This is a genomic window from Variovorax sp. IB41 (genome assembly GCF_016405905.1).
Lineage (GTDB): Bacteria > Pseudomonadota > Gammaproteobacteria > Burkholderiales > Burkholderiaceae_C > Variovorax.
On sequence record NZ_JAEFCB010000001.1, the window covers coordinates 1 to 112338 of the forward strand.

The 112338-nt window shown below is 67.9% G+C and carries 102 protein-coding genes and 4 pseudogenes (1 of these 106 only partly in view); 74 read left to right on the forward strand and 32 right to left on the reverse strand.

The features are described 5' to 3' along the window. From JC881_RS00005 to JC881_RS00085, 17 genes are all read left to right on the forward strand, one after another. A partial coding sequence (locus tag JC881_RS00005) for an ABC transporter substrate-binding protein (protein WP_198783674.1) occupies positions 1-302 on the forward strand: 302 nt, incomplete at its 5' end. Positions 303-378: 76 nt separating this feature from the next. Then, positions 379-1332, forward strand: coding sequence for a branched-chain amino acid ABC transporter permease (locus JC881_RS00010; RefSeq protein WP_198783675.1), 954 nt, complete (start codon positions 379-381; stop codon positions 1330-1332). A 4-nt stretch (positions 1333-1336) separates the two neighbouring features. Continuing rightward, complete coding sequence (locus tag JC881_RS00015) at positions 1337-2641, forward strand: branched-chain amino acid ABC transporter permease (protein ID WP_198783676.1); 1305 nt, start codon at positions 1337-1339, stop codon at positions 2639-2641. Then, positions 2642-3427: an ABC transporter ATP-binding protein gene (locus JC881_RS00020; protein WP_198783677.1), complete on the forward strand. Its 786-nt coding sequence runs from the start codon at positions 2642-2644 to the stop codon at positions 3425-3427. A gap of 1 nt (position 3428) precedes the next feature. Then, the gene (locus JC881_RS00025; RefSeq protein WP_198783678.1) at positions 3429-4124 is read left to right on the forward strand and encodes an ABC transporter ATP-binding protein; all 696 of its coding nucleotides are present in this window, start codon (positions 3429-3431) and stop codon (positions 4122-4124) included. Between the two features lie 306 nt (positions 4125-4430). Then, positions 4431-6536, forward strand: coding sequence for a 3-hydroxyacyl-CoA dehydrogenase NAD-binding domain-containing protein (locus JC881_RS00030; protein ID WP_198783679.1), 2106 nt, complete (start codon positions 4431-4433; stop codon positions 6534-6536). 20 nt (positions 6537-6556) lie between these two features. Beyond that, positions 6557-8032: a M20 family peptidase gene (locus tag JC881_RS00035; protein ID WP_198783680.1), complete on the forward strand. Its 1476-nt coding sequence runs from the start codon at positions 6557-6559 to the stop codon at positions 8030-8032. 43 nt (positions 8033-8075) lie between these two features. Continuing rightward, a complete protein-coding gene (locus tag JC881_RS00040) occupies positions 8076-9251 on the forward strand; it encodes an acetyl-CoA C-acyltransferase (protein ID WP_198783681.1) in 1176 nt (391 codons plus the stop codon). A gap of 169 nt (positions 9252-9420) precedes the next feature. Then, positions 9421-11277 carry an acyl-CoA dehydrogenase gene (locus tag JC881_RS00045; RefSeq protein WP_198783682.1) on the forward strand — a complete coding sequence of 619 codons (1857 nt, stop codon included), beginning with the start codon at positions 9421-9423 and terminating at the stop codon, positions 11275-11277. A gap of 2 nt (positions 11278-11279) precedes the next feature. Continuing rightward, on the forward strand, positions 11280-11516 hold the full coding sequence (locus JC881_RS00050) for a hypothetical protein (protein ID WP_198783683.1): 237 nt from the start codon (positions 11280-11282) through the stop codon (positions 11514-11516). A 25-nt stretch (positions 11517-11541) separates the two neighbouring features. After that, positions 11542-11844: a Dabb family protein gene (locus JC881_RS00055; protein WP_198783684.1), complete on the forward strand. Its 303-nt coding sequence runs from the start codon at positions 11542-11544 to the stop codon at positions 11842-11844. A gap of 40 nt (positions 11845-11884) precedes the next feature. Further along, positions 11885-12694, forward strand: coding sequence for an SDR family oxidoreductase (locus JC881_RS00060; protein WP_198783685.1), 810 nt, complete (start codon positions 11885-11887; stop codon positions 12692-12694). Between the two features lie 111 nt (positions 12695-12805). After that, positions 12806-13279: a PaaI family thioesterase gene (locus tag JC881_RS00065; RefSeq protein ID WP_198783686.1), complete on the forward strand. Its 474-nt coding sequence runs from the start codon at positions 12806-12808 to the stop codon at positions 13277-13279. Positions 13280-13301: 22 nt separating this feature from the next. Continuing rightward, a complete protein-coding gene (locus JC881_RS00070) occupies positions 13302-14318 on the forward strand; it encodes an NADP-dependent oxidoreductase (protein WP_198783687.1) in 1017 nt (338 codons plus the stop codon). Between the two features lie 40 nt (positions 14319-14358). After that, positions 14359-15999, forward strand: coding sequence for an isovaleryl-CoA dehydrogenase (locus JC881_RS00075; RefSeq protein WP_198783688.1), 1641 nt, complete (start codon positions 14359-14361; stop codon positions 15997-15999). Between the two features lie 125 nt (positions 16000-16124). Then, a complete protein-coding gene (locus JC881_RS00080) occupies positions 16125-17063 on the forward strand; it encodes a glutathione S-transferase family protein (protein ID WP_198783689.1) in 939 nt (312 codons plus the stop codon). A gap of 228 nt (positions 17064-17291) precedes the next feature. Next, on the forward strand, positions 17292-18197 hold the full coding sequence (locus JC881_RS00085) for an SDR family oxidoreductase (RefSeq protein ID WP_198783690.1): 906 nt from the start codon (positions 17292-17294) through the stop codon (positions 18195-18197). Positions 18198-18200: 3 nt separating this feature from the next. Here JC881_RS00085 and JC881_RS00090 read toward each other — a convergent pair whose 3' ends face one another. Then, positions 18201-18689, reverse strand: a complete 489-nt coding sequence (locus JC881_RS00090; protein ID WP_198783691.1) for an anthrone oxygenase family protein — start codon at positions 18687-18689, stop codon at positions 18201-18203. Further along, the gene (locus JC881_RS00095; RefSeq protein WP_198783692.1) at positions 18689-19540 is read right to left on the reverse strand and encodes an NAD(P)H-binding protein; all 852 of its coding nucleotides are present in this window, start codon (positions 19538-19540) and stop codon (positions 18689-18691) included. The genes JC881_RS00090 and JC881_RS00095 overlap by 1 nt, the downstream gene beginning before the upstream one ends. A gap of 87 nt (positions 19541-19627) precedes the next feature. Here JC881_RS00095 and JC881_RS00100 point away from each other — a divergent pair, with 87 nt between their 5' ends. Further along, the gene (locus JC881_RS00100) at positions 19628-20290 is read left to right on the forward strand and encodes a TetR/AcrR family transcriptional regulator (protein WP_198783693.1); all 663 of its coding nucleotides are present in this window, start codon (positions 19628-19630) and stop codon (positions 20288-20290) included. On the opposite strand, the gene JC881_RS00105 is transcribed toward JC881_RS00100, so the two are convergent. Continuing rightward, positions 20291-21217, reverse strand: a complete 927-nt coding sequence (locus JC881_RS00105; RefSeq protein WP_198783694.1) for a LysR substrate-binding domain-containing protein — start codon at positions 21215-21217, stop codon at positions 20291-20293. It lies immediately after the preceding gene. Positions 21218-21335: 118 nt separating this feature from the next. Between JC881_RS00105 and JC881_RS00110 the strand changes: the two genes are divergently transcribed. Beyond that, positions 21336-22070, forward strand: coding sequence for an FMN-dependent NADH-azoreductase (locus tag JC881_RS00110; protein ID WP_198783695.1), 735 nt, complete (start codon positions 21336-21338; stop codon positions 22068-22070). On the opposite strand, the gene sctR is transcribed toward JC881_RS00110, so the two are convergent. Continuing rightward, the gene (gene sctR / locus JC881_RS00115; RefSeq protein WP_198783696.1) at positions 21997-22656 is read right to left on the reverse strand and encodes a type III secretion system export apparatus subunit SctR; all 660 of its coding nucleotides are present in this window, start codon (positions 22654-22656) and stop codon (positions 21997-21999) included. The genes JC881_RS00110 and sctR overlap by 74 nt on opposite strands. Positions 22657-22658: 2 nt before the next feature. Then, positions 22659-23807, reverse strand: a complete 1149-nt coding sequence (gene sctQ / locus JC881_RS00120) for a type III secretion system cytoplasmic ring protein SctQ (protein ID WP_198783697.1) — start codon at positions 23805-23807, stop codon at positions 22659-22661. 312 nt (positions 23808-24119) lie between these two features. On the opposite strand from sctQ, the gene sctV reads away from it, so the two are divergent. The 14 genes from sctV (at position 24120) to JC881_RS00190 (ending at position 40050) form a co-directional block, all read left to right on the forward strand. Further along, positions 24120-26192 (forward strand): type III secretion system export apparatus subunit SctV, encoded by a 2073-nt coding sequence (sctV, locus tag JC881_RS00125; RefSeq protein ID WP_198783698.1) that lies wholly within the window; start codon positions 24120-24122, stop codon positions 26190-26192. A 42-nt stretch (positions 26193-26234) separates the two neighbouring features. Then, on the forward strand, positions 26235-26501 hold the full coding sequence (gene sctS / locus JC881_RS00130) for a type III secretion system export apparatus subunit SctS (RefSeq protein ID WP_198783699.1): 267 nt from the start codon (positions 26235-26237) through the stop codon (positions 26499-26501). Continuing rightward, positions 26498-28255: a type III secretion system outer membrane ring subunit SctC gene (sctC, locus tag JC881_RS00135; protein ID WP_332875161.1), complete on the forward strand. Its 1758-nt coding sequence runs from the start codon at positions 26498-26500 to the stop codon at positions 28253-28255. Before sctS ends, sctC begins: the two co-directional genes overlap by 4 nt. A gap of 2 nt (positions 28256-28257) precedes the next feature. Next, positions 28258-29454: an FHA domain-containing protein gene (locus JC881_RS00140; protein WP_332875162.1), complete on the forward strand. Its 1197-nt coding sequence runs from the start codon at positions 28258-28260 to the stop codon at positions 29452-29454. Positions 29455-29602: 148 nt separating this feature from the next. Further along, positions 29603-29809: a hypothetical protein gene (locus tag JC881_RS00145; protein ID WP_021004014.1), complete on the forward strand. Its 207-nt coding sequence runs from the start codon at positions 29603-29605 to the stop codon at positions 29807-29809. Positions 29810-29872: 63 nt separating this feature from the next. Further along, entirely contained in the window at positions 29873-30292 is a 420-nt protein-coding gene (locus JC881_RS00150) for a hypothetical protein (RefSeq protein WP_198783700.1), read from the forward strand. Between the two features lie 7 nt (positions 30293-30299). Further along, the gene (gene sctJ, locus JC881_RS00155) at positions 30300-31130 is read left to right on the forward strand and encodes a type III secretion system inner membrane ring lipoprotein SctJ (protein ID WP_332875163.1); all 831 of its coding nucleotides are present in this window, start codon (positions 30300-30302) and stop codon (positions 31128-31130) included. Positions 31131-31136: 6 nt separating this feature from the next. Next, the gene (locus tag JC881_RS00160; protein ID WP_198783701.1) at positions 31137-31835 is read left to right on the forward strand and encodes a type III secretion system protein; all 699 of its coding nucleotides are present in this window, start codon (positions 31137-31139) and stop codon (positions 31833-31835) included. Beyond that, positions 31817-32455, forward strand: coding sequence for a type III secretion system stator protein SctL (gene sctL, locus JC881_RS00165; protein WP_198783702.1), 639 nt, complete (start codon positions 31817-31819; stop codon positions 32453-32455). Before JC881_RS00160 ends, sctL begins: the two co-directional genes overlap by 19 nt. 62 nt (positions 32456-32517) lie before the next feature. Next, positions 32518-33798 (forward strand): FliI/YscN family ATPase, encoded by a 1281-nt coding sequence (locus tag JC881_RS00170; protein ID WP_198784846.1) that lies wholly within the window; start codon positions 32518-32520, stop codon positions 33796-33798. Then, complete coding sequence (locus JC881_RS00175; protein WP_198783703.1) at positions 33795-34283, forward strand: serine kinase; 489 nt, start codon at positions 33795-33797, stop codon at positions 34281-34283. The genes JC881_RS00170 and JC881_RS00175 overlap by 4 nt, the downstream gene beginning before the upstream one ends. Positions 34284-34308: 25 nt before the next feature. Next, the gene (sctT, locus tag JC881_RS00180) at positions 34309-35091 is read left to right on the forward strand and encodes a type III secretion system export apparatus subunit SctT (RefSeq protein ID WP_198783704.1); all 783 of its coding nucleotides are present in this window, start codon (positions 34309-34311) and stop codon (positions 35089-35091) included. Between the two features lie 4 nt (positions 35092-35095). Next, positions 35096-36127 carry an EscU/YscU/HrcU family type III secretion system export apparatus switch protein gene (locus tag JC881_RS00185; RefSeq protein ID WP_198783705.1) on the forward strand — a complete coding sequence of 344 codons (1032 nt, stop codon included), beginning with the start codon at positions 35096-35098 and terminating at the stop codon, positions 36125-36127. Between the two features lie 110 nt (positions 36128-36237). Next, on the forward strand, positions 36238-40050 hold the full coding sequence (locus tag JC881_RS00190; protein ID WP_198783706.1) for a hypothetical protein: 3813 nt from the start codon (positions 36238-36240) through the stop codon (positions 40048-40050). 28 nt (positions 40051-40078) lie between these two features. Here the strand turns inward: JC881_RS00190 and JC881_RS00195 are convergent, their stop codons facing one another. Continuing rightward, entirely contained in the window at positions 40079-40879 is an 801-nt protein-coding gene (locus JC881_RS00195) for a helix-turn-helix domain-containing protein (RefSeq protein WP_233101464.1), read from the reverse strand. 382 nt (positions 40880-41261) lie between these two features. Between JC881_RS00195 and JC881_RS00200 the strand changes: the two genes are divergently transcribed. Further along, positions 41262-42206: a helix-turn-helix transcriptional regulator gene (locus tag JC881_RS00200; protein WP_198783708.1), complete on the forward strand. Its 945-nt coding sequence runs from the start codon at positions 41262-41264 to the stop codon at positions 42204-42206. A gap of 9 nt (positions 42207-42215) precedes the next feature. Here the strand turns inward: JC881_RS00200 and JC881_RS00205 are convergent, their stop codons facing one another. After that, the gene (locus JC881_RS00205; protein ID WP_198783709.1) at positions 42216-42740 is read right to left on the reverse strand and encodes a GNAT family N-acetyltransferase; all 525 of its coding nucleotides are present in this window, start codon (positions 42738-42740) and stop codon (positions 42216-42218) included. Between the two features lie 38 nt (positions 42741-42778). Beyond that, positions 42779-43759, reverse strand: a complete 981-nt coding sequence (locus JC881_RS00210; RefSeq protein WP_198783710.1) for a GlxA family transcriptional regulator — start codon at positions 43757-43759, stop codon at positions 42779-42781. A 102-nt stretch (positions 43760-43861) separates the two neighbouring features. Between JC881_RS00210 and JC881_RS00215 the strand changes: the two genes are divergently transcribed. Then, positions 43862-44689, forward strand: coding sequence for a dienelactone hydrolase family protein (locus tag JC881_RS00215; RefSeq protein WP_198783711.1), 828 nt, complete (start codon positions 43862-43864; stop codon positions 44687-44689). A gap of 9 nt (positions 44690-44698) precedes the next feature. On the opposite strand, the gene JC881_RS00220 is transcribed toward JC881_RS00215, so the two are convergent. Further along, positions 44699-45889, reverse strand: a complete 1191-nt coding sequence (locus JC881_RS00220; RefSeq protein WP_198783712.1) for an MFS transporter — start codon at positions 45887-45889, stop codon at positions 44699-44701. Between the two features lie 90 nt (positions 45890-45979). Here JC881_RS00220 and JC881_RS00225 point away from each other — a divergent pair, with 90 nt between their 5' ends. Continuing rightward, positions 45980-46942 carry a LysR substrate-binding domain-containing protein gene (locus tag JC881_RS00225; RefSeq protein WP_198783713.1) on the forward strand — a complete coding sequence of 321 codons (963 nt, stop codon included), beginning with the start codon at positions 45980-45982 and terminating at the stop codon, positions 46940-46942. Here JC881_RS00225 and JC881_RS00230 read toward each other — a convergent pair. The 3 genes from JC881_RS00230 to JC881_RS00240 form a co-directional block, all read right to left on the reverse strand. Then, positions 46891-47652 (reverse strand): 2-keto-4-pentenoate hydratase, encoded by a 762-nt coding sequence (locus JC881_RS00230; protein WP_198783714.1) that lies wholly within the window; start codon positions 47650-47652, stop codon positions 46891-46893. The genes JC881_RS00225 and JC881_RS00230 overlap by 52 nt on opposite strands. 301 nt (positions 47653-47953) lie before the next feature. Next, positions 47954-48931: a Bug family tripartite tricarboxylate transporter substrate binding protein gene (locus tag JC881_RS00235; RefSeq protein ID WP_198783715.1), complete on the reverse strand. Its 978-nt coding sequence runs from the start codon at positions 48929-48931 to the stop codon at positions 47954-47956. Positions 48932-49046: 115 nt separating this feature from the next. Next, positions 49047-50291 carry a pyridoxal-phosphate-dependent aminotransferase family protein gene (locus JC881_RS00240; protein ID WP_198783716.1) on the reverse strand — a complete coding sequence of 415 codons (1245 nt, stop codon included), beginning with the start codon at positions 50289-50291 and terminating at the stop codon, positions 49047-49049. Between the two features lie 121 nt (positions 50292-50412). Between JC881_RS00240 and JC881_RS00245 the strand changes: the two genes are divergently transcribed. From JC881_RS00245 to JC881_RS00260, 4 genes are all read left to right on the forward strand, one after another. Further along, positions 50413-51108, forward strand: a complete 696-nt coding sequence (locus tag JC881_RS00245) for a GntR family transcriptional regulator (RefSeq protein WP_198783717.1) — start codon at positions 50413-50415, stop codon at positions 51106-51108. A 7-nt stretch (positions 51109-51115) separates the two neighbouring features. Further along, positions 51116-54199: an FAD-binding and (Fe-S)-binding domain-containing protein gene (locus JC881_RS00250; protein ID WP_198783718.1), complete on the forward strand. Its 3084-nt coding sequence runs from the start codon at positions 51116-51118 to the stop codon at positions 54197-54199. A gap of 63 nt (positions 54200-54262) precedes the next feature. Continuing rightward, complete coding sequence (locus JC881_RS00255; RefSeq protein ID WP_198783719.1) at positions 54263-55507, forward strand: YbfB/YjiJ family MFS transporter; 1245 nt, start codon at positions 54263-54265, stop codon at positions 55505-55507. Further along, positions 55504-56058 (forward strand): methylated-DNA--[protein]-cysteine S-methyltransferase, encoded by a 555-nt coding sequence (locus JC881_RS00260; protein WP_198783720.1) that lies wholly within the window; start codon positions 55504-55506, stop codon positions 56056-56058. Before JC881_RS00255 ends, JC881_RS00260 begins: the two co-directional genes overlap by 4 nt. Before the next feature lie 6 nt (positions 56059-56064). Here the strand turns inward: JC881_RS00260 and JC881_RS00265 are convergent, their stop codons facing one another. Next, positions 56065-57285: an MFS transporter gene (locus JC881_RS00265; RefSeq protein ID WP_198783721.1), complete on the reverse strand. Its 1221-nt coding sequence runs from the start codon at positions 57283-57285 to the stop codon at positions 56065-56067. Between the two features lie 95 nt (positions 57286-57380). Next, a complete protein-coding gene (locus JC881_RS00270; protein WP_198783722.1) occupies positions 57381-58316 on the reverse strand; it encodes a LysR family transcriptional regulator in 936 nt (311 codons plus the stop codon). Positions 58317-58432: 116 nt separating this feature from the next. Between JC881_RS00270 and JC881_RS00275 the strand changes: the two genes are divergently transcribed. The 4 genes and pseudogenes from JC881_RS00275 to JC881_RS32770 form a co-directional block, all read left to right on the forward strand. After that, a complete protein-coding gene (locus tag JC881_RS00275) occupies positions 58433-59290 on the forward strand; it encodes an NmrA family NAD(P)-binding protein (protein WP_198783723.1) in 858 nt (285 codons plus the stop codon). 243 nt (positions 59291-59533) lie between these two features. Further along, positions 59534-60736: pseudogene (locus tag JC881_RS32760) on the forward strand (ESPR-type extended signal peptide-containing protein); the annotation flags it as partial. A gap of 324 nt (positions 60737-61060) precedes the next feature. Next, positions 61061-63535 (forward strand): annotated as a pseudogene (locus JC881_RS32765) (beta strand repeat-containing protein); the annotation flags it as partial. Positions 63536-63877: 342 nt separating this feature from the next. Further along, positions 63878-64363: pseudogene (locus tag JC881_RS32770) on the forward strand (YadA-like family protein); the annotation flags it as partial. Here the strand turns inward: JC881_RS32770 and JC881_RS00285 are convergent. Beyond that, positions 64351-65265 carry a LysR substrate-binding domain-containing protein gene (locus tag JC881_RS00285; RefSeq protein ID WP_198783725.1) on the reverse strand — a complete coding sequence of 305 codons (915 nt, stop codon included), beginning with the start codon at positions 65263-65265 and terminating at the stop codon, positions 64351-64353. The pseudogene JC881_RS32770 and the gene JC881_RS00285 sit on opposite strands and share 13 nt — an antisense overlap. Before the next feature lie 78 nt (positions 65266-65343). Here JC881_RS00285 and JC881_RS00290 point away from each other — a divergent pair, with 78 nt between their 5' ends. From JC881_RS00290 to JC881_RS00320, 7 genes and pseudogenes are all read left to right on the forward strand, one after another. Then, positions 65344-66525: an MFS transporter gene (locus tag JC881_RS00290; RefSeq protein WP_198783726.1), complete on the forward strand. Its 1182-nt coding sequence runs from the start codon at positions 65344-65346 to the stop codon at positions 66523-66525. Then, positions 66522-67142, forward strand: coding sequence for a pyridoxamine 5'-phosphate oxidase family protein (locus JC881_RS00295; protein ID WP_198783727.1), 621 nt, complete (start codon positions 66522-66524; stop codon positions 67140-67142). The genes JC881_RS00290 and JC881_RS00295 overlap by 4 nt, the downstream gene beginning before the upstream one ends. Before the next feature lie 4 nt (positions 67143-67146). Next, positions 67147-67591, forward strand: a pseudogene (locus JC881_RS00300) (GNAT family N-acetyltransferase). A gap of 149 nt (positions 67592-67740) precedes the next feature. Continuing rightward, positions 67741-68436 carry a DUF3348 domain-containing protein gene (locus JC881_RS00305; RefSeq protein WP_198783728.1) on the forward strand — a complete coding sequence of 232 codons (696 nt, stop codon included), beginning with the start codon at positions 67741-67743 and terminating at the stop codon, positions 68434-68436. A gap of 10 nt (positions 68437-68446) precedes the next feature. Continuing rightward, the gene (locus tag JC881_RS00310; RefSeq protein ID WP_198783729.1) at positions 68447-70564 is read left to right on the forward strand and encodes a DUF802 domain-containing protein; all 2118 of its coding nucleotides are present in this window, start codon (positions 68447-68449) and stop codon (positions 70562-70564) included. After that, positions 70564-71211 carry an OmpA family protein gene (locus JC881_RS00315; protein ID WP_198783730.1) on the forward strand — a complete coding sequence of 216 codons (648 nt, stop codon included), beginning with the start codon at positions 70564-70566 and terminating at the stop codon, positions 71209-71211. Before JC881_RS00310 ends, JC881_RS00315 begins: the two co-directional genes overlap by 1 nt. Then, complete coding sequence (locus JC881_RS00320; RefSeq protein ID WP_332875165.1) at positions 71204-71809, forward strand: DUF2894 domain-containing protein; 606 nt, start codon at positions 71204-71206, stop codon at positions 71807-71809. The genes JC881_RS00315 and JC881_RS00320 overlap by 8 nt, the downstream gene beginning before the upstream one ends. A gap of 15 nt (positions 71810-71824) precedes the next feature. Here JC881_RS00320 and JC881_RS00325 read toward each other — a convergent pair whose 3' ends face one another. The 4 genes from JC881_RS00325 to JC881_RS00340 form a co-directional block, all read right to left on the reverse strand. After that, on the reverse strand, positions 71825-72253 hold the full coding sequence (locus JC881_RS00325) for a hypothetical protein (RefSeq protein ID WP_233101465.1): 429 nt from the start codon (positions 72251-72253) through the stop codon (positions 71825-71827). A gap of 7 nt (positions 72254-72260) precedes the next feature. After that, on the reverse strand, positions 72261-72617 hold the full coding sequence (locus JC881_RS00330) for a hypothetical protein (protein ID WP_198783732.1): 357 nt from the start codon (positions 72615-72617) through the stop codon (positions 72261-72263). Between the two features lie 8 nt (positions 72618-72625). Continuing rightward, on the reverse strand, positions 72626-73921 hold the full coding sequence (locus JC881_RS00335) for an MFS transporter (RefSeq protein ID WP_198783733.1): 1296 nt from the start codon (positions 73919-73921) through the stop codon (positions 72626-72628). 70 nt (positions 73922-73991) lie between these two features. Beyond that, on the reverse strand, positions 73992-75857 hold the full coding sequence (locus JC881_RS00340; protein ID WP_198783734.1) for a M48 family metallopeptidase: 1866 nt from the start codon (positions 75855-75857) through the stop codon (positions 73992-73994). A 200-nt stretch (positions 75858-76057) separates the two neighbouring features. Here JC881_RS00340 and JC881_RS00345 point away from each other — a divergent pair, with 200 nt between their 5' ends. The 10 genes from JC881_RS00345 to JC881_RS00390 all read left to right on the forward strand — a co-directional run bounded on the left by JC881_RS00345 (position 76058) and on the right by JC881_RS00390 (position 87491). Beyond that, entirely contained in the window at positions 76058-76879 is an 822-nt protein-coding gene (locus tag JC881_RS00345) for an SDR family NAD(P)-dependent oxidoreductase (RefSeq protein WP_198783735.1), read from the forward strand. 13 nt (positions 76880-76892) lie between these two features. Next, entirely contained in the window at positions 76893-77750 is an 858-nt protein-coding gene (locus tag JC881_RS00350; RefSeq protein WP_198783736.1) for a CmcJ/NvfI family oxidoreductase, read from the forward strand. 133 nt (positions 77751-77883) lie between these two features. Further along, positions 77884-79098 carry a multidrug effflux MFS transporter gene (locus JC881_RS00355; protein ID WP_198783737.1) on the forward strand — a complete coding sequence of 405 codons (1215 nt, stop codon included), beginning with the start codon at positions 77884-77886 and terminating at the stop codon, positions 79096-79098. A 92-nt stretch (positions 79099-79190) separates the two neighbouring features. Further along, positions 79191-80546, forward strand: coding sequence for an MFS transporter (locus tag JC881_RS00360; protein ID WP_233101552.1), 1356 nt, complete (start codon positions 79191-79193; stop codon positions 80544-80546). Positions 80547-80566: 20 nt separating this feature from the next. Then, a complete protein-coding gene (locus JC881_RS00365; RefSeq protein WP_198783738.1) occupies positions 80567-81202 on the forward strand; it encodes a paraquat-inducible protein A in 636 nt (211 codons plus the stop codon). After that, complete coding sequence (locus JC881_RS00370) at positions 81199-81948, forward strand: paraquat-inducible protein A (RefSeq protein ID WP_233101466.1); 750 nt, start codon at positions 81199-81201, stop codon at positions 81946-81948. The genes JC881_RS00365 and JC881_RS00370 overlap by 4 nt, the downstream gene beginning before the upstream one ends. Next, complete coding sequence (locus tag JC881_RS00375) at positions 81945-83612, forward strand: PqiB family protein (protein WP_198783739.1); 1668 nt, start codon at positions 81945-81947, stop codon at positions 83610-83612. The genes JC881_RS00370 and JC881_RS00375 overlap by 4 nt, the downstream gene beginning before the upstream one ends. Then, positions 83609-84262 (forward strand): PqiC family protein, encoded by a 654-nt coding sequence (locus JC881_RS00380; RefSeq protein ID WP_198783740.1) that lies wholly within the window; start codon positions 83609-83611, stop codon positions 84260-84262. The genes JC881_RS00375 and JC881_RS00380 overlap by 4 nt, the downstream gene beginning before the upstream one ends. A 12-nt stretch (positions 84263-84274) precedes the next feature. Continuing rightward, positions 84275-85879: an MFS transporter gene (locus JC881_RS00385; protein WP_198783741.1), complete on the forward strand. Its 1605-nt coding sequence runs from the start codon at positions 84275-84277 to the stop codon at positions 85877-85879. A gap of 178 nt (positions 85880-86057) precedes the next feature. Then, complete coding sequence (locus JC881_RS00390; protein WP_198783742.1) at positions 86058-87491, forward strand: PAN domain-containing protein; 1434 nt, start codon at positions 86058-86060, stop codon at positions 87489-87491. A 156-nt stretch (positions 87492-87647) separates the two neighbouring features. On the opposite strand, the gene JC881_RS00395 is transcribed toward JC881_RS00390, so the two are convergent. Beyond that, positions 87648-88160, reverse strand: coding sequence for an HD domain-containing protein (locus tag JC881_RS00395; protein WP_198783743.1), 513 nt, complete (start codon positions 88158-88160; stop codon positions 87648-87650). A 184-nt stretch (positions 88161-88344) separates the two neighbouring features. On the opposite strand from JC881_RS00395, the gene JC881_RS00400 reads away from it, so the two are divergent. The 6 genes from JC881_RS00400 to JC881_RS00425 all read left to right on the forward strand — a co-directional run bounded on the left by JC881_RS00400 (position 88345) and on the right by JC881_RS00425 (position 94882). Then, positions 88345-89379, forward strand: a complete 1035-nt coding sequence (locus JC881_RS00400) for a TRAP transporter substrate-binding protein (RefSeq protein ID WP_198783744.1) — start codon at positions 88345-88347, stop codon at positions 89377-89379. Between the two features lie 6 nt (positions 89380-89385). Next, on the forward strand, positions 89386-91275 hold the full coding sequence (locus JC881_RS00405) for a TRAP transporter large permease (RefSeq protein WP_443083322.1): 1890 nt from the start codon (positions 89386-89388) through the stop codon (positions 91273-91275). A gap of 25 nt (positions 91276-91300) precedes the next feature. Then, positions 91301-92341 (forward strand): LacI family DNA-binding transcriptional regulator, encoded by a 1041-nt coding sequence (locus tag JC881_RS00410; protein WP_198783745.1) that lies wholly within the window; start codon positions 91301-91303, stop codon positions 92339-92341. A gap of 26 nt (positions 92342-92367) precedes the next feature. Continuing rightward, the gene (locus JC881_RS00415; protein ID WP_198783746.1) at positions 92368-93360 is read left to right on the forward strand and encodes an NAD(P)-dependent oxidoreductase; all 993 of its coding nucleotides are present in this window, start codon (positions 92368-92370) and stop codon (positions 93358-93360) included. 37 nt (positions 93361-93397) lie between these two features. Further along, positions 93398-94219: an amidohydrolase family protein gene (locus JC881_RS00420; RefSeq protein ID WP_198783747.1), complete on the forward strand. Its 822-nt coding sequence runs from the start codon at positions 93398-93400 to the stop codon at positions 94217-94219. Positions 94220-94402: 183 nt separating this feature from the next. Beyond that, positions 94403-94882: a VOC family protein gene (locus JC881_RS00425; protein ID WP_198783748.1), complete on the forward strand. Its 480-nt coding sequence runs from the start codon at positions 94403-94405 to the stop codon at positions 94880-94882. Positions 94883-94911: 29 nt separating this feature from the next. On the opposite strand, the gene JC881_RS00430 is transcribed toward JC881_RS00425, so the two are convergent. The 8 genes from JC881_RS00430 to JC881_RS00465 all read right to left on the reverse strand — a co-directional run bounded on the left by JC881_RS00430 (position 94912) and on the right by JC881_RS00465 (position 100542). After that, positions 94912-96372 (reverse strand): MATE family efflux transporter, encoded by a 1461-nt coding sequence (locus JC881_RS00430; protein ID WP_198783749.1) that lies wholly within the window; start codon positions 96370-96372, stop codon positions 94912-94914. Beyond that, positions 96369-96944: a DUF2239 family protein gene (locus tag JC881_RS00435; protein WP_198783750.1), complete on the reverse strand. Its 576-nt coding sequence runs from the start codon at positions 96942-96944 to the stop codon at positions 96369-96371. The genes JC881_RS00430 and JC881_RS00435 overlap by 4 nt, the downstream gene beginning before the upstream one ends. Positions 96945-97034: 90 nt before the next feature. After that, on the reverse strand, positions 97035-97484 hold the full coding sequence (locus tag JC881_RS00440) for an AsnC family transcriptional regulator (protein WP_198783751.1): 450 nt from the start codon (positions 97482-97484) through the stop codon (positions 97035-97037). Beyond that, on the reverse strand, positions 97481-97843 hold the full coding sequence (locus JC881_RS00445) for a GIY-YIG nuclease family protein (RefSeq protein WP_198783752.1): 363 nt from the start codon (positions 97841-97843) through the stop codon (positions 97481-97483). Before JC881_RS00445 ends, JC881_RS00440 begins: the two co-directional genes overlap by 4 nt. 60 nt (positions 97844-97903) lie before the next feature. Next, a complete protein-coding gene (locus JC881_RS00450) occupies positions 97904-98446 on the reverse strand; it encodes a hypothetical protein (protein WP_233101467.1) in 543 nt (180 codons plus the stop codon). 42 nt (positions 98447-98488) lie between these two features. After that, a complete protein-coding gene (locus tag JC881_RS00455) occupies positions 98489-98809 on the reverse strand; it encodes a hypothetical protein (RefSeq protein WP_198783754.1) in 321 nt (106 codons plus the stop codon). Positions 98810-98825: 16 nt separating this feature from the next. Beyond that, on the reverse strand, positions 98826-99776 hold the full coding sequence (locus JC881_RS00460; RefSeq protein ID WP_198783755.1) for a hypothetical protein: 951 nt from the start codon (positions 99774-99776) through the stop codon (positions 98826-98828). A gap of 76 nt (positions 99777-99852) precedes the next feature. Next, entirely contained in the window at positions 99853-100542 is a 690-nt protein-coding gene (locus tag JC881_RS00465; protein ID WP_198783756.1) for a hypothetical protein, read from the reverse strand. 384 nt (positions 100543-100926) lie between these two features. Here JC881_RS00465 and JC881_RS00470 point away from each other — a divergent pair, with 384 nt between their 5' ends. The 7 genes from JC881_RS00470 (at position 100927) to JC881_RS00500 (ending at position 109218) form a co-directional block, all read left to right on the forward strand. Next, positions 100927-101721: a response regulator transcription factor gene (locus JC881_RS00470; RefSeq protein WP_198783757.1), complete on the forward strand. Its 795-nt coding sequence runs from the start codon at positions 100927-100929 to the stop codon at positions 101719-101721. 36 nt (positions 101722-101757) lie between these two features. Beyond that, complete coding sequence (locus JC881_RS00475; RefSeq protein WP_198783758.1) at positions 101758-102654, forward strand: sensor histidine kinase; 897 nt, start codon at positions 101758-101760, stop codon at positions 102652-102654. A gap of 79 nt (positions 102655-102733) precedes the next feature. Continuing rightward, the gene (locus JC881_RS00480) at positions 102734-105109 is read left to right on the forward strand and encodes a Tex family protein (RefSeq protein ID WP_198783759.1); all 2376 of its coding nucleotides are present in this window, start codon (positions 102734-102736) and stop codon (positions 105107-105109) included. 15 nt (positions 105110-105124) lie between these two features. Continuing rightward, a complete protein-coding gene (locus JC881_RS00485) occupies positions 105125-105331 on the forward strand; it encodes a hypothetical protein (RefSeq protein WP_198783760.1) in 207 nt (68 codons plus the stop codon). 55 nt (positions 105332-105386) lie between these two features. Next, complete coding sequence (locus JC881_RS00490; protein WP_198783761.1) at positions 105387-106472, forward strand: phospholipase; 1086 nt, start codon at positions 105387-105389, stop codon at positions 106470-106472. Positions 106473-106576: 104 nt separating this feature from the next. Beyond that, on the forward strand, positions 106577-107578 hold the full coding sequence (locus tag JC881_RS00495) for a tripartite tricarboxylate transporter substrate binding protein (protein ID WP_198783762.1): 1002 nt from the start codon (positions 106577-106579) through the stop codon (positions 107576-107578). Between the two features lie 167 nt (positions 107579-107745). Next, complete coding sequence (locus tag JC881_RS00500) at positions 107746-109218, forward strand: tannase/feruloyl esterase family alpha/beta hydrolase (RefSeq protein WP_198783763.1); 1473 nt, start codon at positions 107746-107748, stop codon at positions 109216-109218. Positions 109219-109233: 15 nt separating this feature from the next. Here the strand turns inward: JC881_RS00500 and JC881_RS00505 are convergent, their stop codons facing one another. The 4 genes in view from JC881_RS00505 to JC881_RS00520 are tightly spaced (at most 37 nt apart) and all read right to left on the reverse strand, a layout consistent with a single transcriptional unit that may run on beyond the window. After that, positions 109234-109620, reverse strand: coding sequence for a DUF4150 domain-containing protein (locus JC881_RS00505; protein ID WP_198783764.1), 387 nt, complete (start codon positions 109618-109620; stop codon positions 109234-109236). Positions 109621-109657: 37 nt separating this feature from the next. After that, complete coding sequence (locus JC881_RS00510; RefSeq protein ID WP_198783765.1) at positions 109658-110374, reverse strand: DUF3540 domain-containing protein; 717 nt, start codon at positions 110372-110374, stop codon at positions 109658-109660. After that, positions 110371-111492 (reverse strand): pentapeptide repeat-containing protein, encoded by a 1122-nt coding sequence (locus tag JC881_RS00515; RefSeq protein ID WP_198783766.1) that lies wholly within the window; start codon positions 111490-111492, stop codon positions 110371-110373. Before JC881_RS00515 ends, JC881_RS00510 begins: the two co-directional genes overlap by 4 nt. Then, on the reverse strand, positions 111489-112338 hold the 3' portion of the coding sequence (locus JC881_RS00520) for a DUF2169 family type VI secretion system accessory protein (RefSeq protein WP_198783767.1). It continues 1808 nt past the right edge of the window; 850 of the gene's 2658 nt are visible here — the last part of the coding sequence; its start codon lies off the right edge, out of view — the gene reads right to left on this strand; the stop codon is at positions 111489-111491. Before JC881_RS00520 ends, JC881_RS00515 begins: the two co-directional genes overlap by 4 nt.

The window sequence follows — 112338 nt, forward strand, 5'->3', positions numbered from 1 at the left end:
ACACGGTGTACGCGATGCTGAGCGAAGCGTTCGTGCGCACCAAGTCGACCGAGCCGGTGAAGGTCGCGGCCGCGATGGAAGGCATGAAGTTCAAGAGCTTCAACGGCGACGTGGAAATGCGCAAGGCCGACCACCAGCTGCAGCAGGGCCTGTGGATCACGCGCTGGCAGAAGGCCGACGCCAAGAACCCGTACAGCCCCGAGAACACCGGCTACACGCTGGCCCCGGTGAAGTACTACGAGCCCTACGTCTCGAGCACCCCGACGACGTGCCAGATGAAGCGACCCGGCGCCGCTTCCTGATCGAAGCCGCCACCTGACCGGTCGAGGCCCGACTTCAACACTCGGGCCTCTTTCTTTTCACGCATCCGAAAGACCGATGAACGTCGAATTCTTCGTCATCTCGCTGCTCAACGGCGTGAGCTACGGCTTGCTGTTGTTCATGCTGAGCTCTGGCCTTACGCTGATCTTCAGCATGATGGGCGTGCTCAATTTCGCGCACGCGAGCTTCTACATGCTCGGCGCCTACATCGCCTACACGCTGTCGGGCATCGTGGGCTTCTGGCCGGCGCTGTTCCTTGCACCGCTGCTGGTGGGCATGCTGGGCGCGGGCTTCGAGCGCTACAGCCTGCGCCGGGTCCACAAGTTCGGCCACGTGCCCGAGCTGCTGGTGACCTTCGGTCTTTCCTACCTCATCCTGGAACTCGTGCAACTGGCCTGGGGCCGCTCGACCGTGCCCTACGGCCTGCCGACGCAGCTGCAGGGCCCGCTCTTCACGCTCTACGGCACGCAGTTCCCGAAGTCGCGCTCGTTCATCATGCTGGTGGCGGTGCTGATGCTGATCTCGGTGTGGCTGCTGCTCACGCGCACGCGCATCGGCCTGGTGATCCAGGCGGCATTGAAGCACCCCGACATGGTCGAGGCGCTGGGCCACAACGTGCCGCGCGTGTTCATGCTGGTGTTCGGCGGCGGCGCCGCGCTCGCGGGTCTCGCGGGCGTGATCGGCGGCAACACCTACGTCACCGAACCCGCGATGGCCGGCTCGGTCGGCACCATCATCTTCGTGGTGGTGGTGGTGGGCGGCATGGGCTCGCTGGCCGGGGCGTTTCTCGCGTCGCTGCTGATCGGCATCATCCAGACCTTCGCGGTGGCCATGGACCAGTCGCTGGCCACGGCGCTGCGCGCCATCGGCATGACCGTGACCGACCAGACCTTCGGCTACGAGCTGCTCAGGCTCACGATCTCGCAGGTCGCGCCGATCCTGCCGTACCTGTTCCTGGTGCTGATCCTCATCTTCCGGCCCAAGGGTCTTCTTGGAACCCGGGAGGACTGACCCCATGACCACTGCAACCACACAGTACTACCGCTTCAAGCCCTGGAACATCGGGCGCTACCTGATCTGGACGCTGTTCGCCATCGTGCTGATCGTCTCGCCGCTGCTGTTCAAGAGCAGCCTGGCGCTCACGATGCTCTCGCAGATGGGTTACCTCATCATCATCTGCCTGAGCTACAACATCCTGCTGGGGCAGGGCGGCATGCTGAGCTTCGGCCATGCGGTGTACGTGGGCCTGGGCTCATTCCTGGCGATCCATGCGATGAACATGGGCGCCAAGGGCGGCATGCAGATTCCGCTGGTGCTCATCCCCCTGGTGGGCGGCCTGGCGGGCATGTTCTTCGCGATCCTGCTGGGCTTCGTGACCACCAAGAAGTCGGGCACCACCTTCGCGATGATCACCATGGGCATCGGCGAACTGGTGGCCTCGATGGCGCTGATGTTCCCCAGCTTCTTCGGCGGCGAGGGCGGCATCACCACCGACCGCGTGTACGGCCCGACTTTCTTCGGCTTCAACTTCGGCTCGCAGATCCAGGTGTACTACCTGATCGCCGCGTACTGCTTCGTCTGCACGGCGCTCATGTATGCCTTCACCGGCACGCCGCTGGGCCGCATGCTGAACGCGGTGCGCGACAACCCGGAGCGCGTCGAATTCATCGGCTACAACACGCAGCGCGTGCGCTACTTCGCGTTCATCATCGCGGGCTTCTTCGCCGGCATCGGCGGCGGTCTCGCCTCGATCAACTTCGAGATCGTGAACGCGGCCGACAGCCTGAACGCCATCCGCTCGGGCGGCTACCTCCTGTTCACGTTCCTGGGCGGCGCGGTGTTCTTCTTCGGGCCGATCATCGGCGCGGTGCTGCTGGTGTTCGCATCGATCCTGCTGTCCGAGCTCTCCAAGGCCTGGCAGCTGTACTTCGGCCTCGTGTTCGTGTTCATGGTGATGTTCGCCCCCGGCGGCATCGCCAGCCTGATCATGATGAACCTGCGCGTGGCCAAGTTCGGCAAGTTCGATCGCTTCTGGTGGCTGTACCTCGCGCTCGCCGTGGCGCTGGTTCCGGTCGTGGTCGGCGCGGCTGCGCTCATCGAGATGATCTATCACATCCAGCTCAACGCGGCGATGGGCCCGACGCTGAACTTCTTCGGCGTGGCGCTCGACACGACCGGCCTGGGCAGCTGGCTCGGCGCGGCGGTGATCCTGGTCATCGGCCTCGGTGCGCTGGAGGTGGCGCGACGCCGCTTCGTGCGCGTCTGGGGCCATGCGCAAGAAGAAATAGAAGCAGAAATCAAACGTCGGGAGGCGGCGTAAATGAGCGCGGTACACGGACAACATGCACTGGAACTGAAGGCGCTGCGGAAGAACTTCGGCAAGACCGAAATCATCCGCGGCGTGGACCTGGCGGTGAACGCCGGCGAACGCGTGGCCATCATCGGCCCGAACGGAGCGGGCAAGTCGACGCTCTTCAACCTCATCAGCGGACGCCTCACGCCCACCAGCGGCGAGGTGCTGCTCAACGGCGAGCGCATCGACGGTAAGAAGCCCTACGAGATCAACCGGCTGGGGCTCTCGCGCAGCTTCCAGATCACCAACATCTTCCCGAAGCTGAGCGTGTTCGAGAACCTGCGCTGCGGTGTCCTCTGGAGCCTGGGCTACAAGTACACGTTCCTGCGCTTTCTCTCGAACCTGGACGATGCCAATGCGCGCACCGAGGAGCTCATCAAGCAGATCGGCCTGGAGCGCAAGCGCGACGTGCATGCGGTGAACCTCACCTATGCCGAGCAGCGCGCGCTGGAGATCGGCGTGACGATCGCGGGCGGCGCCGGCGTGATCCTGCTGGACGAGCCCACGGCCGGCATGAGCAAGACCGAGACCTCGCACTTCATCTCGCTCATCAAGCACGTGACGGTGGGCAAGACGCTGCTCACGGTGGAGCACGACATGGGCGTGGTCTTCGGCCTGGCCGACAAGATCGCGGTGGTGGTGTATGGCGAAGTGATCGCCTTCGACACGCCTGCTGCCGTTCGCGCGAACGCGCGGGTTCAAGAGGCGTATCTCGGGTCCTCGGTGGCCGACGCGCAAGGGGCGGGACACTGACATGCTGAAGCTTCACGACATCCACGCCTACTACGGCAAGAGCCATGTGCTGCATGGCGTTTCGTTCGACGTCGGCCCCGGCGAAATCGTCGCGCTGCTGGGCCGCAACGGCTCGGGCCGCTCGACCACCGCCAAGGCCATCATGGGCCTGGTGCATGCCGAGGGCACGCTGCGCTGGAAGGACCAGGACATCCTGCGCAGAAAGGCCTACGAGATCGCCCACCTGGGCATCGGCTACGTGCCCGAGAACCGCGACATCTTTCCCAAGCTCACGGTGCACCAGAACCTGCTGCTCGGGCAGAAGGGCACGGGCAAGGGCAGCCGCTGGCAGTTCGACGACATGTACAACATGTTCCCGCGCCTGAAGGAGCGCCAGCACACCGAAGCGGGCGTGCTCTCGGGCGGCGAGCAACAGATGCTCACGCTGTGCCGCACGCTCATGGGCGACCCCGACCTCATCATCATCGACGAGCCGACCGAAGGCCTTGCGCCCAAGATCGTCGAGCTGGTGGGGCAGTACCTGCGCACGCTCAAGGACAAGGGCATCTCGGTGCTCCTGATCGAGCAGAAGCTCACCATCGCGATGCAGATCTCGGACCGCGCGCTCGTGATGGGCCACGGCAGCATCGTGTTCGACGGCACGCCGGACAGCCTGCGCGCCGACGCCACCACCCGCAAGGAGTGGCTGGAGGTCTGAGCACATACGACAACCCGAACCCGTTCGCCCTGAGCTTGTCGAAGGGCCGCCAGGGCGCGCGCAGGCTTCGACAAGCTCAGCCCGAACGGTTTTGGGCGCTCAGCCCGAACGGTTTTGGGCGCTCTGTACAGGACGGTTTCGGCCGCTCTGTCGCGAATGGTTTCGAGCGCTCGTTTCAGAACCATCTGGGGTCTTGTCCCGACAGCGACTGCGTGCCATTGTTGAGCCACGTTAAACGCCTAGAATCCCTCGAAAAAGAACACTCGTGCTTTTTCTTCTTTTTCTTCACACACCAAGGAACGCAGCATGACGGCTGAATACAAAGTGCTCGGCGATGTCGCCGTGATCACACTGACCAACCCTCCGGTCAACGGTCTCGGTTTCTCGACCCGCATCGGCATCACCGATGGCCTGGCCAAGGCCAATGCCGACGACGCCGTCAAGGCCATCGTCATCACCGGCGCCGGCAAGGCGTTCTCCGGCGGTGCGGACATCAAGGAATTCGGCACGCCCAAGGCGCTGCAGGAGCCCAACCTGCTGAGCGTGATCCTCACGCTCGAAGCTTCCCCCAAGCCCATCGTCGCAGCCATCCACTCCGTGTGCATGGGCGGCGGCCTCGAGCTCGCGCTCGGCTGCCACTACCGCGTGGCTGCACCGGGCACCAGCATCGCGCTGCCCGAAGTCAAGCTGGGCCTCATTCCCGGCGCGGGCGGCACGCAGCGCCTGCCGCGCGTGATCGGCGTGGAAACCGCCCTCAACATGATCGTGAGCGGCGAGCCGGTGAAGAGCGAACTGCTCGCGAGCCTGCCGGGCCAGAAGCTGTTCGACAAGCTGGCCGCATCGGCCGAGTCGGTGTTCGACGAAGCCGTGGCCTTCGCCAAGAGCGTGGCCGGCAAGACCGGTGAAGCACTCCCGCTCGTGCGCAACCTGCCGTGCAAGCACCCGCAGGGCGATGCCTACTTCCAGTTCACCAAGAACATGGTGGGTGGCATGTCCAAGAACTACCCGGCGCCGCTCATGTGCATCGACGCCGTGCAGGCCGCCACGAAGATGAAGTTCGACCAGGGCATGGCCGAGGAGCGCCGCATCTTCACCGCACTGATGTTCACGCCCGAATCGCTGGCGCTGCGCCACCTCTTCATGGCCGAGCGCGCCGCGAGCAAGATTCCCGACGTGCCCGAAGACACGCCCAAGCGCGAGATCAAGTCGGTCGGCGTGATCGGCGCCGGCACCATGGGCGGCGGCATCTCGATGAATTTCCTGAACGCGGGCATCCCCGTCAAGATTCTCGAGATGAAGCAGGAGGCGCTCGATCGCGGCGTCGCCACCATCAAGAAGAACTACGAAGCCCAAGTCAAGAAGGGCAAGCTCAAAGAGGACAAGTACGCGCAACGCATGGCGCTCTTGAGCACCACGCTCAGCTACGACGACCTGAAGGACGCGGACCTCATCATCGAGGCGGTGTTCGAGGAAATCGGCGTCAAGGAAAAGGTCTTCAAGGAACTCGACCGCGTGGCCAAGAAGGGTGCCATCCTGGCCTCCAACACCTCGACGCTGGACGTCGACAAGATCGCCTCGTTCACCGAGCGTCCGCAGGACGTGGTCGGCATGCACTTCTTCAGCCCGGCCAACGTGATGAAGCTGCTCGAAGTGGTGCGCGGCAAGGCCACCGCCAAGGACGTGCTCGCCACGGTCATGGCCATCGGCAAGAAGATCAAGAAGACCTCGGTGGTCTCGGGCGTGTGCGACGGCTTCATCGGCAACCGCATGATCGAGCAGTACTCGCGCCAGGCCGGCTTCCTGCTGGACGAAGGCGCGCTGCCGCAGCAGGTGGACAAGGCCATCGAGAAGTTCGGCTTCGCCATGGGCCCGTTCCGCATGGGCGACCTGGCCGGCAACGACATCGGCTGGGCCATTCGCAAGCGCCGCGCCACCGAGCGCGCCGACATGAAGTACAGCCGCACGGCCGACAAGCTCTGCGAGCTGGGCCGCTTCGGCCAGAAGACCGGGGCAGGGTGGTACGACTACCAGGCCGGCAAGCGCGATGCGATTCCCTCGGAGCTGGTCAACAAGATGATCGAGGACCACCGCAAGGAACTGGGCATCACGCCGCGCAAGATCTCCGACGAAGAGATCGTGCAACGCCTGGTGTATGCGCTCGTGAACGAAGGCGCGCACATCCTGGAAGACGGCATCGCCTCGAAGTCCGGCGACATCGACATGGTGTACCTCACGGGCTACGGCTTCCCGATCTGGCGCGGCGGCCCGATGCACTACGCATCGCAGGTGGGCCTGTACAACGTGGCCGAATCGATGAAGCGCTTTGCCAAGAACCCGCGCGACGACGCCGAGTTCTGGCAGCCCGCGCCGCTGATCCAGAAGCTGGTGGCCGAAGGCAAGTCCTTCAGCTGACCCGGGAGCCCTGACCGCCCATGTTGAAACGCATCTTCCTCGGGCTGCTGCTGGTGCTCCTGGCACTGGTGGCCGCCGTGGCGGTCAAGACCTGGACCACGCCATCGCAGCAACTGGCGGTGGCGCCCGCACCCAAGCTGGACATCGACCTGCAGGCAGCCGCCAAGCGGCTCTCCACGGCGATCACGTTCCGCACGGTGTCGGGCCTGGACGATCCGGCCGCCAACGCGGCCGAGTTCGACAAGCTGCACGCGTACCTCGCGCAGCAATACCCGAAGGTCCACGCCACCCTCAAGAAGGAAGTGGTGGGCAACAAGGCGCTGCTCTACACATGGGCCGGCACCGACCCGTCGGCCAAGCCGGTCGCACTGATGGCGCACCAGGACATGGTGCCCATTGCCCCCGGCACCGAGAAGGCCTGGACGGTCGACCCCTTCGCGGGCGAGATCAAGGACGGCTTCGTCTGGGGCCGCGGCACGCTCGACAACAAGAGCAATCTTTTCGCGCAGATGGAAGCCATCGAGCTGCTCATCGGCGCCGGCTTCAAGCCCAGGCAGACCGTCTACCTCGTGATGGGCGACGACGAAGAGGTGAGCGGGCTGCGCGGCGCGCTGCCCATCGCCGAACTGCTCAAGTCGCGCAACGTGCGCCTGGATTGGGTGCTCGACGAAGGCCTGCTGGTTCTGGACGGCGTGCTGCCCGGGCTCTCGAAGCCCGCGGCGTTGATCGGCCTGGCCGAGAAGGGCTACGGCACCTTCTTCCTCTCGCTCGACACGGCCCCCGGCCATTCGTCGATGCCGCCGCAGCACAGCGCCATCGGCAGCATGAGCGCCGCGCTCGCCAGGCTCGAAGCCAACCCGATGCCCGGTGGCATCAAGGGCGTGGCCGGCCAGATGTTCGGCGCGCTCGCGCCCGAGATGAGCGGCGTCAACCGCGTGATGCTCTCCAACCTGTGGCTCACCGAGCCGCTGGTGCGCGGCCAGCTCGAGAAGAGCCCGAGCAGCAACGCCATGCTGCGCACGACGACGGCACTGACCATCGTGCGCGCCGGCAACAAGGACAACGTGCTGCCCGGCCGCGCCGAGGCCGCCGTGAACTTCCGCATCCTGCCGGGCGACACCATCGACAGCGTCGAGGCGCACCTGCGCAAGGCCTTGGCCAACGACGACATCAAGATCAAGCGCTACCCCGGCAACTCCGAGCCGTCGCCCGTGTCGCCGACCGACAGCACCGGCTACCGCGCGATCCAGCAGGCCGTGCGCCAGACCTTTCCCGATGCCGTCGTGGCCCCGGGCCTCATGACCGCGGCGACCGACTCGCGCCACTTCAGCCTCGTGAGCGACGCCGTCTTCCGCTTCTCGCCGTTTCGCGTGAAGGGCGAGGACCTCGCGCGCTTTCACGGCAACAACGAACGCCTGGCCATCTCCAACTACGGCGAGATGATCGGCTTCTATCACCAGCTCCTGGGCAACAGCAACGCTGCTCCGGCGCAATGACGACCACTCCTTCTTTTCCCTTCCATCTTCAAAGGACCTCACCATGACCAGCGCCGTCATTGTTTCCACCGCCCGCACGCCGCTCGCGAAGAGCTGGAAGGGTGCCTTCAACATGACGCACGGTGCCACGCTCGGCGGTCACGCGGTGCAGCACGCGATCTCGCGCGCCGGCATCGAAGCGGCCGAGGTCGATGACGTCATCATGGGTTGCGCCACGCCCGAAGGCGCCACCGGCTCGAACATCGCGCGCCAGATCGCGCTGCGCGCCGGCTGCCCGGTCACCACCTCGGGCATGACGATCAACCGCTTCTGCTCCTCGGGCCTGCAGACCATCGCCACCGCCGCGCAACGCATCATCGCGGGCGAAGGCGACGTGTACGTGGCCGGCGGCGTGGAGAGCATCTCGTGCGTGCAGAACGAAGCCAACAAGCACATGCTGGCCGACCCCTGGCTCGTGAAGCACAAGCCCGAGATCTACTGGAACATGCTGCAGACGGCCGAGCAGGTCGCCAAGCGCTACAACATCGGCCGCGACGCGATGGACGAATACGGCGCAGCCAGCCAGCAGAAGGCCACCGCCGCGCTGGAAGCCGGCCGCTTCAAGGACGAGATCGCCCCCATCACCGTGCTGGCCGGCGTGGCCGACCCGGTGCTGGGCCTGCGCACCAAGGAAGTCACCGTCGAGAACGACGAAGGCATTCGCCCCGGCACCACCAAGGAAGGCATCAGCGGCATCCGTTCGGCCATGCCCGGCGGCCTGATCTCGGCCGGCAATGCCAGCCAGTTCTCCGACGGCGGCGGCGCCTGCGTGGTGGTCGACGAGAAGTACGCACAGCAAAAGGGCCTGAAGCCCCTGGGCCGTTTCCTCGGTTTTGCCGTGGCCGGCTGCGAGCCCGACGAAATGGGCATCGGCCCGGTCTTCGCGATTCCGAAGGTGCTCAAGCGCCTGGGCCTCACGGTCAACGACATCGACCTGTGGGAGCTGAACGAAGCCTTCGCGGTGCAGGTGATCTACTGCCGCGACAAGCTGGGCATTCCGGGCGACCGCCTGAACGTGGACGGCGGCGCCATCGCCGTGGGCCACCCCTACGGCGTGAGCGGCCAGCGCCTGACCGGCCACGCGCTCATCGAAGGCAAGCGCCGCGGCGCCAAGAAGGTGCTGGTCACGATGTGCATCGGCGGCGGCATGGGTGCCGCGGGCGTGTTCGAGGTTCTCTGACTCTCCCCCAGTCTGCGGCGCACTGCGTGTCGCCTTCGCCAACCCCCTTCAGGGGGCGACACCAGCGGCCCGGCTGAGCCGGTTCCGCGGTGTTTCTCGAACGGGCCTGGCTTCGCCGGCCGATGAGCGCTGCCGGTGGAAGTCGGTGGCCTCCACATCAAGACCGATCATGAGCCTGCGTCCCACCCTCGATTTCCTGCTCTACGACTGGCTCGATGCCGAGTCGCTCAACAAGGCCGAGCGCTTCGCCGACCATTCGCGCGAGACCTTCGACGCGGTGCTCGACACCTGCGAGCGCATCGCGCGCGAGAAGTACGCGCCGTTCAACCGCACGGTCGACACGCAGGAGCCGCATTTCGATGGCGAGAAGGTCATCCTGCCCAAGGCCACGCACGATGCGCACAAGGCCTTCGTCGAATCGGGAATGATGAGCGCCGCGCAGGACTACGACATCGGCGGCATGCAGCTGCCCTACACGCTCTCGGCCGCGGCCAACAGCTTCTTCGCGATGGCCTCGGTGAGCATCGGCTCCAACATGCTCACCAGCGGCAACGCCAACCTGCTGATGGTGCACGGCACCGAGATGCAGAAAGAGGTGTTCGCCAAGAACGAGTTCGCGGGCCGCTGGGCGGGCACCATGTGCCTGTCGGAGCCGCAGGCCGGCTCGTCGCTGAGCGATGTCGCCACGCGCGCGGTGCCCGATGGCGCGGACTACCAAAACGATCCGCTGGGTCCGCGCTACCGGCTCACCGGCAACAAGATGTGGATCTCGTCCGGCGACCACGAGCTGACCGAGAACATCGTGCACATCGTGCTCGCCAAGATCCCCGACGAGAACGGCAAGCTGGTGCCGGGCACGCGCGGCATTTCGCTGTTCATCGTGGCCAAGCGCATGGTCGACACCAAGGGCGAGCTGACCGGCGAGCGCAACGACGTGGCGCTCGCGGGCCTGAACCACAAGTTGGGCTGGCGCGGCACGACCAACACGCTCCTGAACTTCGGCGAGGGCAAGTACCCGGTCGATGGCAAGGCGGGCGCGGTGGGCTACCTCGTCGGCGCGCCCGGCAAGGGCCTGCACTGCATGTTCCACATGATGAACGAGGCGCGCATCGGCGTCGGCACCGCCGCGACCATGCTCGGCATGGCGGGCTACTACGCCTCGCTGGAGTACGCGAAGGGCCGGCCGCAGGGCCGCCTCGTGAAGAAGCCCGAGGCGGGCGCAGGCGGCCAGGTCGCGAAGGACTCGGCCAGCCCGCAGGTGCGCATCATCGAACACGCCGACGTGCGCCGCATGCTGCTCGCGCAGAAGGCGTACTGCGAAGGCGCGCTGGCGCTGGAGTTGTATTGCGCCCGGCTGGTCGATACGCAGAAGACCGGCGACGCGCAAGCCGCCGACGATGCGCGCCTGCTGCTCGAAGTGCTCACGCCCATCGCCAAGAGCTGGCCGAGCGAGTGGTGCCTGGAAGCCAACTCGCTCGCGATCCAGGTGCACGGCGGCTACGGGTACACGCGCGACTTTCCGGTGGAGCAGTACTGGCGCGACAACCGCCTGAACATGATCCACGAGGGCACCCACGGCATCCAGGCGGCCGATCTTTTGGGCCGCAAGGTGCTGATGGAAAAGGGCCGCGGCCTGCAGCTCCTGGCCAGCCGCATCACCGAGACCATCGGGCGCACGGCCAAGGTGCCCGCGCTCGCGGCGCATGCCAAGGCGCTGGGCGCGGCGCTGCAGCGCATCGGCAGCGCCACCGAGGCCGCCTGGTCCACCGGCGACCCGGCCGATGCGCTCGCCAACGCCGTGCCGTACATGCAGGCCTTCGGCCACACGGTGCTGGCCTGGCTCTGGCTGGACGTGGCGCGGCGCGCGCTCGAAATCGACGCAGACAAGGCGAGGGCGGTAACAGCTGGCAAGATCGGCGCCGCGGACTACTTCTTCCACTACGAGCTGCCGAAAATCGGCGCCTGGCTCAATGTGGTCGAGAGCCGCGACCCGACCTGTACCGCTTTGCCCGAGGACGCTTTCTGACAATGGCCAACGCCACCCCCAACGAACCTACCCCCGTCAAACCACCGAAGCCGCACGCCCGGCTCGAGAAGTGGATCTGGATCCTGATCTACGGCGGCCTGTTCCTGGTGATCCTGGGGATCGCCACGGGCCGCACCGACGCGGCGCTCGGCTGGTCGATGGCCGCACCCGGCGGCGTGGTCGCGCTGGTGGGCGTCGTGCTCATCTACGTGCGATCGCGCCTGAACGACAAGAAATAAGCCGAGAGAAGAAGAAGGCAAGACCATGCTCAAGCACATCGTGATGTGGAAGTTCAAGGAACACGCCGAGGGCGCCGACAAGGCGACCAATCTGCTCAAGGCCAAGGCGCTGCTCGATGCCTGCGCGAAGCTCTCGCCCGGCACGCACCGCTTCGAGGTGGCCATCGCCCAGCCCGGGCTGGAGGCCACCTACGACCTGGTGCTGTATTCGGAATTCACCGATGCCGCCGCGCTCGCGGCCTATGTGGACCATCCGCAGCACGTGGCGCTCAAGCCCTTCATCGGCGCCGTGCGCGAAGCGCGCCAGTGCATGGACTACGAAATCTGACCGCCCCGACCGACCTTCCAGAGAACACCGGAGACAACCCATGACCGCCCGCACGACCGCCCGCACCACCCAGCAACTCTTCGACCTCACCGGCAAGACCGCCCTCATCACCGGCGGCTCGCGCGGCCTGGGCCTGCAGATGGCCCACGCGCTCGGCGAGGCCGGCGCGAAGATCATGCTGAGCTCGCGCAAGGCCGACGACCTGGAGCAGGCCGCGGCCGAGCTGCAGGCCGCCGGCATCGACGCGCGCTGGATCGCCGCCGATTGCTCGAAAGAGGAAGACACCCGCCGCCTGGCCGACGAGACGCTGCAGCGCATGGGCGCGGTCGACATCCTCATCAACAACGCGGGCGCCAGCTGGGGCGCGCCGGCCGAGAGCCACCCGGTCGAGGCGTGGGACAAGGTGATGAACCTCAACGTGCGGGGCTACTTCATCCTGTCGCAGCAGATCGCCAACGGCTACATGATCCCGAAGAAGACGGGGCGCATCATCAACATCGCCTCGGTCGCCGGCCTGAACGGCAACCCGCCCGAGATGCAGACGCTGGCCTACAACACCTCCAAGACGGCGGTGATCGGCTTCACGCGCACGCTCGCGGCCGAATGGGGCAAGTACGGCATCACGGTGAACGCGATCTGCCCCGGCTTCTTCATGACGAAGATGGCGGCGGGCCTGATCAACTCGCTGGGCGAAGAGAAGATGGCCGCCAAGGCGCCGCTCGGCCGCCTGGGCGACGACGAAGACCTGAAGGGCCTGACGCTGCTGTACGCGAGCGATGCCGGCAAGCACATCACCGGCCAGTGGCTGGCGGTGGACGGCGGCGTGAGCGTGGTCCTGGGCGCGGCGTAGAGTTCTCCCCCAGGCTTCGCGCACTTCGTGTCGCGCGCGCCTTCCCCCTCGCCGGGGGCGACACCGGCGGCCCGGCGAAACCGGTTCCGCGGTGTCTCACGAATGGATTCAATGACCACTGACGCTTCTTCTCCTTCTTCCGACATCAACATCCGCTCGTACACGAGCCAGATTCCATTCGCGCGCCACCTGGGCTTCGAGCTCACGAAGTTCGAGGGCGGTGAGTCCGAAATCCTCTACACGGCCAAGCCCGAGCACCTGAACACCTTCGACGTGACGCACGGCGGCGCCTGCATGACGCTGCTGGACATCACCATGGCGGCGGCCGCGCGCAGCGTGGCGCCCGAGACCGGTGTGGTCACCATCGAGATGAAGACCAGCTTCATGCAGCCCTCGGTCGGACCGCTGCACGCGCGCGGCACGCTCATTCACCGCACCGCGACGCTGGCCTTCACCGAAGCCAAGATCTACGACGAGCAGGAGCGCGTGTGCGCCCATGCGACCGGCACCTTCAAGTACGTGAAGCGGCGCCTGCCGACGGGCCCCGCGAGCGCGAACGAAATGCGGCCGCCTTCGACCGACTGACCAACCTTTTCCGGAGACCCACATGCCCACGAACAAGCAGATCCACCTGGACAACCGCCCCGAGGGCGAAGCCGTTGCGAGCAACTTCAAGCTGGTGACCGCCGAGACGCCCGCGCTCGCCGACAACCAGGTGCTGGTGCGCCATCACTACATGAGCCTCGATCCGTACATGCGCGGGCGCATGAACGACGCCAAGAGCTACGCGCAGGCGCAGCCCGTGGGCCAGGTGTTCCAGGGCGGCACGGTCGGCGAAGTGGTCGAGAGCAAGCACCCGAAATACGCGGTCGGCGACAAGGTCGTCGGCTTCGGCGGCTGGCAGGAATACAGCGTGGTCGACGGCTCGCAGCCCGGCGCGCTGAAGAAGGTGGACACCACGCACGTGCCGCTGTCGCATTACCTCGGCGCGGTCGGTATGCCGGGCGTCACGGCCTGGTACGGCCTCGTGAAGATCATTGCGCCCAAGGCCGGTGAAACGGTCGTGATCACGGCCGCCAGCGGCGCGGTCGGCAGCGCCTTCGGGGCGCTCGCCAAGGCGCGCGGCTGCCGCGTGGTGGGCATCGCGGGCGGTCCGGACAAGTGCAAGTACGTGACCGACGAACTGGGCTTCGACGCCTGCATCGACTACCGCCAGCACCCCGACGTGAAGACCATGAGCGCGGCGCTCAAGGAAGCCTGCCCGAAGGGCATCGACGGCTACTTCGAGAACGTCGGCGGCTACATCTTCGATGCGGTGCTGCTGCGCACCAACGCCTTCGCGCGCGTGGCGCTGTGCGGGATGATCGCGGGCTACGACGGCGCGCCGCTGCCGCTCGCGAACCCGGCGCTGATCCTCATCAACCGCCTGAAGATCGAGGGCTTCATCGTCAGCGAGCACATGGAGGTGTGGCCCGAAGCGCTCGCCGAGCTCGGCACGCTCGTGGGCACGGGCAAGCTCAAGCCGCGCGAATCGGTCGCGCAGGGCATCGAATCCGCCCCCGAAGCCTTCCTGGGTTTGCTCAAGGGCAAGAATTTCGGCAAGCAGTTGGTCAAACTCATCTGAACCACCCGGATGAGCTGAACGTACGGCAAGGAGGCCGGTCATGGAAACCACGCACGAGGTGTTCAACCAGCCCGCACCGCTGGCGGACTACAACCTGTTCGAAACCAACCGGCCGCTGCGCGATGCGTTGAAGTTCAATGCGCCGCAGCTGCAGGTGGCGCCGCTGCAGGAGCTGGGCGTGACCATCGGCTCGGCCGAGATGCAGACGCATGCGCGCCTGGCCAACGTCCACACGCCCGAGCTGCACACGCACGACCGCTTCGGGCGGCGCATCGACGAGGTGGAGTTCCATCCGAGCTACCACGTGCTGATGTCGGCTGCGGTGGGCGCGGGCCTGCACGGCACGCCGTGGGCGGCCACCTCGGCCTCGCCGCATGTGCTGCGCGCGGCCGGCTTCATGCTCTTCACCGAGCTGGAGCCCTCGATGCTGTGTCCGATCTCGATGACCTACGCCGTCACGCCCGCGCTGCGCAGCAACGCGGCCGTGTACGCCGACTGGGGCCCCAAGCTCACGAGCCTCTGGTACGACCCGGCACTCAAGTCCTTCAAGGACAAGCCCGGCGTGACCATGGGCATGGGCATGACCGAGAAGCAGGGCGGTTCCGACGTGCGCGCGAACACCACGAAGGCCGTGCGCGACGGCAGCGACGCCTGGGGCGAGCGCTATGCGATCACCGGTCACAAGTGGTTCTTCTCGGCGCCGATGTGCGATGCCTTCCTGGTGCTCGCGCAGGCCGAGGCCGGGCTCAGTTGCTTTTTCCTGCCGCGCGTGTTGCCCGACGGCACGCGCAACGCGATCCACATCCAGCGCCTGAAGGACAAGCTCGGCAACAAGGCCAATGCGAGTTCCGAGGTCGAGTTCCACGGCGCCAGCGCCTGGCTCGTGGGCGAGGAGGGGCGCGGCATTCCGCAGATCCTGGAGATGGGCACGATGACCCGGCTCGATTGCGCGCTGGGCACCAGCGGCCTCATGCGACAGGCGTTGAGCATCGCCATCAACCACGCATCGCAGCGCAACGCCTTCGGCAAGCCGCTGATCGCGCAGCCGCTCATGAAGAACGTGCTGGCCGACCTCGCGCTCGAGAGCGAGGCCTCCACGACCCTGGCCATTCGCCTGGCCCGCGCCTTCGATCATCCGGACGACGAACACGAGCGCCTCATGGCGCGCCTGCTCACGCCGGTCGCCAAGTTCTGGATCTGCAAGCGCGGCAGCCATTTCGCGCAGGAGGCGATGGAGTGCCTGGGCGGTAACGGCTACGTGGAAGAGGGCGGCGAGGGCATCATGGCGCGCGTCTACCGCGAGATGCCGCTCAACTCAATCTGGGAGGGCGCGGGCAACATCATGGCGCTCGACCTGCTGCGGGGCCTGCGCAAAGGCGATGCCGTGGCGGCGCTCGCGAAGGAATTGGCACCCGCACGCGGCCAGCATGCCGCGCTCGACCGCCTGGCCGACGCGCTGCCCGCGCGCATCGAGGCGATGGCCTCCGAGGTGGAGGCGCGTCGTCTGGCACAGGACGTGGCGCTCGCCGTGCAGGCTTCGCTGCTGGCGCAGACGGCGCCGCCCGCGGTGGTCGGCGCGTTCTGCGCATCGCGCCTGGGCGGCGACTGGGGCAATGCCTTCGGCACGCTGGGCGCGGGCACCGATTTCGATTCGATCATCCAGCGGGCAAGTCCGCTATAGATATTCACGCCACCCCGCGAACCCGTTCGCACTGAGCCTGTCGAAGTGCCGCGCGCGGCTTCGACAGGCTCAGCCCGAACGGTGGTGGTGGATTCAGCCTCACGACTACAAGGAAACCGAAACCCATGGCCGACCTGATCCTTCACCACTACACCACCTCGCCGTTCTCGGAAAAGGTGCGGCTGATCCTCGGCGCCAAGCAGCTGCCGTGGAAGTCGGTCTTCATCCCGCCGATCATGCCCAAGCCCGATGTGGAGTTGCTCACCGGCGGCTACCGCAAGACGCCGTTCCTGCAGATCGGCGCCGACATGTACTGCGACAGCGCGCTCATCGCCGACGTGCTGGAGCACCTGCAGCCCGAGCCCACGCTCTACCCGGAGCCCGAGAAGGGCCTGTCGCGCATCCTCGCGCAGTGGGCCGACACCACGCTCTTCTGGGCCGCGATGGCCTGGAACCTGCAGCCCAAGGGCGCGGCCGAGGTGTTCGCCAAGGCGCCGCCCGAAGCCGCCAAGGCCTTCGGCGAAGACCGCGGCAAGATGAGCGCCGGCAACATGACGCGCCTGCGCCCGGCCGATGCCACCAGCGCCTACAAGTCGTACCTTCGGCGCCTGTCGGACATGCTGGACGACCGCCATTACCTCCTGGGCGAAGTGCCCAGCATCAGCGACTTCGCGGCCTACCACCCGCTCTGGTACACGCGCCGCATCGAGTCGGTGCGCACCATCCTCGACCTGACGCCCGCGGTGGTCGACTGGATGGACCGCATGGCCGCCATCGGCCACGGTGCGCCCGAGAAGTACAGCGCCGACGAAGCCATCGCCGTGGCCAAGGCCGCGACGCCGCACACGCTGCTGACCGACAGCACCTTCCAGGACGACCACGGCATCGCGCTCGGCAGCGCCGTGACCATCCGGGCGGAGAGCTTCGGCCTGGAGGAAACGAACGGCACGCTGGTGGCCGCCACGCGCACGCACTACACGCTTGCGCGCAGCGAAGATCGCATCGGCACGGTGCACGTGCACTTTCCGCGCATCGGCTACGTGCTCAAAAAGGCGGAGGCCTGAAACGAGTTTGCGGTTGATCAACAAGAACCGTTCGGACTGAGCTTGTCGAAGTCTCGCGCGGCGCTTCGACAAGCTCAGCGTGAACGGATTGATATTTTTGAACGCGTTTCCCGTATGAGAGGCACGCGAGCGGGGCACCTTCGTGACTGCGCGCCGGCGCGTTCCGTATTTCAATAGCGCCTCCAACGTCGCAGACGTCGACATTCAACGCAAGAAGGACACCGGCAAATGATTCAGGACTTCAAGGGCAAGACCGCCGTTCTCACCGGCGCGGGCTCGGGCTTCGGCCTCGAATGCGCGCGCATCGGCGCTGCGCGCGGCATGAACCTCGTGCTGGTGGACGTGCAGCAGGACGCGCTGGACAAGGCCGCCGCCGAAATGCAGGCCGCCGGCGCGCAGGTGCTGGCCCGCAAGGTCGATGTGTCCGACGCCGCGCAGATGGAGGCCCTGGCCGCCGCCGTGAAGGAGCGCTTCGGCGCGCCGCACTTCGTGTTCAACAACGCCGGCGTGGGCGCGGGCGGGCTCGTGTGGGAGAACACCGTCTCCGACTGGGAGTGGGTGCTGGGCGTGGACCTCTGGGGCGTGATCCACGGCGTGCGCCTCTTCACGCCGATGATGCTCGAGGCGGCCGCGAAAGACCCCTCCTATCGCGGCCACATCACCAACACCGCGAGCATGGCGGGCCTGCTCACTCCCCCCAACATGGGCATCTACAACGCCGCCAAGGCCGCGGTCGTGAGCCTCACCGAGACGCTGTACCAGGACCTGACGCTGGTGACCGACCAGATCGGCGCGAGCCTCCTGTGCCCTTACTTCGTGCCGACCGGCATCACGAGCAGCGAGCGCAACCGCCCGAATGCGCCCAAGGACAGCGAGTTCACCAAGAGCCAGTTGATCGGCCAGGCCATGAGCAACAAGGCGGTGAGCAGCGGCAAGATCACCGCGGCCGAAGTCGCGGCGAAGGTGTTCGACGCCATCAGCGACAACCAGTTCTACGTGTTCAGCCACCCCAAGGCGCTGGGCAACGTGAAGAGCCGCATGGAGAACATCGTCTCGGTCACGAACCCCGCCGACCCGTTCCTGGAGCGTCCCGAGATCGGCCAGAAGCTGCGCGAACAGCTTCGCGCGGCCTGACGCCTACACCGCGGCCCGCCTCAGCGCGGCCGCGACGAAGACGACCGCCGCGAGCGCCGACGATGCCGTCCGCACGCTGTTCCACATCGTCCAGGTCTTGAGATAGGTCTGCCAGAACGCGCCGCCGTCGATGGGCGACGTGGCCGCGAGCTGGTTGTTCAGCGGCACGTTGAGCACCATCGTCACACCGAAACAGCCGACCACGTAGAGCAGGCTCGCAAGCAGCACCAATTGCGAGTCGAACTGCGAGATCGAGAACAGCGACCAGCCGCCGAGCACGATGCCCAGCACCGCGCTGCCCATGAAGACGAGCATGAAGCTGGGCGTGATCACCGTGACGTTGATCGCGTTCATCGCGTTGATGCCTTCGCTGTTCTGCACGCGCGCGAGTGCCGGCATCACGAACGAAGAGAACGCGTAGAAGATGCCGGCGACCATCGCCGTGGAAAAGGCGCTCGCCAGGATCAGCACCGTCGCCGTCTTGCCCATCATCACTTCGCTCCCCACACGCCGGTCGGGGCCGTGCGCGCCACGTAGTCGGCGAAGGTGCGGGGAGGGCGGCCCAGCGCCCGTTCCACGCCGTGGGCGATGGGCGTGTTGCGGCTGTCCAGCACGGTGCTGAAGAGATAGACGACCAGCCAGCAGAGGTCCTTCGGCAGCCCCGCTTCCGCCAATAGCTTGGCGTAGTCGTCCATCGGGATGATGTGGCAATCGATCCGGCGATTCGTCGCGCGCGCGATCTGCGCGATGGCCTCGGGAAAGGTGAAGGCCTGCGAGCCGGTCAGCTCGTAGAGCTTGCGGCTGTGGCGGCTGTCGACCAGCGCTTCGGCCGCGATGTCGGCGATGTCGTCGGCATCGATGAAGGGCTCCGCGGCGAGCCCTTCGGGCAGCGTGATCGCGCCCGCGACGATCTCGTCGAGAAAGTAGTTCTCGCTGAAGTTCTGGAAGAACCAACTCGCGCGCACGATGGTCCAGTCGAGCGCGGTGGCTTGCAGGGCGCGCTCGGCGTCCTGCGCTTCGGGCTCGCCGCGGCCCGACAGCAGCACGATCTTTTGAACGCCGGCTTTGGCGGCAGCGTCGTAGAAGGCGGTCACCGTGTCGACGGCGCCCGGCACGCACAGATCCGGCTGGTAGGCGACGTAGACGGCGCGAACGCCCTCGAGCGCGGCCGTCCAGGTGGCGCGGTCTTCCCAGTCGAAGGGCGGTTGTGCGGCGCGCGAGCCGACGCGCACGGCGTGCCCGGCGGCGCGCAGCCGTTCCAGAACGCGCCCGCCGGTCTTGCCGTTCGCGCCGAGTACCAAAATGGGATGCGCATCATCCCGGGTGCTGCTGCCGATTGCCATTTTCGAACTCCTTGAGATAATGTGAGTAATGCTCACGTAAAAAATGATAGTTACTCACATTTTGAATGTCAACCCCGGGATGAAGCCATGACACGCAGTGCACCTTTGCCATCGCAGGTGGCCGTCGCCGAGGCACCTTCGGCCAGGAAGAGCCCCATCCAGGAGCGCAGCAAGGCGCGCGTGGAGCGCATCCTCGAGGCGGCCGCCGAGCTGATCGTGCGCGGCGGCAGCGACCAGCTCAAGATGAGCGAGGTCGCCGCATCGGCCGGCATCTCGATCGGCTCGCTCTACCAGTACTTCCCCGAGAAGGCCGCGCTCATCCGCATGCTGGCCGAGCGCATCAATGCCGCGAGCCGCGAGTGCATCCGCGAGGGCCTGAAGGACGTGGTCGATCTCGCGAGCCTCCAGTCGTCCTTCACCGCGCTGGTGGACGTGTACTACACGATCGTCAACGAGCGCCCCGTCATGCGCGACATCTGGAGCGGCATGCAGGCCGACAAGCAGTTGCTGGCCCTGCAGATTGCGGAGAGCCGCGCGTGCGGGCAGATGCTGGCCGACGCGATGTTCAAGGTGCACAGGGTGCGCGGCCGCGCCGACACCAAGCGGGTGGAGCAGGCGGCCTTCCTGATCTGGGAGATGGGCGAGGCGACCATCCGCCTGGCGATCGCGGTCGAGCCGGCCGAGGGTGCGGCGCTGGTGGCGGCCTACAAGCGCATGGCGCTTCGCGAGATCACCGATCCACTCGCTTGATCAGCTGGCAGCGGCCTGCGATTCGATCCACTGCCACACCGCCCGGATCGAAGGCTCGTTCTCCCGCCCGTTCGCGGTCGCGAGAAAGTAGCTTCCCGTATCGAGCGCCGGCCCGAAGGGCTGCACCAGCGCGCCGCTGCGCAGCTCCTCGGCCGCGAGCGTGAGGCTCAAGAGCGCGACGCCATGGCCCGCCAGCGCGGCGAGCATCGCGTGCGTCTCGTCCGAGAACGAGAGGCCTGCAGCCTTCGCCGAACGTCCGCGCGGCTGCGCGATGCCGGCTTCGCGAAACCAGCGTGACCACAGCGCCGGCGCGAGCGCATTCGGCTGCCAGTCGCAATGGATCAGCTGGTGCCTGGGCAGGTCGCCCTTGCGGCGCAGGCCCAGCATCGGGCTGCACAGCGGCGCATAGCGCTCGGGCATCAGTTCGCTCGACACCAGCCCCGGCCAGTTGCCGCTGCCCGAGCGCACTGCGATGTCCGCATCGCCGCGCGAAAGATCGACCACCGTGTCGCCCGCGTGCAGCCGCAGCTCGATGCCGGGGCAGGCCTTGCGAAAGGCCGTCATGCGCGGCAGCACCCAGCGCGCCGCAAAGGCCGTGTTGGTGGTGAGCGTGACGGACTGCGAAGCCGCAGGCCGGCGCAGCCGCTCGACACCCGCTTCGAGCGCATCGAAGCCCATGCACAGATCGTCGAAGAGCCGCTGGCCCGCGGGCGTCAGCGCGAGCTGCCGCGTGAGCCGGCGAAACAGCGGCTGCCCCAGCGTGTCTTCGAGCGCCCGCACCTGGTGGCTGATCGCCGAGGGCGTGACCGAGAGTTCGGCCGCCGCGCGCTGGAAGCTCAGGTGTGCAGCCGCCGCCTCGAAGGCCCGCAGCGAGAGCAGGGGCGGCAGGCGGCGTGAGGGGCGGACAGATGAGCCAGTCTCTTGCATGACGGGAGAAATGATCGTTTGTGAATGGCCGAGCGTATCCCTAGATTCGAGGCCTGTGCAGTCATTCTGACGGCGCAACACAGCGTACATCAACTCATCCATCTACGGAGCGACCCCCATGACCCTCAACCTGCTTCACATCGACGCCAGCGCCCGCCCGGGCATCTCGGGCGCCGACCCGCACGGTTCGCACACGCGGCGCCTCTCGGCACGCTTCGTCGAACGCTGGCGCAAGATGCGGCCCGGCGACCGCATCGATCACCTCGACGTCGGCCAGCACCCGCCCGCCTTTGTCGACAGCCGCTGGATTCACGCCGCCTTCACCGCGCCGGCCGACCGCGAACCCTGGATGGCCGACGTGCTCGCCGAAAGCGACCGCCTCGTCGATCAGCTCCTGGCCGCCGACCTGATCGTGGTGGGCCTGCCGATGTACAACTTCAGCGTGCCCGCGCAGTTCAAGGCCTACATCGACAACATCGTGCGCGTGGGCCGCACCTTCGGCTTCGACCGTGCACGCGGCGCGGTGCCGTACTGGCCGATGCTCGCGGACGCCGGCAAGCGCATGGTGCTGCTCGGCGCGCGCGGCGACCATGGCTACGACAAGGGCGGGCGCATCGCGCACCTGAACCACGCCGAGGCCTCGGTGCGTTCGGTGTTCGGCTACATCGGCATCACCGATGTGCACGAGGCCGCGGTGGAGTGCGACGAATTCGGCGGCGAGCAGCTCGCGCAGTCGATGCAGAAGGCCGAGGCCGCAGTCGATCGCCTCGTGGACGAACTCAGCGGTACGACAGCACCAGCCCGTGCACCAGCCGCGTCCACCCATCCAGCATCACGAACAGCAACAGCTTGAACGGCAGCGAGATGGTGGTGGGCGAGATCATCGACATGCCCAGCGCGAGCAGCACGGTCGCCACGATCAGGTCCACCACCACGAACACCAGGTAGATGATGAAGCCGATCTGGAACGCGCGCGTGAGCTCGCTGAGCGTGAAGCTGGGCACCAGCACCATGAAGTCGTCGTCCTTCAGTTGCTCGGCGCGCGCCTTGGGCCAGATGTTGGAGGCCGACTTCAGAAAGAACTGGCGCTCCCGCTCGTGCGTGTGCTTTTGCAGGAACTCCTTGACCGGCGCCTTGGCCGCATCGATCACCGCCATGATGTCGCCCAGCCCTTCGCCCTTGGCGCCGAAGTTGCGGCCGCGCAAGGCATCGCCGATGTCCATGCCCACCGGCGCCATGATGTAGACCGACAGGATGATCGCGATGCCGTTGAGCACCATGTTGGGCGGCGTCTGCTGCAGGCCGAGCGCGGTGCGCAGCAGGCCGAACACGATCACCAGCTTGGTGTAGCTGGTCACCATCAGCGCCACGAAGGGCGCCACGCCGAAGGCGACGATCAGCGCGACGAGCGTGAGGGGTTCGGGAAGGCCGCCTTGCATGCTCAGACTTCGCCGGGCGCGAACTCCGACACGCGCACGCCCAGGCGATCGCCCACCGCGACGAGGTAGCCCTTGCCCAGCACGTTGCCGTGCGCCAGGATGCGCACCGGGCTGCGGTTGAGCGGCTGGCCCAGGTCGAACACATGGCCGGCGCGGATGCTCTTCAATTCGCCCAGCGACAGCGAGAGGTCGCCGACCTCGAAGCGCAGCGTCACCTCCAGCGCGTCGAGCCGGTCGATCGGCAGGTTGGCGTTGTCCGCGGTTCCCGTGGCTGGGACCGCCTGGGCAGGGGTGTCTGGCTTCATGGCACTGTCTCTCGATTGCTGAACGGTGATGTGCGAGCCCTCGGCGAAGGCCGAGAGATGCCGCCCGCCGGGGCCTCCCAGTTCGGCCGTGACCACGATCGCGGCGCCCGAAGAGCGCCACTGCTCGATGCCGACGATGTCGCCGGGGCGGATGCTGCCGATCTCGCGCAACTGGATCGGCGTGCTGCCGAGGCGAAAGTTCACGGGCAGGCGCAGCGTGTCGAAGGCATCGCCCGCATGCGCGTTGTGGTGCGACGCGCGGCTCGCGGGCACCAGCGCATCCAGCGTGGCGGCATCCTCGAACTGCACGAAGCCGCGCAGCATGGCGCTGCCGTCCGAGGGCGTGGCGGCGAAGAAGGCTGCGCGCTCGGGGTCGCAATGCAGGAGCGGTGCGTGTTCGCGGCGCTCGTGTTGCTCGTGCCGCTCGTGCTGCCCTTGTGTATGGCGCGCCTCGGCTTCAGAGGGCTGCCACTCGAAATGCAGGCGCAGCGTCTTCTCCAGCGCATCGACCACCGGATGCAGCGCGTCGGCCAGGAGGATGTAGCGCAGGTCGCGCGGCAGCAGGTCGATGCGGCGCTCGCCCAGGAGCGCCTGCAGGCTCGGCGCATCCATCGCGAGGTGGCCGACATGCGCGCCGAGCCTGAAGCGGTAGCTCTCGCGCGTCGTGTGGCCGAAGGCCGCGTCGTGATGCCAGTGAATGCGGTAGCGCACACCGCGCGCCGCCACATCGGGCGGCGGCGCGGCGCCGTACAGGCGATTGAGCGCGCGCACGTTCGCCGCGTCGGCGCGCGGCAATGCACGCGATTCGCCCAGCTCCGTCACCGCTTCAGCCCATGCGTTCGACATGCGTGCTTTCGTTCGATCCATCGATGCGGCGGGTGCTGCGTCGTATCACTTTCTTCATACCTTGAAGCGACGCGAGACAGCTCGCACCGGGACGGGCAGCTTAGCCAGACGCCCTGCGTGGAGGTAGTCCGCAAACACGTAGTGCCGCGCGCGCCACACACCGCCGTTGCCTACGGAAACTCGTTGTTGCCGTGAATGGATGGCGGCGCATAGAGTCCACCGCGACGCGACATCGATCACGTCCGACGACGGCGCAGGCCAGTGCAAGCGGCATCACTCACAACTCCAAGAACACCGTAAAGCAACAACGCGATGGCGAGTTCTCCGCGATCCCTTCCAACGTACCGTGGCGGCGTGCGCGACCTGCTGGGCAATGCGGGCCGCTACAACGACCTGCTGCTCGCGGGGCTGCTGGTGGTCATCGTCGCGCTGTTCGTGTTGCCGCTGCCCACGCCGCTGCTGGACCTGCTGATCGCAAGCAACCTGGCCATCAGCCTGGTGCTCTTGATCGTGGCGATGTACGTGCCGTCGGCGTTGTCGCTCTCGACGTTCCCCTCGCTGCTGCTGTTCACCACGCTGTTTCGCCTGGCGCTCAACATCGCCTCGACCAAGCTGATCCTGCTGCACGCCAACGCGGGCCACATCATCGACACCTTCGGCAAGCTGATCGTCGGCAACAACGTGGTGGTCGGCGGCGTGGTGTTCCTCATCATCGCGATCGTGCAGTTCATCGTCATCGCCAAGGGCTCCGAGCGCGTGGCCGAGGTGGCGGCGCGCTTCGCGCTCGATGCGATGCCGGGCAAGCAGATGAGCATCGACGCCGACGTGCGCGCCGGCGTGCTGTCCTCCGCGCAGGCGCAAAAGCGCCGCCAGGTGCTGGAGCAGGAGTGCCAGCTGCACGGCGCGATGGACGGCGCGATGAAGTTCGTCAAGGGCGATGCCATCGCCAGCATCGTGATCGCGCTGGTCAACATCCTCGCGGGCATCGCCATCGGCACGCTGATGCACGAGATGACGCTGGGCGGCGCGCTGCAGCGCTACGCCATCCTCACCGTGGGCGACGGCATGGTGTCGCAGATCCCGTCGCTGCTGGTGTCGATTGCAGCGGGCATCGTCATCACCCGCGTGAGCACCGGCGACCGCCGCGACACGCAACTGGCCAACCAGATCAGCCAGCAGCTCATGGCGCATCCGCGCGCGCTGATCATCGCGGGCCTGGCGGTCGCGAGTTTTCTCATCGTGCCGGGCTTTCCGAAGTGGGTGTTCAGCCTCATTGCGGCCGTGCTGCTGGGCCTGGGCTTCACGATGCGCATGCTGCGCCAGAAGAGCCAGACGCCGGGCTGGATCTCGCACCGCGAAGGCATCGCCTCGGAGGAGACCGACAGCGACCACGCGATTGCCGCGCCGCTGGCGGTGCGGCTGTCGAGCGGGCTGCGCGGCGGTGTCGATCGCCACGCGCTCGACCAGCACCTGGCCACGGTGAAGACCGCGGTCGAGTCCGACCTCGGCCCGGTGTTCCCGCGCCTGCAACTGGCCTATGCGGACGGCATGGCCGAGCACGGCTACCAGGTGCTGGTGCGCGACGTCGCCGTGTCCGAAGGCACGCTCAGGCCGGGCTGGCGGATGCTCGATCCGGCCGAGGCCGCCGCGCCGCCGGCAGGCGCCGAAGTGGCCGAGCCCTTCGGCCCGTTCCCGCGCGTGGTGTGGGTGCCGGGCGAAGAGGCCGGCTTCAGGACATGGAACAACGAGGAGGTGGTCGGCCTGCACCTGCAGGATGCCGTGCGCCGCAACGTGCGCGACCTCATCGGCCTGCAGGAAGTGCAGCGCCTCTTGCATTCGGTGCAGCGCGATGCGCCCGAGCTCGCGGCCGAGGTGTCGCGCGTGGCCTCGGGCCAGCGCATCGCCGAGGTGCTGCGCCGGCTGCTGCAGGAGGGCATTCCGATCCGCAACCTGCACGCCATCTTCGAGTGCCTGGCCATCTGGGCGCCCAAAGAGCAGGACGCGATCGCGCTGACCGAGCTGGTGCGCATCGACCTCGGGCGCTACATCACCAGCCGCTACGTGGGCCCGAACCGGCAGCTCGAAGCGATCCTGTTCGAGTCCAGCCTGCTGGAGCGCGTGCAGAACGCCATCGAGCGTTCGCCGCGCGGCAACCTGCTGCTGCTGAGCCCGGCCGTCACGCAGGACATCCGCGAGCAAGTGCGCCGCATTCTCGGCACGGCCGCCACGCGCGTGGTGGCCATCGCCTCCTCGGACGTGCGCCGCTACATCAAGACGCTGATCGAGCCGGTGGCGCCGCTGCTGCCCGTGTTGTCCTACCAGGAAGTCGACGAAGACGTGGCCCTGCAGCCGGTGGGCTGGGTCACCAATCCGCAAGCCCATTGATGAACATCTCCTTGTCCCCCGGGGCGCACCACACGAGAAGCCATGACACCGCAGAACATCCTGGACATCACCCGCGAAGGCCTGCTGCTGGTGCTGTGGATCTCGTTGCCCGTGGTGGTGGTGGCCACGCTCACCGCGCTCGTCGTGGCGGTGCTGCAGGCGGTGACGCAGGTGCAGGACCAGAGCATCGGCCAGTCGATCCGCCTCATCGCCGTGATGGTGGCGATCATCGCCACGGCGGGCTGGCTCGGGCGCGACGTGATGCGCTTTGCCGAGCGCGCGTTCCAGGCACTGAGTTCGCTGCCGTGATCGCCGCGCACCTGAACCTCTTTCGGCAACGGGTCTTCCTGCTGTTCGGCTTCGCCGCGCTGATGCTGCTGGCCGCGCACCAGCAAAGCCAGGCGGCCGAGCTGCGCTGGAACAGCCGGCCGTTCCAGATCGTCGCCAACGAGAAGCCCTTGCCCGACTTCCTGCGCGAGCTGGCCTCGTCGCAGAACGTCACGGCGGTGATCGACCCCAAGGTGGCCGGCGTCATCAGCGGCAAGTTCGCGGGGCCGGCGCTGGGCATTCTCAACAGCGTGTGCTCGGTCAACGGCCTCACCTGGTATTTCGATGGCGCCTTTCTCTTCGTCGACCTGGCCGCCGACGCGAAGAGCGAGGTGCTGCCCATCGCCGCGGAAAACGCGAGCCGCATCGCCGAGACGCTGGTGCGGCTGCACATCTCCGACGAGCGCTATCCGCTGAGCATCAGCGAGCGCGACGCCAGCGTCTACGTGACCGGGCCGCGCCGCTACGTGGAAATGGTGCGCCAGGCCGTCAAGCTGGCCGACCAGAAGACCGCCATGGCCGAGGGCGCGGAGATCCGGCTCTTCCCGCTCAAGTACGCCTGGGCCTCGGACTTCAAGATCAACCGCTCGGGCAAGGAGACCGTGATTCCCGGCGTGGCCAACGTGCTGCGCAGCCTCTACGGCCGCAGCAGCAATGCCTCCGGCGGCAGCGGCGGCCGCGCGCCGAGCGCGCCGTTCTCGGTCGGCGCCAACCGGCAGATCAAGCTGCGCAGCGGCGAGACCATCACCGCGCCCAAGATCGAGATGGCCGGCATGACGCCGAATGCGGAAACCGGCGGCGGCATCGCGGGCCCGTCCATCGGCAACGAGCTGCCGCAGTTCCAGGCCGACACCCGCATGAACGCGGTGCTGGTGCGCGACATGCCCGAGCGCATGGCGCAGTACACCCGCCTGATCGAGGCGATGGACGTGAAGCCGCGCCTGGTCGAGATCGAGGTCACGATCATGGACATCAGCTCCGACACGCTCAGCAGCCTGGGCATCGACTGGCGGCTGCACGGGCGGCACGGCGACTTCCAGACCGGCCGCGGCGACCGCGGGCCGCTCACCTGGGACGGCAGCAGCAGCGAGGCCGGGCAGATCGGCGGCCTCACCGCGGCGGGCCTTGCGACCACGCCGCTGGGCGCAATGTTCACCGCCGCCATCGGCAACAGCGCGCGCAACTACCTGCTGGCCCGCGTCACCGCGCTGGCCACCAGCGGCAACGCCAATTTCGTCGCGCGCCCGAAAGTCATGACGCTGGACAACACCGAGGCCGTTCTGGAGAACCTGAGCGAGTTCTACGTGCGCGTGGACGGCTTCCAGGATGCGGGCCTTTTCAGCGTGACCGCCGGCACCGCCGTGCGCGTGACGCCGCTGGTGATCGACGAGAAGGGCGTCCGCTCCGTGATGATGTCCATCGACATCGTCGATGGCGACCTGAGTGCCCAGTCGGTGGACAAGATACCGATCGTGCGGCGCCGCACCGTCAACACGCAGGCGCTGGTGGACGAGGGCGCGAGCCTCCTGATCGCCGGCTACTCCTCGGAGGAGCGGAGCGCCGCCACCACGGGCGTTCCGGTGCTCAAGGACCTTCCCGGCGTCGGCAATCTCTTCAAGTACAACGACAAGAAGCAGATCAACATGGAGCGCTTCTACCTGTTGACGCCGCGCCTCGTGCTGCCCGGCTCGACGGCGAACGTGCCGCAGCTGCCGTTGCCGGAAGTGGGAGGCTGAACGTGCAGGACCGCGACATCGCCTTCGACGACCACGGCGCCAGCGAGATCGACAGCGACGTGGAAGCGGGCGCGCCGCACACCGAGCCGGCCCTGGGCGCGGCCTGGTGCCTGCGCTTTCTCAGCGGCGCTGTGAAAGGCCGCACCATCGCGCTCAAGCCCGGCCTCAACGTGCTGGGTTCGGGTGGCGAATGCGAGGTGATGCTGCCCGGCGGGGATGTGTTGCCGCGCCACCTGGCGTTCACCGTCGGCGAGCTGGTGGTGTCGATGCAGCGCCTGGGCACGGCTTCGGCGCGGCTGAACGGCCAGGAGATGCAGCAGCCGCGAAAGAGCGTGGTGGCGGGCGACGTCGTGAGCCTGGGCCAGATCGACTTCCAGCTCGACCGCAGCTATCCAGTGCACGCGAGGGAGGACCGCATGTTCGCCCCGGCGCAAGGCATGCCGTCCGATGGCGGTGCGCAGGCGCGTGAGCCCGCCGGGTCGTCGCGGCGGCTGGGCTACTGGGTGGGCGGCGTGATCGCCTTGCTGGCCGTGGTCGGGCTGGCCGCCGTGTCGCTCGGCGACGCGGGCTCGGGCACGCGCGGCGGCGCCAGCGTGAACCTGGCCGAAGTGGAAAAGGCGCTCGTGCCTTTTCCCGAAGTGGAAGTGGTGGCCGCGCAGGGCGGGCTCTTCGGCGTGAAGGGGTATGTGGAATCGAAGCAGCGGCGCGAAACCCTGCAGCGGGCCATGGAGCCCTTTGGCGGCAAGGTCAGCGTCAATGTGCATTCGGCCGAAGACATGGTCGAGCAGGCGCGCCGCTACGTGGCCGACCCCGGCGTGGCCGTCACTTACACGGGGCAGGGCCGGCTGGTGCTCACGGGCACGGTCGAAGACGCGGCCGTGCGCCAGAAGATCCGCCGGCTGAGCGAAGACCTGCATCCCTCGGTGCTGGTCTCCGACAAGGTGCAGTACCGCGAGAAGCCGGTTGCCGACAACAAGGACGCCGACATGCGCGCGCAATGGGACGGCTGGCAGAGCCTGCTGCCCGCGCGCATGGTGAGCATCACCGAAGACGGCAACGGCCTGCGCCACATCCAGCTCGCGAACGGCAACCGCTACTACGAGGGCTCGGTGCTGCGCTCGGGCGCCGAACTCAAGCGCATCGATGCCGACGGGCTGGTCCTGAGCGGCGGCGTGCCCGACAACAAACGCGCGAGGTGACGGCATGGCACAGCACAGGCACCGTCGCCGCGCGCACCCCGGATTTCATGCGGCAACGCGTTCGCGCTGCTGCGTGGAATGGCTTCGTCCCGCCGGGACGGGGCGCTTTGAAACCTCGTGAATCTTTCAACTTGACCAGGAGATACCTATGGCAGGCGCAGTCGACAGCTCTATCCAGCAGATGAACCAGGCCGCGGCGGACAACGCCCGGCTGATGTCGGCCAGCATGGCCGCTTCCACCAGCATCCAGGGCGCGGCCTCCACCGCGCACACGGTCAACGGTGCAAGCGCCGCGGGCGGCGAGGTGGCCAAGTCCACCGGCAACGACATCCGCCAATCGGCCAAGTCCTCGTAAGCCAGGTCCGCGCGTTGCCATGCGGCGGCGCGCGGCCTTTTTTCCCCTGGAAGGAGGTGAACCATGACCGATCCCACCGCGCTGGCCGCAGCGGGCGCGCCGCCGGCCGAGGTGTCCGGGCCCGCCGCGCAGCAGCAGGCCACCACCACCACCGCCGCTCGCTTCGATCCGGGCGAGACCCGGATGTTCGCCAACATGATGCAGGGCGTGCAGGCGCCGCCTTCTTCGGTGGCCGCGCCCAGTGCGCTCGGCGATGCCGCCAAGGCGCTCGCGGCGCAGTTCTCGGGCAACGTGCGCTCCTACGAGGAAATGCGCCACAGCATGCTCGAGTCGATCGACATGTCCGACCCCATCAAGACCATGTTCGCGATGACCGACCACTCGATGGAAGCCCACATGATGTTCGCGAAGATGCACATCTCCACGGGCCTGGCGAGCGCCGCCACCAGCCTGTTCGGCACGCTGCTGAAAAACCAGCAATGAGGATGCCGTGAACCCTTTCTCGCGCTCCCTTTCCCTCATTCCGCGCCACAGCCACTGGCTCGCGGCGCTGGCCTTGCTGCTCGCGCTGGGCGGCTGCAAGGTCGGCCTCTATTCCAACCTCAACGAGCAGGAGGCCAACGAGATCGTCGCCGCGCTGTCCACCGAAGGCATCGACGCGGCCAAGAGCCGCGTGGAAGGCAACAACTGGCAGGTCGAGGTGGACGAGAGCCGCATGGGCGTGGCGCTGGACGTGCTGCGCGCCCAGGGCCTGCCCAACGAGCGCTTCGCCACCATGGGCGAGGTGTTCCAGAAGCAGGGCCTGGTGTCCACGCCCTCCGAGGAGCGCATGCGCTACATCTACGCCATCTCGCAGGAGCTGTCGCAGACGCTGCGGCATGTCGACGGCGTGGTGTCCGCGCGCGTGCACGTGGTGATTCCGGCCAACGACCCGTTGAGCGAGAAGATCCGGCCGTCGTCGGCGGCGGTGTTCATCAAGCACCGGCCCGACGTGGACATCCGTCTCCTGGCACCCGCCGTCAAGGACATGGTGGCGCACAGCATCGAGGGGCTCACGCACGACCAGGTGTCGCTGTCGCTGTTCGAGGCGCGCAGGCCGGCGGTTGCCGCGGCCGGTGTGCGCGGTGCAGGCGGTGCAGGTGGCGCGAGCGATGCACGCGGCCAGCCGATGGTGCTGGGCCTGTTCTCGGCCTCGACCGCGATGGTGCTGCTGGGCCTGCTCCTGCTGGCCGCCGTCTGCCTGATGGTGCTGCCTTCGCTGCTGCGGAAGGAAGGCCTTGACTGGCGCAGCTGGACGCGCCGCCAGGTGTTCAGGCGCTGACCCGCCATGCATCCACCGGCCATCGCCCCCGACATGCCGCAGGCCGCGCCCGGCCCGATGGACCTCGTGCGCCTGGTCATGCGCTTCAACCTGCACCCCGAGACCGACCTGCACCCCAGCTGGCTGCCCGCCAACTGGCCGGCCCGCCATCGCTCGCCCGCGCGGCTGGGGGAGGCCGGGCGGGCGGTGCTCGCCAACCAGCTGCGGCGCGGGCAGATGCCGGTGAGCGGCACCGGCGACTACAACTTCGACGCCCGCCTCAAGCGCGTGGCGCTGCTCGATGCCGCGGCGCTGCGCCGGCTCGCCGCCTACGTGGGCTTTTGCGTGCACCTGCCGCTCTTCAGGCTGCGCGGCGGTGCCGGCGTGCAGATCCGCCGGCAGGCGCGCCGCTTCGACGCCGACGCGGTCGACTTCGTGCTGGACCGCGTGCCGCAACTGACCGAGCTGCACATGGACAGCGCCGTGCTGCAGCAGCGGCCCATGGCCACCGGCCGCGTGGTGGTCGATCGCGGCCACCGCCTGCTGCTGGGGGCCGCCGCCGCCGAGGGCGACGCCGTGCTGCAGCGCCTTCGGCACAAGCTGCCGCGGCGCATCTCGAATCTCGGCGTGCCGCAACTGCAGCCGCGCCAGGCCCAGCAACTCAACGAGCTGATGCTCTCGTGCATCGTTCCCGAAAGACTGCCCCAATGGGATTGGCTTTTCTGATCACCACCGAGAACCTGCAGCTCCTGAGCGAGCGCAAGGTGCTCAAGGAAAACGAATACGCGGCGCTGCTCGATGCATCGGCCGTGGTCGAGACCGCGCGGCGCGAGGCGCGCCGCATCGTGCAGCAGTCCACGCAGGACGCCGAGGCCAGCCGCGCGCAGGGCTACGAAGAGGGCCTGCAGCGCGCCAAGGCCGAATACGCCACCCAGTTGGTGACCGACACCATGGCCGCCGAGCGGCAACTGCACGCCTTGCGCGCTTCCATGGCGCAGATCGTCGTCAAGGCCGTGGGCCAGTTCATCGCCGATGCGGACCCGGCCGCGCTCCTGGCGGCCGCGCTGCTGCGCGTGGACACGCTGATCCGCAACGAGCCCTTCATCACCGTGCGCGTGGCGCCGGCGCAGGAGGCCACCCTGCGCGAGGTGCTGGCGCGGCTGCGCGACGAAGCCAACTGGACCATGACCGTCGGCCTCGTGGCCGATGCGGCGCTGCCCGCCGGCGCCTGCGTGGTGCAGACGGCGTCCGGCGTGCTGGAGATCGGCGTCGATGCGCAGATGGAGGCCTTTCGCCGCGCGGTGGAGCGCAGCGGCATTGCCGACGCGCCGGGAGGCGGCCGGTGAACGCGGTGTCCGACGCGGCCCTCGGCATCGTCGCCGACCTGGAGCAAGCCTTCGGCCGCGTCATGCCGGTGGCGATGCGGGGGCGCGTGAGCAAGGCCGTCGGCATGCTGATCGACGCCACCGGCATCCAGGCGCACGTGGGCGAGCTGTGCGAACTGGTCACGCCGGGCGAGCCGCCTCTGCTGGCCGAGGTGGTGGGCTTTCGCGGCAACACGGCCATCCTCACGCCGCTCGGACCGATCACCGGCATCTCGGCGCTGACAGAGGTGGTGCCGACCGGGCGCGGCCATGTCTGCCCCGTCGGCGCTGGCCTGCTGGGCCGCGTGCTCGACGCGCTGGGCAATCCCATCGACGCGCTCGGCCCGCTCGCCGCACACACGCGTCTGGCCGTGCACCGCGAGCCGGTGAGCCCGCTCGCGCGCCGCATGATCGATGCGCCGATGACCACCGGCATCCGCGCGGTGGACACATTGCTCACCGTGGGCGAAGGCCAGCGCATCGGCGTGTTCGCGCCGCCCGGCGTGGGCAAGAGCACCTTGCTCGGCATGCTCGCGCGCGGCTCCACGGCCGAGGTGAACGTGATCGCGCTGATCGGCGAACGCGGGCGTGAGGTGAAGGAATTCATCGAGCACAACCTCGGCCCCGAAGGCCTGGCCAAGACGGTGATGGTGGTCTCCACCTCCGACCGGCCGCCGATGGAGCGCATCAAGTCGGCCTATGTGGCCACCACCATCGCAGAGCACTTTCGCGACCAGGGCAAGAAGGTGCTGCTGCTGGTCGATTCGCTCACGCGCTTTGCGCGCGCGCAGCGCGAGATCGGCCTCGCGAGCGGCGAGCCGCCCACGCGGCGGAGCTACCCGCCCTCGATCTTCTCGATGCTGCCGCAGTTGCTGGAGCGCGCGGGGCAGGGCAAGACCGGCTCGATCACCGCCGTGTACTCGGTGCTGACCGAAGGCGACGAAGAGAACGATCCGATCGCCGAGGAGGTGCGCTCCATCCTGGACGGCCACATCGTGCTGTCGCGCAAGATCGCGGCGGCCAACCGATACCCGGCCATCGATGTGCTCGCGAGCATCAGCCGCGTGATGCCGCTGGTGACCACGCGCGAGCACGGCGCGGCGGCTGCGCATTTCCGCAGCCTGCTGGCCAAGTACCAGGAGATGGAATTGCTGGTGCAGATCGGCGAGTACCGCCCCGGCAGCGATGCGCTGGCCGACGAGGCGATCCAGGCGCGGGCCGCGATGCTCGAATTCCTGTCGCAGCCCTCCGGCACCAGCCTGCTGTATGCGCAGTCGGTCGAGGCCCTTCGGTACTTCGGCGAGCGCACGGGGGCGGCACGATGAGCGGCATCGATTGGAAGCTGCTGGCCGGCGTGCGCGAGCGCCAGAAGACCGTCGCCATGGGCGTCGTCGCGCGCGACCGCTCGGCGGCCGAGCAGAGCCGGGCCGAGCTGCAGCAGGCCCAGGCATGGCAGCAGCAGCAGGTGCTGGACAAGGCGCGCCATTGGCAGGCGACCGCCGGTGCGCTGTCGGGCGGGCAGTGCAGCGTCGCGCAACTGCGGCATGCGGGCGCATGGAGCGGCGCGCTCGATGCGCGGATTGCACAGGCCGGCCACTTCGCGGCGCAGGCCGGGCAAGCTCATGCGCAGCGCGAGCAGACGCTCGATGCCAGCCGCCAGAAGCTGCGCGCCGCCAGCGGCGAGGTCGAGAAGGCGCAGCGGATGCAGCAGCGCGCGCGCGCCGAGGCGGTGCGCGTGCAGGAGCAGCGGCTCGACGAAGCGGCCGAGGAAACCGCGTCGCAGGCCTGGGCCGCGCGGCGTCCGGCCTAGGCACAGGAACAGGAAAAAGAGGGACATGGACTCTTCCATCGAACTGGCCAGCATCGAGCGCTTCTTCTCGTCGGTGGTGCTCACGCTGCCGCGGCTGTTCGCGATCTTCGCGGTGGTTCCCTTTCTCTCGGGCGGCATGATCACCGGCACCGTGCGCAACGGCCTCCTGCTGCTGCTGGCGCTCTTCATGTCGCCGGTGGCGGGCGACATGCCCATCGCCTCCATCGGCACCTGGGTGCTCATCGCCGGCAAGGAGGCCTTCATCGGCCTCATGCTGGGCCTGGGCTTCGGCATCTTCATCTGGGCGGTGCAGAGCGTGGGCGACCTGATCGACTTCCAGACGGGCTCGAGCAACGCGTCGTTCTTCGACCCCGTGGCGGGCCACGAGAACGGCCCCACGGGCGAATTCCTCGGCTGGATGGTGATCACGCTGTTCGTCTCGGCCGGCGGGCTGCTCGCGATGCTGGGCGTGATCGTCGACTCCTACCGGCTCTGGCCCGTGGCCTCGTTCTTTCCGAACCTGGGCCTGGTGATCGAGCAGTTCGCGATCCGCCAGGGCGACACGCTGTTCCTGTGGATCGTCAAGCTCGCCTCGCCGGTGGTGTTCGTGCTGCTGCTGGTCGAGCTGGGCATGGGCCTCATCAGCCGCGTGGCGCCGCAGCTGAACGTGTTCGTGTTCTCGCAGCCGCTCAAGAGCCTGCTGGCGCACCTGATGATGCTGTTGTTCGTCTTCTTCGTGTACGAGTCGCTGCAGGAGTTCTTGCGGCCCGAGAACGGCGTGCTCGACTTCCTGCGGGCCACGCTCTAGCGCCATGGCCGAGAAAAACCAGAAGCCCACGCCCAAGCGCCTGCGCGATGCGCGCAAGCGCGGCGAGGTGGTGTTCAGCAACGACGTGGCCTCGACCACCGTGTTCGCCGTGGTCGTGGTGTGCATGTGGCTGGGCGGCGGAACGCTCTACAGCCTGTTTCGCGAGCTGTGGCTGCATGCCACCAGCACCAGCCTGCTGAGCCGGCCCGACGACCGTTTCGGCGAGCTGCTGCTGCACACCGGCGAGACGCTGCTCTGGGGCACGCTGCCCATCATGGCCATCGCTGCGGTGGCCGGCATCGTCGGTTCGCTGGCCCAGGTGGGCGGCGTGGCCGCGTGGGAGCGCCTGAAGCCCGACGTGAGTCGCATGAACCCGGCCCAGGGGCTGCAGCGCATCTTCTCCACGCGCAATCTCATCAACCTGCTGAAGATGAGCGTGAAGACGGCGCTGCTCGCGGGCCTGATGTTCGTGGTGGTGCGCGGCTTCGTGGACACCTCGCTCAAGCTGGGCTACGCGAACCCGGCCGCCATCATGACCGCCTCGGCCCACATGGTGCTGGTGGCCTTCGGCTGGGCGGTGGTGATCTACGCGCTGATGGCGGCGGTGGACTATGCGCACGAGCACTTCGAGTTCATGAAGCAGCAGCGCATGTCCATCGACGACATCCGCCAGGAATACAAGGAAGTGGAGGGCGACCCGATCAACCAGTCGCGCCGCCGCTCCGCGCATTTCGAGGCGGTGTACGCGAGCCTGGGCGACTGCGTGCGCATGGCCTCGGCGGTGATCCATTCGGCGCGCACGGCCGTCGCCCTGCAGTACCTGGGCGAGACCGACCTGCCGCGCGTGATCGCGCGCGGCGAGGGCGAGGTCGCCGCGCAGATGCGGCGCTTTGCCGGCGAGGGCCTGGTGCCGATGGAGTTCGAGCCCTCGCTGGCCGAGCGCATCTATGCAGAGGTGCCGGTGGACCAGCCGATTCCGCGTTCGCTGTATGCGCCGGTGGCCCGGCTGCTTCGATGGGCGCAGGGCGATGCGTGAAGCCATGCGCGCCACACGCCGGCCGCTCAGCGCCGCCAACCGATTCGTGTGTCCCGGGAGCCAGTCCGCCGCGTGGGCGCGGGCTCTCCCCCTTCAAAGGAGTTCGAACCATGACAGCACCCGTTTCCGCAGGCCTTGCCACCCAGGGCCCCAATGACGCCGCCGCGCTGAGGGCGGCCGAAGACGCTGCGCGCCGCGCCGCCGAGGAAGCCCGGCGCCAGGCCGAAGAGGCGCGCCGCAAGGCGGAAGAAGCCCGCAAGGCCGCGGAGGCCGCCCGCAAGGCCGCCGAGGACGCGGCCGCCAAGGCCAAGGCCAGCAGCGAAAAGGCCGACCAGGACAATGCAAAGAAGCTGGAAGACACGGCCAAGACCAAGGAGCAGGAGGCGGCCAGGTTGCAGGCCAAGGCCGTGCTCAAGGAGAAGGAGCAGGCGCTCGCGGAGTCCAAGCTGGGGGACGCCAAGCAGGGCGCGACCGCGCCTTCGCAGACCACGCGCGATGCGCAGACGCAGGTCAAGCAGGCGCAGGCCTCCGTCGATTTCTACGACAAGCCGACCGAGCCGGTGATGACCCAGCCCATCGACGCCGGCGAGTTCGGGCAGGTGCGCCCCGGCGAGGGCCTGGAGCAGTTCGCGCGGCGCAGTGGCATGACGCGCGAGCAGATTCTTGCGCTCAACCCGCAGTTCGATCGCGCCACGGCCAACAGCAATCCCGGAACGCCGCCCGCCGCGGCCGGCAAGCGCGATCTCGATGGCCTGGAGGATAAGGAATGGTTGCGCGTGAAGCCCGACCTGCTGGAGGCGCCCGCCGTGCCCAAGCCGCCGGCACCGGCCCTGCCCACCGCCGCCGACGTGGGCACCACGCGCGTGGATGGCGTCACGTTGCACGAGGCCGCGATGGCCGGCCTGATGAAGCAGTACGCCGACGCGCCCGAAGGCTCCGACAAGCGCCGCTTCGCGATGCTCGTGCAGGCGCAGGGTGCGATCGACGGCGGCGTGAAGCTGAGTGACGAAAGCTACCGCAAGGACATGCCTTCCACGGTGGTCACCAACGGCCTGATCGACAAGGACAAGGTGGCCGCGGGCCTGAAGGAGCTGACCGAGAAGCCCGAGTTCACCAAGGAGTTCGCGGGCGACTACCAGAAGCAGTTCGACGCGCAGTTTCCCAAGTACTTTCCGAACGGCGCGGCGCCCGGCGCGAAGCGCGACGCGCTGTGGGCGGGGCTCACGCACGGCGAAGGCCATTCGTATCCGGCCTACGGCCAGGGCAACAGCACGCGCTCGCAGCCGCCGTACCTGGGCGGCTCCTTCTACACGCAGGGCAACGGCCTGCCGCTCACGAGCGCCGATCAGGTCCGGGGCAACACGCTGATCGCCAATGCGCAGATACCGGGCACATCTCCCCCGGTGCTGGTGCAGCCGCAGCCGCAGCCGCAGCCGCCGTTCATCCTGGACAAGGGCGGCCCCTGGCTGGCCAACGTGCAAAAGAGCGTGCCGGGCAGCCAGCCCGTGGTGGACCCGCTCACCAAGGACCTGAGCCTGGAGGTGCTCGCCCAGCTCAAGAAGGACGCCGGGCAGGGCGGCCAGATGCCCACGTTCGGCGGCCTGTACGCGTCGGGGCCGGACAACGTGTCGGTCAGCAAGCTGGATGCCCAGCTGGCGGCCAACCATCCGGATCTCACGCCGCAGCAGCGCGCCGACGTGATCGGGCAGGGCTACGAGCTGCTCGGCATTTCCGATCGCCAGGCCAAGCAGTACGCGGCCGCCGCTGCGCCCTACCTGGAAGTGCGCGACGTCAAGCTCGACCAGCGCGACCAGTACAACGCCACCTACACGCACAACCTGCCGCAGTACGTGGCGCTGCGCAAGGACGCGCCGCAGTCGGCAGTCGACGCGTGGAAGGCGCTGCAGAACACGACCGCGATGCGCGGCACGCTGGACACCAGCATCGGCTTTGCCTTGCCGCAGCAGGGCACGACCCCGGCCAAGCCCAATCCCGCGCTCGACATCCTGGGCAGCGACGACCTGAAGAAGGCGGTGGACGGCACGCTGGACGGCAAGTTCTCGCGCGAGTCGATCGCGCAGCAGTACGCCGGCTACATGGAATCGCCCGAGTACACGGCCTACCTGGATTCGCTCTCACCCGAGGCGCGCGACGCCGCCGTGCAGAAGGACCTGCTGAACATCCAGGCCTTCGATCCCGCGCTCGCGACCAAGGCCGCCGACAAGATCGGCAACCGCTTGTTCGAGCAGACCTATGGCGGCGTGCGGCCCAGCACCACCGACGACGACGCCGGCCAGGGCGCGACCTACGTGACCATCACGGCCATGCGCTGGTTCTTCCGCGGCACCGGGCAGGTGGTGGGCAACACCGCGGACAACTGGCGCGCGGCGGGCGAGCTTTTCAGGCTGATCAAGAAGGTCGATGCCCAGGGCGGGGACCCGGGCAACGTGCAGCAGGTCGAGAGCGAAATCAACCGGCAGCAGGGAGCGGGCGAGATCACCCCCGACGATGCGAAGTCGAAGCTGCAATTGCTGCGCACCATCAACGACAACGGCGGCTGGGCCAGCGCGGCCGGCATGATCAATCTCATCGTGGCGAACGACAAGCTGCACGATCCACAGTTCCTGCAGAAGCTCAAGAATGGCGACACGAACGCGTGGATGCAGACCCTCACCCACGTGGACATCGGCCTGTCCTACGGCGAGCACTACCTCAAGGTCGGCGCGGCGGCCGAGTCGAAGCTGTTCGGCACCTCGCACCTGTCCGATGCGGTGGGCCTGAAATACAAGGGCTCCTTCGGCCAGGTCATCAACCAGGCCAAGGCCTCGTTTCGCCCGACCATGGGCGAGATGAGCGATGCGCTCAAGGACGTGAACCTGGCCGACAAGGACGCGGTGCAGAAAGCCCTGACCGACAAGATGAACCCGCAGCGCACGCTGTTCAAGGGCATCGACTACGACAACGCGGGCATCGCCGAAAAGATCGCCGCCGGCGCGGCGGACCTGAAGCTGACCCCGGCGGAAATCGAGGCGCTGAAGGTCAACGGCGACGCGCGCCTGGGCTTTCTTTCCATGTCCACGGGCGAGCAGGCCAGCTCGCCGCTGGGCCAGTCGATCGCCAAGCAGTCGAGCGCGCTGGTCAATGTGGACATGTCGGATGCCAAGGCCGTGGCCAATGCGCTGCAGGGGGCCGGCTTCGGCGCGAAGGATGCCGACTTCATCGGCCAGCGCATCGCCGACACGCACACCTCCGGAACGGCCCGCGCGGGCACCCGCTTCGAGGCCTACGGCAAGCTGCTCAACGAAACCTACGTGCGTGCGCCCACCAGCTACCCGGCGGGCCTTGCGGCCGCGGGCAAGGCGACCGACGCCGCGGTGCTCGGCCGCTTCGCCGTCGCGCCCGATGCCGCCACCGCGGCCACCGATGGCGCACGCGCGCTGCGCTATGCGGCCTTGCCGCTCAAGGGCGCCATCGCGGCGCTGGACGTCGCGGCCGGCCCGCTGGCCGCGTACTTCGGCATCTCGCACATCAAGGAAGGCCTCGAGCAGGGCAACAACGGCTACGTGGCGGCCGGTTCGGTGGAGCTGCTGGGCGCGGCCTCGGTCACGCTGGGCGGCCTGGCCGAATTCGGGCTGCTGGGCAGCGCCGCGGCCGGACCGTTCTTCATCGTCGGGCTGGGCCTCACGATCACGGGCTTCGTGATCTACGAGATCGCGAAGCCCTCGGAGATCGAGACCAACACCAAGTCGCTGCAGGACTACTTCAGGAACATGGAAGACGCCGGTCCCGGCGTGCTGGGCGGCGACTGGGAGAAGCAGGTCAAGGAATGGTCCGATGCGAACCAGACGGGCAGCCCCGTCATCCTTGCGCCGGGGCCTTTCGACGGGCAGCGGCGCGAGCCGGCTTCATCGGGCGTGGCCTGACGGGCGTCGGCGCAGGGCCGTGGCAAGCCTAGCCGACGATGCCGTTCCTGGCCGAGGGCGGCTGCAGCGCATCGAGCGCGGCGAGCCTGCGGTAGTCGCCCGGCAGCACGGCATAGGTGCCGAGAAAGGTCTTGTGCAGGTGGCTCTGGTCGGCGAAGCCCGCCGCGTGCGCCGCGTAGGTCACGCGTGCGCCGCCGGCGATCAGATCGCGTGCGTACTCGATGCGATGGCCCACCAGCATCTCGTGCGGCGTGAAGCCCCATGCGGCCCGGAACCGCCGGTGCGCATGCACCGGATGCCAGCCGATCGCGTCGGCCAGGCTGTCCAGCGTCATGCGCTGGTGAAAGCCCGACGCGATGAGCTCGTAGAGCCGGTTCAGGCGCTCGTCGCCGACGTCGGGGGCGGCTGGCGCGGCTGGCGCCAGCGCCGGAATCCATTGCGCCAGGCGCCGGCGCAACAGCGCGCGGCCCGCGGCGATGTCCTCCTGGTTGCCGGTGCTCGTGGGTTCGTAGAGCAGCCGGTGGCACTCGAGAAACTCGAGCCCGGCGGCCGCGTCGAGGAACACCGCGACGCCCGTGTCCTCCTTGTCGTCCACGCGCGCGATCCGTGTGCCGTCGATCAGCGGGCTGATGCAGCGGGCCACGTCGAAGCTGCAGTACAGCGCGTCCTCGCGCCATGGCGCCGTGCGCGCCTGCACCGAATGCCAGACCTGCGGCGCGATGCGCAGCAGCGTGCCCGGCGGCACGACGGTGACGCGGCTGCCGGTCTGCACGCGCAGCTCGACATCGGACACCGAGAGCGTGAAGCCCACGTGCCGGTGAGGCCGCATCTCGCGGTGCAGGAGGCGGTTGGCAGTGAATTGAAGACCTGTGAGGTCAACGTCTCGCCAATAGCGGGAGGCAAGGAGGTCCATCGAAAGACGGGTTGAACAGACTTCGGGTGTAAGGGCCTTGTGGTGCAAGCAGCATGCCAGCGCCACCCGCCTGTGTGAAGGTTCGATCCTGCATGACCTGATGACCTGCGCGCATGGTTCAGGCGAAGGTATTCAATTGCCCTGAGAGGTGGGACCTATGGCTTCGCCGTGCCTGCGCACGGCGGGCCCGAATGCGCGCGAAGCTAAGAATCTACAAGGCGCCACGGTTGCGCTTTGGTAATTTGCCTGCAGGCCTGCAGCACCGACCGGCGCATGCGGCACACCTACCGGGCACTCCATGATTCTGTCCACCATGTTGCAACGCGTCGCGGCGGCTTCGCTGTCCAAGACCGACGATTCCGAACTCACCCCGTCGCCGTGCGCGGGCACCGAGCTACCGCCCGGTTGTCCGGCGCCGCAGTTCTATTCCGAGGAGCATCTCTATCTGCCGCCGGGCGTCGACCGCCATGCCGGCGGCGTGCCGAGCATCGTCGGCGACCTGCTGGAAGCACCCAGCACCGAAGCCCGCGCGGAGCTGGTGCGCGGCATGCTCCACACGCTGGACTTCGATTGGCTGGGCTACGGGGCGGTGGCATACATGCGCGGCCGCTGGTGGCCGCTGAGCTTCTTCACCGCCTACGCGAACCCCGAATGGACCCGGCGCTACTTCGCGCAAAACTACTGCGGCGTGGACCTGCGCCAGCAGGGCGTGCCCGCGTCGAGCCTTCCGCTGGCGTGGGACGTCGCGCAGCTCGAAGCCCTGGCGGCGCAAGCCCCCGAAGACCCGAGCGGCCTGCGGCGGCGTTTCCTCGCCGACCTGCATGCCAGCGACATCCGCAGCGGCCTCCTGTTCCGCCTGGCCTCGCCCACGCATGTGAACCAGCACACGGTGATCAGCCTGCTGTCGCGCAGGGCCGGAAGCCACTGGATCACCGACAGCGTGATCGGGCAGGCATTGATCCTGGGCCTGAGCGTGCACGAATACGTGTCGCGGCACACGCGCATCGTCGGCGCGGCAGGCACGGGGCGCATCGAGATATCGGCCACACAGCAAGACATCCTCCAGCACCTGCTGCAGGGCCGCAGCGACAAGGAGATTGCCAACCGGCTCGACCTGTCGGCGCACACGGTGGACTACCACATGCGCCAGCTGCGGCGCCGCTTCGCCGCGCGCAACCGGGTGCAGCTCGTGAATGCGGTGCAGCAGGGCGACAGCGACTTCGGCGTGCTGGGCGAGCTGTAGCAATCCCGCTCAGGCAGTGCCGGCGCGCGGCAGCGCCAGGACATGGTTCCTGTGCCTGCCTTCGCCGAGGACGAAATCGGTGCTGCCGCGAATCACGAAGCCGTGCTTTTCGTAGAAGCGGCAGGCGCGCAGGTTTTGCACGTTGACCAGCAGCCACAGCCCATCGTTGCCGGCGCGTGCCGCCTGCAGCAGCGCGGACCCCACGCCGCACCGCGTGAACGGCTCCTGCACGTACAGCGTGCAGAGTTCGGAATCGGCTTCAAGCACCAAGGGCTGCGGCGCGCCGGAGCGCACCAGTGCATAGCCGGCGAGGCGTTCGTCCACCTCGGCAACGTGCAGTGAAACACCGGGCGCATCCAGCAGCGCGAGGAATTTTTCGGGCGTGAACTCCGACAGCACATAGCGCGCGAACAGGTCGCTTACGCCTTCGGTATAGGTGGCGAGCCAGACCTGGATCGACAAGGCGGCGAGGGCGTGCGCGTCGGCCGCGCGCGCGGGCCGGATGGCGATGGGCATGTTGGTCATGTTGGTCATGGCGACCCGGATTCTTCCAGAACGAAGGCAACCCGAATCTAGGCCGCTTGCAGGTTCATGCGGAACTTGCTCGGCGTGGCACCCGCTGCCTTGCGCATGAGCCGCCTCAAGGCTGTCGCGTCTTCGTAGCCGACTTGCGCGGCCACCTGGTCGATCGTCATCCGGCTCGTCTCGATCAGCATCCGCGCCCGCGACAGCCGCACGCTCTGCACGAGCGCGAGCGGACCGAGGCCCGTCGCGGCGCGCACGTGGCGCGCCAGCGTGCGCTGCGACATCGCGAACTCGTCGGCCAGGGCTGCCACGCTCGGTGGACGAGGCAGCGACGCCTCGATACGCTGCGTGAGCCGCCGGATCAGCTCGCTGCCGTTGGCCATCATCGAGGGCACGACGAACGGCGCCTGCGCCTCGCGGCCGTCGATCAGCAGCACCTTGCCCACGGCATCGGCCAGCGGCGCGCCGAAGCGCGTGCGCAGCAGGTGGAGCATGAGGTCCGACTGGGCGAACGCAGCGCCGGCCGTGCTGACAGGGCCATCTGCGCAGACCATGCGGTGGGCATCGACGTTGCAGCGCGGCTCGATGCGCCGCAGCTCCGGCGCGAGCCACCAGGTGGTGGTGGCGCGCCGGTCTTGCAGCACGCCGGCGGCCTGCAACAGGAACACGGCGGAGCACGACGCGGCCACGGCGCCGCCGCGCGCGGCATGGCGCCGCACCGCGGCGATGGCGCGGGTGGCGCAGTCGTCGGCCAGGCGGACTGCGAGGTCCGCGGGGCGGTCCACGCCGAGGCCCGGGACGATCCATGTCGAGGCGTCGGCGCGCGAGCGGACGGGGATCGCTGCGGTCTCGATCTGCAGGCCGCTGCTGAGCGGCACGAAGCCGCCGTCGGGCGACACCACGCGCCATGTCGGCCGGGGCATCTTCAACGCAGGTGCCAGACCGGCCGCGGCCTCCAGCACGTCCAGGGTGATCGAGACGCTGGTGGCGAAGGCTTTGGGGAGCACGAGGACGGTGAAATCTCGCATGGCTGAAACCGCTTGATAAACGTCTAAATGGACACTGTCAGTCTAGCGCTTCGCCGCGTGTAATTGCCGCTCCGATCCACATGAAGCCCTGCAGGAGCCCCGATGCCGACGACACGCAACCTGAACGAAACCGACCCGCTCGACGACTTCGAGCGCCGCGAGATCACGCTGGACGACGCCACGAAGAAGGTCTACATCGCCGGCGCCGGGCCGGCGGTGATCGTCATGACCGAGATGCCGGGCATCAGCCCGCATGTCGCGCGCTTCGCCCGTTGGGTGCGCGATGCGGGGTTCACCGTGTACATGCCGTCGCTGTTCGGGCGCGACGGCGCGGTGGCGGATGCGGAGGAGGGCAAGGCCGTGTTCCAGCATGCGTGCGTGAGCGCCGAGTTCCGCGCGTTCGCGGGCAACAGGTCCAGCCCGGTGACGCAGTGGCTGCGCGCGCTCGCGCGGCTGGCGCACAAGGAGTGCGGCGGACCGGGCGTCGGCGCCATCGGCATGTGCTTCACCGGCAACTTCGCGCTCACGATGATGCTGGAGCCTTCGGTGCTCGCGCCGGTGCTGTCGCAGCCGGCATTGCCGCTGGACAACCCGGCCGGCATCGAGATCTCGCCGGAGGAAATCGCCGCGGTGAAGCAGCGCCTCGATCGCGAGGACCTGACCGTCATGGCCTACCGCTTCGAAGGCGACAAGTTCTGCACCGCGCAGCGCTTTGCCGCTTACGCCGAAGCGCTGGGCACCCGTTTCGTCGCGCGGGTGCTGCCCGACAGCGCGGCCAACCAGCAGTCGCTGCCTTCGTTCTTCGAGCAGGTGGTCGCGAGCCCGCACAGCGTGGTGACGGCCCACCTCATCGACGAGGCGGGCCAGCCGACGATCGCGGCGCGCGACGAGATCCTTTCGTTCTTCGCGCGCCGGTTGATCTCGAAATAGCTGAAGTGGTCAGGCCTGCGCCGAAGCGCAATCGGCCACGGGGCGGCCGGCTTCACGCCGGTCGAGCGAGCGGCTCCAGAGCGCGATCGCCAGGCCCACGAGCGTGAGCAGCGCGGCCACCCAGCCGAGGGCACGCAGGCCCGGGCCGTGGTCGATCACCACGCCGCCGACCCACGCGCCGAGCGCGTTGCCGAGGTTGAAGGCCGCGATGTTGAGGCTCGACGCGAGGTTCTGGCCGGCGCCCGAAGCCTTCTCCAGCACCCGCAACTGCATCGGCGCCACGGTGGCGAACGAGGCCACGCCCAGCAGCCCGACGAAGACCACCGCGGTGAACGGCGTGCCGATGGTGAACTGCATCGCGCCGAGCACTACCGCGAGCGCCACCAGCGTGCCGAGCACCGCAGCCATCGGCGCGCGATCAGCCAGCTTGCCGCCCAGGATGTTGCCGACCGCGAGGCCGCCGCCGAACACCAGCAGGATCGGCGATACCGCCGACTCCGAGAGCCCGGTGACCTGCGTGAGCAGCGGCTGGATGTAGGTGAACACCACGAACACGCCGGCAAAGCCCAGCACCGTCATCGCCAGGCCCAGCAGCACCTGCGGGCGGGCCAGCACGGCGAGTTCTTCGCGCAGCGGCGCGGGCTTGGCTTCGCCCTTCACGCGCGGCACGAACACGGCAAGCACCACGAGGGCCAGCACGCCGATCAGCGTCACGGCCCAGAAGGCCGAGCGCCAGCCGAACTGCAGGCCCAGCCACGCACCGGCCGGCACGCCGAGCAGCGTGGCGGCGGTGAGGCCCGTGAACATGATCGCGATGGCCGAGGCGCGGCGCTCGGGTGCGACGAGGCCGGTGGCCACGACCGAGCCGACGCCGAAGAAGGTGCCGTGCGCGAGCGAGGTGACCACCCGCGCGGCCATCAGCATCTCGTAGTTGGGCGCCAGCGCGCAGGCCAGGTTGCCGAGCGTGAAGATCGCCATCAGCGCGAGCAGCACCGTCTTGCGCGGCAGCTTGCGCGTGGCGATGGTGAGCACGGGCGCGCCGACCGCGACGCCGAGCGCGTAGCCCGAGATCAGGAGGCCGGCCATCGTGATGGAGACATGAAGGTCCGTCGACACCTGCATCAGCAGGCCCATGATGACGAACTCGGTGGTGCCGATCCCGAAGGCACCGGCGGTGAGGGCGAGTAGAGCGATTGGCATGATGACCTGTACTGTGAAGGCATTCCGGGTCTGTGACTAGAATGCCGCCGCTACACGCACTTGTGAACTGAAGTCACAGAAAAGGACCGCATGCCACGCCTCGACGTCAACCGCTCCGGTGAAATGGAAGCCTTCGTGCAGGTGGTCGAATCCGGCGGTTTCTCCGCGGCGGCGCGCCTTTTGGACATGACGCCCTCGGCCATCAGCAAGCTGGTGGCGCGGCTCGAACTGCGGCTGGGCATCCAGCTCGTGCACCGCTCCACCCGCAAGCTGCAGCTCACGCCCGAAGGGCTGCATTTCTACGAGCGCAGCACCCGCGTGCTGGCCGACATGGACGAGGCCGAGCGCTGCGCCGCCGCCGGCGCGGCGCCGCGCGGGCGGGTGAGCATCAACGCGAGCGTCTCGTTCGGGCATCACAAGCTGGTGCCATTGGTGCCGCGCCTCCTGGAGATGCATCCGGAGATCACGCTGGACATCGCGCTCACCGACCGCATCGTCGACCTGATGGACGAGCGCGCGGACATCGCGATCCGCTGGGGCCAGTTGCCGTCGTCCGACCTGGTGGCGCGGCGCCTGGGCGAAACGAGCCAGGCCATCGTGGCCTCGCCCGCCTACCTGAAGAAATACGGCACACCGCACACGCCGCAAGAGCTGGAGGCGCACAACCGGCTCGGCTGGAGCTACCGGCGCAACACGCCCGACTGGCCGCTGCGCGTCGATGGCCGGATGGTCGCGATCCCGGTGGCGGGCCCGGTGCGCGCGGGCGATGGCGAGACGCTGCGGCAACTGGCCATTGCGGGGGCGGGCGTGGCGCGGCTGTCGCTGTATCACATCCAGCACGACATTGACGCGGGGCGGCTGGTACCGCTGCTGGAGGAGTTCAACCCGGGCGAGGCCGAGCCGATCCACGCGGTCTACATCGGCAAGGCCGGCACGCTGCCCACGCGGGTGAGGGCTGTGCTCGACTTTCTGGTGGCCTGCTCGGGCGTGGGCGACGGGCGCTACACGCGCAAGCGGACCGCGCCGATGCCGGGGAATTCGGCCGTCACCTGATCGCCGCGGCGGCAGGGCAGCACGCCGACCCACGAGCCGGTGGTGACGACCGTGCCGGCGCGCGCGGTCTGGCCATGGCGCGTGATGTGGCGCAGCCAGATCGGCAGCAGCCACGCTGGATCGGCCAGCGGATGGGTGCCTTCGCGCACGACGACTTCGGCGCCGCCGATGCGGGTTTCGCAGCGCTGCGAGGCCCAATCGACAGCGGCATAGGGTTGCCATTCGCCGAGCACGAGTGCGCCATGAACTTGCGAATCGGCCAGGCGAAGCAAAGCGGGCGCGGAGGCGAGGTCTTGCCAGCGCGAATCGACGATCTCGATGGAGACGGCCATCGCGTCGATGAGCGAAGCCGCGTTGTCGTGGTCGAGTTTTGAGGCCTGTTCGGGTGTCACGTCCTGGCCGAGCCGCAGCGCGATTTCGGATTCGATGCCGGGCGTGTGGAACACGAGGTCATCGAAATTGGCCGGGCTCTGGCGCACGCCGGCCGGTGGCAGCGGCGCATGCGTGAGCGTCACGCTGCGCGAGCCACCGCCCGATTTCCAGTGGCTGGGCACCGCGCCGTCGTCGCCGAACCAGTCGAGCGCGGCGGCCACTGCGTCCTGCACTTCGTAGGCCTGGGCGGCGTCTTGCAGCGCATCGGTCCAGGGGGCGGCGTCGAGGGTGCGGTTGCTGCGGCGTGCGGCGATCAACGCGTCGGCGAGGGCGGTCATTTGTGGGTTCATCTTTGGATTTTGTCAGTTGCTCTGTTCAGGGCGGGTGCGAAGGCCACCGGGTACTCCCCTCCGCGAATGTCCCCCGGCTTCGCCTCCTCCTTGATTTCGCTGCGGGGAGCACCCGATGCCCTTCGCACGTGGACGCGCTGCTGGCATATCGCTGATCAACGACCGCTCTGGAAACGAGCGCGCCGATGGGGTGCCTTGCGCAGCGAAATCAAGGAGGAGGGCGAAGCCCGGGGGACATTCGCTTCGCCGTGTACCCCGTCGGCGTGATCGTCGCCCCGAAACAGAGACCTCAGGTCTCCACGTGCACGTTGCCGTCCTTGACGACCTTCGCCCACTTGGCGATTTCGGTGCTGATGAACTGCTTGAACTTGTCCTGCGACCCGCCGCCGTCTTCGGCGCCATAGGTGTCCATGCGCTCCTGCACATCGGGCATCGCGAGCACGGTGTTCACGTCGCGATTCACCTTCTGCGCGATCGCCGGCGGCAGCTTGCCCGGGCCGACAAGGCCGTACCAGGTGGTGGCCTCGAAGCCTGCGAAACCTTGCTCCTGCATCGTCGGCACGTTGGGGTGGCCCTTGGCGCGCTTGGTGCGCGTCTGGGCGACTGCGATCACGCGGCCGTTCTTCACGTGCGGCGTGGCAGCCGTCATCGTCTCGAAGCTGTACTGGATCTGCCCGCCCATCAGGTCCGCGAGCAGCGGGCCGCTGCCCTTGTACGGCACGTGCAGCGCATCGACGCCGCCCTGCAGCTTGAACATCTCCAGCGCCAGGTGCTGCGCGGAGCCCGCGCCGGCCGAGCCGAAGCTCACCGTGCCGGGCGCGGCCTTGCAGGCAGCGACGATGTCTTTCACGCTCAGCGCCTTCTGACCCGGGTTCGCGATCAGCAGGTTGGGCGTGACGCCCACGAGCACGATCGGCACGAAGTCGCGCTCCACGTTGTAGCGCAGCTTGGGCTGCAGGCTCGGCGCGAGCGCGTGGCTGTTGATGTGCGCCATCAGCAGCGTGCTGCCGTCGCTGGGCTGCTGGGCCACGTAGTCGGCCGCGAGCACGCCGGCGACGCCGCCCTTGTTCTCGACGATGACCTGCTGGCCCCACATGATCGTGAGCTTCTGCGCGACCACGCGCGCGAGCGCATCGGTGCCGCCGCCCGGTGGGAAACCCACCACGATGCGCACGGGCCCCGTGGGCCACTCCTGCGCGAAGAGCCGGGGCACGCCCAGCGTGGCGGCCGCGGCGCCGGCGGCTTGAATGAGGGAACGTCTTTGCATCATCTTTGTCTCCGTGGTGTTGGGGGTCCGATGCGTGCCGGCTTGGGAAGACCGGCAAGGTGAAAGGCCGCCGCGTCGTTCAAGCGACGCGTTGCGGCCGGTGTGTGCTGCAGGCCTACGCGGCTTTCTGCAAGCCCACGGGCGCTGCCGCGTGGTTGGCGAAATGGTCCATCGCCGCCTGCACGCCGCTGCCCGCGAGCTTGATGCCCGAGAGCTTCATGCCCATCTCGACGCCCGCGACCATCGCTACGAGGGTCAGGTCGTTGCTGTCGCCCAGATGGCCCATGCGGAACATGCGGCCCTTGAGCTTGCCCAGGCCCGTGCCGAGCGAGAGGTCGAAGCGCTGGTGGATCAGGCGGCGCAGCGCATCGGCATCGACGCCCTCGGGCGTGATCACGCCGGTGAGAACGGGCGAGTAGACGGCCGGGTCCGCGCACTGGATCGGCAGGCCCCAGGCGTTGACCGCGGCGCGCACGCCGGCGCCCCAGCGCTGGTGGCGCGCGAACACGTTGTCCAGGCCTTCGCCGAGGATCATGTCGAGCGATTCCGAGAGGCCATACAGCAGGTTGGTGTTGGGCGTGTAGGGCCAGTAGCCATCCTTGTTCATCTCGACGATCTCGTCCCAGGCCCAGAAGGCGCGCGGGAGCTTGGCGGTCTTCGAGACCTCGAGCGCGCGCGGAGAGAGCGCATTGAAGCTGATGCCCGGCGGCAGCATCAGGCCCTTCTGCGAGCCGCTGATGGTCACGTCCACGCCCCATTCGTCGTGCCGGAAATCGGCGCTCGCGAGGCCCGAGATGCTGTCCACCATCAGGAGGGCGGGGTGGCCGGCCGCGTCGATGGCCTTGCGCACCGCGGCGATGTCGGAGGTGACGCCGGTGGAGGTTTCGTTGTGCACGACGCACACGGCCTTGATCTTCTTCTCGGTGTCCTTGCGAAGGCGCGCCTCGATGAGCTCGGCCTGCACGCCGCGGCGCCAGCCCGGCGCATTCGGCAGGTGCTCGTCGGTGCCCGAGAGCGCGAGGAATTCGGTGGAGAGGCCCAGGCGCGTGGCCATCTTCTGCCAGAGCGAGGCGAAGTGGCCCGTCTCGTACATGAGCACGTGATCGCCCGGGCTCAGCGTGTTGGCGAGCGCGGCCTCCCAGGCGCCGGTGCCCGAGGCGGGATAGATGGCGACCGGGTGCTTCGTCTTGAAGATCTGCTGGATGCCGCCGAGCACCTTCAAACCGAGCGTGCCGAACTCGGGCCCGCGGTGGTCGATGGTGGGAAGGCTCATGGCCCGCAGGATGCGGTCGGGCACGGGGCTGGGCCCGGGAATCTGGAGGAAATGGCGGCCGGTGGGATGGATGTCGAGTTGCAGCATGGACTGTCCTTTCGCTTTCAGTTTTGCATTCAAAATGCTTTTTTGTTTGATGGTTTACCCTTAATCGATAGGGTTGTGGTGCCTATTTTTTGCATTCAAAATACATTCAAAGGGAAAACCCATGACCGCTGAAATCATCGAGATCTCCAGGCTCGCGCTGCATGACCAGGTGGCCGCGCGCCTTCGCACCATGCTGGTGGAAGGGCACATCGCACCGGGTGCGAAGCTCAACGAGCGGGAGCTCTGCCTGCAACTGCGCGTCTCGCGCACGCCGCTGCGCGAAGCCATCAAGTTGCTCGCGGCCGAAGGGCTGGTGGACCTGTTGCCCAACCGCGGCGCGGTCGCGGTGAAGCTCACCGAGGCCGACGTGCTCGACACCTTCGAGGTGCTCGCGATGCTCGAGGGCATGTCGGGCGAGCTCGCCGCCAAGCGCATCACCGACGAGGCGCTGGCCGAAGTGCGTGCGCTGCACTACGAGATGTTGGCCTGCTTTTCGCGGCGCGATCTCTCGGGCTACTACCGCCTGAACGCGCGCATCCACACAGCCATCAACGAGGCCGCGGGCAACCCGGTGCTCGCGGGCACCTACCGCTCGATCAACGCGCGCGTGCAGTCGCTGCGCTTTCGCACCAACCAGAACGAGGCCAAGTGGAAGCACGCGGTCGACGAGCACGAACAGATGATCCAGGCCTTGGCAGCGCGCGATGCAGCGGCGATGCGCAAGGTGCTCATCGCGCACGTGCTGCGCAAGCGCGACACCGTGCTGGAGCTCCTGCGCGCCGGCGAGATCTATCCCCAAGCCAATAAAGCGAGCTGACTCCACTATGCGCATCGATCCCGCCAGCCACATGCAGCCAGCCGGAACCGTTCTTCCGCCCAACGACACCTGCGAATTGCTCGCGCGCCGGCTGCGCGCCGAGACGCAAGGCGAGGTGCTGTTCGACGACGGCTCGCGCGGGCGCTACGCCACCGACGCGTCGATCTACCAGATCACGCCGGTCGGCGCGTTCGTGCCGACCAACGACAAGGACATCGCGACCGCCATCGACATCGCGCGCGACCTGAAGGTGCCGGTGCTCGCGCGCGGCGGCGGCACGAGCCAGTGCGGGCAGACCACGGGCGCCGCGCTGGTGATCGACAACAGCAAGCATTTCCGCCGCGTGCTCGAGGTGAATGCAGAGGAGGGCACGGCCACGGTCGAACCGGGCCTCGTGCTCGATCACCTGAACGCGAAGCTCAAGCCGCTCGGGCTCTGGTACCCGGTCGATGTCTCGACCAGCGCGCAGGCCACGCTGGGCGGCATGGCGGGCAACAACTCCTGCGGCTCGCGCTCCATCGCCTACGGCAACATGGTGCACAACGTGCTGGGCGCGAGCGCGTGGCTGTCGAACGGCGAGCTGGTGGAGTTCGGCCCGGTGGGCACGATGGGCGTGCGCGCGGCCGGCATCGCGCAGTTCGTGCGCGGCCTGGCGCGGCAGCATCGCGATGCGATGGCCGAACACTGGCCCAAGGTGATGCGCCGCGTGGCCGGCTACAACCTGGACATCTTCGACAACCAGAGCGAGAAGCCCTACACCGCCGACGGCAGCGTGAACCTCGCGCACCTGCTCATCGGCTCCGAAGGCACGCTCGCGTACACCAAGAGCCTGAAGCTCAAGCTCGCGCCGCTGCCGCGCGCGAAGGTGCTGGGCATCGTGAACTTCCCGACCTTCCATGCGGCCATGGATGCGGCGCAGCACATCGTGAAGCTCGGGCCGACGGCAGTGGAACTGGTCGATCGCACGATGATCGAGCTGAGCCTTGCGAACCCCGCCTTCAAGCCGACGGTGGAGACCGCGCTGATCGGCAAGCCCGCGGCGATCCTGCTGGTGGAGTTCTCCGGCGCCGACAAGGCCGCGCTGCTGCCGCAATTGAAGCAGCTCGTCGAACTGATGGGCGACCTGGGCCTGCCCGGCAGCGTGGTCGAGATGCCCGACGACGCACGCCAGAAGAACCTGTGGGAAGTGCGCAAGGCCGGCCTCAACATCATGATGAGCCTGAAGGGCGACGGCAAGCCGGTGAGCTTCATCGAGGACTGCGCGGTGCCGCTCGAACACCTGGCCGAATACACCGACGCGCTGACCGAAGTGTTCGCGAGACACGGCAGCCGCGGCACCTGGTACGCGCACGCGTCGGTCGGCACGCTGCACGTGCGGCCGATCCTCGATATGCGGGCCGACGGTGCCGCCAAGATGCGCGCCATCGCCGAGGAGGCCAGCGCGCTGGTGCGCAAGTACAAGGGCGCGTTCAGCGGCGAGCATGGCGATGGCCTCTGCCGCGGCGAGTGGATCGAATGGCAGTTCGGGCCGGCCATCAACGAGGCGTTCCGCGCGATCAAGCGCAAGCTCGATCCGATCGACCTGTTCAACCCCGGCAAGATCATCGATCCGCCGCGCATGGACGACGGCTCGCTGTTCCGCTTCGCACCGCCCACGGCGCCCAAGCCCTACCGCCGCATCGAACTCAAGCCGGTGCTCGACTGGTCGGCCTGGAACGTCAACGCCGACCCGGTGACCGAAGTGACCACCGCGCCCGGCACCGGCGGCGACAGCACCGGGGGCCTGGCCAAGGCCGTGGAGATGTGCAACAACAACGGCCACTGCAGGAAGTTCGACGCCGGCACCATGTGCCCGAGCTACCGCGTGACGCGCGACGAACAGCACTTGACGCGCGGCCGCGCCAACACGCTGCGCCTCGCGCTCTCAGGCCAGCTCGGCGCCGACGCTTTCACGAGCGAAGCCATGCACGAGACCATGGACCTGTGCGTCGGCTGCAAGGGCTGCAAGCGCGATTGCCCGACGGGCGTGGACATGGCGAAGATGAAGATCGAGTTTCTCGATCACTACAAGAAGCGCCATGGCCACACGCTGAAAGACAAGCTCGTGGCCTACATGCCCGACTACGCGCACCGCGCGAGCCGCATGCCGTGGCTCCTGAACCTGCGCAACAGCGTGCCCGGCGCGGCGTGGCTCGGCGAAAAGCTGCTGGGCTTTTCGGCGAAGCGTTCGCTGCCCGAATGGCGCAGCGACACCTTCTGGCGTGCGAAGGGCAACGAGCCGGGCCTCTTCGCGGACCAGGCCTCGGTGCTGTCGGTGGCGGCGCGCGGCGGCAAGGCGGCGGTGCTTTTCGTCGACACCTTCAACGGCACCTTCGAGAGCGAGAACGCATTCGCGGCCGCACGCGTGCTCGAAGCCGCGGGCTATGTGCTGCACACGGTCGAAAAAAGTGGTGGAAAGGGCGGCGGCCACCATTGCTGCGGCCGCACCTTCCTCGCAAGCGGCATGGTGGACGAGGCGAAGGTGCGCGCCGGCGCATTGATCGATGCACTGCTGCCGCTCGCGCAAGCCGGCATCCCCATCGTCGGCCTGGAGCCTTCGTGCCTGCTCACGTTGCGCGACGAAACGCTGGTGATGGGCTTCGGCGAGAAGGCGCAGACCGTGGCGAAGCAGGCGCTGCTGTTCGAGGAATTCATCGCGCGCGAAATCAAGGCGGGCCGCTTCGCGCTGGCGCTCAAGCCCTCCGCGGCGCCGATCCTCCTGCACGGCCATTGCCACCAGAAGGCCTTCGGCGCGGTGAGCCCGATCATGGAGGTGCTCAAGCTCATTCCCGGCGCGGAGCCCGAGCTGATCGAAAGCTCCTGCTGCGGCATGGCCGGCAGTTTCGGCTACGAGGCGAGCCACTTCGATGTCTCGATGCAGATGGCCGAGGCGAGCCTGCTGCCCGCCATCCGCGCCAAGCCCGATGCGGTGGTGGTGGCCGATGGCACCAGCTGCCGCCACCAGATCGGCGACGGGGCGCAGCGCGAGGCGGTGCACGTGGCGGTGCTGCTGGCGCGGCACCTGCTGAAGCCTGATCCCGTGACACGGTAAACCGGCCGGCCCGCGGGCAGGCTCGCGCGGGCTGCCGCAGAATGGGCGCGCCACCCCGATCCGATGACGACCACGTTCACTTCCTCCACCGTGCCCGCGCAGCCCACGCTGCGGCTTGCGTTCGCGCTGTCGATGGGCGCGGCCGTGTCGCTCGGCATCACGCGTTTCGCCTACGCCTTGCTGTTGCCGCCGATGCGCGCCGACCTCGGCTGGAGCTACGCGCTGGCCGGCGGCATGAACACCGCCAACGCAGTCGGCTACCTCGTCGGCGCGCTCGTCACGCCGGCGCTGATGCGACGCTTCGGCGTGATGCGTCTCCTCGTCGTCGGTGCCGTGCTGGCCAGCGTGTTCATGGCGGGCAGCGGCTTCGTGACCGACGCGCCGGCCTTGCTCCTGCAGCGCCTGCTGGCCGGCGTGGCCAGCGCCTGGGTGTTCGTGGCGGGCGGGTTGCTGGCCGCGCGGCTCGGTGAAGCGGATGCGCGAACGGGTGCAGCGCGCGGCGGGCTGCTTCTCGGCATCTATTACGGCGGCACGGGGTTCGGCATCCTGTTGTCGGCGCTGCTCGTGCCGCAGGTGCTGCGCTGGTCGTCGGACGTGCCGCACGGATGGACCTGGGCGTGGTGGGCATTGGCGCTCGCGAGCGGCGTTGCGACCTGCCTGCTGGGCTGGGCCGCGCGCGCGATGCCCGATCCGCCGGCCGCGGCAATGCCATCGGCCACCAGCGCGACGCAGTCCGCGGCAGAGCCAGGGGCCGTGCGCCAATTCGGCTGGGCGCTCGCGGGCTATGCGCTGTTCGGCATGGGATACATCGGCTACATGACCTTCGTGATCGCGCTGCTGCGGGAGCAGGGCGCCAGCGCCGGCTTCGTCACCTTGTTCTATGCCTTGCTGGGCATCGCCTGCGTGGCCTCGTCGCGCCTGTGGGCCGGGCTGCTCGACCGCTACCGCGGCGGCCAGCCGCAGGCGCTGCTCAATGGCCTGCTGGGCGTGGCCACGCTGCTGCCGGTGCTCAGCCCCTCGGCGCCGGTCGCGCTGGCCTCGGGCGTGCTCTTCGGCGGGGTGTTCCTGTCGGTGGTGGCCTCGACCACCGCGCTGGTGCGCCACAACCTGCCGCCGGCACGCTGGGCGCAGGGCATCAGCCTGTTCACCATCGTCTTCGCGCTCGGGCAGATCGTCGGGCCGACGGTGACGGGCTGGATCTCGGACGGCCCCGGCGGCCTCGCGCGCGGGCTGGTGGCCTCGGCGATCGCGCTGTGGCTCGCTGCGGTGCTGGCATCGCGCCAGCATGCGCTCAAGGAGATCGAATGACGGAGCAAGACGACACGACCGGCTTCGCGCTGTTCGACACCCCCATCGGCATGTGCGCGCTGGCGTGGGGGCCGCTTGGCCTCGTCGGTGTGCAACTGCCCGCCGACGAAGGCGAGCCGGCCACGCGGGCGCGCATGCGCCACCGCTTTCCGGACCTGCGCGAAGGCCCGCCGAACGACATGGCGCAGCACGCCATCGCCGCCATCCAGGGCCTGCTGCAGGGCGTGCACGACGACCTGAATCACATCGTGCTCGACATGCGCGGCGTGTCGGAGTTTCACCAGCGCATCTACGCCATCGCGCGAAGCATTCCGCCGGGGCAGACGCGCACCTACGGCGAGATCGCCGAAGAGCTCGGCGACAAGGGCCTGTCGCGCGCCGTCGGGCAGGCGATGGGCCACAACCCCTTCGCGCCCGTGGTGCCGTGCCATCGCGTGCTGGCCGCGGGCAACAAGCCGGGCGGCTTTTCGGCAGGCGGCGGCGCGCTGACCAAGCTGCGCATGCTCGGCATCGAGGACGCGCGGCCGAACGGGATGGCCTCGCTGTTCTGAGCCGGCTCAGGCAACGGCCGCCGGCAGCCGATGCAGCGTCGCGATGCGCGACGCGAAGATGATCACCGCCTGCAACGTGAACCCCGCGAGCGCGAGCAGCAGGCAGGCCGGCTCGCCCCATGCGGCGCCCACGAGGCCACCCAGCGCGGCGCCGATGGGCCGGGCGCCCGAGTTGATCGTGAGGAACACCGCCGACACGCGGCCCAGCATCGTCGAGGGCACGACGCTCTGCCGCAGCGTGGTGGACGTGATCACCCAGACCATCGGCCCCGCGCCGAAGAGAAAGAACGACAGCGCGGCCAGCGATGCCAAGGGAACGACGAGCGTCGCCGCCATCACGCCCGCCGCGATCACCGCCACGGCGGGGCCGACCTGGATGGCGCGGCCGAACGGCAGGCGCGACACGACGCGCGACGTGAGCAGCGCACCCACCACCATTCCCGCGCCGTACATCGCCAGCGTGAAGCCCACCGCCTGCGCACCGAGCCCGAGCACCCGCACCGCATAGGGCACATACCCGGCCTGCAGCACGAACCACGAGATGTTGAAGACCGCGCCGGTGATCGCCATCGGCCGCAGCAACTCGTGCTGCCAGACGAAGCGGGCGCCGTCCTTCACTTCGAGCAGCGGATGGCGCGGCGCGGCAGGCGAACGCGGCGCTTCGGTCAGCCGCAACAGCAGTGCGACGGCCGCGACAGACAGCACCGCCGCCAGCACGAAGGCCGCCGAAGCGCCGGCCCATGCGACCAATGCGCCCGCGAGCGCGGGGCCGGCGGTGAATGCCGCGCTGCGTGCGAGCTCGAGCCTTCCGTTGGCCAATGCCAGCGCCTCACGGGGCACGAGCGCGGGCACCAGGGCCGGCGCCGCGACGCTGAAACCCACGGTGCCCACGGCTCCCAGAAACCCGAGCACCGCGAGCCACGCGATGCTGAGCTTCGACGCGAACACCATGGCAAGGAGCATCAGCAGCGACACCGCGCGCAATCCCTCGGCCCACACCATCAACCGCTGGCGCGACATGCGATCGGCCAGCAGCCCGAGCGGCATCGAGACCAGCAGGAAGGGCAGCGTCTGCACTGCCGCGAGAAAACCGATCTCGCCGGGCCCGGCACCGAGCATGAGCACCGCGACCAGCGGCACGGCGGCAAGGCTCAACTGCTCGGCGGACTGCGCCGCGAGGTTGGACCACGCGAGATTCTGGAAGGAGCGGGGAAGGGCGTAAGACATGCGATGAAGCTCGAGTAGAAAAGCCGATCGTCCGGCGCCATCCCTTCTTGCGCTGGCCATTTGCGGACGTGAAAGCGGACCTGAAAGCGCCGCGGTCATCGCCGCGTTTTCGGCTTTGCGTCGGTACCTTTCGCGGTGATCGCCGCCATCACGAAGTCGATGAAGGCCCGCACCTTCGCGGCCGGCAGGTGGCGCGACGGGTACAGCGCGTAGAGCGGAAATCGCTCGTCGGGCCAGTCGGGAAACAGGTCCACGAACTCGCCGCTGTCGAGTTGCGCCTGAATGCCCACCGCCTTGATCTGCGCCACGCCGACGCCCGCGAGCGCGGTCGCGAGGATGGTGCCCGCATCGGTCAGCAGCAGGCGCCCGGTGGTGGGCACCTTGACGAGCTTGCGCCCGCGCTGGAACTCCCATGCATAGGGCTGGCCCGTGACCGGATTGCGCACCTGCAGGCACGCATGGTCGACGAGGTCCGCCGGCTTCGCGGGGCGGCCATGCCGTTTGAGATAACCCGGCGTGGCGACGGTGACGATGCGCGTGTCCATGAGCTTGCGCGCGACGAGCGAGGACGAAGGCGGTTCGCCGAAACGCACCGCGATGTCGAAGCCTTCGGCCACCAGGTCGCCGAGCTGATCGCGCGCGACGAGCTCGAGCGACAGCTCGGGGTACAGGTCGAGAAAGCGCGGGAGGTGCGGCGCGAGCAGAAGGCGCGAGGTGAAGGCATCGGTGTTCACGCGCAGGCGCCCGCGCACCGCGCCGGACGACCCCGCGGCGATCGTCACCGCATCTTCGATGCCGAGCACCAGCGGATTGACGTTGGCGTAGAGCAGCCGGCCTTCGTCCGTGAGGCTGAGCGAGCGCGTCGTGCGATCGAACAGGCGCACGCCGATGCGCGCCTCCAGCCGTGCGATGGCGCGGCTGACACCCGAAGGCGTGAGGCCCAGCGCGTTGGCCGCGCTCGCAAAGCTGCCGCCTTCGACGACGGCGGCCAGCACGCCCACGTTGGAGAGAAGTCGTCCGTCGAGTGCCATTTTTTCATTCGTGATCGGGTGTCATGAATGATATGCCACTGGGTCGCTTTACTCAAAGGCGCGCTGTTCCTACATTCGTTCCATTGCATTCATTCACTGGAACAAAGGAAATTCTCATGTACGCAATCACCGGTATCACGGGCAATGTCGGCGGCGCTGTCGCACGCACCTTGCTGGCACAAGGAAAGCCCGTTCGCGCGGTCGTTCGCGATGCGGCCAAAGGCAAGGCCTGGGCCGACCTCGGCTGCGAAGTCGCCGTCGCCGAGATGGAAGATGCAGGGGCGCTCGCGCGTGCCTTCGCCGGCGCCGAAGGCGTCTTCGTTTTGCCGCCGCCGAACTTCGACCCCACGCCCGGTTTTCCGGAGGCGAGGGTCGTCATCGATGCGGTGCGCCAAGCACTCGTCGCTGCGCAACCGGCGCGTGTGATCTGCCTCTCGACCGTCGGCGCGCAGGCCACGCAGTCGAACCTGCTGAGCCAGCGCACCTTGATGGAAGAAGCATTGGCAACGCTGCCGCTGCCCGTCACGTTCCTGCGGCCCGCATGGTTCCTCGACAACCTGGCCTGGGACATCGCGCCGGCGCGGGAGCAGGGCGTTCTCTCCAGTTTCCTGCAGCCGCTGGACAGGGCCGTGCCGATGGTGGCGGCGGCCGATGTCGGCCGGGTCGCGGCCGATTTGTTGGTGCAAGAGGGCGCCATCGAACGCATCGTCGAACTCGAAGGCCCCGAGCGCGTGAGCCCGAACGCGATCGCCGCGGCGCTTTCGCAGGCGCTCGGCCGGCCGGTGCATGCGCAAGCAGTGCCGCGCGAAACCTGGGGCGCGCTTTTTCGCGCGCAGGGAACGAAGGACCCGATGCCGCGCATCCAGATGCTCGACGGCTTCAACGAGGGATGGATCACGTTCGAGGGCGCCGATGCGGTCGTGCTGAAGGGCAAGGTCGGCATCGCTCAAGTCATCGACTCGCTTGCCGGTTGAGGCCCGGTTACAGCTATCCCCGGATAGATTTCCTATCTATATCTTTTAAGCCTGCATCGCGGGTACCCAATGCCCACAAAGAGGCCTAGAGTCCTCGCGTCCTAAGCTTCGGATGAGTTCTTCGTGCTCACCCGCGCCTTCGAGCCGGGTGGGCCCAGCCCCCCACCTCTACTCGCTTTTTAGGGAGTTCCCGGCACGCGTTGCACAGCGGCGCTGCACTCCTTTGAAAGCTGAGGTGGTGAGATGAACAAGTGTTTCCGGACGGTTTGGAATGAAGCGCTTCGCGCGTGGGTGGCGGTACCTGAACACGCTTCTACAGGAGGCGCGCGAGGAGCAGGCGGCGCTTCTTCAAGTCGCAGACACCCTCCCTCGGACGAGGCGGCCACGCCAAGCCGGGGGGACTTGACGCTGTTGCTCATGCGTATCGCGGTTGCATCGGCCGTTGTCGTCGCAATGCCTTCCGCGCTGGCCAGCACCGTGGGCATCGGCTCGGGCAGCGTGGCGGGCGGTTCTGCGTGCGGTGCCGATGGCGTCGGCCCCGACGGAGTCACCAAGTACACCTACAAGGCTGCCACCGACGGGAGTGGCGGCTTCGCATCGGTGATGGGCTGCGCGGCACAAGGCAACGGCATGTTCGGCGCCACCGTTCTTGGCGCGTTCTCCAATGCCTCCGGCGATGCCGCCACCGCTGTCGGACTGGGAGCGAATGCAGCCAGATTCGCGTTTGCCGGCGGATACCAGGCATTTGCAGGCAATGAGGCGGTCGCGCTCGGGTTCAACGCCGCGGGCACCCAACTTGGCGCGGTGGCCATCGGTCGCGCAGCCAGCGCTCGCGGCACGTTTGCCATTGCGATGGGTGCCGACAGCACGGCGCTCGGAACCTCGTCGATCGCATTGGGCTCGCAGGCCAATGCAGTCTTCGCCAACGACATTGCAGTCGGAACCGGTGCGTTCGCGAAGGGCAATACGGCTGGCGATGGGCCAGCCACGGCCTTCGGCCGGGGCGCGAGAGCCACCGCGGTCGGCTCGACGGCTTTCGGTGCGGCCGCGAACGCGGCGGGCACCATCTCCATCGCATTCGGCTACAACGCGGTGGCCGTGGGGCAATACAGCGCCGCATTGGGAACGTCGGCCATAGCCGGTGGTGAGCAGGGCGTCGCCATCGGCGCGTTTGCCAACGCCGCGGGCGGGTCGGCTGTGGCCATCGGCGAGTCGGCCACGGCGCAGGATGCTTCGGGCATTGCGATCGGGCGCCAGGCCAGTGCCGCCGGTGCGTTCGGCGTGGCCATGGGAGACGGCGCGCAGAGCGGCGACACCGGCGCAAACGTGGCGATCGGCGCGGGCGCCACGGCCAACAGCGCGACCGCCGATGGCGGCGCGGTCGCCATCGGCGCCGGGCAGCAGGCCACGGGCAACGGCGCCGTGGCCATCGGCGACCCCAACACGGCGACCGGCACCGGCGCCGTCGCGCTGGGCGCAGAGAACACCGCGGCCGGCAGCGCCGACGGCACCGTCGCGGCCAACGGACCGGTGGCCCTGGGCAATGCCAACAATGCGATCGGGCAGGGCGCGGTCGCGTTGGGCCATTCGAACAACGCGATCGGCCAGGCCGCGCTCGCGTTCGGCAGCGGCTCCAGCGCCACCGCGGCGGGCGCCGTGGCGCTGGGCCAGACCGCGACCGCGGGCGCGGATTCGGTGTCCATCGGGACCAACACGGTGTCGGGGGCGGGCGGGCCCTCGGTGGCCATCGGGTTGGCGGCCAATGCGAGCGGGGCGTTGGCCACCGCTGTCGGCCCTCAAGCCCAGGCGACCGCACCGAGTTCTGCCGCTTTCGGCCAAGGCGCCAATGCAACGGGATTTGGCGCGACGGCAGTGGGGGCTGGCGCCAAGGCATTGGTAGGAGGCGGCGCGACCGCGGTCGGCAACAACGCAGTGGCTTCGGCGGCGGACAGCGTTGCGCTCGGCAGTTCGGCCAACGCCATGGGCACTTTCGCGGTGGCGATCGGATCGCAAGCGCGAGCGCAGGGCCTGGGTGCCCTCGCGGTGGGCTTCACGGCCAACGCGGCGTATGACGCGAGCGTGGCGATCGGCAACGGCAGCGCGACATCGGCCACCCTGGCGGCACTGCAGGCCACAGCGGCCTACGTGCCTTTCGCGGGGGCCCCGATCGCCGGGGAAACGCCGGCGGGCGAGGTGGCCGTTGGATCGAGCTTTGCGCAGCGCCGGCTCACCAATGTGGCCGCGGGCGGTGCGCCGACGGATGCGGTCAACGTCAGCCAGCTTTCGACGACCGCCTCTTCGCTGTCCACGGGGTTGAGCACGGCAACAAGCGACATCTCCAGCCTGTCCACCGGCCTGAGCACGACCAACAGCAGCGTGGGCAGCCTGTCGACATCCACGTCATCGGGCCTGAGCACGGCCACGAGCAGCATCGAAAGTCTGTCGAGTTCCACTTCGACGGGCTTGAGCACCGCCGTCAGCGGGATCGGCAGTCTTTCCACGGGGCTCAGTACGGCCACGAGTGGCATATCGAGTTTGTCGACTGGGTTGAGTACGACCAACACCAGCGTCGACAGCCTCTCGACGTCGACCTCGACGGGCCTGAGCACTGCAACCAGCGGCATCGCCAGCTTGTCCAGCGGGTTCAGCACAGTCACCAGCGGCATTTCGAGTTTGTCGACTGGCTTGAGCACGACGAACAGCAGCGTCGATAGCCTGTCGACTTCGACGTCGACGGGATTGAGCACTGCGACGAGTGGCATCACAAGTTTGTCTACAGGCTTGAGCACGACCAACAGCAACGTTGACAGCCTCTCGACGTCCACCTCGACGGGCTTGAGCACCGCGACGAGCGGCATCACAAGTTTGTCGACTGGGCTGAGCACTACGAACAGCAGTGTCGACAGCCTCTCGACTTCGACATCGACAGGACTGAGCACCGCGACAAGTGGCATCTCAAGTTTGTCGACTGGGCTGAGCACGACCAACAGCAATGTCAACAGCCTTTCGACATCGACATCGACGGGATTGAGCACTGCGACGAGTGGCATCACAAGTTTGTCTACCGGCTTGAGCACGACCAACAGCAACGTCGACAGTCTCTCGACATCGACATCAACGGGACTGAGTACCGCGACGAGTGGCATCACAAGTCTGTCTACTGGCTTGAGTACGACCAACAGCAACGTCGACAGTCTCTCGACATCGACATCGACGGGCTTGAGCACCGCGACAAGCGGCATCTCAAGTCTCTCGACTGGATTGAGCACGACCAATAGCAACGTCGACAGCCTCTCGACATCGACGTCAACGGGGCTGAGTACGGCCACGAGTGGCATCTCAAGTTTGTCGACTGGGCTGAGCACGACCAACAGCAATGTCGATAGCCTCTCGACTTCGACATCGACAGGCCTGAGCACCGCCACAAGCGGAATCTCCAGCCTCTCGACGGGCCTGAGCACCGCAACCAGCGGGATCTCCAGCCTGTCCACCGGGCTGAGCACCGCGACGAGCGGCATTTCAAGCCTTTCGACGGGCCTGAGCACCGCCACAAGCGGAATCTCCAGCCTCTCGACGGGCTTGAGCACTGCAACCAGCGGGATCTCCAGTCTGTCCACCGGACTGAGCACGACCGCCAGCACCGTCGACAGCCTCTCGACCTCTACCTCCACAGGCCTGAGTACCGCGACAAGCAACATCTCCAGCCTGTCCACCGGCCTGAGCAGCACGACCAGCAACATCTCGAGTCTCTCGACCGGCTTGAGCACCACCGACAGCACCGTCAACAGCCTGTCGACCTCGACGTCCACAGGCTTGAGCACGGTCACGAGCAACATCGGCAGCCTCTCGACGGGCCTGAGCACGAACACCAGCGGCATCTCCAGCCTCTCCACGGGCCTGAGCACCACCAACAGCAACTTCGCGAGCCTGTCGACCAGCGTCATCGGCGCGACGAGCGGCTTCGGCAGCCTGTCGACCGGCCTCAGCACGGTCGAGAGCAACGTCAGCACGCTGAGCTCGACGGTCACCAGCATCTACAACGGCGGCACCAAGTACTTCCACGCCAACTCGACGGCCGGGGACGCGGATGCCAGCGGGCAGGAGGCGGTGGCGATCGGGCCGCAGTCGGTGGCGAGCGGGGCCAACTCGTTCGCCGCGGGCAACGGCGCGAAGGCGACCGAGGCGGGCGCGGTGGCGATCGGCTTCGGCGCGCAGGCGACCGGCGCCAACGCCATCGCGATCGGCACGGGCGCGCTGGCCACGGGGTCGCAGGCCATCGGCGTGGATTCGCGCGCGGGCGGTGGCGGCGTCGCGCTCGGCGACAAGGCCGATGCGGGCGGCACGCCGCTGAGCCAGGCGCAGAACATCGTGCAGGGCACGGCCGTCGGCTTCGGCGCGGTGGTGCAGCAATCGGGCGGCGTGGCGCTCGGCGCGGGCTCGGTGGCATCGACGGCCGCGGGCGTGGCCGGCTTCGTGCCGGCGAGCGCGACGGCGCAGCAGGCGCAGGCGATCAAGGCCACCACCGGCACACAAGCGGCGGTGTCGGTGGGCGACGCGGCCACGGGCCAGTTCCGCCAGATCACCGGCGTGGCGGCGGGCACGGCCGACAGCGACGCTACCAACGTCGCGCAGCTGCGCGCCACCACGGGCGCGGTGGCCGCGGGCAGCGTGCAGTACGGGGCCAACCCCGACGGCTCGGTCAACTACGGCCAGGTGACCCTGGGCAACGGCCAGGCGCCGGGCGGCACGCGCATCTCGAACGTGGCGCCGGGCATCGTGGCCAGCGACGCGGTCAACCTGGGCCAGCTGCAGGGCGTGCAGGGCCAGGTGCGCGACATCGCCCGCATCGCGTACTCGGGCGTGGCGATGGCCACCGCGATGAGTTCGCTGCCGCAGGCCATGACGCCGGGCAAGACGCTGATGTCGGTCGGCGTGGGCTACTACTCGGGCTACAGCGCCGTGGCCGTCGGCTTCTCGCAGCGTTCGGAGAGCGGCAGCTGGGTCTACAAGGTCAACGGCTCCTACAGCGGGCAGAAGTTCAACCTGGGGGTGGGGGTCGGCTACGAGTGGTAGCGGGTGGCGCGTGGTTCGGAGGAGGGCGCGAGCATCTCCTCGAACCACGTCGCCACGTGCTGCGCTTCGGGCGCGGCGTCGGGCGCGAGGCCGTAGTAGTAGCGGCTGAGCGTCATGCGCAGCGCGGGCAGCGGCGACTGCAGCCGGCCCGAGGCCAGGTCGTGTGACACGAGCGAGGTCGGCGCGAGCGCGATGCCCAGGCCATCGACCGCCGCCTGCAGCACGAAGTGCAGGTGGTCGAACTGCAGCCGGCCCGCGGGCTTCGCGCGCGGCGCGCCGACCTGCTTCTTCCAGGCGTCCCAATCGTCCTTGCGCGTGCGGGCCGAGAGCTGCACGTGCGATGCGAGCGCGCGCAGGTCGGCGAGCGGATGCGTCTTGAACAGGGCCGGTGCGCCGACCACCAGCACCTCGTCTTCGAGAAAGGGATGCACGTCGATGGAGGAGGGCCAGCCCTCGAGCCCGCGGCGCACCGCGATGTCGAAGCTGTCGGTGGCCTGTTCCGGCATCACCGTGCTCGTGATGACCTGCGGCTCGATGTCGGGGTGGCGCTCCACGAACGCCGGCAGGCGCGGAATCAGCCAGCGCACGGCGAACGAAGGCCGCACGTTGATCCGCACCGCGCGGGCCGGGCCTTGCGCCTGCAGCGCCTGGGCGGCTGCGTTGATCTGCGCCAGCGCCGGGCCGGCCTCGGCGAAGAACTGCTGGCCCTCCGCCGTCAGCGTGACCTGCCGGACGCGCCGCTCGAACAGCGCGACGCCCAGGCATTCCTCCAGGCTCTTGATCTGCCGGCTCACCGCGCTATGCGTGACGTGAAGCTCCTGCGCCGCGCGCGTGAAACTCTGGTGGCGGGCCGCGGCGACAAAGGCGCGCACGGCGTTCAGGGGCGGTTCTCGAAGCGGCATGTGTGCGATTTTCTCACGCATGCGGGGCGTTAATCTCGTTTGTCAGCCCGCCTTGCCGCGGCGCACCATGCGGTCTCGATGTCTTCAACGCCCCTCACACCTGCCCCCGCTCCCGCGCCCAGCGCCACCGACCTGAATTCCCGCCACGCAGCCATCGCGCTCGGGCTTTCACTGCCGGCCGACGTCGTTCTCTACCTGCTGCTGCCGATGTATGCCAGCCAGTTCGGCGTGACGCTGGCCGAGGCCGGCATGCTGCTGGCGGCCAACCGGCTGGTGCGCATCGCCGGCTACCGCTGGGTGGCGCGCTTCTATGCGCGCAACGGCGACCGGCCGACCTGCACCATCGCCGTCGTGGCGGCCGCCGTGTGCGGCGTGGGCTACGCGACGCTCTCGGGCTTCTGGGCGCTCTTGCCGTTGCGGTTGATGTGGGGGCTGTGCTTTGCGGCGCTCAATCTCTCGACACAGGCGCTGGCCACGGCCGACCCCATCGGCGCGGCGCGCCGCAATGGACGCTCGCGCGCGTTCATCGCCATGGGGCCGGTGATCGCGCTGCCGCTGGGCGCGTTGATGGCGCACTGGATCGGGCCGCGCGCGATCTTCGGCATCCTCGCGGTGTTCTCGCTGCTGGCGGTGTTCGCGGCCCGGCGGCTGCCCTCGGCGCCGCATCGCTCGCAGAAGCCCACGCGGCGCTTCCAGTGGCCCAACAGCCTGGACGGCTGGTCGTTCATGGAAGGGCTGGCGCTCGACGGGCTCTTCATCGTCGGCCTCTCCTACCTCGGCAAGGACCTGCTGCCGGGCGGCGCGGTGATCGTGGCCGGCCTGCTGATGGCGCTGCGCTACCTCGCGGAGATTTTCCTGAGCCCGGTTGGCGGGCATCTGGCCGAGCGCTTCGGCGCGGAGCGGCTGCTGGTGAGCCTGTCGCTCGTGACGGCCGTGGCGCTCGTGGGCTTCGGTCTCGGCTGGCTCTGGAGCTGCGCGGCGCTCATCGTGGTGTTGCGCGCCTTGCAGCTGCCCTTGCTGTCGCCCATCGTGGCGCGCCGCACGCCGGGGCCCGAGCGCGTGCAGGCGCTGGCCGCGCGCTCGGTGTGGCGCGACATCGGCGCCGGAGCGGGCCCGCTCATCGCGGGGCTGCTGCTGCCGGTCGCATCGCCGCCGTGGATCTACGGCATCGCCGCAGTGCTGCTGGCCATCATGGCGATCGCCTGCGGCCGGAATCCGTCGCCCCATCCGACACCTCACGCTCAAGAGCCAACGTCATGAACACTTCCCACGCCATCGAAACCGTCGCGCAGCTCGAGGCCTTGTTCGGTCAGCCGGGCGAGGCCTCGCTCAAGAAGGAAGTGGACTATCTGCATCCGGCTTACCAGGCGCTGATCGCCGCATCGCCCTTCGCGGTGCTCGCCACCACCGGCCCCGGCGGCCTCGATGCCTCGCCGCGCGGCGACCCGCCGGGCTTCGTGGTGGTGCAGGACGAGAAGACGCTGCTGCTGCCCGAGCGCCGCGGCAACAACCGCATCGACAGCCTGCGCAACATCGTGGCCGATCCGCGCGTGGCCTTGCTGTTCCTGATCCCCGGTGTGGGCGAGACGCTGCGCGTGAACGGAAGAGGGCGCATCACCGTCGCGCCCGACGTCATGGCGCGCTTCGCGGTGGAGGGCAAGCTGCCGCAATGCGTGATCGAGGTGCAGGTAGAGACGGTGTACTTCCAGTGCGCCCGCGCGATCCAGCGCTCCAAGCTCTGGGCGCCGGTGGCGGCGGATGCGAAGCGCGAGGTGCCGACGGCCGGGGCCATTCTTTCCGCGCTGACCGATGCGGCGTTCGACGGGGCGGCCTACGACCGTGAGCTGCCGGCACGGCAGCAGTCGACCTTGTACTGAGAGCATGGACAACCACATCACTTTTCGCACCGCGGCGCTGGCCGACCTGCCCGCCATCGTCGAGTTGCTGGCGAACGACGAACTGGGGCGCCGCCGGGAAATGACCGGGCCGACGCTGGACGCGCGATACCTCGCTGCGTTCAACGCGATCGAGGCCGATCCGAATCAGCAGCTCGCCGTTGCAGTGGACGGGGCGAACGCGGTGGTCGGCACGTTGCAGCTGTCGTTCATACCGGGCATCGCCCGCACGGGCGCATGGCGCGGCCAGATCGAGGCGGTCCGCATTGCAGAGGCGTTGCGCGGTTCGGGCGTGGGCCATTGCGCAGTGCAGGGCGCGCGGCTGCACGCTGGTGCAATTGACCACGGACAAGGGCCGGCCGGACGCGCACCGCTTCTACGAAAAACTCGGCTTCGTCGCGAGCCACGAAGGCTACAAGCTGGTTCTCTGAGCGCGTCTGAAAAGCTGCTTTCGAGCGCCGAACTGACCATTGTGTTTCGAATGTTCAGCAAGATGTCACGCAAAGCAACGGCCAGTGGCGGCAGGGCCTTCCAGGGGGAGTCGGCAGTGTAGACTGCCAGGTTTTTCCATCTGGCGGTAATGGTGCAAGTGTCAAGGCGCACAGGCTTCACCGGCTCGGCGCTGATTCGCTTGCTCGCTCGACTGACCGACATCGAAGTCCCCGAGCCCAAACAGGCTTTTGCGGATCGATTGAGTCAATGGCTCGGCTGGACCGATGCCATCTCCCTTTCTGCAGCGTTGAACGGCGGCGTGGCCGCCGTGCCTTCTGGCGCGCGCGCAGCCGGCAATCCCGAAGAACGCGAATGCGAGCGCGTGCGCAGCGCGATGGCCAACGCCATCGCGGAAGACATGCACAGCGTAGCCAAAGACAACGCCGCCGACTTCCCGGCCTATCGCCGGCGCTACCACGCGAGGCAGCAGGCCATGGCGGCGAGCATCGGCCCCTTGCGCGGCCGCCTGCGCTCGACGCTGGCGACGCGCTCGCCCGACATGGCGCGGCTCGCGGCGGTGGATGTGGTGATGGAACAGGTGCTGGGCGCGCAGGAGCATCGCCTGCTGGCGAGCGTGCCGGCGACGCTCGAGAAGCACTTCAAGCGCCTGAGCCGGGCGCATGCAAGCGCCGATGCAGATGCCAGCACCGAGGCTGACACCGAGGCCGAGCCCGGCGCATGGCTGGCCGTGTTCCGCAAGGACATGCACGACGTGCTGCTCGCCGAGATGGACGTCCGATTTCAACCGGTCGAAGGGCTGCTCGAAGCCCTTCGCGCGAGCTAACCAGAGTTTCATGACCCAACTTCTTCATCGCATCGTCTTCGTCGTCGGCCTGGCCGCGGTCTGCTGGGTCGGCATCGGGTACATCGGCTCGAACCCGCTGGCGTTGGCGATCACCGTGCTCATCGGCGCGTTCTACGTGGTCGGCGCGCTCGAGCTGCACCGCTTCGGGCAGGCCACGACCACGCTGGCCGGCGCCGTAGCGGACTTGACCGGGCCGCCGGCCACCCTGGGCGAATGGCTCGACAAGCTGCATCCGTCGCTGCGCAACGCGGTGCGCCTGCGCATCGAGGGCGAGCGCGTCGGCCTGCCCGGCCCGAGCCTCACGCCGTACCTCGCGGGCCTCTTGGTGCTGCTGGGCATGCTGGGTACTTTCCTCGGCATGGTGGTCACGCTGAACGGCACGGGCACCGCGCTGGAGAGCGCGTCGGACCTGCAGGCCATGCGCGCCTCGCTGGCCGCGCCGGTCAAGGGGCTGGGCGTGGCGTTCGGCACCTCGCTCGCTGGCGTGGCGACGTCGGCGACGCTGGGCCTTCTGTCGGCCCTCGCGCGCAGAGACCGGATGCAGACCGCGCAGTCGCTAGACAGCCGGATCGCCACCACCTTGCGCGTCTTCTCGCAGGCCCATCAGCGTGAAGAGTCCTTCAAGCTGCTGCAGCGCCAGAGCGAGGCGATGCCCGCACTGGTCGACCAGCTGCAACTGATGATGGCGACGATGGAGCGTCAGAGCCACGCCTTGAACGAGCGCCTGATTTCCAGCCAGGACAGCTTCCACGGCAAGGCCGAGTCCGTGTACGCGGGCCTGGCTTCGTCCGTCGGCCAGTCGCTGAAAGAGGGCCTTGCCGACAGCGCCCGCATCGCCGGCGCGACGATCCAGCCGGTGGTCGAAGCCACCATGGCCGGCATCGCGCGCGAGACGGCCGCGCTGCACGCCACCGTCGAGCAGAGCGTGCAACGGCAGCTCGACGGCCTCTCCACCCGCTTCGAGTCCAACACCGCCACCGTGGCGGACATCTGGAAGACGGCGCTCGCCGGTCAGCAACGCACGAGCGAGGCGCAAGCCAACGACCTGCGCGCCACGCTCGCGCAGTTCACGCAGACCTTTGAAGAGCGTTCGGCTTCGCTGGTGGACGGCGTTTCCACGCGCCTTGAAACCACGGTCGAGCGCGTGTCCGACAACTGGCGCAGCGCGCTCGCGCAGCACGAACGCGCGAGCGAAACGCTGTCGGGCGACACGCACCGCGCGCTCACGGCCGCCGCAGCCACGTTCGAACAGCACTCGGCATCGCTGCTGAAGACGGTGGGCCAGGCGCACACCGACCTGCAGAGCGAGATGGCATCGCGCGACCAGCAGCGCCTCGCCACCTGGACCCAGGCGCTCGAAGCGATGGCCGTGTCGCTCCAGCAGGAATGGCAACAGGCCGGTGCCCGCAGCGAAGCCCAGCAGCAGGAAATCTGCAAGACGCTGGCACAGACCGCCAACGACATCTCCGCCCAGAGCGAAGCGCACGCAAGGAGCACCATCGCCGAGATCGGCCAGCTCATGCAGGCCGCCTCCGAAGCGCCCCGCGCCGCGGCTGAGGTGATCGCCGAGCTGCGCCAGAAGCTCTCGGACAGCATGGCGCGCGACAACGCGATGCTCGACGAGCGCAGCCGCATCCTCGGCACATTGGAGACACTGCTCGATGCGGTGAACCACGCCTCCACCGAGCAGCGCAGCGCCATCGATGCGCTCGTGGCCACCTCGGCCGATCTGCTGGACCGCGTGGGCTCGCGCTTCACCGACAAGGTCGATGCGGAGACCGGAAAGATGGCCGATGTCGCCGCGCAGATCACCGGCAGCGCCGTCGAGGTGGCTAGCCTGGGCGAGGCCTTCGGCTTCGCCGTGAAGCTCTTCACCGAATCGAACGACAAGATGAGCGCGCACCTGCAGCGCATCGAAGGCGCGCTGGGCAAGTCGATCGCGCGCAGCGACGAGCAACTGGCGTACTACGTGGCACAGGCCCGCGAGGTCATCGACCTGAGCATCTCGTCGCAGAAGCAGATCGTCGAAGACCTGCAGCAGCTCGCCGTGCAGCGTGATCAGCGCGATCAACGCGATCACCGTGCGACAGCGGGCAGCGAAGCGTGATGACCGAGGACCTCGACGCCGGCACGGAAGCGACGGTCCCGGTCTGGGCCGTGTTCGGCGACCTGATGTCGGGCCTGCTCGGCGCCTTCGTGCTGATCCTGGTCTGCGTGATCGGCATGCAGCTCGAACTCGCGACCAAGCTCGAAACCGAGGTCAAGCAGCGCAAGGTCGAGGCCGAACGGCTGCAGACGCTCGAGCAGGCGCTGGCCGGGCCGCTCGCGGCGGGCCGGGTGACATTGAACAACGGCCGCATCGGCATCAGTGGCAGCGTGTTGTTCGCGCTGAACTCCGCCGAGCTGCAGCCCGAAGGCCGGCAACTGCTCAAGAGCCTGGCCGCGCCGCTCACCGCGTACCTGCAAGCCCGCGACGAGATCCTGATGGTGAGCGGCTTCACCGACGACCGACAGGTGCGCGGCGGCAACCGCCAGTTCGCGGACAACTGGGAGCTCTCGGCGCAGCGCGCCCTGACGGTGACCCGCACGCTGATCGAAGAGGGCATTCCGTCGTCCGCGATCTTTGCCGCGGCGTTCGGCGCCGAGCAGGCGGTGGCGTCGAATGCCGATGCCGATGGGCGCTCGAAAAATCGGCGCGTGGAGATGGCGCCCACGCCGAAGCGCTCCGACGCAAAGACAAAGCCGCGTGAGTAGCAGCGACGAATCCAACGGAATCGATGCAACGCTCGGCGCATGGCGCGAGCGCGGGGCGCATCGCCTCGACCCGGTCCGCTTCCATTTCATCGAGACGCTGGCCCGGCGCGCGGCGGACCACGGCGGGGAGGCGCGGCGCATCCTGGACGAAAAAGTCACCGCGCTGCTCGCAGCCTATGGCGACGATCTCGAAAAGATGCCGGATGCGCAAGCCACCGCGGTCAAGCCACCTGCGCACGGGCCGCTCGCGGAACTGACGGTCCACCTCGCGCAGCACGCATCGTCCGAGCGGATGGACCTGGCAACCCACGAGCTGAAGGTGCTCCCGTTTTTCCGGAGCACGTGGTCCAAGCTCAGCGCCGAACGGCGGCTCACGCAATCGCTGGCGAAGCTGCCGCAGAACGCCGGCCCGCTCAACTCGCACAACCTCGTGCATCAATCGCTCACGCTGATGCGAGAGCTCTCGCCCGAATACCTCAACCGGTTCGTGTCGTATGTCGATGCGCTGCTGTGGGTCGATCAGGCGAACGCCCCGGCGAGCAACGAAGCGCCGCGCGCCGAGGGCGGCAAGAAGACTGCGCGCAGCAAGTCCGGCTGACCCGCAGCGATCGGCTCAGCGGAGCGCTGCCCGGCGCCGCTCGCGCAGTCGCAACGCCAGCAGGCAAACCGTGGCCGCAAGCAACAGCGCCGCGGCAACGACTTCCGACAGGATCGTGAGGTTCGCCGTGCGGGTGTGCCAGGCCATCGGCGCCAGCGCATAGTGGCCGAGTCCGTCGAAGCCGAGCAGGGCATAGGCGGCGACAAGCAGAAGGCCCGTCATCACGAACCGCTTGCGGATGAGCAGGAACCCGAGCACCCCCACCGACGTGATGCCCACCCAGGCCGCATAGACCTTCGCGCTGGTGAGCGAAGCCGGAAGATTCGGGTACTCGCAGATGAACTCGGCGTTGTGGGTGAAATGTCCGAGGCTCGTCAGGAAGTACGCCACGGTCAGGACGGCGAGCAACTTGGGGAGGCCGGAGAGGCGAGGGGTTGAATTCATCCGGGCCCTACTTTTTTCGTGTGACTGGCACGTTCACGTTCCACTTCTGCAGCGTGGTGCCCACGGCGCGTGCGCAGGTGACCATGACGTTGCGTCCCGTCAGCCCGTAGCTCTTGGGTGTCCATCGGGTTTCGAGCGGGACGCTGCACCGCGGGACCAGGATTTTCATGTTCGGATCGAGCGCCACCCATCCGCTGTGCGTGCGCGCGTTCTCCTTCGCGACAAAATCGCGAGCCTCCTGCCGTATCTCGAAGAGGCCATGCATCTCGGCGGTGGAGCGGTCGGTTTCGATGCGCCACGCAGCGAAGCAGCGCGCCGACGCAAGCGACAGAAACAGCAGCAGCAAGGCGCGGCTGCTGTTCATCGCAGCGCTCAGGCCCGCCCCGCCGCCGCCTGCTCGGCCCGCGCATCGTGCCCGATGATCAGCACCAGCACGAACGCCACCGCGGACAGCAGCGCGAGAAAGATCACCGCGTAGATGTCGTTGCCCATGCGGTCCTTCAGCGCGCCGAAGATCGTCGGGCCGATGTAGCCGCCCAGGTTGCCGATGGAGTTGATCCACGCGATGCCGGCCGCGGCCGCGGTGCCGCTCAGGATGGCGGTGGGCAGCGTCCAGAACATCGGCAGCGCGCTGAAGATGCCGAATGCGGCGAGCGTCACGGCCGCCATCTTGGGCACCGGCGCGCTGGTTTCCGCGGCCGCGACGAGGCCCACGAAGATGCACGCGAGCGGGATCAGCAGGAACCACTTGCGCTCCTTCTTCGCATCGGAGGCGCGGGTCCAGAACACCATCGCGATGGCGCCGATCAGGTACGGAAAGGCGTTGATGAAGCCGATCTCCACGTTGCCCAGACCTCCGAAGCCCTTGATGATCTGCGGCAGGAAAAAGCTCAGGCCGTACAGCGGCACGGTGATGCCCATGTAGACGAACCCGAGGCCGATCACGCGCGGATTCAGCAGCGCCTGCTTCCATGAAATGGTGTGCAGCGCCTCGCGGCTGCGACGCTCGCCGTCGAGCGTGTGCTGCAGCCAGTCGCGCTCTTCGTTGGAGAGCCACTTCGCATCCTTCGGGCCATCGGGCAGGTAGAAGAGGATGAAGAAGGTCAGGATCAGCGAGGGAATCGCCTCCAGGATGAACAGCCACTGCCAGCCGTGCATGCCGCCCACGCCATCCATGTTGAGGATGTAGCCCGAAATCGGCGAACCGATCACCGTGGAGATCGGAATGGCGAACATGAACCAGCCCACGATGCGCGCGCGGTACGCCGCCGGAAACCACAGCGTGATGTAGAAGATCACGCCCGGAAAGAAACCGGCCTCGGCAATGCCGAGCAGGAAGCGCACGACGTTGAAGCTGGTCGAGCCGCCCACCCAGGCCTGGGCCGCGGAAAGAATGCCCCAGCTGAACATGATGCGGGCGATCCAGCGGCGTGCGCCGAAGCGCTCCAGCGCCATGTTGCTCGGCACCTCGAAGAGAAAGTACGCGAGGAAGAAGATGCCCGCCGCGCTGCCGAACACCGCGGCGGTGAAGCCCAGGTCCTTGGACATCGCCGACCCGGCAAAGCCCAGGTTCACGCGGTCCAGGTAGGCGATGAAGTAGCTGATCATCAAGAGCGGCAAGAGCCGCCAGCTGATCTTGGAGATGGTTCTCTGTTCGACGGGGTTCACGGTGTGCATGTCTCCTGTTATGTGAAGGTTTTGGTGGAGCCTGTCCGGTGACAGGTGATGGGAAAAATGCTCAGGAGGACGCCTGGTCCTCTTCTTTTTGCTGTGCCCTCATGACCTGGTGGCGTTGCCAGTAGTAGCCGACGGCGCCGCGGAAGTTGTCTTTCTGCTTGCCCAGGCCCGCCACCTTGACCTTGGTGGTGCGCGCGCCCAGCATGCCCTTGTCGTGGTGCGTGACGATCAGCGTGTCTCCGAAGCTGCCGTCCTTGTAGGTGAGGCCCTTCACCTCGTCCCACGCGATGGTCGAGCCGCCATCCGCGCTCGGGTGCAGGCCCGTGTAGTCGATCACGATGCGCTCGCCGTTCTTCAGCGCGAACTCGACCGGCGGAAAGTGCCGCAGCACCACGACGCGCTCTTCCTCGGTGGCGGGTTCGTAGCGGTAGGCCAGGGCCAGATCGTGGTTCTGCACGAAGCGCTGCTCGTACTCGCTCCACAGACGCTGCTCGATCGCGAGGGCCGTCTCGATGTCGTCGGCCCACGTCGCTTGCGGCGCGGTCGCGACGATGGCGCCGTACACGCTCTCGGGCACATGGTGGTCGACGTTGCGCATGCGTTCGAGCAGTGGTGGATGGCTGTCGTAGGGGTGGGGCACGTCGGCGGTCTTCATCGTCTCGATGAACGCCTCGGAGCTCGCGTAGGGCGGCAGCCCGTCGGCCACGAAGCTGGCAATGCCCAGCGCGCCGTCGTGCTGGCGGTTCTGCGCGAAGAGCTTCTGCTCGACGTCGTTGCGGTAGCTCGCGTAGGCCGAGATCTTGATGAGCGACTGCACGATGGCGCTGGGGGCCGTGAGGCTCGCCGACACGCGGTCGGCCTTGTACTCGCGCTCGCGGCTGTCGCGCGCCAGGGCGAACTCGAAGATCATGCGATACAGGCGCAGCAGGTAGTGCGCCACGATGGTGAGGCCGCCGCTGCGCATCTTCCAGGTGTACTGGTCGAACTGCCGAAGCTTCGGGCCGAGCGCCGCGCTGCTGCGGGTGTCGCCGCCGCCCAGGTGGGCCAGCTCGTGCGCGAGCACCGCATCGGCTTCCGATTGATCGAGCACGCGCAGCAGCGGAAGGCTCACGAAGAGCGTGCGGCCTTGCAGCGTGCGGCCGCCGACTTCGATGGGCGCTTCGGTCACGAAGAAATTGGTGTCGATGCCCGCGACGATCTGGTCGGGCGGCGCGGTCTGCACGCGGCCCGCGAGCTGGCGGATGCGCTCCCACAGGCGCGGCGCGTCGCCCTCGGCGATGAGCTCGCCGTCGATCGCGTTGACCGAGGGCAGCTTCTTGAACAGCGTGTACACCGCATAGAACACGGCCGCCGCCGCCGCCACGCCGGCGATGATGATGAGCTTGACGTAGTAGCTGTGCCAGAAGAAGGCGGTGAGCCAGAACGAGAGCCACACCAGCATCGCGCTCTGCAGCACGACCTCGATGGCGCTGGAGACGGTCATGAGCCGCCATCCCGCCACGAAGCTTGCGTAGCGCAGGCCCCGATTGGCGAAGGCCAGCGCGCCCAGCACGAGGGCCGCCGCGAGCAGCGCCGCGCCGAGCGCCAGCGTCCAGAGGGCGGCGCGGTCGGCCCAGTGGAACTGCCACTGCATCGAGTAAGGGCTGCACACCTTGTCGTGGAAATTCCTGTCTTCCGGCGCAGTGGCGTCGCAGGCCTTGGAGAGCGGGTGGCTGCGGTAGAACGCGGTGGCTTGCGCCTTGTCGTCGGCCGAGAGACGGGCATCGGAGCCGATGCGCTTTTCGATCGACTGCAGGAACTCGGCGTCCTGCGAGCGCAGTGCGTACTCGGTGAAGACCAGCGTCGCCGCCGGAATGGCGAAGAGCGACACGAGGGTCAGAAGAAACACGCGAAGCAGATCGGCATGGATCGTTCGGGCGAAGGCCATGGGTAACTCCTCCTGGAAGGCAGATGCTGTGAGTTGTTGTGGAAGCGGTCCGGGAAGCCGATAGCGTAGCCGCCGATCGTGTCGCTGGGAAATCCGGGGCCGCGTCAAGCATGTGCGACTGCCGACCAGCCGGCAAATAAGGTTATCGCTTTTGCATCGTTCCACGGCCCGCAGCGCAGGTATAGCCTTCGGCGTCACGTATGCCTCCAAACACGCCTCCCACCACGCCTCCCACCTCTGCACCATCCCCTGTTTCTCCCTCGGGTTCGAGCCCGTCCCCGGTGGCCTGGATCGCCGGTGTCGGCGCCAGCGCGGGCCTGGGCGCAGCGCTCGCGCGGCGCTTCGCGGCCGAGGGATTTCTCGTCGCGCTGACCGGCCGCACCCAGGCCCAACTGGCCGCGGTGGCGGCCGAAATTGAAGCCGCCGGCGGGCGCGCCCAGGTGTTCGCCGGCGACGTCGCCAGCGAGGCCGAAATCCACGGCATCGCGCAGCGCGTGAAGGCGCTGGGCCCGCTTTCGGTGGCGATCTTCAATGCCTCGAGCGCGGTGCGCGCGCCGACGCTGGAGATCTCGGTCGACCAGTTCACGCAGGCCTGGCGCACCAGCGCGCTGGGCGGTTTCATCTTCGCGCGCGAAGCGCTGCAGGGCCTGCTGGCCAACGGCTTCGAGGCCACCGCACCGCGGGCGCGCGGCAGCCTGCTTTTCACCGGCGCCACCGCGGCGCTGCGCGGCAAGCCGCCGTTCGCCGCCTTCGCAGCGGCCAAGGCCAGCCTGCGTTCGCTCAGCCAGAGCCTCGCGCGCGAGTTCGGGCCAGAGGGCATTCACGTGGCGCACGTGGTGATCGATGGCGGCATCGACGGCGAGCGCCTGCGCAGCAACGCACCCCAGCGCGTGGCGCAGGCGGGCGACGATGGCCTGCTGCAGCTGGACGCCATCGCCGAGAACTACTGGCAGCTGCATGTGCAGCACCGCAGCGCGTGGACGCAGGAACTCGACCTGCGCCCGTTCAAGGAACCCTTCTGAGGAGTCATGCCGCATGGGCACCGCATCGAACGGCCACCTGGTGGCCGCCACGCTTTCCTCGGTGGAGGGCGAGCTCAATTACCTGAAGGCGGGGCAGGGCAGGCCGGTGAGCTACACCTTCGAGCCGCCGCCGGGCGTGCCCTGGGTGACCGGCGAGCTGGAGCCGCGCCGCGTGGCGATCCGCGACGGCCGCCCGCTCGTGGCGCTGCACGAGCTCTCGCTCGACCGCAGCGGCTTCACGCAGATCTCGCACCGCAGCGTGGTGGCCGACTTTTCGCACGATGCGACCATCCGCGACATCTACTACCGCGAGGCCGAGGCGCTGCTGCGCGACGTGACGGGCGCCGAGAAAATCGTGGTCTTCGACCACACGCTGCGCGACAGCGCGCAAGGCTCGCGCCGCACGGCCGAACTGCGGGAGCCCGTGCGCCGGGTGCACAACGACCAGACCTTCGTCTCCGCGCCGCGCCGCGTGCGCGACCACCTGCCGCCCGACGAAGCCGAGGAGCGCCTGAAGCACCGCTTCGCCATCGTCAACCTGTGGCGCCCGCTCGCGACGGTGGAGCGCCTGCCGCTCGCGCTGTGCGATGCGCGCTCCATCGCGTTCGAGGACATGGTGCCCAGCGACCTGGTCTACCCCGACAGGGTGGGCGAGACCTATTCCTTCACCTGGAACCCGAAGCACCAGTGGTACTGGTTCCCGAGGCTGCGGCCCGACGAGGCGCTGCTGCTGAAGATCTACGACTCGCGCGAGGACGGCACCGCGCGCTTCACCGCGCACACCGCGTTCGAAGACCCGACCGGCGCCCGCGAAGCACCGCCGCGCCGCAGCATCGAGCTGCGGGCACTCGTGTTCTGGCCGGCCGCCTGAGTACGAAGTTCGTACGCCGCACGCACCGCGGCCTGCCAGTCGATTCTTTCGCCTGAATTAGTGCGGGCGCGCGGCCATGGGGCGCCCGACCCCACGCCTGCGCCGATCGCCTGGCTTGGCGACAATCGGGGCAATGCGTTCTTCCCCCTTCTTCAAGATGGCCCTCTTGCTGGGCCTGCTTTCGGCCATCGGGCCCTTCGCCATCGACATGTACCTGCCCGCGCTCCCCGCCATCGGGCAGAGCCTGCGCGCCGACATCGGCGCGGTGCAGATGAGCCTCACGGCGTTCTTTCTTTCGCTGGGCGCGGGCCAGCTGCTCTACGGGCCGATCTCCGACATGGTCGGGCGCAAGCCGCCTCTCTATGCCGGGCTGGTGCTCTTCGCAGTGGCCAGCGTGGGCTGCGCCTTGGCCACCGACATCCAGACGCTGATCGCGCTGCGCTTCATCCAGGGCCTGGGCGCCGCGGCCGGCATGGCGATTCCGCGCGCGGTCGTGCGCGACCTGCACACGGGCACCGACGCGGCGCGGCTGATGTCGCTCCTGATGCTGGTGTTCAGCGTGTCGCCGATCCTCGCGCCGCTCGCGGGCAGCGCGGTCATCGCCGTGGCCGGCTGGCGCGGCGTGTTCTGGGCGGTGACCATCGCTGCCGTGGCGGGCCTCGCGATGATGGTCAAGCTGCTCGACGAAACCCGGCCCGCCTCGGAGCGCGTCGAAAGCAGCCTGGGCAGCGCGCTCTCGGCCTACTGGCTGCTGCTGCGCGATTCGCACTACCTCGGGCTCGTGTTCATCGGCAGCTTCGCGATGGCGGGCTTCTTCACCTACCTGGCCAATTCGTCGTTCGTGATGATCGACCACTACGGCCTCTCGCCCGCGCTCTACAGCGTGGCCTTCGGCGTGAATGCCGCGGCCTTCATCGGCGCATCGCAGTTCACGGGTTCGCTCGGCGAGCGCTACGGGCTCGTCAACCTCGTGAAGTTCGGCGTGGCCTGCTGCGGCGCCGCGATGGTGGCGATGTTCGCGTACTTCGCCATGGGCGGCGACAGCATCTGGGTGCTCATCGTCCTGTATTTCATCGCCTCGGGCTTCATGGGCCTGGTGATCCCGACCACCGGCGTGCTCGCGCTGGAGATGCACGGCGCCATCGCGGGCACCGCCTCTGCGCTGCTCGGCACGCTGCAGATGCTGACGGGCGCACTCGCCATGGCGGTGGTGGGCTTCTTCACCGATGGCCGCCCGCTGCCGATGGTCGCCGGCATGGCCGCAGGCGCATTGATCGCGCTGGTGCTGACCTGGCTCACGCTGGGCAGCGTGCGCTCGGAACCCACACGAAGGACGCAGGAAGCGTGAGCTCGATACATCCAGGCGCCGCGTTGGCAAGCGCCGAAGAAAGCACCCTGAAACCCATCGACGGGCTGGCTTCGCCCGCGCGCGGCTGGGCCATGCTGGTCATCATCCTCGGGCTGATCGTGGCGGTGCTCGACGGCACCATCGTCAACCTCGCGCTCCCGGGCATCGCGCGCGAGCTGCAGGCCAGCCCCTCGGAGGCGATCTGGGTGGTCAACGCCTACCAGATCGCCACGCTGGTGATGCTGCTGCCGCTGGCCTCGCTCGGCGACCTGGTGGGCTACCGGCGCGTGTACCTCGTGGGCATGGCGGTGTTCGCGCTGTCGTCGCTGGCCGCGACTTTCGCCAACTCGCTCGGCACGCTGATCGCGGCGCGTGCGTTCCAGGGCCTGGGCGCGGCGGGGATCATGAGCGTCAACGCGGCGCTGGTGCGCCTCACGTACCCCTCGTCGCAACTGGGCAAGGGCATGGCCATCAATTCGCTGGTGGTCGCCACGTCTTCGGTGGCCGGGCCCTCGGTGGCGGCGGCGATTCTCTCGGTGGCTTCGTGGCCGTGGCTCTTCGCAATCAACGTGCCACTGGGCATCGTCACCTTCGCGCTGGGCATGAGGGCGCTGCCGTTCAACCGCGTGGCGCCGGCGGCGGGGCTCCGGTTCTCGCCCGTGGACGTGACGCTCAACGTGCTGATGTTCTCGCTGGTGTTCCTGGGCGTGGACCGGCTGGGCGTGCGCGAGGGTGGCGTGGACGGGGGCGGCTCGCACTGGTCCGCCTGGGTCATTCTGGTGGCCGGGCTGGCGGTGGGCTTCGTCTACCTGCGGCGCCAGCGCACGCAGGCGGTGCCGCTTTTCCCCATCGACCTGTTGCGCATTCCGGTCTTCGCGCTGTCCATGGGCACCTCGGTGGCCGCGTTCTGCGCGCAGATGCTGGCCTACATCGCGCTGCCGTTCCTGCTGCTCGATGTGTACGGCCGCAGCCACATCGAGGCGGGCCTGCTCATCACCGCGTGGCCGCTGGCCATCGTGGTGATGGCGCCCATCGCGGGGAAGCTGATCGGCAAGTATCCGGATGGCCTGCTCGGCGGCATCGGCCTGGGTTTACTGGCGGCGGGCCTCGCGCTGCTGGCCGCGCTGCCGGCGCATCCGGGCAATGCCGACATCGCCTGGCGCATGGCGCTGTGCGGGCTGGGCTTCGGGCTGTTCCAGTCGCCCAACAACCACACCATCGTCAGCTCGCCGCCCGCGCACCGAAGCGGTGCGGCCAGCGGCATGCTGGGCACGGCCCGGCTCACGGGCCAGACCCTGGGCGCCGTGGTGCTGGCGGGGGTCTTCAGCGTCTGGAGCCCGCACGGCGGGCATGGCCCGGTGGTGGCGCTGGTGCTGGCCGCCTGCTGCGCGGCGGTGGCGGCGGTCTTCAGCAGTCTGCGATTGAAGACGACAAACCCGCACCACTGAATAGGGTAGGGTACGACCCCATGAAGGAAGTACCTGACACGGTGGTCTGCCCGGGTTGCGACGCGGTCTACGCCCGCACGCCCCTCGCGCCGCGCGACGTGGCCCGCTGCCCGCGCTGCGGCACCGAGCTGGACAGGCACCCCGGCGCGCAGCAGCAGCGCATCCTGCCGCTCACGGTGACCAGCCTCATCATGTTCGCCATCGCCAACCTGTTTCCGATCGTGGAGATCGAGCTGCGGGGCCTCACCAGCCAGACCACGCTGGCCGGCGCGGTGGTGGTGCTGGCGGGCGAGGGCATGTCGGTGGTGGCGCTGCTGGTGCTGGCCACGACCATCCTCTTTCCGCTGCTGCAGCTGTGCATCCTGGCGTACCTCCTGATTCCGCTGCGCCGCGAGCACCGCCCGCTGGGCTTCGCGCTGCTGGTGCGCATGATGCAGTCGCTGCGCCCGTGGGGAATGATCGAGGTGTTCCTGCTCGGCGTGCTGGTGGCCATCGTCAAGCTATCGAGCATGGCGACCGTGGTGCCGGGGCCGGCGCTCTGGGCCTTCATGGCGCTCACGGTCACGCTGACGGCGGTGCTGTCGTTCAACCCGGGGGCGTTCTGGGAGATGACCTACCGTGCCGCCGGGGATGAGGAGAAGGAGGCTTCCGCATGAGGCTCTTTCCCCGTTCCTTTCGCTTTCGCAGAACGCGCGAACCGGTGCCGGCCGATGAAGCGCACCACCTGCACGATCACGACCACGACGCGCCCGTCGCCACCGCCGCATCGCTCGGCCTGCTGGCCTGCCCGCACTGCGCGGCCGTCTGGCAGAACGCCGAGGAGGGCGATGCCTGCGGCCGCTGCGGCACGCACCTGCACACGCGAAAGCCCCAGAGCCTCACACGCACCTGGGCCTTCCTGATCGCGGCCTGCATCATGTACATCCCGGCGAACCTGCTGCCGGTGATGATCACGCGCACGCTCTTCGGCGCGCAGTACGACACCATCCTGAGCGGGGTGATCTATTTCTGGGTGTCGGGGGCCTACGGGCTGGCCGCCATCGTCTTCATCGCGAGCTTCCTGGTGCCGCTGTTCAAGCTGGCGGTGCTCTTCTTGCTTGTGGTGACGGCCCAGCGCGGCAGCAGCTGGCGGCAGCACGAGCGGGCGAAGCTCTATCACATCATCGAGATCATCGGGCGCTGGTCGATGCTCGACGTGTTCGTGGTGTCGCTGCTGACCGGGCTGGTGCAGATCCAGGGCTTCGCGGTCATCACCGCGGGCGTGGGCATCGCGGCCTTCGGCTCGGTGGTGGTGCTGACCATGCTGGCCTCGCTGAGCTTCGACCCGAAGCTCACCTGGGACAGCAAGGAGGCGCAGGCGGTGCAAGAGAGTTTCGAGAACAGGGAAGAACAAGCAGCATGAGTGAAGAAGATCCGCAACCGCAAGACAAACCGGCGCCTTCCGCGCCCCCATCTGCGCCCCCATTGCCCAAACCCCAGGTCAAGCGCCGCCGCGAATGGCTGCCCTCGCTGATCTGGCTCATCCCCATCGTGGCCGCGCTCGTGGGCGTGACGCTGGTCGCGCGCATCCTGCTGGAGCGTGGGCCCGAGATCGTGCTCACCTTCAAGACCGCCGAGGGCCTGGAGGCGGGCAAGACGGCGGTGAAATACAAGGACGTGCAGATCGGCCTCGTGCAGAGCCTGCGCCTGGCGCGCGACCGCTCGCACGTGCGCGTGCTGGTGCAGCTGAACAAGGACGCCGACGGCTTCACCGCGCAAGACTCGCGCTTCTGGGTCGTGCGGCCGCGCCTGGACACCTCGGGCATCTCGGGCCTGGGCACGCTGCTGTCGGGCGCCTACATCGGCGCCGACGCGGGCACCGCGACCGAGACGGCCGGCGAATTCACCGGGCTGGAGACGCCGCCCATCGTCACGCGCGACGCCTCGGGCCAGCAGTTCCTGCTGCGTGCGACCGACATCGGCTCGCTCGACGTGGGCTCGCCCGTGTACTTCCGCCGCATCAAGGTCGGCCAGGTGGCCGCGTACGAACTGGACGGCGACGGCCGCGGCGTCACGCTGCGCGTGTTCGTCAATGCGCCCTACGACAAGTTCGTGGGCGTCAACACGCGCTTCTGGCAGGCCAGCGGCATCGATGCGCAGCTGAGCGCCAGCGGCTTCACGCTGCGCACGCAGTCGCTCGCGACCATCCTGCTCGGCGGCATCGCGTTCCAGGCGCCCGAAGACGCGATGGGGCCGCTCGCCAAGGAAAACACCGCCTTCATGCTGGCGCAGGACGAAGCCGCGGCCATGAAGGAGCCCGACGGGCCGTCGCAGACATTGCTGATGTACTTCAACCAGTCGCTGCGCGGCTTGGTGCCCGGCGCGCCGGTCGATTTCCGCGGCGTGGTGATCGGCGAGGTCAAGTCCATCGGCGTGGAGTTCGACCGCGCCGAGCGCGAGTTCCGCATGCCGGTGCTGGTGCAGGTCTACCCCGACCGCCTGCGCCGCCGCGAGAACGGGCAGCCCCCGGGCGCCGAGTCGCGCGTCACGCAGCAGGAGCGCCTGCGCTTCCTGGCCGAGAAGGGATTGCGCGCGCAGCTGCGCAACGGCAACCTGCTGACCGGCTCGGTCTATGTGGCGCTCGACTTCTTCCCGAAGGCGCCGCCCGCCAAGATCGACCTGGCCAAGAGCCCGATCGAGTTGCCCACGATGCCCAACAGCCTCGACGAGATCCAGTCGCAGGTGCAGGAAATCGCGAGCAAGCTCAACAAGGTGCCCTACGAGCAGATTGCCGCCGACCTGCGCACCACGCTCGCCACGCTCAACAAGACGCTCACCAGCGCCGAGCAGACCGTCACGCGCATCAACAACGACGTGACGCCCGAGCTGGCCGCAGCCATGAAGGACGTGCGCAAGACCGTCAACACGGCCGAGCGCACGCTGGCCGACGACTCGCCGCTGCAACAGGACATGCGCCAGACGCTGCAGGAGCTGACCCGCGCCGCGGGCTCGGTGCGCGTGCTGACCGACTACCTGGAGCGCCATCCCGAGTCGCTGCTGCGCGGCAAACCGGACGACAAGAAATGATGAAGAACTTCGCTTTCGGGAAACCCGCGCTAGCCGTTGCAGCCGCGCTGCTGGCGCTCGTCGGCTGTGCGAGCAAGCCCGACAACTACTACACGCTCGCGAGCCCGGTCGCGGCCGCCGATGCGGCACCGTCGACGCTGGGCAGCCCCGCGCCGCTCTACGTCGAGCTCGCGCCGGTCGCGGTGCCCGAGCGCTTCGCACGGCCGCAGATGGTGGTGCGCCGACCGGGCGGCAGCGTGCAGGTCGAGGTGCTGGAGCAGCACCGCTGGGCTTCGTCGTTCGAGAACGAGCTGCGCGATGCGCTCGCGAGCAACATTTCCGCGCGGCTCGGCGCACTCGACGTGACCAAGGGCGGACGGCAGACCTCGCAACCGGTCTGGCGCATCGCGGTGCAACTGCGGCAGTTCGATGCGGTCGATGGCGGGCGCGTCGATGCGAGCTTCAGCTGGACGCTCCGCCGCTCCGACGAGGCGCGCACTGTTGTCTGCCAGCTGAACGTCGGCGAACCGGTCGGCAGCGGCATGGACGCCGTGGCGCAAGGCGCCCAGCGCGTAACGGCCGCGGCGGCCGCGGCCATGGCGCGCAGCGTGAGCGCGGCGCGTGCGAACCCGGCTTCCACGGCCTGCGCGAACGGCCAGATGAACGGATAGCGAGGCCCACCCATGGCACAGATCGGCAAGGCGCCCTGCGACGACACGCTGATCCTGCACGGCGCCGGGGCGCAGGAAAGCGCCTGCCCCGAGGCCTCCAAGCCGTGGGTGCTGGCCGCGGCCATCGTCGGCTCGAGCATGGCCTTCATCGATGGCACGGTGGTCAACGTCGCGCTGCCGGCCATCCAGTCCGATCTCAAGGCCACGGCCTTCCAGGCGCAGTGGGTGGTCGAATCGTATGCCTTGCTGCTGGCGGCGCTGCTGCTGGTGGGCGGGGCGCTCGGCGATCACTACGGCCGCCGCCGCATCTTCGCCATCGGCGTGGGCCTCTTCGCGCTGTCCTCGGTGGCCTGCGGGCTGGCGGCCGATGTGCACCAGCTCATCGCCGCGCGCGCCGTGCAGGGCATCGGCGGGGCGCTGCTGGTGCCCGGGAGCCTCGCGCTCATCAGCGCGGCGTTTCCCGAGAAGGAGCGCGGCAAGGCCATCGGCACCTGGTCGGGCTTCAGCGGCATCACGGCGGCCGTGGGGCCGGTGCTCGGCGGCTTCCTGGTCGATCACATCTCCTGGACCTGGGCCTTCTACATCAACGTGCCGATGGCGCTGCTGGTGCTGTGGATCACGTGGCGCCACGTGCCCGAGAGCCACGGCGCATCGGCCAGCGGCGGGCTCGACGTGTGGGGTGCGCTGCTTGCCACCGCCGGGCTGGGCGGCGTGGTCTATGCCTTCATCGAGGCGCCCACGCAGGGCTGGAACTCGCCGTACGTGCTCGCGGCGCTGGCCGTCGGCGTCGTGGGCAGCGCGGCCTTCATCGCGGTGGAGCGCAAGGCGCGCACACCGATGCTGCCGCTGGGCCTGCTGCGCATCGGCAACTTCAGCGGCGCGAACCTGCTGACTTTGCTGCTCTATGCGGCGCTCGGCGGCGGGCTGTATTTCTTTCCGCTCAACATGATCCAGGTGCAGGGCTACTCGGCCACCGCGGCGGGCGCGGCGCTGCTGCCGTTCATCTTCATCATGTTCGCGCTCTCGGGCTGGGCCGGGCAACTGGTCGACCGCTTCGGGCCGCGCCTGCCGCTGGTCATCGGGCCGGCCATCGCGGCGGCGGGGTTCGTGCTGTTCGCGGTGCCGGGCGTCGGCGCGAGTTACTGGAGCGGCTTTCTGCCCGCGGTCGTGGTGCTGGGCCTGGGGATGGCGGTGACGGTCGCGCCGCTCACCACCACCGTCATGAACGCGGTCGGCCCCGACCTCGCGGGCGTGGCCTCCGGCGTGAACAACGCGGTGTCGCGCGCGGCGGCGGTGCTGGCGATCGCGGTGTTCGGCGCGGTCATGGCGTGGGCCTTCGATGCCGCGCTGGCCGATGGCTTGCGCGAGATGGGCGCCTCGGCCGAGGTGGCGAAATTTCTCGAAGGCGAGCGCAGCAAGCTGGCCGGTGCGGTGATGCCGCCGGGCATCGATGCGGCCACCGCGGCGTCCGTCAAGCGCGCCGTCGCCGAGTCGTTCGTGGCGGGCTTTCGCTGGGTGATGCTGCTGAGCGCAGGCCTGGCGGTACTCAGTGCGTTGAGCGCGTGGCTGATGATTGGCCGAGGACCCGCCGCACCACCGGCCGACGAAAAACGATAGGCCAAGCACAAGCCGATGACAGCCCGACGTATAGGCCTGCTCAATACGACACAGAAGATTTTTGAATTGGATCGATAGCAGCCGCCAGTGATTTACTCCGCCCGGAGTTGCAAAAAGCCACGCGAAAAAGCGGGCAACACGGGATTCATCCAACGTTCACGCGATGAGGAGACATCACATGAAGCCATCGATCCGCGCCGGCCTGGCGTGCCTGTTCACTGCGCTCGCCGGCCATGCGGCCGCAGCGCCGCTCGACGCGTTCACGCGCTCGCCGAATGCGGCGATCTCGGGCTACAACGTCGAGAACATTGCACAGTCCACACCCGAGATGTGCGCCACGGCCTGCCTCGCGGCGCCGCGTTCGACCTGGTGCGTGTCGTTCGATTTCAACAAGACCAACCAGAGCTGCGACCTGAGCGACAAACGCGCCGACGACATTGGCGGCCTGAAGACCGATTACCCCGGCAACCCCTACGACCACTACAGCCTGAAGCCCGATCCACTGAAGGCGTTCACGCGCACGCCCGATGCGGCCATCAGCGGCCACAACACCGAGACCCTGCAGGCCGTGACGCCCGCGGACTGCGCCACCGCCTGCACCGACGCGAGCCGCACCGCATGGTGCAAGTCCTTCGACTATCACAAGACCCCGCAGCGCTGCGACCTGAGCGACAAGCGCGCCGGCGACGTCGGCGGTTTGAAGACCGACTACGCCGGCAACCCCTACGACCACTACGCGCTGATCGCAGGCGAGGGCGTTCCCAACCCGGTGCCGGGCAACAAGCACGTGCTGCTCATCGGCATCGACGGCCTGCGCGGCGACGCGGTCCAGTGCCAGGGCTGCGTGCAGACGCCCGCCATGTCGGCGCTGATCGCGGGCGGCGCCTTCCACGGCAACGTGCTCGCAGGCGGCACCCAGCAGGCCACCGTCAGCGGCCCCGGCTGGTCGTCGGTGTTCACCGGCTTCTGGGCCGACAAGCACGGCGTGACCTCGAACGACACTGGCCTCGTGCTGAAGAAGACGCACGTGTTCGACCTCATCAAGCAGGCCTGGCCCACGGCCACGACGGCGGTGGTGGGCGACTGGTTCAACATCACCCACAACCTGCGCCCCGCGAAGGCCGACTTCGTCGTGGCCAACGCGGCCAAGAACTCGCAGCAGGCCACCGATGCCGTCAAGGGCTGGCTCGGCTGGAAGAACCCGCCGACGGCCATCTTCTATTACCTGCACAACGTGGACATCCACGCGCCGAGCTACGACCCGCTGAACGCCAACTACCGCAGCAAGATCGCCGGTGAAGACCAGCAGATCGCCCAGGTGCTCGCGGCGCTGACCGCACGGCCGAACTACGCGAACGAGGAGTGGCTGATCGTCGTGACCTCCGACCACGGCGGCACCGGCAGCAGCCATGGCGGACAGACCGCCGCGGAGCGCGACACCTTGCTCATCCTCAACAACAACTACGCGAACCCGCTCAAGCCCAGCTATTGCCAGGGCAACCTGAGCGCGACCACGATGCTGCAGGTGGACGGCGCGACGCCGCACATCCTCGATTTCATGGGCCTGCCCAACGCCACCGAAGGGCACAAGCACCCGAGCTGCGGACAGTAGTCAGAGCACTGGTCGATCGCCCAATAGCCAGCAGCGCGTCCAAGTGCGCAGGGCATCGGGTGCTCCCGCAGCGAAATCAAGGAGGAGGGCGAAGCCCGGGGGACATTCGCAGAGGGGAGCACCCGGTGGCCTGCGCACGCCGCCCCGAACAGGGCCTCACGAAGCCCGCCACTCCAGCAAGAGCTCATCGAGCTCGCCCCACAGCGGATCACATTGCCCCTTGCGAAACGCAGCAGCCCGAAACGTCGGGTGCTCGCCGCGATAGGTGTCCCACAGCTGCCGATGCCCATCGGCCACGCAAGCCCGCACATTCGCCAGCCGGTCCGCCGCCTTGACCACGAGCGCGAGCTCTTCATCGCCCGACACCTGCGCCATCGCCGCATAGGTCTTGGCCTTGCGCTCCTTGCGGTTGGCGCCGGGCGCATCGGTCAACAGCGACACGCACCGGGCCACCAGGTCGCCGAACCGCGCTTGCACATCCGACACCGTGGCATCGGTGTCCTCCACCACGTCGTGCAGGTAGCCGACGACCTGCGCCTTCTCGCCGTAGGGCTGGAGCAGGGCGACCACCGCGTCCAGATGGTGAACGTAGGGGTGCGGGCCGTATTTCTGGTCGCCATGCATCGCGATGGCGTAAGTGCGCGCGGCTTCGGGTGTCGATGGGGTCATGGGGGCATCCGTGAGCTGGTTTTCCATTCTGCCTTTGCGGCCTGCCGATTTACCTCGTTTACGGAGGAAAACACCTATCGGAATCGCATTGCCGCCATTCTTGTGTATCGATACAGTAAATCGTTCCACCAAACGCGCCAGACCGAGCAACCGAATGGGCAATCGACCCACAGGAGACAACACCATGACCCCGATTTCACGCCGCCAGTTCGTCCAGTCTTCCTCGGCGCTGTCGCTCGCGATGGCCACCGCAGGCCTTCCGCACACTGCGTCCGCGCAGGAAAAAACCGTGGTGCTGCGGCTGTCGTCGTCCCACGTGGCCGACCTCAATTCGTCGCACTTCGCCTGGTCGCAATTGATGCAGGCCAATCTCAAGAAGGCGGTGGGCGAGCAGATCCGCATCGACTACTTTCCGAACAACCAGCTGGGCAAGGAAAGCGACGTGGTGCAGCAGGTGAAGGTGGGCTCCATCGACATGATGCTCACCGGCTCCTCGATCTGGGCCACGGTGACGCCGCAGCTGGGCATGCTCGACCTGGGCTACGTGTTCGACAGCTACGAGCACGCCGCGCGCGCGCTCGACAGCGGCGTGGGCGGCAAGCTCAACGACATGCTGGTGAAGAGCACCGGCTGCCAGGTCATCACCTGGGGCGCGCACTACGGCGCGCGCAACGTGTACACCAAGCAGCCGGTGAAATCGCTCGCCGACGTGAAGAACGTCAAGCTGCGCGTGCTGCCGACGCCCGCCTTCATCGAGACCTTCAAGATCATGGGCGCCATCCCCACGCCCATCTCCTTCGGCGAGCTCTACATGGCCGCGCAGACCGGCGTGGTCGACGGCTTCGAGCACGACGCGGCCACGGTGCTCGCGAGCAAGCTCAACGAGGTCGTCAAGTACTGCTGGATGACCGAGCACCTGTTCAGCCCCATGGTGTGCGTGGCCGGCAAGCGCGCGATGGACAAGATCCCCGCCACGCTGCGCCCCGCGTTCCTGAAGGCCGCGGCCGACTCCACGCTGCAGCAGCGCGAGATCGGCACGCAGAAGGGCCTGCAGGCCATCGAGGAACTCAAGAAGCTGGGCATCGTCTTCACGCCGATGGCCAAGAGCGAGCGCGACTTCGTGCGCAAGGAAATGGAAACGCGCCTCTGGTCGGGCTTTGCCAAGCAGTACCCGGAGACGGGGCCGCTGTTCGCCGCCATCACGGCCGCGCGTGCCTGAGCGGCCATGTCGAGCCTCTCGATTTCGCCGGTGGCCATGGAGCCCGCGCTCGGCTTCGACGTCACCCGCGCCTCCGGCCGGTGGCTCGCCTGGCTGATGCGCATGACCGAATACGTGGCCGGCGTGGTGCTGGCCATCGACGTCATCGTGGTCTTCATCTCGGTGGTGTTCCGCTACTTCCTGCACGACCCCTTCGACTGGGCCGAGGAGGTGGCGCGCGCGCTCATGATCATCCAGGTGTTCTTCGGCGCGGCCACCGTGCTCGCGCGCAGCCAGCACGTGGGCGTGGACCTGTTCCGCGGCCTCCTGCCGGCGCGCTGGCAGCCGGCGCTGATCCAGTTCGGCAGCTGGATCATCGTGGGCGTCTCGGCGAGCCTCTTCGCCTCGTCGTGCGAGCTCCTGCTCGACTCGTACAACATGACCACGCCGATCGGCATGCCGCAGTGGATCTACGTGTACCCGGTGACCATCGGCAGTCTGTTCATGACGCTTTTCGGCCTGGCCAATGCCATCAACGGGCCCGCGCGCATGGTGTGGTCCACGCTGGGCGTGGGTGTCGCGCTCACGGCCGCGGTCGTCGCATGGAACACGCTCGTGCCGAACCACGGGATTCCTCCGTGGGCGCTGCTCACCGCGGGCTTTCTGGGCGGCATGGCGCTGGGCATGCCGATCGCGTTCGTGCTCGCGCTTTCGTCGCTGGTGTTCTTCATGGCCGATCCGTCGCTGCCGATGCTGGTGTATTCGCAGCAGGTGATGGCGGGCACCGACCACTACGTGCTGCTGGCGATTCCGTTCTTCGTGCTCGCGGGATTGCTGATGGAGGCCAACGGCATGTCGTCGCGGCTCATCGAACTCTTGCTGCGCATGTTCGGGCGGCTGCGCGGCGGGCTCGGGCTCATCACCATCACGGCGACGGCGTTTTTCTCGGGCGTCTCGGGCTCCAAGCTCGCGGACATCGCGGCGGTGGGCGGCATCATCATGCCGGCCGTGCGCAAGACCAAGCAGGACCCGAACGAGACGGCGGGCCTCCTGGCCTGTACCGCGGTGATGGCCGAGACGATCCCGCCCTGCATCAACATGATCATCATGGGCTTCGTCGCCAACATCTCGATCGCCGGGCTCTTCATGGCGGGGCTGGTGCCCGCGGTGGTGCTGGCGCTGTCGCTCGCAGCGGTCACGATCTACGTGGGCACCAAGATCAACCCTGACGAAGCCTTCGACGTGCGCACGCCGACGTTCCGGCTGCTGGGTGGCGCGTTCGTGGCGCTCCTCATGGTCGCGATGATCGGCAAGGGCGTGACCTCGGGCATCGCGACATCGACCGAGGTGTCGTCGTTCGCGGTGATCTACGCGCTGGTGGTCGGATGGCTCGCCTTCAGGGAGCTCACGGTGAAGTCGGTGGCACGCCTGTTCGTGCGGTCGGCGTCGATGGCCGGGGGCATTCTCTTCATCGTGGCGGCGGCGTCGAGCCTGTCGTTCGCGCTCACGATCCAGCAGATTCCGCAGTACCTGTCGGAGTTCATGATCGGCTTTGCGCATTCGTACGGCAGCACGATGTTCGTGATGCTGTCGGTGCTCATCATGATCGTGTTCGGCGCCATCCTGGAGGGCGCGCCCGCGCTCATCATCTTCGGGCCTCTGCTGACGCCGATCGCTTCGCAGCTGGGCGTGAATCCGCTGCACTTCGGCACGGTGATGGTCATCGCCATGGGCTTCGGCCTCTTCGCGCCGCCCGTGGGCCTGGGGCTTTTCGCGACCTGCGCGATCACCGGCACGCAGGTCAAGGACGTGGCCCGGCCGATGATGAAATACCTGGCCGTGTTGTTCGTTACGCTCGTGGTGCTGGTGCTCGTGCCGGCGTTCTCCACGTGGCTGCCGACGCGCATGGGCTTGTGACGACGATGAAAACAGGAAGGATTCCGTGAGCAGAATCACCGATGTGGCCCAGAGGGCCGGGGTGTCGACCAGCACCGTCTCGAACGTGTTGAACGGCCGCAGCGACCGCATGGCCGCCGAGACGCTGGCGCGCGTGGAGGCGGCGATCCGCGAACTGAAGTACCGGCCCAACACCTCGGCGCGGCAGTTGAAGACGGGGCACACGCCGCTCCTGGGCCTGCTGGTGCCGTCGATGGCCAATCCGATGTACGGCTTCATCGCGCGCGAGGTCGAGACGCTGGCGCAGGAGCGCTACGGCTTTCGCATCATGATCGGCAACACCTACCGCGATGCCGAGAAGGAAAAGCACTTCTTCGAAGACCTGATGGCGCACGGCGTGCGCGGCGTGATCATCATCTCGTCGCTGGTGGACGAGCAGCACGTGGAGGCCGCGGCCGAGCGCGGGCTGGTGGTGGTGAGCTACGACCGGCGCGCGACACCTGGCATGCCTTCGGTCATCGACCACGTGACCGTTGACAGCTTCGAGTCGTCGCGCATCGCGACCGCGCACCTTATCGAACAGGGGCACCGGCGCCTGGCCTTCGTCACGCCCTCGGGCCGCACCATGAGCCGGAACGAGAAGATCAACGGCTTTCTCGCCGCGGCGAAAAGCGCCGGCCTCGAGGCGAGCGCGCAGGTCGTCGAGGGCCTGCCGGTGGACGAGTACGGCGATTCGATGATGAGCGAGCTGGGCCGCATGCAGGCCGGCCTGCTCGCCAAGTTGCCCGACCACCCCACGGGTGTGATCGGCGTGAACGACCTGCTGGCCTTCGGCCTCATGGCGGGGTTTCGCGATGCCGGGCTCTCGGTGCCGCGGGACGTGTCGGTCATCGGCATCGACAACGTGTTTCTCTCCACGCTCATGTACCCCGCGATGACCTCGGTGCGCGTGCCGGTGCCCGAGATGGCGCAGGTGATGGTCGAGCGGGTGATGAGCCGGCTGGCCGACGCGTCGCTGCCGACGCAGGAGTTCGTCTTTGCGCCCACGCTGGTGGCGCGCGATTCGGTGGCGCCGCCGCGCGCCTAGTCTTCTTTCCGGAAATTTCCTTCTTCATGACCACGGTTTTCGTCAGCCATCCGCAGGGCAAGCTCGCCCACTATTTCGGCGACCGCGCCAGCGCCGCGCTGCAGGCCATCGCGCAGGTGCGCTTCAACCCGACGGACAACGACCTGTCGTCCGCCGAACTCGCCGAGCTCGCGAAGGGCTGCGACGCGATCGTCTCGTACCGGCAGACGGTGGGCGACGAGGCGCTGTTCGCGGCGCTGCCCGACCTGAAGGCGTTCGTGCGCTGCGCCATCGACATCCGCAACATCGACGTGGCGTCGGCCAGCCGCCACGGCGTGCTGGTGACACAGGCGAGCGCCGGGTTCATCGCGTCGGTGTCGGAGTGGATCGTGGGCGCGATGATCGACCTGGGGCGGCATATCAGCGCCTCGACGGCGCTGTACCACGCGGGGCGGCCGGTCGTGCCGGCGATGGGGCGCGAGCTGCGCGGCAGCACGCTGGGCGTGATCGGTTATGGGCAGATCAGCCGGTACCTGTGCGACGTGGCGCTGGCGCTGGGGATGCGCATCGTCGTGCACGATCCGCATGCTTCGACAGGGCGCGCCGAACTCGAGCAGGTCGCGCTCGATGCGCTGCTCGCGCGGTCCGATTTCGTGGTGTGCCTCGCGCCCGCCAACGAGGCGACGGAAAACATGATGAACGCCGCCGCCTTCGCCGCGATGCAGCCGCATGCCTTCTTCATCAATGCCGCGCGCGGCAACCTCGTGGACGAAGACGCGCTCCTGGCCGCGCTGGACGCCGGCACCATCGCCGGCTGCGCGCTCGACGTGGGCCGCGCGCCCGACCAGATGCCATCGCCGCGCGTGGCCGCGCATCCGCGCGTGATCGCCACGCCGCACATCGGCGGACTCACGCCAGCCGCCGTGGAGCACCAGGCGATGGAGACGGTCGCGCAGCTGGGCGAGATCTTCCAGGGGCGGGCACCGAAGGGCGCCGTCAACGCGGCCGAGGCCTGGCGCTGGCAGAAGGCCTTCGGCTGACCGTTTCCCTCATCACAAGCAAACAAAGAGACGCCCCATGGAACCCACCCGCAACACGCGCTACCCCGGCGCCTGCGACTGCCACGTCCACATCTACGAAGACCGATTTCCGCTGATCCCGAACGTGGCCTGGGTGCCGCCGCATTCGCCGGTCTCGGCCTACCGGGCCGAGGTGCAGGCGCCGCTGGGCGTCGACCGCGCGATCGTCGTGCAGCCGACCGGCTACGGCTTCGACAACAGCTGCACGCTCGATGCGCTCGCGCAGTTCGGCGATGCGGCGCGCGGCATCGCGCTGGTCGCGCCCGAGGTGAGCGATGAAGAGATCGCGCGCCTGCATGCGGGCGGCATGCGCGGGGTGCGCTACATGATGATCGGCGGCGTGCTGAGCTGGGCATCGCTGGAGCCGATGGCCGCGCGGTTGGCGAATGCCGAATGGATGGTCAACCTGCAACTGGACGGCCGCACGATCCCCGAGCACGAAGAGGTGCTCAAGCGCCTGCCGTGCCGGCTGGTGCTCGACCACAACGGCAAGTTCCTGGAGCCGGTCGCGCCGTCGCATCCGTCGTTCCAGTCGCTCCTGCGCGTGCTCGATTCGGGCCGTGTGTGGATCAAGCTCTCCGCGCCCTACGAGACCTCGAAGGTGGGCGCGCCCGGCTACGACGACGTGAGCCTGCTCGCGCGCACGCTGGCCGAGAAGTTTCCCGAGCGCTGCCTCTGGGCGAGCAACTGGCCGCACCCGGGACGCGACCCGCGGCCGGACGCGGTCCCGCTCTACGACCTGCTGTTTTCGTGGGCCGCGAGCGACGACACGCGGCGCCGCATCCTCGTGGACAACCCGGGCGCGCTGTACGGGTTCTAGTCGCGCGGCTCACGCAGGGGAGGGTAGCCAGCAAGGGTTTCGCGACGGCAGGCGGAACGCCTACCTACGAAAGCTCGGCTTGACACGGTCCTTTGGGGCTTGAATACTGAACTCCCTGGTTCATCGAGGGCTCACCGAAAACCCATCGAGGACCGTGACTCAAACCCTCAAGGAGAACGCTTCATGCAACGGATCATTCCGTGCCTCTGGTTCGACGGCAACGGCGAAGAGGTGCTCGATTTCTACACCGGCATCTTCCCCAACTCCCGCGTGACCGACCGGCTGAATTGGCCCGCCAACGGCCCGGGCCCCAAGGACGGCAGCCTGCTGACCGCGACCTTCGAGCTCGACGGCCAGGCGTTCATGGTGCTCAACGGCGGTCCCGACTACAAGTTCACCCCGGCGCTCTCGCTCTACGTGCCGTGCGAGACGCAGGCCGAGGTCGATCACTACTGGGACAAGCTGCTCGAAGGCGGCGGCAAGCCCGTGAAGTGCGGCTGGCTCACCGACCGCTACGGCGTCTCGTGGCAGGTGGCGCCCACCGCCATGATCCGCATGTTCCAGGACAAGGACCCCGAGAAGGCCGGCCGCGCGATGCGGGCCATGATGGAGATGACCAAGCTCGACCTGGCCACCGTGCAGAAGGCCTACGAGGGCCGCTGACCCTCGAAGACCCTCGCCGAGGCGCCGGCTCACACCAGCTTGTGGATGGCTTTCTTGCGCCACACGAGCTGGTAGTACGCGGTCTGCAGCAGCAGCATCGCGCCGAAGGTCACGGGGTAGGCGATCCAGATCCCGTCGAGCCCGATGCGGTGGCTCATGACCCACGCCACCGGCACCTCGACGCCCAGGATGCAGACGATCGAGATCAACGTGGGCACCAGCACCGAGCCGCTCGCGCGCATGACCCCCGACGTGGCCGCGGCCATGCCGAAGATCACCAGGCTCCACAGCATGATGTGCAAGAGCGTCTGCGCGATCTCGATCACCGGCGGGCTGGTGATGAAGAAGCCCATGAGCGGCCGCGAGAAGAGATAACCCAGCAGCACGAGGCTGCCGGTCAGCACGAGGTTCATCAGGAGCGCGGTCCTGGTGATCGCGCCGAGCCGATCGGCGCGGCCCGCGCCGATCGCCTGCGCGCCGAGGATCGACGCGGCAATGGCGATCGAGATGGCCGGGAACTGCACGTACGCCACCACCTGGTTCACCGCGCCATAAGCCGCTGTCGCGTTGGAGCCGTAGCTGTTGACCATCGACAGCAGCACCACTTCGGCCAGCGCCACCACGATCATCTGCACGCCCGTGGGCACGCCGATGCGCAGCACGGCTTTGAGCAGTTGCGGCTGGATGCGCAGGTACCGGAAGAACTCGGCATCGGGCGCGAGCGGGCTCTTTTTCTGGCGCAGCCGAAACCCGAGCCACGTGGTCGCCACCACGAACGACAGCACCGAGGCCCACGCGCCGCTGGCCACGCCCATCTGCGGCAAACCGCCCCAGCCGCGGATGAGCGCTGGCGTGACCACCAGGCCGATCAGCGTGGAGATCACCAGCGTGAGCAGCGGCGTGACGGTGTCGCCCACGCCGCGCAGCATCGCGGTCGCGAGCAGGAACACGAACACGCCCGGCATCGCGATCAGCATGATGCGGGCATAGCGCGTGGAGTCGGCCAGCACGTCGGGTGGCGTGCCCAGCGCGGCCAGCATCGGCGTGGTGAAGGCGCCGCCGAACACCGCGATCACCAGGCCCATCAGCACGCCGACGGTGAGCGTGGTGCCCGCGACCGCCTTGGCCTTGGCCGCGTCGCGCGCGCCCCAGGCCTGGCCGATGAGCACCGAGGCGCCCGCGCCCAGGCCGATGATGAAGGCGATGAAGAAGAACATCACCGGAAAGAAGCTCGATACCGCCGCCAGCGCGCCCACGCCGAGTATCTGCCCCACGTAGACGTTGTTCAGCGTGCCCGAGAGCGATTGCAGGATGTTGCTGAGCAACATCGGCGCGAGGAAGAAGAGAAACACCTTCCACAGCGGCCGCGCCGCGCCGACGGGCGCCACGGGCACCCCCTTCAGGCCGCTCGGGCCGGCGGCGGGAGACGTGGGATTCGCAGAGGCCGAGGGAGTCGTGGGATTCGTGGAAGTCGCGGGGGTAGCGCTCATGCAGGGGTGCTCCAGCCAGCGGCTGACAGTTCTTGAAGGTGGGTGCGCAGGTCCGCGGGCCAGGCGTCGATGAGGCCCTCGAAGCGGTTGCGCTCGCCGGCGAACAGCGCGCGCGTGGCTTCCTCGAAACCGGGCAGGGCGCCGGCGATCGCGGTCATGAAACGGTAGGTGGATTCGCGCGAGGCGCGCACGGCGTCGCGGTCGGCGTTCACGCGGCTGGCTTCCTGCACCAGGCGCCGCAGCGCCACCGAGGCGCCGCCGGGCTGGCGGTTGAGCCAGTCCCAGTGGCGCGGCAAGAGCGTGACCTCGCGCGCGACCACGCCCAGCTTGGGGCGGCCCACGCCGCGCGGTGCGTCGTCATGGGCTTCGGCGCTGGCCGCGTGCGGCACGACGCCGGCCTGGTTGTGCACGTCGAAGTCGAGCGACTCGCCGGTCTGCGCGTCGAAGATGAGGTAGGGCGTGTCGTCCTTGCGTTCGCGCAGTTGCGCGAGCACGTCGGCGGTGCTGCCCTGCGCGATGCGCTTGAAGCCGGCGAAAACAATGAGGTGGATGGGTTGCGTGTCGGATGGCATGTCGAATGGCTTGTTCTTTCTTCCGGTCCGTTCGAGGCGAGGTGCGTCACAAGGTGCGCAACGAGGTGCGTAATCTACCCGCTGAACGGCTCAGGCGTTCGGTGTGTTATCGAGGCACAGCGCAAGGAGCGCGGCATGAATCTGCGGCAGGCTTTCGGGGGCCAGCGGTTTCATTGCATCGGCGCAGATCGCCTCGGCGGTCGTGACCGCAGCTTGCATCAATTTGCGGCCGCCCGGGCGGATGGCTGCAAGGCGGTGGTCGTGGTGGTTGTCTTCGTTGGCACCGGCCGTGCGTTCGGCCAGTCCTGTTTTCTCGAGCAGGACCATTTTGCGAAGCAGCGCCGACATCGGCAACCCCAAGGTGCGCGAAAGCTGGCTCATCGGCATGCGGCCGCCTTCGGCGCGCAGCAGCAGATGGAGCAGCGTGAAGTCTTCGTAGTCCAGCCCGTGGAACGCGCCCAGGTTGTCGCGGAGCTTCAGGTTCAGGCAGGCGTGGGCGCGGCCGATCGTGAGGCAAAAATCCAGTGCATCGGCGCTCATGGCGTGTTGTAGCCCTTGTCGCCGGTGCACTGGAGTTCTTCCCGCCAGAGTTCGAGCAGCTTCTCGAGCTCGGCGGCGCGGTCGAAGGCCGGGTCGTCGCGCTCCTTCACGCGGTCGATCACCTCGAAGCTGAAATGCGCGGCGCCATGCGCCACCCAGTCGCGCACCAGCGCCTTGTTGCGGTGCGAGCGCAGGCCGAGCTCGAAGCGGGCCCGGTTCATCGCGCCCTCCACGTCGAGGCTGCCGGACACATAGACGCGGCCGTTCAGCAGGTTGCGGATGACGAAGACGCCCGCGGGGAGCACCGTTTCCTTGTATTTCCTGACGAGGGCGCGCCGCGTCTCTTGAGGCATGTTCATGCCGTCGATATTACCCGGGTGAAATAGAAAAGGCAATAAGACCCGGGTAAAACTGGCAAATCAGCCTTCCCGCAACCGCCGCCATCCGCGATGGATGCCGCGGTTGAACACCCGCACCACGCGCCACGGCCGGCTCTGGCGAACGAGGTCCAGCACCCGGTCCTTCCAGGCCTTCCAGCGCGGATACCAGCGGGCGAACCAGGGAATGCGCATCAGCGGGCCTTCGACCAGCTGGAAGATCCGCGCCACGACCGCCGTGCCGGCCAGCTTGGCCAGCACCAGCACCGTCACACCGCTGGCGGCGTGGCCGTGGCTGAAGAGAAAGAGCGCCAGCACCTTGACCGGCAAGAGCAGCACCACCGGCACGAAGAACGCCAGCAGCGCGCCCCACGGCGGCAGGCGGCGCAGCCGCTCTTCCAGGCGCGCCCAGAAGGGCAGGCGCGACAGCCGCCCCACGAGCGCCGCCAGCGGCTCCCAGCCCCACTCCTCGAAGAGCAGGAAGGGAACGATGAGCACCGTGGCGACTGCACGGAACACGGTGCGCAGGACGCGCAGGACGCGCGCAACACCCGAGGGGGAGGTCATGCGCGAAGGGTACGGCATCGCGCGGCCGGGTGGTCCGGCCGCGTTTGCCGCCGGGCGCCGTTACTTGCGGACCGGCCGGAAGAACAGGTACTCGCCGCGGCCCAGCTCCGGCGTGACTTCGTAGCCCGCGCACAGCTCGTTGGCGCACGGGATCTCGACGACGCGCGGCCAGATGGTCGCGGAGGTCGGATAGCCGGGCATGTACTGCGGCACGTGCCACACGCCCAGGTCGCCGACCGGCTCGGCGGTGTCCTTGCCGATGCCGTTCTGCTGGCCGCTGCCGAAGGTCATCCGTTCGACGCGCAGGTTGGGAACGGCCGGGCCCGCGGAGGCCGTCGCCACGCAACAAGCCGCGATCCAGAGGAATACGGTCCTGGTCATCATGGGCTCCGGGCGGTCATTGCGAAACGGCGATCGCCGAGAGCTCGCCGATGGGCTCGCCGGCCATCACGCTGCGCAGCTCGACCGGCATCGTCACCACCGCGACTGCATGCTGCTCTTCCTGCAGCATGGGCTGCACCGGCGCGGCCGCCTGCGGCGCGGGTGCCGATTCGGCGACGGGCGCCTGGGGCAACGGCAGCGGGGCGGGTACGGGCGTGGACGTGGACGAAGACGTGGGCGGCGGCATCGACGCCACCGGCGGCGCAATGACCACCGCCTGCGGCGGCTGCATCGGCTGCACCGACACGGCGATGGGCTGCGCAGGCGGCATGGTTTGCACGGGCTGCGTGGCCTGCACGGGTTGCATGGCCGCGATCGGGCGCCCCGTCACCTGTGCCGCGGCGTTGGCCGGCGACGCATACGGGCCGAACGCACTCACGCGCTCCTCGGCGGTCATGGACTGCGGGCACTTCGTGCCGGTCATCTCCATCGCGGCCATCGCGGCCGCATCCATGCAGTCCATCGCGAGCGAGGCGGCCTTCATGCCCTTGTTCCAGAGCTCGCGGCTCATCTTCAGGCGCTTGCAGTGCTCGTCCGTCCAGGTGGTGCCGAAGCTGATGCCGACGCCGGGGCCGTTCGCGCTGGCGCTCGTGCTGCCCATGCAGGTGTCGTTGCTGGTGGTCAGGTTGGGCCCGCTCACCGACGGCACGTTCTTGATCGTGTAGCTGCCCTGGTAGTCCAGGGTGCTGGTCGTGGCGCCGGTGTTGTTGATGTTCTGGTTGCTGCTCAACGTCGAGCGGGTGGTGGTGTCCGCCGGCGTATTGGTGTTGAAGTTCACGGCCTGGGTGTTGCCCTGCGCCGATGTGGTGGCCGAACTCGATGACTGGTTGTTGGCCCCGCCCGCCGTGGTCTGCGCGAAGGCGCCGGCGGACAAGCCCATCAAGGTCAGGACAATCAGTTTTTTCATGTTCTCACTCCTTTGAAAGCCGGGGAGGGGGCATGCCCCTCCCCATTTCTGGTCCAACAACCGTGATGTGGCCCGTTCAGGGAGCCGATGCGGTTGCGCCAGCGCCCGCGAGGCCGCCGGTGCCGCCACCGTTGCTGAAGCCGCCCGCGTTGCCGAAGGCGAAGTTGCTCACGCCGAAGGAGCCGCCGGTCGAGCCCGCCGTGGCCGACGTGGTGGTGCCGTTGACGAAGCCGTTGATGGCGCCCGACGAGGCGTTGTAGCCGGACGTCGTGCCCGAGGTGCGCGTCACCACGGCCAGGCCGCCGCCAGGGCCGGCTGCGGTGGCAGCCGTGTTGTTGGTGGTGGAAGCCGCACCGCCGGTTGCGCTGCCGTTCACCTGGTTGGGGCCGCCCGCGCTGTAGTTGGCGGTGCCGGCCGAGGTCGAATTGGCCGAGGCGTTGGCACCGCCCAGGGCCACGCCGTTGCCGGTCGTTGCGGCCACGCTGGTCACGCGTCCCTGGGTGGTTGCGGAGCCGCTGGCGGTGGCGCCGCCAACGCGCAGGCCCGGAATGCTGACCGCGCCGCCGGCTGCATTGGCGGTGGCCGACGAACTGGAATTGGCCGCGTTGTAGCTCAGTGCACTGCCCGTGCCCGAGCTGGCTGCCACCGACCCGGCCGAGCTGGAAGAGCCCGTGGTCGTGCTGGTCACGGCCAGGGCCGTGGTGCTGGTCGCCGAGGCCACGCCTGCAAGCAGGACCACGGCTGCCGTGATGAGAGTCTTCTTCATGATGATGCTTCCTCGAATGGTGTTGAAACGAACCCGATCGCCGGCGAATCCGGCCTATCAGCCAACGGTCAGCGAGCGCGGATTGAATGTTTCCGATGCGACCGGGATGCAGTTTCTGCGTGGGTGAGGAAACCCAAAATGCCCAGTGGTGGGTAGTGCAAGGCTATGACGAAAGCAATGGAAGCGGCCGTTTCGGGCACCCGGCCAAAGGCCCTGTTCCGCGTGATGACGCTTGCAATTTCTACTTCTTTAGTTCACATTCATCCCTGACTGCAACAAGAAGAAACCAAAGTAATCAAAAAAGCTCAAAAACAAAATTTGAGTAGAAATGAATTAACTTTTGCTCACGAACTAGCGGATAGTTTTTGTCACCAGGGGATAGAAATGGAAAACGAACTTGACATTTCATTGACGGACATGGGCGGCGGTGCTAGGAAATTTTCCAATCCTGGCCAGTTCGGCGGGCTGCTCGCACCCTCCGCCGACACGCTCCCCTGGCCCGACTATCTGACCGGCCAACAGACCAAGCCGGTGCGCGTCGTCCTGGTGGACGACGACCCCTTCGTGAGACGCGTCATCGCGCAGGAATTGCTGGGCGACCTGCGCATCCAGCTCGAAGGCCAGGCCGGGAGCCTGCGCGAAGGGCGGCGCCTCCTGATGCAGCATGAATTCGACGTGCTCATGGTCGACATCCGCCTCGGAGACGGCAGCGGTTTCGAGCTGATCGAGGAGGCCAAGAAGCACCGCAGCGCGGCCGAGATCATCGTCATCTCGGCCATCGAGGACGAGCCCCAGGTGCTGCATGCCTTCGAGCTCGGCGCCTCGGGTTTCCTGGTGAAGAACGCGTGGTTCCAGAGCTATGCGCAGGCCGTGCTGCAGGTGGTCAACGGGGGCGCGGCCATCACCCCGCGGCTGGCCCGGCGCCTGCTCGTGCACCTGGACCACCAGCGCAGCAACCCGAGCCCGGTCCGCCCGCCCGAGACCAAGGCGGCGCTCTCCGCACGGGAGCGCGAAGTGTTGCGACTTGTAGCCACAGGGTATGTGACCGAAGAGATCGCGTTGCAGCTCACCATCAGCGCGCAGACCGTCAATGCGCACGTGAAGAACATCTACCGCAAGCTCCATGCGCACACCCGCGCGCAGGCCGTGAGCTTCGCCTCGCACCGCGGCCTGCTCTGACGCCGATGCAACGACCTGTGACCGGCGCGTTCGCCCATGCTGTCCTCGGTGTTTCAACTGCCCCACCACCTGCAAGACCAGGGGGTGTGGCTTTCCATCGCCGCCTCGTACGGCGACGTTCCGCCGGCGTTCTGGGCGCTGCAGGGGCTGTGCATCGCGGCGGCGGGCATGGCCGGGGGCATCGGCTACCTGCTGCGCCAATGGTTCGTTCGCGACCGGCATGCGCATGCGGTTCAGGGCGGGCAGGGCGTTCAGGGCATTCAGACGGGTCAGGCCGCGCAAGCGGTGCAGGCCGAGCGGCGCCGCATCGCGAGCGACCTGCACGACGGCGTCGGCTCCCGGCTGGTGGCGCTGCTCGCGAGCAATGACCCGCGCTCGGCCGCGCCGAGCGAACTCTCGATCGCGCTGCAGGCCTGTCTGCTCGAGCTGCAGATGACCGTCGATTCCCTCGACGACCAGGCCTCGGCCACCATCGCCGAGCGGCTGGCGCACCTGCGCTACCGGCTGCAGCCCGCTTTCGACCGGCTGGGCATCGGCCTTGCCTGGAACGTGCGCGACGTGCCGCTCGCGCACGCCATGCCCGCCGAATCGGCGCTGCAGATCTGCCGGATCGCCCAGGAAGCCTTGTCCAACGTGCTGCGCCATTCGCACGCCGGCAGCGTCGAGGTCCGCTTCGGCCCGCTCGGGCGCTCGCGCGGGCTGCTGCTCGAAGTGCGCGACGACGGCCGCGGCCTCGGCGCACCGGCGCGCATGCCGATCGAGAGACTGGGCAAGGGCCTGCGCAGCATGCGCGCGCGGGCCGATGCGCTGCATGGCGACCTGGCCGTCATGGACGCCGTGCCGCACGGGCTGTGCGTGCGCCTCGTGCTCGGCCACGAGGCGCTGGCGCCGGCTCTGCGCGATCCGTTGCCCGCGGCCGCCAGCAGCCTGTAACAGGCCCGCGGCGCCGGCGGCCGGAACCCGCCCGCGCCTATGGCAAACTTCCGCGCTTTGCCAGGGATGCGCTCAAGACATGCAGAAAATCATTCGCCAGCTCGCCACTGAAATCAAGGTCGGCGAGCACCAGGTGAAGGCCGCCGTCGAACTGCTCGACGAAGGTGCCACGGTTCCATTCATCGCCCGCTACCGCAAGGAAGTGACCGGCGGCCTGGACGACATCCAGCTGCGCGAACTCGAAGCGCGTCTTTCCTACCTGCGCGAACTCGAGGACCGCCGCGTGGCGGTGCTCAAGGCCATCGACGAGCAGGGCAAGCTCACTCCCCAGCTGCGCGCCGCGATCGAATTCGCGCCCACCAAGCAGGAGCTGGAAGACCTGTACCTGCCCTTCAAGCAAAAGCGCCGCACCAAGGGCCAGATCGCCCGCGAATTCGGCATCGAGCCGCTGGCCGACAAGCTCCTGGCCGACCCCACGCTCGACCCGGCCGTCGAAGCCAAGGCCTTCCTGCAACCGGCCACCACGCTGGACGATGGCAAGCCGGGCCCCGATTTCTCCACCGTGCCCCTCGTGCTCGACGGCGTGCGCGACATCCTCTCGGAGCGCTGGGCAGAAGACGCGGCGCTCGTGCAGGGCCTGCGCGAATGGCTCTGGGCCGAGGGCCTGCTGAAATCCAGCCTCATGACCGGCAAGGACGAGAACAACGCCGACATCGCCAAGTTCCGCGACTACTTCGAATACGACGAGCCCATCGGCCGCGTGCCCTCGCACCGCGCGCTGGCCGTGTTCCGCGGCCGCGCGCTCGACATCCTCGATGCCAAGCTGGTGCTGCCCGTGGAGCCCGAGCCGGGCAAGCCCAGCATCGCCGAAGGCAAGATCGCGCTGCACCTGGGCTGGAGCCATGCGGGCCGCCCATCAGACGACCTGCTGCGCAAGTGCGTGGCCTGGACCTGGCGCGTGAAGCTGGCGCTCTCGACCGAGCGCGACCTCTTCACGCGCCTGCGCGAAGACGCCGAGAAGGTCGCGATCAAGGTCTTCGCCGACAACCTGCGCGACCTGCTCCTGGCCGCACCCGCCGGCCCGCGCGTCGTGATGGGCCTGGACCCCGGCATCCGCACCGGCGTGAAGGTGGCCGTGGTCGATTCGACCGGCAAGCTGGTCGAGACCGCCACCGTGTTCCCGCACGAGCCGCGCAAGGACTGGGAAGGCTCGCTGCACACCCTGGGCAAGCTGTGCGCCAAGCACGGCGTGAACCTCATCGCCATCGGCAACGGCACCGCCAGCCGCGAGACCGACAAGCTGGCCGCCGACCTCATCAAGCTCTTGGCCAAGATGGCCGAACAGGCCGGCGCCCCTGAAATGACGGTCGAGAAGGTCGTGGTCAGCGAGGCCGGTGCCTCCGTGTATTCCGCCAGCGAATTCGCCTCGCAGGAAATGCCCGACGTGGACGTGAGCCTGCGCGGCGCCGCCTCCATCGCGCGGCGCCTGCAAGACCCGCTGGCCGAGCTCGTGAAGATCGATCCCAAGAGCATCGGCGTGGGCCAGTACCAGCACGACGTGAACCAGAGCGAGCTCGCGCGCACCCTGCAGGCCGTGGTCGAAGACTGCGTGAACTCGGTGGGCGTGGACCTGAACACCGCGAGCGTGCCGCTCCTGAGCCGCGTCTCGGGCCTCTCGGGCAGCGTGGCCAAGGCCGTGGTGCGCTGGCGCGAATCGAACGGCGCGTTCTCCACGCGCAAGCAACTGCTCGACGTGACCGGCTTCGGCCCCAAGGCCTTCGAGCAGAGCGCCGGGTTCCTGCGCATCCGCGGCGGCGCCGATCCGCTGGACATCACCGGCGTGCACCCGGAAACCTATCCGCTGGTCGAGCAGATCATCGTGAAGACCGGCAAGCCGATCGCCGAGCTCATGGGCCGCGCCGAAATGCTCAAGACCCTGAAGCCCGAGCTCTTCGCCAACGAGAAGTTCGGCGTCATCACGGTGAAAGACATCCTCGGCGAACTCGAGAAGCCCGGCCGCGACCCGCGCCCCGACTTCAAGGTGGCGCGCTTCAACGACGGCGTGGACGACATCAAGGACCTGGTCGAGGGCATGATCCTGGAAGGCACCGTGAGCAACGTGGCCCAGTTCGGCGCCTTCGTCGACCTGGGCGTGCACCAGGACGGCCTGGTGCACGTGAGCCAGCTGAGCCACAAGTTCGTGAACGACGCGCGCGAGGTCGTGAAGACCGGCGACATCGTCAAGGTCAAGGTGATGGAAGTGGACGTGGCGCGCAAGCGCATCGGCCTGTCGATGAAGCTCGATGCGGCGCCCGCGCGCCGCGACGGCCCGCGCGACAACCGCTTCGAAGGCGCCGGGCGCGGCAACCAGCAGCAGCCGCGCCGCGACAACGCGCCGCAGCCGGCGGGGCAGATGGCGAATGCGTTTGCGAAGCTGCAGGGGTTGCGCAAGTAGTCTCGAAGGAACGCCATGAATCGCAAGCCAGCATCAATCACCAAGGACTGCGCCGAGCCTCTGAATGACGGATCGAAAATTGGCGCTGCGCCGAGTGGCGATGCGCTCGCGGCGGTCAATCTGTCGTTGAAGCAATTGCTGCTTTCCGCGCCTGCAAGTGCCGACGTTCCGGCTTTGCCGAGAGGCGCGGCGCGCAGACGGAGTGTTGCGCCGGTTCATTGAGAGAAGTCTGTGGACCGTCGTCAGTCATGAATGTTTTTCGCGAGCACGGCACTGCATGAAAGCCCTGCGCATCTACGCCGGTCCCGCGGCCCGCAAGCACATCGAACAGAGCGGCCTGCGCCCGCAGGACGTGCGCACCGTTCCCGGCGCGGCGGGCGGGCCGAAGGGGCTGATCCTCGGGCCGCTCGATCGCTTCATCTTCGGCCGGTGGCTCACGCAGTCGAGCCAGCAAGTGCACTTGGTGGGTGCATCGATCGGCGCTTGGCGGCTCTCGACGGCGTGCCTCTCGGACCCCGAAGCCGCCTTCCAGCGCTTCGAGCACGACTACGTGCGCCAGCAGTTCGAGGTGCCGCCGGGCCAGAAGCGCCTGAGCCCGCACCAGCTGAGCGAGCGCTTCGCCGAAAGCCTGGTCGACTTCTACGGCGGGCGCATCGGCGAGGTGCTGAACCATCCGCGCTACCGCCTGCACGTGGTGACTTCGCGCGGCCGCCACATCCTCGGGCGCGAGGGCAGGGCACGCACGCCGTTCGGCTATCTCGGCGCCTTCGCGTCGAACAGCGTCTACCGCAAGAGCCTGGGCGCGTGGCTGGAGCGCTGCGTGTTCTCCACGCCGGGCGCGGCGCTGCCTTTCGGCACGCAGGACTTCCGCACGCGCCAGCACGCGCTGAGCGAGGCCAACTTCAACATGGTGCTGCAGGCCTCGTGCTCGATCCCGTTCCTGCTCGCCGCGGTGCACGACATTCCGGGCGCGCCGCGCGGCGCCTACTGGGACGGCGGCATCACCGACTACCACCTGCACCTGGACTACCGGACTGCCCATGACGCGGCCGACGAAGGCATCGTGCTGTACCCGCACTTCCAGCGCGCGGTGGTGCCGGGCTGGCTCGACAAGGGGCTGCGCTGGCGCCACAAGGCCACCGGGTTCCTGGACCGCATGGTGGTGCTCGCGCCCGACCCCGAATGGGTGAAGTCGCTGCCCAACGGCAAGCTGCCCGACCGCAAGGACTTCATCCATTTCCAGAACGACGCGCAGGCGCGCATCACGGCCTGGGGCAAGGCGACGCGCGAGGCGCAGCGGCTGTCGGATGAGTTCGAAGGGTGGCTCGCGAACGGGCGCGCGCCCGACGTTCTGCCGCTCTGAGCAAGTGAGGGCGCCTCGCCGCCGGGGCAAACCCTGACGGGCATCGCAGGTGGCGCTTCGAGAATGGCCCGGTCCATTCAGAAGCAACAAGAGACAAGCCACGCATGCCCCATTTCCAACCTCCCCAGCCTTCCACGCTGACACGCCGCCGATTCACGCTCGCCGCCGCCGCCTCCAGCCTCGCCGTTCCCTCGTTCGCGCAGACGACCGCGTGGCCGAGCAAGCCGATCCGCATCGTCGTGCCCTACACGCCCGGCGGCTTCACCGACCAGATGGCGCGGCTCGTGCAGATCGGCCTGCAGACGCGCCTGGGCCAGCCGGTGCTCATCGACAACAAGCCCGGCGCCAACAGCCTCATCGGCGTGGACGCGATCGCCAAGGCGCCGGCCGACGGCAGCACCTTCGGCGTCGTCATCGCGGCGTACGCGGCCAACACCACGCTGTACCCCAAGCTCCCGTACGACCCGCAGAAGGACTTGACGGGCGTCTCGCTGATGGGCGTCTCGCCGCTCCTCGCAGCGGTGAACATCAACGCGCCGTTCAAGACCGCGCGCGAGCTCATCGACTACGCGCGCGCCAACCCCGGCAAGGTGAGCTTCGGCTCCTCGGGCAACGGCTCGGCCGCGCACCTGACGACCGAGCTGTGGAAGTCGCTCACGCAGACGTACATGATCCACATCCCCTACCGCGGCGCCGTGCCCGCGCTCACGGATTTGATGGGCGGGCAGATCCAGCTGTTCTTCGACGCGCCCACCGGCCTCATCAACCAGGCCAAGGCCGGCAAGGTGCGGCTGATCGGCGTGGCGGGCGACAAGCGCCTGGCCGCCGCGCCCGATGTGCCCACCTTCATCGAGCAGGGCTTCGCGGGCTTCACCGGTAGCACCTGGGCCGGCATGCTGGCGCCGGCGGGCACGCCGCGCGATGTGGTCAAGCGCATGTCCGACGAGGTGGCGCGGATCATCAAGAGCGACGAGACGCGCGCCAGGCTCGACGCGATGGGCACGATTCCGGCGGGCAGCACGCCCGAGGAGTTCGACGCGTTCATCACGGCCGAGACGGCCAAGTGGGGCAAGGTCATCCGCACGGCGGGGGTCAAGGCTGAATAGCCGACCGCACATGCACTGAAGGTCATTCGATTGGCGCCGCAGGGATAGTGCGGCCCGTCGCCAGGCGATTGAGAATTTCCACGGCCTCGCAGAAGGCGCGGCGCCATCCATACGCATGGATGGTGCCCGTGAATATTCAATTCAATTCAATCAATTGGAGACAAATCTTGACCAAGACAGAAAATAATGGGTCTTCGGGAGCTCGGCCGTCGCCGCGGTTGCCTAAATCATTTTTCGTGGCAATCGCCTTCGGAGGCGTTTTCTCCGTGGCGCATGCGGCCAATGATATTTCTGCCACGCTCGTGCGCACTTGCACCAATCAATTGAATGGGTCGGCCTATACCGATGCCGTATTGAATGATTTCCGGAACACCCGATTTCCTTCGCCCAAGACCGGCGGATTCAAGATCACATCGGTCGAGCAGGTCTGGCTTGCGTTTCCTGCCTATTGTTTGATCAAGGGAACCATCCAACCCACATCGCCCGGTGGAATAGATCCTGCCGTCAAGGCACCCGATTACCGAATTCCAGATATCAATTACCAGGTCTATATACCGGCGCAATGGAACGGTAAATTCATTCAGCTAGGAGGCGGTGGATTTGCATGGGATACCAACGTAGTCGCGGCCGGCCAGCAAAGCAACCAGCAATTCTCGCCGTCGTGGCAAGGTCCGGCGCTGTCGAATTACGCGGTCGTCCTCGGCGATGCCGGTGCCGGTGCTTCGTCGAAGGCATTCGATCCGGCGTTCGTGCAACCGGGCAGGCAATTGAGCGATGTGCCCAGGCAGGAGGCAGTGAAGAATTTCGGGCAGGATTCAATCAAGAAAACGCTCGACGTCGGCCTGTACCTGTCGCGAAAACTCACAGGCGCCGCGCCCACCGACACCTATTTCGTCGGCATTTCCACTGGTGGCCGGCAGGCTTTGAAAGCCGTGGCGAATTGGCCCGATGCGTATGACGGCGTCATTGCCGGTGCGCCGCCGGTCGATGAAACCAATCTGCTGAAAACGCTGGAAGTCCCGGCGGTGGTCAATGATTGGGTGGTCAATTGGAACAGCAGCGCCGCCATATTGACCAGTCTTTTTGGCCAGGACGTGTCCGATCAGACACTCAGCGATGCGCTGGGCTCGACATCCCGGCGCCTGGCGGATGTCGCCGTTCAATCCGGTGCGAATTACGATGGTTATGGCAGATTGCTGGATGCACTGGCGCCCGTGTGGAACGTCAAGCCGCGTGATCTTGCCAATTTCTTCGATGCTGCGGCAAACCAGAAAAGAGCAGGCAAAAAAGGCAAGAAGATCATTATTTACCAGGGGACTTCCGATTTCCTGGTGCCTTGCAGCCAGGCAGGCGAATTCGTCAAGGAATTGGCCCGAAAAGAAACGGCGAGCGATATCAAGAATTCCGTTCGCACCTATTTCATCGAAGATTACAGCCACGGGTTCTACAACACCAATTCGCTGCTCAAGAGAATCGGATTGAGCGCCATGCAATTGAATTGGAACGCTGTGTCTGACCTCGACAAATGGGTCCACGACGACAACGCCGTCGCCAGCACGCCATCGCTTGTCAGGAACGCCTCCGGTGAAATTCCTGCGGCCTCGACGCTGGGCGCGTGGAGGTGCTCGGCGCCCCAATGACCGGGCGACCGGCCCTCAAGCCGCCAGCACCAGCACCTTGAACTGGCTCGGCACGATCCGCATCCCGACGATGTTGCAGCGGTTCTGCACCGACAGGCTGGTCATGCGCGTGCACGGCGTGCCTTTGAGCAGCACCGTGAACGCGCCGGTGATGTGCCGCGAGGGCCCCATCACCGTCTGCGACACCACGCCCATCAGCACGCCGGCGTTGTCGCCGTTGGTGATCGGCGTGGTGGTCGCCATGTTGTGCGCGGGCGTTCCGCCGTAGAGGATGTTCCAGGCGTTGGGAATGGCCGTGGGCCCGAGCGCGAAGTTGGGGTAGGGGATGGGCAGCGCCGGGGGCGTCTTGCAGACGTCCGGGAAGGCGAGGTCCACGCCCATCATCTGTGCATTGGCGAACATGGCAACGGCTCCTTGAATCGGTGGGGGTCAGCGGGCTTCAGCCCATGTGGATCTGTTCGGCATCGACCTTGACCAGCGCCTTGCTGGTGACAAGCGTGTTCTTCGCGTGCAGGCGCAGCGTCTCCTTGGCCTGCATGTCGATCTGCCCGGCGCGCACCTGCTCGACTTCTTCGGTCAGGCGAAAGCTCGAACGCGTGAGCACGCTCAGGCGGTCGAGCACCGTCTCCAGCGTGCGACCCACGAAGCGCGCGACCAGCGTGGTCACGCGCACCTCGGCGCCGCGGTAGTCCATGTCGGCGATATCCAGCTGCGCCTTCTGCGCCTGCATGCGCAGCTCGGGCGCATCGAGCGCGATGCGGCCCTGGCGCGAGCGGATGGTGAGATCGCCGTCGGTGACGATGTGCGCCTGACTCGCATCCGCCTGCGTGATGACCGCGATCAGGTAGACGTGCTCGCGGTGCGGCCCGGCCATAAGCACGGTGTCGCCGGCGGCGGGTTGCAGCAGGCAGCTCGCGGCGCGCGGGCACTGCCAGGGGGCGCCGCCGTCCTGCGGCGCGACGAGAAAGCCGCCTTCCGCCACGGGCTGCACGACGGTGCCGAGGGCGCTGCCGGTCCACGGAGAGACGGCGGTCGCGACGGAGGAGGGCAGGGGCTTGCGCAGGAGCGCCTGCATGTCGCCTTCGGGGGCGTGCGCGGGCATGTCCGGCACGAGGTGCGGCGCTTCTATGGATTCGCGGATGGCGCGATGGGTCATGAAAGGTCCTTGCGGTCTGGCGGCAACGGGCGGCCCAGCGGGTCGCGGCCCGCGCGCTGGGGACGGCGCTCGCGCATCGCCGAGAAGCGCTCGGCCTCGAACAGCGCGGGGTCGCTGTCGAGCACGCCGAGGCGGTCGCTCCAGCGCGTGCCGGCTTCGATCGCGCGGTGCAGCTGCGTGCGCTGGAAGGTCGCGCCGCGCATGTCGGCGTCGCTCAGGTCGGCGTACGAAAAGTCCGCGTAGACCAGCTGGCTGCGCGCGAACGAAGCGCGGTTGCAGCGCGCGCGGTGGAACACGCATTGCACGAGCTGCGCGTCCGACAGGTCCGCATCGGTAAGCGTCGCGTCGACCCAGATGCTTTGCTCGAACTGCCCGCCGCGGCAGTCGGCACCGCGCAGGTCGGCCTCCGGAAACAGGCACTGCGGCGCATGCACGCCGGTGAGCACCGCGCGCTCCAGCTTCGCGCCCTTGAAGTTGCACTGCGTGAGCCGCGCGCTGTCGAAATTGCAGCCTGTCAGGTCGGCGTCGATGAACTGGCAGAGATGGAACTGCTGCCCCGAGAAATCCTGCCCCGCCAGATCGGCCTCGCTGAAGATCACGTTGTGAAAGCTCGCGCCCTTGAAGCTCGCGCCGCGCAGCCCGGCTCGGTAGTAGACGGTGGTGTCGAGCCGCACATCGTCGAAGTGCGCGGCGTCCAGCGCCGACTCGCCGAACACGGTCTTGGTGAGGTCGGCGCGGTCGAAGCGCGCCGCATCGAGCGTGCTCTTGTGAAAGGCGGCGAGGTCGAGCCGGGCCTCTGCGAAATCGGCGTGCTTCAGGGCCGATTCGCTGAAGGCCGCGCGCGTCATCGTCGCGCCCCGCAGGCTCGCTTGCGACAGGCCGCATTTGTGAAACGCTGTGCGCTGCAAGTCGGCGGCATCGAGCCGCGCGCCGTCGAAGCGGCAGGTGTCGAACATCGATTCGGTCAGTTGCGCGCCTTCGAGGCTGGCCTGCGAGAAATCGCATTCGCCGAAGCTGCCGCCGCGCAGGTCGAGGTGGTCCAGCTGCATGCCCTTGAAATCCTGGCCCTTGATGAACTCGCCGCCGCGAACCTTCTGCGCCAACGCCTCCGGCGTCATCGCGCCGGTTCCGCCACGCGCCGCGGGAGGGTCTTGGCCTGCTCGATGTAGGCGCCGCGGGTTTCGGTGACGGTGTCGATCAGCGCCTGCGACACGTCGGCGCGAAAGAGGTTGGCGTCGCGCAGGTCGACGCCCACGAGCGTCGCTTTCTGGAGGCTTGCGTTCATGAGGTTGGCACCGCGCAGCGACGCATGGGTGAGGTCCGCGCGGATGAAAAGGCTTTCGGGCGCGTCGATGAGGCCGAGGTCCGCGCCCACGAGGCTGCAGCCGGAGAAGTCGCAGGTGTCCAGCGTGGCGCGAGCGAGAAGCGCGCCGTCGAGCATCATGTCGCGCAGGCTGCACTGGAGGAGCGTCGCGTCTTCGAAGTCGATGGTGCGCAGGCTGCTGGTGCCGACGAAGCAGGTGGTCTTGAGCGTGGCCGCGGTGAACGCGATGCCGTGGTCGCCGACGGTGTGGACCCAGGCGCAGGCCTCGAGATTCGCCTCCGAAAAATCCAGCCGCTCGACCACGCAGGAGATGAGCCCGAACTTGTGCAGCGTCGCCGCGCGAAAGCTGCAGTCCACGAGGCGGCTCTGCTCGAGCATCGTCACGTAGTCGAAGTGCGCGCGGTCGAAGCGGCAGTTCTGGAAATGCATGCCCAGGAGGTTCAGGTGCGCGAGGCGCGCCTCCGAGAAATCGCAGTCGTCGAAGCGGGTTTTCTCGATCGTCGTTTCATCGAACTGCGCGCGCGCGAACGAGGTGCGCGCGCAGTGCGCGAGGCTCAGGTTGGCGCTCTGCAGCACGCAGCCCGCGAGCGATGCGCCCGCGAGCCGCGCGCGGACCAGCACGGCTTCGGTGGCGTCGGCA

What these genes read in the sequence shown, in the direction of transcription:
- JC881_RS00010 (WP_198783675.1), top strand. Translation starts at nt 379, where the DNA reads ATGAACGTCGAATTCTTCGTCATCTCGCTGCTCAACGGCGTGAGCTAC.
- JC881_RS00015 (WP_198783676.1), top strand. Translation starts at nt 1,337, where the DNA reads ATGACCACTGCAACCACACAGTACTACCGCTTCAAGCCCTGGAACATC.
- JC881_RS00020 (WP_198783677.1), top strand. Translation starts at nt 2,642, where the DNA reads ATGAGCGCGGTACACGGACAACATGCACTGGAACTGAAGGCGCTGCGG.
- JC881_RS00025 (WP_198783678.1), top strand. Translation starts at nt 3,429, where the DNA reads ATGCTGAAGCTTCACGACATCCACGCCTACTACGGCAAGAGCCATGTG.
- JC881_RS00030 (WP_198783679.1), top strand. Translation starts at nt 4,431, where the DNA reads ATGACGGCTGAATACAAAGTGCTCGGCGATGTCGCCGTGATCACACTG.
- JC881_RS00035 (WP_198783680.1), top strand. Translation starts at nt 6,557, where the DNA reads ATGTTGAAACGCATCTTCCTCGGGCTGCTGCTGGTGCTCCTGGCACTG.
- JC881_RS00040 (WP_198783681.1), top strand. Translation starts at nt 8,076, where the DNA reads ATGACCAGCGCCGTCATTGTTTCCACCGCCCGCACGCCGCTCGCGAAG.
- JC881_RS00045 (WP_198783682.1), top strand. Translation starts at nt 9,421, where the DNA reads ATGAGCCTGCGTCCCACCCTCGATTTCCTGCTCTACGACTGGCTCGAT.
- JC881_RS00050 (WP_198783683.1), top strand. Translation starts at nt 11,280, where the DNA reads ATGGCCAACGCCACCCCCAACGAACCTACCCCCGTCAAACCACCGAAG.
- JC881_RS00055 (WP_198783684.1), top strand. Translation starts at nt 11,542, where the DNA reads ATGCTCAAGCACATCGTGATGTGGAAGTTCAAGGAACACGCCGAGGGC.
- JC881_RS00060 (WP_198783685.1), top strand. Translation starts at nt 11,885, where the DNA reads ATGACCGCCCGCACGACCGCCCGCACCACCCAGCAACTCTTCGACCTC.
- JC881_RS00065 (WP_198783686.1), top strand. Translation starts at nt 12,806, where the DNA reads ATGACCACTGACGCTTCTTCTCCTTCTTCCGACATCAACATCCGCTCG.
- JC881_RS00070 (WP_198783687.1), top strand. Translation starts at nt 13,302, where the DNA reads ATGCCCACGAACAAGCAGATCCACCTGGACAACCGCCCCGAGGGCGAA.
- JC881_RS00075 (WP_198783688.1), top strand. Translation starts at nt 14,359, where the DNA reads ATGGAAACCACGCACGAGGTGTTCAACCAGCCCGCACCGCTGGCGGAC.
- JC881_RS00080 (WP_198783689.1), top strand. Translation starts at nt 16,125, where the DNA reads ATGGCCGACCTGATCCTTCACCACTACACCACCTCGCCGTTCTCGGAA.
- JC881_RS00085 (WP_198783690.1), top strand. Translation starts at nt 17,292, where the DNA reads ATGATTCAGGACTTCAAGGGCAAGACCGCCGTTCTCACCGGCGCGGGC.
- JC881_RS00090 (WP_198783691.1), bottom strand. Translation starts at nt 18,689, where the DNA reads ATGATGGGCAAGACGGCGACGGTGCTGATCCTGGCGAGCGCCTTTTCC.
- JC881_RS00095 (WP_198783692.1), bottom strand. Translation starts at nt 19,540, where the DNA reads ATGGCAATCGGCAGCAGCACCCGGGATGATGCGCATCCCATTTTGGTA.
- JC881_RS00100 (WP_198783693.1), top strand. Translation starts at nt 19,628, where the DNA reads ATGACACGCAGTGCACCTTTGCCATCGCAGGTGGCCGTCGCCGAGGCA.
- JC881_RS00105 (WP_198783694.1), bottom strand. Translation starts at nt 21,217, where the DNA reads ATGCAAGAGACTGGCTCATCTGTCCGCCCCTCACGCCGCCTGCCGCCC.
- JC881_RS00110 (WP_198783695.1), top strand. Translation starts at nt 21,336, where the DNA reads ATGACCCTCAACCTGCTTCACATCGACGCCAGCGCCCGCCCGGGCATC.
- sctR (WP_198783696.1), bottom strand. Translation starts at nt 22,656, where the DNA reads ATGCAAGGCGGCCTTCCCGAACCCCTCACGCTCGTCGCGCTGATCGTC.
- sctQ (WP_198783697.1), bottom strand. Translation starts at nt 23,807, where the DNA reads ATGTCGAACGCATGGGCTGAAGCGGTGACGGAGCTGGGCGAATCGCGT.
- sctV (WP_198783698.1), top strand. Translation starts at nt 24,120, where the DNA reads ATGGCGAGTTCTCCGCGATCCCTTCCAACGTACCGTGGCGGCGTGCGC.
- sctS (WP_198783699.1), top strand. Translation starts at nt 26,235, where the DNA reads ATGACACCGCAGAACATCCTGGACATCACCCGCGAAGGCCTGCTGCTG.
- JC881_RS00145 (WP_021004014.1), top strand. Translation starts at nt 29,603, where the DNA reads ATGGCAGGCGCAGTCGACAGCTCTATCCAGCAGATGAACCAGGCCGCG.
- JC881_RS00150 (WP_198783700.1), top strand. Translation starts at nt 29,873, where the DNA reads ATGACCGATCCCACCGCGCTGGCCGCAGCGGGCGCGCCGCCGGCCGAG.
- JC881_RS00160 (WP_198783701.1), top strand. Translation starts at nt 31,137, where the DNA reads ATGCATCCACCGGCCATCGCCCCCGACATGCCGCAGGCCGCGCCCGGC.
- sctL (WP_198783702.1), top strand. Translation starts at nt 31,817, where the DNA reads ATGGGATTGGCTTTTCTGATCACCACCGAGAACCTGCAGCTCCTGAGC.
- JC881_RS00170 (WP_198784846.1), top strand. Translation starts at nt 32,518, where the DNA reads ATGCCGGTGGCGATGCGGGGGCGCGTGAGCAAGGCCGTCGGCATGCTG.
- JC881_RS00175 (WP_198783703.1), top strand. Translation starts at nt 33,795, where the DNA reads ATGAGCGGCATCGATTGGAAGCTGCTGGCCGGCGTGCGCGAGCGCCAG.
- sctT (WP_198783704.1), top strand. Translation starts at nt 34,309, where the DNA reads ATGGACTCTTCCATCGAACTGGCCAGCATCGAGCGCTTCTTCTCGTCG.
- JC881_RS00185 (WP_198783705.1), top strand. Translation starts at nt 35,096, where the DNA reads ATGGCCGAGAAAAACCAGAAGCCCACGCCCAAGCGCCTGCGCGATGCG.
- JC881_RS00190 (WP_198783706.1), top strand. Translation starts at nt 36,238, where the DNA reads ATGACAGCACCCGTTTCCGCAGGCCTTGCCACCCAGGGCCCCAATGAC.
- JC881_RS00195 (WP_233101464.1), bottom strand. Translation starts at nt 40,879, where the DNA reads ATGCGGCCTCACCGGCACGTGGGCTTCACGCTCTCGGTGTCCGATGTC.
- JC881_RS00200 (WP_198783708.1), top strand. Translation starts at nt 41,262, where the DNA reads ATGATTCTGTCCACCATGTTGCAACGCGTCGCGGCGGCTTCGCTGTCC.
- JC881_RS00205 (WP_198783709.1), bottom strand. Translation starts at nt 42,740, where the DNA reads ATGACCAACATGACCAACATGCCCATCGCCATCCGGCCCGCGCGCGCG.
- JC881_RS00210 (WP_198783710.1), bottom strand. Translation starts at nt 43,759, where the DNA reads ATGCGAGATTTCACCGTCCTCGTGCTCCCCAAAGCCTTCGCCACCAGC.
- JC881_RS00215 (WP_198783711.1), top strand. Translation starts at nt 43,862, where the DNA reads ATGCCGACGACACGCAACCTGAACGAAACCGACCCGCTCGACGACTTC.
- JC881_RS00220 (WP_198783712.1), bottom strand. Translation starts at nt 45,889, where the DNA reads ATGCCAATCGCTCTACTCGCCCTCACCGCCGGTGCCTTCGGGATCGGC.
- JC881_RS00225 (WP_198783713.1), top strand. Translation starts at nt 45,980, where the DNA reads ATGCCACGCCTCGACGTCAACCGCTCCGGTGAAATGGAAGCCTTCGTG.
- JC881_RS00230 (WP_198783714.1), bottom strand. Translation starts at nt 47,652, where the DNA reads ATGACCGCCCTCGCCGACGCGTTGATCGCCGCACGCCGCAGCAACCGC.
- JC881_RS00235 (WP_198783715.1), bottom strand. Translation starts at nt 48,931, where the DNA reads ATGCAAAGACGTTCCCTCATTCAAGCCGCCGGCGCCGCGGCCGCCACG.
- JC881_RS00240 (WP_198783716.1), bottom strand. Translation starts at nt 50,291, where the DNA reads ATGCTGCAACTCGACATCCATCCCACCGGCCGCCATTTCCTCCAGATT.
- JC881_RS00245 (WP_198783717.1), top strand. Translation starts at nt 50,413, where the DNA reads ATGACCGCTGAAATCATCGAGATCTCCAGGCTCGCGCTGCATGACCAG.
- JC881_RS00250 (WP_198783718.1), top strand. Translation starts at nt 51,116, where the DNA reads ATGCGCATCGATCCCGCCAGCCACATGCAGCCAGCCGGAACCGTTCTT.
- JC881_RS00255 (WP_198783719.1), top strand. Translation starts at nt 54,263, where the DNA reads ATGACGACCACGTTCACTTCCTCCACCGTGCCCGCGCAGCCCACGCTG.
- JC881_RS00260 (WP_198783720.1), top strand. Translation starts at nt 55,504, where the DNA reads ATGACGGAGCAAGACGACACGACCGGCTTCGCGCTGTTCGACACCCCC.
- JC881_RS00265 (WP_198783721.1), bottom strand. Translation starts at nt 57,285, where the DNA reads ATGTCTTACGCCCTTCCCCGCTCCTTCCAGAATCTCGCGTGGTCCAAC.
- JC881_RS00270 (WP_198783722.1), bottom strand. Translation starts at nt 58,316, where the DNA reads ATGGCACTCGACGGACGACTTCTCTCCAACGTGGGCGTGCTGGCCGCC.
- JC881_RS00275 (WP_198783723.1), top strand. Translation starts at nt 58,433, where the DNA reads ATGTACGCAATCACCGGTATCACGGGCAATGTCGGCGGCGCTGTCGCA.
- JC881_RS00285 (WP_198783725.1), bottom strand. Translation starts at nt 65,265, where the DNA reads ATGCCGCTTCGAGAACCGCCCCTGAACGCCGTGCGCGCCTTTGTCGCC.
- JC881_RS00290 (WP_198783726.1), top strand. Translation starts at nt 65,344, where the DNA reads ATGTCTTCAACGCCCCTCACACCTGCCCCCGCTCCCGCGCCCAGCGCC.
- JC881_RS00295 (WP_198783727.1), top strand. Translation starts at nt 66,522, where the DNA reads ATGAACACTTCCCACGCCATCGAAACCGTCGCGCAGCTCGAGGCCTTG.
- JC881_RS00305 (WP_198783728.1), top strand. Translation starts at nt 67,741, where the DNA reads ATGGTGCAAGTGTCAAGGCGCACAGGCTTCACCGGCTCGGCGCTGATT.
- JC881_RS00310 (WP_198783729.1), top strand. Translation starts at nt 68,447, where the DNA reads ATGACCCAACTTCTTCATCGCATCGTCTTCGTCGTCGGCCTGGCCGCG.
- JC881_RS00315 (WP_198783730.1), top strand. Translation starts at nt 70,564, where the DNA reads ATGACCGAGGACCTCGACGCCGGCACGGAAGCGACGGTCCCGGTCTGG.
- JC881_RS00325 (WP_233101465.1), bottom strand. Translation starts at nt 72,253, where the DNA reads ATGAATTCAACCCCTCGCCTCTCCGGCCTCCCCAAGTTGCTCGCCGTC.
- JC881_RS00330 (WP_198783732.1), bottom strand. Translation starts at nt 72,617, where the DNA reads ATGAACAGCAGCCGCGCCTTGCTGCTGCTGTTTCTGTCGCTTGCGTCG.
- JC881_RS00340 (WP_198783734.1), bottom strand. Translation starts at nt 75,857, where the DNA reads ATGGCCTTCGCCCGAACGATCCATGCCGATCTGCTTCGCGTGTTTCTT.
- JC881_RS00345 (WP_198783735.1), top strand. Translation starts at nt 76,058, where the DNA reads ATGCCTCCAAACACGCCTCCCACCACGCCTCCCACCTCTGCACCATCC.
- JC881_RS00350 (WP_198783736.1), top strand. Translation starts at nt 76,893, where the DNA reads ATGGGCACCGCATCGAACGGCCACCTGGTGGCCGCCACGCTTTCCTCG.
- JC881_RS00355 (WP_198783737.1), top strand. Translation starts at nt 77,884, where the DNA reads ATGCGTTCTTCCCCCTTCTTCAAGATGGCCCTCTTGCTGGGCCTGCTT.
- JC881_RS00360 (WP_233101552.1), top strand. Translation starts at nt 79,191, where the DNA reads ATGCTGGTCATCATCCTCGGGCTGATCGTGGCGGTGCTCGACGGCACC.
- JC881_RS00365 (WP_198783738.1), top strand. Translation starts at nt 80,567, where the DNA reads ATGAAGGAAGTACCTGACACGGTGGTCTGCCCGGGTTGCGACGCGGTC.
- JC881_RS00370 (WP_233101466.1), top strand. Translation starts at nt 81,199, where the DNA reads ATGAGGCTCTTTCCCCGTTCCTTTCGCTTTCGCAGAACGCGCGAACCG.
- JC881_RS00375 (WP_198783739.1), top strand. Translation starts at nt 81,945, where the DNA reads ATGAGTGAAGAAGATCCGCAACCGCAAGACAAACCGGCGCCTTCCGCG.
- JC881_RS00380 (WP_198783740.1), top strand. Translation starts at nt 83,609, where the DNA reads ATGATGAAGAACTTCGCTTTCGGGAAACCCGCGCTAGCCGTTGCAGCC.
- JC881_RS00385 (WP_198783741.1), top strand. Translation starts at nt 84,275, where the DNA reads ATGGCACAGATCGGCAAGGCGCCCTGCGACGACACGCTGATCCTGCAC.
- JC881_RS00390 (WP_198783742.1), top strand. Translation starts at nt 86,058, where the DNA reads ATGAAGCCATCGATCCGCGCCGGCCTGGCGTGCCTGTTCACTGCGCTC.
- JC881_RS00395 (WP_198783743.1), bottom strand. Translation starts at nt 88,160, where the DNA reads ATGACCCCATCGACACCCGAAGCCGCGCGCACTTACGCCATCGCGATG.
- JC881_RS00400 (WP_198783744.1), top strand. Translation starts at nt 88,345, where the DNA reads ATGACCCCGATTTCACGCCGCCAGTTCGTCCAGTCTTCCTCGGCGCTG.
- JC881_RS00405 (WP_443083322.1), top strand. Translation starts at nt 89,386, where the DNA reads ATGTCGAGCCTCTCGATTTCGCCGGTGGCCATGGAGCCCGCGCTCGGC.
- JC881_RS00415 (WP_198783746.1), top strand. Translation starts at nt 92,368, where the DNA reads ATGACCACGGTTTTCGTCAGCCATCCGCAGGGCAAGCTCGCCCACTAT.
- JC881_RS00420 (WP_198783747.1), top strand. Translation starts at nt 93,398, where the DNA reads ATGGAACCCACCCGCAACACGCGCTACCCCGGCGCCTGCGACTGCCAC.
- JC881_RS00425 (WP_198783748.1), top strand. Translation starts at nt 94,403, where the DNA reads ATGCAACGGATCATTCCGTGCCTCTGGTTCGACGGCAACGGCGAAGAG.
- JC881_RS00430 (WP_198783749.1), bottom strand. Translation starts at nt 96,372, where the DNA reads ATGAGCGCTACCCCCGCGACTTCCACGAATCCCACGACTCCCTCGGCC.
- JC881_RS00435 (WP_198783750.1), bottom strand. Translation starts at nt 96,944, where the DNA reads ATGCCATCCGACACGCAACCCATCCACCTCATTGTTTTCGCCGGCTTC.
- JC881_RS00440 (WP_198783751.1), bottom strand. Translation starts at nt 97,484, where the DNA reads ATGAGCGCCGATGCACTGGATTTTTGCCTCACGATCGGCCGCGCCCAC.
- JC881_RS00445 (WP_198783752.1), bottom strand. Translation starts at nt 97,843, where the DNA reads ATGAACATGCCTCAAGAGACGCGGCGCGCCCTCGTCAGGAAATACAAG.
- JC881_RS00450 (WP_233101467.1), bottom strand. Translation starts at nt 98,446, where the DNA reads ATGCCGTACCCTTCGCGCATGACCTCCCCCTCGGGTGTTGCGCGCGTC.
- JC881_RS00455 (WP_198783754.1), bottom strand. Translation starts at nt 98,809, where the DNA reads ATGACCAGGACCGTATTCCTCTGGATCGCGGCTTGTTGCGTGGCGACG.
- JC881_RS00460 (WP_198783755.1), bottom strand. Translation starts at nt 99,776, where the DNA reads ATGAAAAAACTGATTGTCCTGACCTTGATGGGCTTGTCCGCCGGCGCC.
- JC881_RS00465 (WP_198783756.1), bottom strand. Translation starts at nt 100,542, where the DNA reads ATGAAGAAGACTCTCATCACGGCAGCCGTGGTCCTGCTTGCAGGCGTG.
- JC881_RS00470 (WP_198783757.1), top strand. Translation starts at nt 100,927, where the DNA reads ATGGAAAACGAACTTGACATTTCATTGACGGACATGGGCGGCGGTGCT.
- JC881_RS00475 (WP_198783758.1), top strand. Translation starts at nt 101,758, where the DNA reads ATGCTGTCCTCGGTGTTTCAACTGCCCCACCACCTGCAAGACCAGGGG.
- JC881_RS00480 (WP_198783759.1), top strand. Translation starts at nt 102,734, where the DNA reads ATGCAGAAAATCATTCGCCAGCTCGCCACTGAAATCAAGGTCGGCGAG.
- JC881_RS00485 (WP_198783760.1), top strand. Translation starts at nt 105,125, where the DNA reads ATGAATCGCAAGCCAGCATCAATCACCAAGGACTGCGCCGAGCCTCTG.
- JC881_RS00490 (WP_198783761.1), top strand. Translation starts at nt 105,387, where the DNA reads ATGAAAGCCCTGCGCATCTACGCCGGTCCCGCGGCCCGCAAGCACATC.
- JC881_RS00495 (WP_198783762.1), top strand. Translation starts at nt 106,577, where the DNA reads ATGCCCCATTTCCAACCTCCCCAGCCTTCCACGCTGACACGCCGCCGA.
- JC881_RS00505 (WP_198783764.1), bottom strand. Translation starts at nt 109,620, where the DNA reads ATGTTCGCCAATGCACAGATGATGGGCGTGGACCTCGCCTTCCCGGAC.
- JC881_RS00510 (WP_198783765.1), bottom strand. Translation starts at nt 110,374, where the DNA reads ATGACCCATCGCGCCATCCGCGAATCCATAGAAGCGCCGCACCTCGTG.
- JC881_RS00515 (WP_198783766.1), bottom strand. Translation starts at nt 111,492, where the DNA reads ATGACGCCGGAGGCGTTGGCGCAGAAGGTTCGCGGCGGCGAGTTCATC.